Consider the following 109,882-nt stretch of genomic DNA (forward strand, 5'->3'; position numbering starts at 1 on the left):
CCCGATCCATGCGCCGCGATCAGCACATGGGTTCGCGGCAGGGACCAGCCCTGATCCGACGCGGCGGCGGCGAGCATGCCAAGACACAGGTCGGGCAGGCCGGGATCGCTGCCGAACGGGGGCAGGATCCGGGCCTGATCCGCGCCGCAAAGCGCCAGCCTGCGCGGCAGTTCGCTGCGCGTGAACCAGCCCTCGGCCATGAACATGGGATAGACGAGATGGTCGTTTCTGGCCACGTCCAGCGCGCCGGGCATGGCAAGTGTCGCGCCCCGGACGCGGATCCCGGAAAGCCGGGCCGCGACTTTGGCCGCCAGATCCTCGACCGCCGCCTGTTGCGGGCCGGGATCGCCCGGCTGGCCGTGGGCGACGATCAGGACCTCAGGCACGGAAGGCGGCGGCGAAGGGCTCGGGGATGGCGAAGGCCGTCAGCGCCAGCGCGCGCGCCGTGGCTGACATCTTTCGCGCCGTCTTTTCGACGATCCGCTGCAATTCCGCGGGATCGCGCCCTTCGGCAAAGGGGCCAAGATACCAGCGGATGAAGGTGAAGCAGGCGACGTCCTCCATCGCCTGAACCTCGTCATCGCGCTTGATCCCCTGCTTGGTCAGCATCCGTTCGACATGGGCGATGTCATCGGCACCATAGCCCGCCTCGCGCATGATGCCTGCGACGCGCGCGGCATGGCGGCGGCCCTGTTCGGTGCGCCAGGCCAGATAGCCGGGCCTGTCCATCGGGTAATCGCTGCGCGGCAGGGACCAGCGCTCGATATGCTGGCCGCGGCAGGCGATGCGCAGCGGTTCCGAGGCCGCGGGATACAAAGCCTCTTGTTCGGCGCTCATCCGGCGGCCGTATAGCAGCGCCTCGGGCTGGCCGTCGGTTGTCAGGGTCGGATCGGCGGAATTGGCCTTGTCGATGGCGTCGAAAGCGGTCTGAAGGCGGGTCATGGGCATCCTCTTTTGCCACCATCATGGCGCAGGCATCTGCGGCGTCAACGCGCATTGCCGCAGCGCAGGCCCAAGGCTAGGGTCGCGGGCATGGATTGGACAGAATTCGCATTGGCCCTGGCGGTCTTTCTTGGATCGCATGTGATCCCGATGCGCTTTCGTGCGCCCTTGATCGCGCGACTGGGGCGCCGGACCTATCTGGTCGGCTACAGCCTGCTGTCGCTGGCGCTGCTTTACTGGCTGATCCTGGCCGCCGGTCGCGCCCCCTTTGTCGAACTGTGGCCGCAGCAGCTCTGGATGCGCTGGCTGGTCAATATCGCGATGCCTGTCGCGATCGCGGCGACCTGCCTTGGCGGAATGGCCGGGTTGATGGCGGGGCTGACGCTGTGGGCCGGAACGCATCTTCTGGCCAATGGCGATCTTGCCCATGCCGTGCTGTTCGGCCTGCTGCTGGCCTATGCCCTGTTCGGGCTGTCCATCGGTCTAAGAAAGGGCATCGCGATCCGGACCGGGTGGCAGCGCATCGTCGCGGTGCCGTTCATCTGGGCGGCGCTGCTGCATCTGCATCCGTTGCTGATCGGGGTCAGTCCGCTGCCATAGGCTCGGGCGGGCGAAATCCTTCGGGAATCCGGTCGTACCCATCAAGGATCAGATCCGCCAGCATCCCGGCCGCCGAGGGGGCCATGGCAAGGCCGATCTTGAATCCCCCGTTCGCCACATAATGGCCGGGACGTCCCGGCCAGGGGCCGACGATCGGGGCGCGGGACTTGGCGCGGGGCCGAATGCCCGCCCAGCGATCGACGACCGGCGCATCGGCAAGGGCGGGGCACAGCGCCCGTGCCTTGTCGATCAGCGCGTCAAGCTGCGCGTCCGTTCCCGTATCCGTCGCATCGCGTTCCGAGGTCGAGCCGACGGCGACGGTCCCGTCCGCATGCGGAACGATATGCAGACTGTCGGCAAAGACCTGCGGCTGGTCGGCCATGTCAAGCGCCAGCAGCGCCGACTGGCCCTTGACGCCGTTCCCGCCAAAGGGTTGCAGCCCTGCGACGCCGGTTGCCCAGATCGCGGGACGATCGGGGGCGGGGGTTCCCTCGACAATCTCGCCGCCTTTGGCGCGGATGGCTGCGGCCAACGCCTCTCCGGCGCGACGCGGGCTGATCCGCGCGGTCAGCCGGTCCACCAGCCACAACCCCGTGGCCGAGACAGGCACCAGTCCCACCTGTGGCAGGTCGGTCAGCTCCATCCCCGCCCAACCGGGCCAATGGGCGCGCGCCGCCTCGATCCGGTCGCGCATCCGCTCTTCGGCACCGGGGGGAACGGGCTGGATGCGCCCCGTCCGGGCATAGCCGGGATCTGTTCCACCCGCCGCGGCGACCTCGGCCCACCAATCGCTGGCGGCGATCAGGGCCTCAAGCTGGGTCTGCTTCTTGTCGTTCCAGTTTTCGGGGGCATGGGGTGCCAGTGCGCCGACATGCCCGCCCGAGGCGCCGGCGCCGATCCGCACCGCCTCGAACACCTGCACCGGCTGGCCGCGGCGCAGCAGTTCCCACGCGCAGGCCAGCCCGAAGACGCCCGCCCCCGCGACGGTCAGTTTTGCGCTTGCCATCCGGATACCCCATGTAGCATCTGCCCCGGTAAAGGAGTTAGCGCGGATGAACGATCCCGACCAGAGCAGTGCCGACCTTGATTGGCGCGACGGCGCGATCCCTGTTTCTCGCCGCTTCGACGATCCCTATTTCAGCCTGAATGGCGGGTTGGACGAGACGCGCCATGTCTTTCTGGCGGGAAACGATCTGCCCGGCAGGCTGGTCCCCGGCTTTCATGTTGCCGAACTGGGATTCGGCACCGGACTGAACCTGCTGGCGCTGGCGCAGGTGGCGACCGATCCTGTTCGCTTCACCAGTTTCGAGGCGTTTCCAATGGACCCCCAGGAGCTGGCGCGGGCCCATTCCGCCTTTCCCGAACTTGCGGCGCTGTCTGCGCAGTTGCGCGACGGCTGGCCCCGCCGCCGCTTTAGCGTGGGCCAGGTCGAGGCCGAGATCATCGAGGGCGATGCCCGCACGGCGCTTCCCGCCTGGACGGGCAGGGCGGATGCCTGGTTCCTGGACGGCTTCTCTCCCGCCAAGAACCCCGAGCTTTGGGGAGAGGACCTGATGCGGCAGGTGGCGCTGCATACCGCTCCGGGGGGCAGTTTCGCGACCTATACCGCTGCCGGCCATGTCCGGCGCGCCTTGGCCGCTGCGGGCTTTCAGGTCAGCCGGGCCCAGGGGTTCGCGGGCAAGCGCCACATGAGCAGGGGGACGCTAGCGCCTGACCTCGGGGATGCGTGAGGGCGCATAGCTGGCCGCCTGATGCGGCGGCCGCCCGCGCGTCGCCCCCCAGAAGGCAGGTCCGCCCCGGCGCAGAAAAACCGGCAGCGTCAGCAGGACTCCCGCGATGAAACCCGCGGCATGGGCGATATAGGCGACGCCGTCCTCTTGCTGCAGCAGCGCGCCCGACACCAGTTGCAGGCCGAACCACGCCAGCAGCAGCACCCAGGCCGGGATGGTGAAGCGCTTGAAGAAGATGATGATGATCGCGATCACATCGACGCGGGCGCGCGGGAACAGCAGAAGATAGCCCCCCATCACCCCCGCGATCGCGCCCGAAGCCCCGACCATGGGCACGGCGCTTTGCGGATCCGCCAGCACCTGCCCCCCTGCCGCCGCAAGGCCGCAGGCAAGGTAAAAGACCAGGAATCCGACCGGACCCATCTGGTCTTCCAGATTGTCGCCAAAGACCCACAGGAACAGCATGTTCCCCGCGATATGCATGATCCCGGCATGCAGGAACATGTGCGTGATCAGTCCCCACATCCAGAACCCTTGCGAAACCGCCGCCGGGTAAAGTGCAAGCCGGTCCCAAAGCCCGGACATCCCGCCCAGCCAGGGTGCGGTCAGCAGGAACATGACAAGGTTCAGGATGATCAGCGCATTGCGGACATGGGCCGGATGCTCGGACGGGTTGTGGTCACGGATCGGAAACATCTGCGGGGCGGCCTTTCACGTCTCCATGAAGGCTGGCCGGGTCGGGCCAGAAACGCAAGCCGTGCTGTTCCGGCGCGCCGCCCGGATATAGCATCCCTCCGAATCGTTTCAAGAGAGGGTCAAATGACCAGCCTGACGGACCGCAAGAATGCCGCAATCTCGCGCGGGGTCGGCATGACGACGCAGATCTATGCCGATCGCGCCGAGAATGCCGAGATCTGGGACAAGGACGGCAACCGCTATATCGACTTTGCGGCGGGCATCGCCGTGGTCAATACCGGGCATCGCCATCCGCGCGTGATCGCGGCGGTCAAGGAGCAGCTCGACCGCTTCACCCATACCTGCCACCAGGTCGTGCCTTATGAAAGCTATGTCGCGCTGGCCGAGCGGCTGAACGCGGCGGTGCCGGGCGACTGGCCCAAGAAGACCGCTTTCTACACAACCGGGGCCGAGGCGGTCGAAAACGCGGTCAAGATCGCGCGCCATCATACCGGCCGGGCGGGCATCGTCGCCTTTTCCGGCGCCTTCCACGGGCGCACCTTCCTTGGCATGTCGCTGACCGGCAAGGTCCAGCCCTACAAGGCGGGCTTCGGGCCGATGATGAACGACATCTGGCACCTTCCCTTTCCGAACGACCTGCACGGCGTCACCCAGGACGAGGCACTGGCGGCGCTGGACCGGCTGTTCAAATCCGACATCGACCCCGCCCGCGTCGCCGCGATCATCGTCGAGCCGGTGCAGGGCGAAGGCGGCTTCTACGAGGCGCCCTCGGGCTTCCTGCAACGCCTGCGCGAGATCTGCGACCAGTATTCGATGCTGCTGATCGCGGACGAGGTGCAGACCGGTTTCGCCCGGACCGGCAAGCTTTTCGCGATGGAACATCACGGAGTCGCCGCGGATATCACGACAATGGCCAAGGGGCTGGGCGGCGGGCTTCCGATCAGCGCGGTCACCGGCCGGGCCGAGGTCATGGACAGTCCCGCTCCGGGTGGCCTTGGCGGGACCTATGCCGGAAACCCGCTTGCGGTGGCAGCGGCCCATGCCGTCCTTGACGTGATCGCGGACGAAGGCCTTTGCGACCGCGCGACTCGGCTGGGCCAGCGCCTGAAGCAGCGCCTGTCCAGCCTGCGCGACGACGTGCCCGAAATCGTCGACATCCGCGGCCCCGGCTTCATGAATGCGGTCGAATTCAACGTCGCCGGCAGCAGCCGGCCCAGCCCGGACATGGCCAACCGCGTGCGCGAAGAAGCATTGGCGCGCAACCTGATCCTGCTGACCTGCGGCGTCCACGGCAACGTGATCCGTTTTCTCGCGCCGCTGACCATTCCCGACGCCGTCTTCGACGAGGCGCTGAACATCCTGGAAGATTCGATTCGCGCCGCCCGCGGCTGAAAAAAGCGCAGGTCCGGCCACCGGGGCCGGACCTGCGCGTTTCACCGTTTTTCAAATACCCACGGCCCAAGCTGGCGGCAGGCGGTCAGGCCAGGGCCTTGGACCCCATGTTCAGGAATTTCTGGCGCCGGTCCTTGATGATCTCGGCGGGTTTCTTGCCCTCGAACTCGGCCAGCATCTCGGACACGGCATCGCCGACGGCGGCGATCGCATCGGCGGGGGCGCGTTGCGCACCGCCCAGCGGCTCGGGGATGATGCGGTCGATCACGTCCAGCTTCTTCAGATCCTGCGCGGTCAGCTTCAGCGCGTGCGCCGCCTCGCGCATCTTCTCGGCATCCTTCCACAGGATCGAGGCGCAGCCTTCGGGCGAGATCACCGAATAGATCGAGTGTTCCAGCATGGCGATGCGGTTCGCGGTGGCGAATGCGACCGCTCCGCCCGATCCGCCCTCACCGATGACGACCGAGACGATCGGCACGCCGATCTGCAGGCATTTCTCGGTCGAGCGCGCGATGGCTTCGGACTGGCCCCGCTCTTCGGCGCCCTTGCCGGGATAGGCGCCGGGCGTGTCGACCAGCGTGATGACCGGCAGGCGGAAGCGGTCGGCAAGATCCATCAGGCGGATCGCCTTGCGATAGCCCTCGGGCCGGGCCATGCCGAAATTGTGTTCAAGGCGGGTGCGGGTATCGTTGCCCTTTTCATGGCCGATGACCACGCAGGGCTGGTCACGGAATCGCGCAAGCCCGCCCATGACGGCATGATCCTCGCCAAAGGCGCGGTCCCCGGCCAAGGGCGTGTATTCCGAAAAGAGCCGCGCGATGTATTCGCTGCAATGCGGGCGCTCAGGGTGGCGCGCGACCTGGGTCTTCCGCCAGGGATCAAGCTGCTTGTAAAGGTCACGCAGAAGGTCGGCGGCCTTTTCGTCCAGCGCGGCGGCCTCCTTCTCAAGATCGACACCTTCGCCCTTGCGGGCCAGCGCGCGCAGCTCTTCGGCCTTGCCCTCCAGGTCGGCAAGAGGCTTTTCGAACTCGAGATAGGTCATTCAGGGCTCCGCGTCGTCATCCGGTCGGCTTCGGGGGTCTATATGATCGTCAGTCCGCCGGATTGCAACTTGTGCCTTTCCAGCGGTCCAGTGCGCCTTCGTCCTCGGCCCGGGCCTCGACCCAAGCGCCCGGCCCGCTGGCGGTAATCTCGCGCTTCCAGAAGGGGGCGCGGGATTTCAGCCAGTCCATCAGATACTCGGCCGCGTCAAAGGCCGCGGCGCGGTGGCGGGCAGCGGTGGCGACCATCATGATCTGCTCGCCGGCCTCAAGCCGGCCAAAGCGGTGGATGATGCGCCAATCGCTCAGCGCGAAGCGTTTGGCGGCATCGTTCCCGAACGCGTCCAGCGCTTTCTGGGTCATGCCGGGATAGTGTTCGATCTCCAGCGCCAGAAGCCGGCCACCTTCATCCCGGACCAGCCCCGAGAAGGTGACGATCGCACCTGCGCCAGCGCCGAAGCCTGACAGCTCATGCCCGATGTCGAAAGGCTCGGCCTGGACCCGCGCGGACATTTCAGCCCCCGGTCATCGGAGGGAAAAAGGCGATCTCGCGCGCGCCCGCAACCGGGGCGTCCAGATCGGCAAGTTCCTGGTCGACCGCGACCCGCACCGCGGTCAGGTCTGACAATGCGGCCGCGTGCCATTCGTCGCGGGCGGCCAGTTCGGCCACCAGATCGCGGACGGTTACCGCCTCGGTCTCGACCCGCTCGCGCGCCAGGCCCACGCGTTCGCGAAGCCAGGCGAAGTAAAGGACATCAACGACCATCGGGATCCCTCAGGAAAGGACGGCTCTTGTCGAAGTAATCCCATCCCGTGATCGCCGTCAGCACCGCCGCGATCCAAAACAGCAGAAGTCCACATTGCGTCGCCAGGTCCGACCAACTGTCGGACCAGGGCAGCGAGGTCTGGCCAACCAGCGGCGGGTGGCCGACTTCGTAATATTTCAGCCCCGTCCCCAGGAACAGGACCGCCAGCGCCAGCATCTGGGCGGTGGTCTTCCACTTGGCAAGCTTCGTGACCTTCAGCGTGCGCGACTGGTCGCCCAGGAATTCGCGCAGCCCGGAAACGAAGACCTCGCGGAACAGGATCACGGTCGAGGGCAGAATCAGCCAGGGGTTCATCCCGGAATAGCCGGTGATGACGACGACGGCGATAATGACCATGGCCTTGTCGGCAATCGGGTCCATCGCCGCCCCGAAGCGGCTTTCCTGGCCCCAGGCACGGGCAAGATAGCCGTCGAACCAGTCGGTCACGGCCGCGACCACGAAAAGCGCCAGTGCCGCGAAGTCGGCAAAGGGCCGGGTCAGGAAGAAGAACATCAGCGGAACAAGCGGCGCGGCCGCGAGACGCAGAACGGTCAGGAGATTTGGCAAGGTCCAACGCATGGCCGCAATCTAGGACTTTGACCCGGTGGGGGGAAGGGGGCCTTGGCATTTGCTTCCCCCGCCGTGGACTTTGTTTGCCCGGGATGTGCACGCAAACGGCGATTCGGACGCCTCGGCGCGGGGAGAGCTCAACCTTTCTGGAAATGGTCGACGATCTTCTGGGCCAGCGTCGCGCTGATCCCTTCGACTGCCACAAGGTCGGCCAGACCCGCCCGCCCGACGGCCTTGGCGCTGCCGAAATGGGCCAGCAGCGCGCGCTTGCGGCTGGCGCCGACGCCCGCGATCTCGTCCAGCGGATTGGCCATGGTTGCCTTGGCGCGGCGGGCGCGATGGGTGCCGATGGCCCAGCGATGTGCCTCGTCCCGCAGGCGCTGGATGAAATACAGGACCGGATCGTTCATGCGCAGCGCAAAGGGTCGCTGGTCGACACGGTGGAATTCCTCTTTCCCGTGGTCGCGGTCTTCGCCCTTGGCGACGCCGACCATCGGGATGTCCTCGACCCCCAGTTCGGCCATGATCTCATGCACCGCAGAAACCTGCCCCGCACCGCCGTCGATCAGCAGAAGGTCGGGCCATGCATCGGACGAGCGGTCGGGATCTTCTTTCAACAGGCGGGCGAAGCGGCGGGTCAGCACCTCCTTCATCATGCCGAAATCGTCGCCGGGGGTAATTTCGGTGCCCTTGATGTTGAACTTGCGGTACTGGCTTTTGATCCAGCCTTCCGGCCCGGCCACCACCATGCCGCCCACGGCGTTGGTGCCCTGAATGTGGCTGTTGTCATAGATTTCGATGCGCTGCGGCGGGCCGGGCAGATCAAAGGCATCCGCCAGCCCCTCCAGCAGGCGCTGCTGCGCGGCGCTTTCCGACATGCGCCGGGCCAGGCTTTCGCGGGCGTTGCGCAACGCGTTCTCGACCAGCTCTGCCTTTTCGCCCCGCTGCGGGACACCCAGCACGACCTTGCGCCCGGCCTTTTCCGAAAGGGCTTCGGTCATCAGGTCGGGATCCTCGATGCCATGCGACAGCAGGACCATGCGCGGGGGGATCTTGCCGTCATAGAACTGCGCCAGGAAGGCCTGCATCACCTCATCCGCCGATTCGACGCCGTTGAGCTTGGGGTAGAAATCCCGGTTGCCCCAGCTTTGGTTGCCGCGGATGAAGAAGACTTGGACGCAGGCCTGCCCGCCCTCGATATGCAGCGCGACGACATCGGCTTCGGTCACGCCCTTGGGGTTGATCGCCTGCACCGACTGCACGGCTGTCAGCGCCTTGATCCGGTCGCGCAATGCGGCGGCGCGTTCATATTCCATCTCTTCCGAGGCGACCGTCATCTCGCGCGCCAATTGCGCCTGGATTGCGGTCGACTTGCCCTGCAGGAACAGTTCGGCATCGGCGACCAGTGCGTTGTAATCCTCGACCCCGATCCGACCGACGCAAGGGGCAGAGCAACGCTTGATCTGGAAAAGCAGGCAGGGCCGCGTCCGGCTTGAGAAGGTCGCATCCGTGCAGGAGCGCAGCAGGAAGACCCGCTGCAATTGGTTCAGCGTCCGGTTGACAGCCCCCGCGCTGGCAAAGGGACCATAGTAATCGCCCTTTTCCGATTTCGCGCCGCGATGCTTCTTGATCTGCGCAAAGGGGTGGGACTTGGCGACCAGGATGTTGGGAAAGCTTTTGTCGTCGCGCAGAAGCACGTTGTAGCGCGGCTTCAGCTGCTTGATCAGGTTCTGCTCCAGCAGCAGCGCCTCGGTCTCGGTGCGCGTGGTCAGGAACATCATCGAGCAGGTTTCGCGGATCATCCGCGCGATGCGCCCGGAATGACCCTGACCGCGGGCATAGTTCGAGACCCGCGCCTTCAGGTTCCGCGCCTTGCCGACGTAAAGCACCGCGCCCTGCGCATCCAGCATCCGGTAGACGCCGGGCGAACTGTCCAGCGTCTTCAGATAGTCCTGGATCAGGAGCTGTCCGGTCCGGGTGACCGGAATCTCGGGGGAAGAATCGTTCATCATGTCAACACAATTGATTCTTGAAGCCGCTGCAAGTTTGCACGCGTGAAATCAAGCTGAATCCTGTCCACGGAATCTGTGGATAAATCTGTGAGTCTCCTTGGGAGCAGTATACGTTTGGCAAGCGTTTGTTGGGGATTCCTTGACTTGCCCAAAAAACACGCAGTTTCGCAGGGTATTGATTTTCAATGGAATTTTTTATGCGAGCAACAATCCCATGAATTTGCTGGCAGAATCGTGAAGAAATTGCGAAGGCGGCTGTCAAGGTGGACAAGTTGCCGCAGCTGCAAAAAGTTCGATGCCGCGTCGGCCGGGAGAGCGATGCCCGTAAACTTCCATACCATTCAAACCGATAGGGCCTGAATGGCGCAAGACAGGGCGTTATTGCCCCGGCTTTCGTGGAAGTGGGCGACGCTCGGCGCGTCCGCGTGCGTCGGCTATTTATAGGGGATACCCAGAAGTCGCGCGATGATGCGCCGCACACCCGGACCAGCCGCAAGAGCGAGCGCGATGATGATGAGCAGGCACAGAAGGACGGTCTTGATCATCATCCCCTCGCGTCGAAGCGGGCATAGGCCGCGCGTTCCTCAATCGTGTCGATCACGTCGCCTGCCGAAAGGCCGAAGCGCCGCAGTAGTGGTGTGCGCTGGCCATAGGCCTGAAAGCGGACGCGCTCGCCGTAAAGCTCGCGCATCTTGGGGACAAGATGGGCAATGCCATCGGCCAGCCCCAGCGCCACCGCCTCGCGGCCAGTCCAGATCTCGCCCGTGAACAGGTCGCGGTCCGGCGGAAGGCGGCTGCCGCGCCGCGCCCGGATCTGCGCCTTGAACGCTTCGTGGATGGGCAGAAGCAGGCGGTTCAGCCGCTCGACATCCTCGGGCGTTTCCGGGCGGAAGGGGTCGAGCATGGATTTCGACTGCCCCGCGGTATGGACACGCCGCTCGATCCCGTGGCGTCCGATCAGGTCGGCAAAGCCGAACCCGGCCGAGATGACGCCGATCGAACCCAGGACCGAGCTTTCGTCCGCCCAGATGAAATCCGCGGCCGAGGCCAGCCAGTATCCGCCCGATGCCGCGACATCCTCGACAAAGGCATGGACCGGGACGCCGTGCTGTTCGGACAGGCGACGGATGCGGGCACCGATCAGGCTGGACTGGACCGGCGAGCCGCCCGGAGAGTTCAGCACCAGCGCAATCGCTGCGGGCTTGCGCCGCTTGAAGGCGCGTTCCAGCAAAGGCGCAAGGCCGGCGTCGGACAGGCCACTGGCCCCACGGCCCTGGGCGCTGATGACGCCCTGAAGCCGGACCACGGCAACCATGGGGGGACGGTTCAGAAAGGGGATTCTCATGCGTCCTCAGATAGGCACCGTTTCCGGGTCCGGCAAGCGGCTAGTGCTGGCGGGCCAGGAATTCCAGCACTTCGGCACGATCGGGCATCGCGTCGCCCGCGCCGTGGCGCGTCACCTGAAGCGCGGCGGCGGCGGCGGCATGGCGAAGCGCGGTGGGCACATCCTCTCCGCGTGCCAGCCCGGCCGCGAACCAGCCCGCGAAGCAATCGCCCGCGCCGGTGGTGTCCAGCGCGGTGACGGCGAAGGCCGGCTGGCGATGGACCATTCCTGCGGTCAGATCGCGGTACTCCGCCCCTTCGGGGCCGCGGGTGATCAAAAGGCCCTGGACGGGCAGGTCCTCGCCAAGCGCGGCGAAGGCCTCGGCCGCCTCGCCTTCATTCACGGCCAGGATCGAGACATGGGGCAAGACCTTGCGCAGCGCCCCGATCTCGAACGGGGCGGCGGAATAGATCACGGTGGCGCCCGCAGCGCTGGCCTGGGCAGCGGCTTCGGCTTGCAGGTTGGTTTCGTTCTGCATCATCAGGATATCGCCCGGTCCGATCCCGGTCAGGTCGCGCCGCACCGCCTCGGCGGACAGGTCCTGGTTGGCGCCGCCATGGACGATGATGGAGTTCTCGCCCTCGGCGTCGATCAGGATGATCGCGTGGCCGGTGACCTGGTCCGGCAGGCGCGCGATGCGGTCGGTTTCGACCCCGGCATCGACAAGACGCTGCAATACCCAGTCATCCGCCGCACCCATCGCGCCAAGATGAACCACCCGCGCCCCGGCCCGCGCCGCCGCGACCGACTGGTTCGCGCCCTTGCCGCCCAGCCCGTGGTCAAGATCGCGCGAATGGATCGTTTCGCCCGAGCGCGGCAGGTTGGCGAGCCGATAGACATGATCGATATTGATCGAGCCGAGGTTATAGATCGTCATGGGCCATTCTCCTGTCCGGTGGCGACGTATCTGATGCCTGCACCAGGCCTTGTCCAGTGTGCCAAATGAAAGACGCGCCCCGAAGGGCGCGTCCGTTTTCGCGGTCCGGGGGCAGGGTCAGTCCTGCTTGCGGCCACCCTTGACCGGAAGCCACAGCTTCTTGTTGGTCATGAACAGCAGACCGGCCAGCACGATCAGGAACACGACCGAGACGAAGCCGACCTGCTTGCGGGCCATCATCTTCGGCTCGGCGGTCCACATCAGGAAGGCCGAGACGTCGCGGGCCATCTGGTCCACGGTGGCCTCGGTCCCGTCCTCATAGGTGACCTGCCCCTCGGTCAGGGGCGGGGGCATCTTGATCCAACCGGTCGAGAAGGCCGCGTTGTGATAGAAGGTGCTGCCCGCCTCATCCTTGGATTCGCCGTTATAGCCGGTCAGGATGGCGTGGATGTACTCCGGCCCGCCGATCCCGCGGAACAGTTGCGAGATGCCGCTGCCATAGGGGCCGTGGAAACCCGCCCGCGCCTTGGCCATCAGCGACAGGTCCGGGCCAAGGCCCTCGCCCAGGTTCGTCGGGAAATGGTCGGTCGGGATGCGCGGACGCTCCTCTCCGGTTTCCTCGTCGACGATGGTCAGGTTCGCCGCATAGGCGCGCACCTGATCCTCGGGCAGGCCGGGGCCACCCTCATCATGCAGGGTGCGCAGCGGCACATAGCGCAGACCGTGGCAGGCCGAGCAGACCTCGGTATAGACCTGCAACCCGCGCTGAAGCTGGAACTGGTCGAAGCTGCCGAACGGACCTTCGAAGCTGAACGAGATATCCTCGATATGCGGGGCGACATGGGCTGCGCCGGCAGCTTCGGGGGCCGCGCCGGCGGCGCCATGGTCGCCTTCGGCAGCGGGTGCTTCTGCTGCCGGAGCCTCTGCAGCAGGTGCTTCCGCAGGTGCCGCTTCCGCAGGCGCAGCCTCGGGGGCCGCCGCTTCGGCGGCAGGAGCGTCTGCGGCCGGTTGCTCGGCTGCGGCGGGCTTGGTTTCCGCTGCGGCTTCCGGGGCGGCCTGCGGTTCAGGTGCAGGAGCTTCGGCTGCGGCCGGTGCAGGCGCTTCCGCCGGAGCCTCGGCGGCGGGTGCCGCTTCGGCGGGTGCAGCCTCGGGAGCCGCCGCTTCGGCAGCAGGCGCCTCCGCAGCCGGTTCCTCGGCTGCAGCGGGCTTGGTTTCCGCTGCGGCTTCGGGGGCGGCCTGCGGTTCAGGTGCAGGAGCTTCGGCTGCGGCCGGTGCAGGCGCTTCCGCCGGAGCCTCGGCGGCGGGTGCCGCTTCGGCCGGTGCAGCTTCGGGGGCCGCCGCTTCGGCAGCAGGTGCCTCCGCAGCCGGTTCTTCCACGGCCGCCGGTGCCGCAGCGGGCGTTTCCGCTGCCGGGGCGGGTGCGGCACCTCCGGTGTAGTAGCTCGATCCCGCGGGCGCCGTGGTGCCGGGCGCGGTCGAGGCGTCCTGCGCCACCGCGCCACCCGCCAACGCCAGCGTCAGAGTGGCGACAGCCGTGAGCGATGCGTTTCTCAGGGTCATATTGCCTCTCCTCACTCGGCGGGATGGGTTTTGGCGCCGTAATGGGCGCTGAAGTCTTCCTCGATGGTCGAGGGCATCGGATCGGGCTTCTCTATCACGCCAAGCAACGGCAGGATCACCAGGAAATAGGCGAACCAATAGGCCGCGCCAGCCAGCGCGATATAGGGATAGATCCCCTCGGCCGGCATCGAGCCCACCCACATCAGGACGACGAAGTCGAAGGCCAGCAGCCAGAACCACCACTTGAACAGCGGACGGAACCGGCCCGAACGCACGCGAGAGGTGTCAAGCCAGGGCACCAGCGCCATGACCAGGATCGCGCCGAACATCGCGAGCACGCCGAAGAACTTGGCGTCGATGATGCGGAACGACAGCCAGTTGACCAGCTGCACCGCCCAGACATCGGCAGTGAAGGCACGCAGAATCGCGTAGAAGGGCAGGAAGTACCATTCCGGCACGATATGCGCGGGCGTCGCCAGCGGGTTCGCCTCGGTATAGTTGTCGGGGTGGCCCAGATAGTTGGGCATGAAGCCCACGACCGCAAAGAAGACGACCAGCACGATCGCCAGCCCGACCATGTCCTTGACCACGAAATAGGGCCAGAAGGGCAGGGTGTCCTTTTCCGCCTCTTCCTTCGAGGTGCGGCGGACTTCGACGCCGGTCGGGTTGTTGTTGCCGGTGGTGTGGAAGGCCCAGATATGGACGATCACCAGCCCGGCGATCACGAAGGGCAGCAGGTAATGCAGCGAGAAGAAGCGGTTCAGCGTGGCATTGTCCACCGCCGGTCCGCCCAGAAGCCAGGTCTGGATCGCGTGGCCGATGCCGGGAATGGCCCCGAAAAGACCCGTGATGACGGTCGCGCCCCAGAAGGACATCTGGCCCCAGGGCAGCACATAGCCCATGAAAGCGGTGCCCATCATCAGCAAATAGATCAGCATGCCGACGATCCAGGTCACTTCGCGCGGAGCCTTGTAGCTGCCGTAGTAGAGGCCGCGGAAGATGTGGATATAGACGGCGAAGAAGAACAGCGACGCGCCGTTCGCGTGAAGATAGCGCAGCATGTAGCCGCCGTTCACGTCGCGCATGATATGTTCGACCGAGGCAAAGGCCATGTCGACATGCGGGGTGTAATGCATCACCAGGACGACGCCGGTGGCGATCTGCAAGACCAGGCAGAAAGCCAGCACCATGCCCCAGATCCACCACCAGTTCAGGTTCTTGGGGGTCGGGATGGTCAGGGTGTCATAAAGCAGGCTTACGATGGGCAGGCGACGGTGCAGCCAGCGCTCGAAGCCCGATTTCGGCTCGTAATGGTCGTGGGGAATTCCGGCCATGTGCGCTTCCTCAGCCCAGTTGGATGGTAGATTCGTCGACGAAGGACGCGACGGGAACATGCAGGTTCTGCGGGGCCGGGCCTTTGCGGATGCGGCCCGCCGTATCGTAATGCGAGCCATGGCAGGGGCAGAACCAGCCGCCGAAATCGCCCGCGCCGTCCCCGATCGGGACGCAGCCCAGATGGGTGCAGACTCCCAGCATGACCAGCCATTCGCCGGCCTCGTCCAGCGTGCGGTTCTGGTCCAGGGCGGGTTCGCCCGGCTTGTTCTCGTTTTCGGCGCTCTGGTCGATCAGGTCGGTCAGCTCAACTGCGCGACCTTTCTGGATTTCTTCCTCGGTCCGGCGGCGGATGAACACGGGCTTGCCGAGCCATTTGACTGTAAGCTGAGTGCCGGTTTCGACACCGCTGACATCGACATGGATCGAAGACAGCGCCTGCACATCGGCCGAGGGATTCATCTGGTTGACAAGGGTCCAGGCTGCAGCTCCGGCCGCGATCGTGCCGGCACCGGCCGTCGCGAAATAGAGGAAATCCCTCCGGGTGGCGCCGCTGTCTCCTGCGTGGTCGTCTGCGTGGGACACGGGTTCGATCTCCAATTTATGCCCCTTGAAACAGGGCTATATGTCAGAGCGGGCCGTGACGCGCGCACTTCCCCCCCCTCGCCGAAGTTTGTAGCGGTCAAAATCTCGTCAGTCTAGCGCGTGGCAGAAGGCGGTCCGGCGCATCATTGCCAATGTGTGGGATTTTGGTTGCGGGTGCGGTCACAACAACCCCTCGGCGCGAAAGCTCAACTCGCGCGAGCGGCCGACGATCAGGTGGTCATGAACGGCCAGCCCCAGAACTTCGGCCGCGGCGACGATACGACCGGTCATCGAGATGTCCGCCTGCGACGGAGTCGGATCGCCCGAGGGGTGATTGTGCACCAGGATCAGTGCGCTGGCGCTGAGTTCCAGTGCGCGACGCATGATTTCGCGCGGATAGACCGGGACATGGTCGACCGTGCCACGCGCCTGTTCTTCATCCGCGATCAGGACGTTCTTGCGGTCGAGATAAAGGATGCGGAACTGCTCGATCTCGCGATGCGCCATCGCGGTGTGGCAGTAATCCAGCAAGGCGTCCCAACTGGTCAGGACGGGGCGGTGCATGATTCGCGATCGCGCCAGTCGCTGGGCCGCGGCCTCGACGATCTTCAGTTCCTGCACCACGGCGGGACCGACGCCCGCGACCTCCTCCAGCCGGGCGGGCGGCGCAGACAGGACACGGTTGAAATCGCCGAAGCGGTCGATCAACGCGCGTGCCAGAGGCTTTACGTCCTGCCGGGGAATGGCGCGAAACAGCACGAGTTCAAGCAGTTCGTAATCCGGCATGGCGGTGGCGCCGCCCTGCATGAAGCGGTCCCGCAGCCTTGCGCGATGATCTGCGAGATAGCTTGGTTGGCGTCCGCGCGCATGGCCAGATTCGGGCGCAAGGCCTGCCGCCTCGTCCCCCCGATCCGCCGGGGGGAAAAGTGGCAGCGGCGCTTCGTCGAATGGGCGATTCGGGTCCATGGCCGGAAAATTGCCACGGAAGCGGTAAACGGGCCGTTAACACGGCCCGACCGGATTTTGGTTCAGCCCTTCATCTCGTCCCAGAAGCCCTTGATCTTCTGGAAGAAACCTTGTGTTTCGGGGCTGTTGTCGGCCTTGATCGCCTCGAATTCGCGCAGCAGATCGCGCTGACGCGAGGTCAGGTTCACCGGGGTTTCCACCGACAGCTCAATCAGCATGTCGCCGAATTCGCCGTTCATGCCAGGACCGTGACGCAGCGGGGGCATGCCCTTGCCGCGCAGGCGCAGTTGCTTGCCCGATTGCGTACCGGCGGGAATCTTGACGCGCGAACGGCCACCTTCGATGGTCGGAACCTCGATCTCTCCACCCAGCGAGGCGGTCACCATGCTGACCGGAACCTGGCAGGCCAGCGTCCGGCCGTCGCGGATAAAGATCGCGTGATCCTTGACCTCGATGAAGATGTAGAGATCGCCCGAGGGTCCGCCGCGCATCCCGGCCTCGCCTTCGCCGGCAAGGCGGATGCGGGTGCCGGTCTCGACGCCCGCGGGGATGTTGACCGACAGGGTGCGCTCTTTCTCGATGCGACCGGCGCCGTGGCATTCCTTGCAGGGATTCTTGACGATCTGACCCTGGCCGTTGCAGGTCGGGCAGGTGCGTTCGACGGTGAAGAAGCCCTGGCTGGCGCGAACCTTGCCCATGCCCGAGCAGGTGGGGCAGGTGGCCGGTTCGACCGCGCCTTCGGCGCCGGTGCCGTTGCAGGCGCCGCAAGCCACCGATCCGGGCACGGTGATCGCCTTCTGTGCGCCCGAGAACGCCTCTTCCAGCGTGACGCGCAGGTTATAGCGCAGGTCCTGGCCACGGCTTGCGCGCGAACGTCCGCCGCCATTGCCGGGACGGCGACCCATCATGTCGCCGAAAAGATCCTCGAATACGTCGGCAAAGGCCGAGCCGAAATCGCCCTGGCCATTCGCGCCGCGGAATCCGCCGCCGAAACCACCGCCCCCGCCTTCGAACGCAGCGTGACCGAAGCGGTCATAGGCCGCCTTTTTCTGGTCGTCCTTCAGGCACTCATAGGCTTCGTTCACTTCCTTGAACGCGGCTTCCGAGACCTTGCAATCCTTGTTGCGGTCGGGATGCAGCTCTTTTGCCTTGGTGCGATAGGCCTTCTTGATCTCGTCGGCCGAAGAGCCTCGAGCAACGCCCAGCACTTCGTAATAGTCACGTTTCGCCATGTCGTTCGCGTCCGGGGTCTTTCAAGAATTGGCCGGCCCGCGCGTTTTGTGCTGCGGGCCGGCCTGAGGGTTGCTTTTACATGCGCTTACTTGCGCTTGCCTTCGCCGAGGTCTTCGAAGTCGGCGTCGACGATGTCGTCCTCGTCACGCGACCGGGGTTCCTCGGCTTCGCCAGCTTCGCCGCCTTCGGACTGGGTGGCCTTGTAGATTGCCTCGCCCAGCTTCATCGAGGCGTCCATCAGGTTCTGGATGCCGCCCTTGATCTTGCCGGCATCCTCGGTCTTGAGCGAATCCTCAAGCGCGCCGATGGCCAGCTCGATCACTTCGACGGTCGAGCCGTCGACCTTGTCGCCATGCTCTTCCAGCGATTTCTTGGTCGAGTGAATCAGGCTTTCGGCCTGGTTCTTGGCCTCGACCAGTTCCTTGCGCTTCTTGTCGGCTTCGGCATTGGCCTCGGCGTCCTTCACCATCTTGTCGATATCTTCGTCGGACAGACCGCCCGAAGCCTGGATGGTGATGTTCTGCTGCTTGCCGGTACCCTTGTCCTTGGCCGAGACCGAGACGATGCCGTTCGCGTCGATATCGAAGGTGACTTCGATCTGCGGCATGCCGCGCGGCGCGGGCGGGATATCCTCAAGGTTGAACTGGCCCAGCAGCTTGTTGTCCGCGGCCATTTCGCGTTCACCTTGGAAGACCCGGATGGTCACGGCGTTCTGGTTGTCTTCGGCCGTCGAGAAGATCTGCGACTTCTTGGTCGGGATCGTGGTGTTGCGGTCGATCAGTCGGGTGAAGACACCGCCCAGCGTCTCGATGCCCAGCGACAGCGGGGTCACGTCAAGCAGGACCACGTCCTTGACGTCGCCTTGCAGAACGCCGGCCTGGATGGCCGCGCCAAGCGCCACGACTTCATCGGGGTTCACGCCTTTGTGGGGCTCTTTGCCGAAATATTCGCTGACCGCCTCGATAACCTTGGGCATGCGGGTCATGCCGCCGACCAGAACGATCTCGTCAATGTCGCCTTTCGACAGGCCGGCATCCTTCAGCGCGTCCTGAACCGGCTTGATCGTGCGCTTGATCAGGTCGGCAACCAGGCTTTCCAGCTTGGCGCGGGTCAGTTTCATGACCATGTGCAGCGGCGTGCCCGAGTTCTTGTCCATCGAGATGAACGGCTGGTTGATCTCGGTCTGGGACGAGGACGAAAGCTCGATCTTGGCCTTCTCGGCGGCTTCCTTCAGGCGCTGAAGGGCCATCTTGTCCTTGGTCAGATCGACGCCGTGTTCCTTTTTGAACTCGTCGGCAAGATAGTTGACGATGCGCATGTCGAAGTCTTCGCCGCCAAGGAACGTGTCCCCGTTGGTCGATTTCACTTCGAACAGGCCGTCGTCGATTTCCAGAATGGTGATGTCGAAGGTTCCGCCGCCAAGGTCATAGACCGCGATGGTTTTCGAATCCTTCTTGTCGAGGCCATAGGCCAGCGCGGCCGCGGTCGGCTCGTTGATGATGCGCAGGACTTCCAGCCCCGCGATCTTGCCCGCGTCCTTGGTCGCCTGACGCTGGGCGTCGTTGAAATAGGCGGGAACCGTGATGACGGCCTGCGTCACCGGCTCGCCCAGATACGATTCGGCGGTTTCCTTCATCTTCTGCAGGATGAAGGCGGAAACCTGGCTGGGCGAATAGTTCTCGCCCCGGACTTCGACCCAGGCGTCGCCATTGCCACCGTCCACGATGTTGTAGGGGACAAGCTTCTTGTCCTTTTCCACTTCCGCATCGGTGGTGCGACGGCCGATCAGACGCTTGACGGCGAAGACGGTGTTCGACGGATTGGTGACGGCTTGGCGCTTGGCCGGCTGGCCGACCAGCCGCTCGCTGTCGGTGAAACCGACGATCGAGGGGGTCGTGCGCGCGCCTTCCGAGTTCTCGATGACCTTGGGCTGGCTGCCGTCCATGATGGCGACGCAGCTGTTCGTGGTCCCGAGGTCGATGCCGATGACTTTAGACATGCAATAACCTTTCTTGCGGCGATATTTTGGGCCCCGGGTCCGAATACGGCCCCCGAATCCCGATCCCTTTGATTGACCGAAGGGAAAGCCCTTCGAACTCTTGGGGCTATATAGGAAGGCCTCAAACCGCCTGCAAGCTAGGCATGGGATCGAATCCCGCTTGCGGTCGTCGCGTCGCCAAAGGGACGGGCGCCGCGCCCCTCAGCGTCCCGCCATGGTGCTGATCGAGACGGACTTGCGGGTCACGAACTCGGCCATCAGCCCGATCATCAGCAACGCGATGATACAATACAGCGGGTATTCCAGGCTCGTATTGCGCGGGGTGTAGTTGATGAAGGCGAAGCCGCGCGTCTGGTCGATGATATGAAACAGCGGGTTCCACGAGAAGGAATGCAGCATCGCCGTCGACAGGGTGTTGGCGACGAACATCTTCCCGGAAAAGACCATGTTCATGCGCTGGTAGAACGCGGTCAGCACCTGCGCGGCCTGGGGCCACCAAGGCCTGAAGGACAGGAAGATCAGCCCGATCGTACAGCCCGAGAACCAGGCCATCAGCAGCATTCCATAGCAGGCGACCGGGTATTCGATATGGATCGGCTCCATCAGGTAATGATAGCCGGCCAGAATCACGATCGCCGCAAAGGTCTGCCGATACAGCGTCGCAAGCGCCGCGGCAGCGATCAGGACGGCCGTGTTCATGGGGCCGTGCTTTACCATCTGGTTCGTGGGATTCCCCGCCCCCGCGACCGCGCCGATCGACTGGGTATGGGTCATGAACATGAAGATGCCGGTCATGATATAGACCGTGAAGTCCCCCCGCAGTGGCGAGCGGCGCACCCCGATGATGACGAAAAGCAGATAGAAGCCCAGGATCATCATGATGCCCCGGACCACTGTCATCAGCAGCCCGACGATGGCATTGCGCTGCCCCTTGCGCAGGTTGTTGGCCGTCACGTGATAGATCAGGGCCAGCGTGTTGAACGCGGCCTCGAACATGTTGCGGTTGCGTGGCTGGACGAACATCGGTTGGCGGGATCCCGTGCTTGTTGCGAGGGGGCGCTTGCCCTGTGCAATCGCTGGCATCATAAGGAAACCGGGTGCCGCATTCAATCGCCTGCAGACCGGCGGTCGGCCGCAAGGAAAGGGATAGCTCATGCAATTTGATGTAATGATTGCCGAAATGCGGCGACTGGCATTGAAGGCTGGCGATGAAATCATGCGGATCTATGGCGCCGAGGACTTCGAGGTCAGGGCGAAATCCGACGCCTCGCCCGTGACCGAGGCGGATGAGGCGGCCGATGCGCTGATCTCTGCCGGTCTGAGGGCGAAATTCCCCGATATTCCGCTTGTGACCGAAGAACAGGCCGCGACGCATGGCCAGGCGCATTCGACCTTTTTGATCGTCGATCCGCTGGACGGTACCAAGGAATTCGTGCAGCGCCGCGGCGATTTCACCGTCAACATCGCCTATGTCGAAAATGGCGTGCCGCGGCTTGGCGTCGTATATGCCCCGGCAAAGGGGAGGCTTTTCTATACCTCCGCCGATGGCGGTTCGGTCGAGGAGAAGGGCCCCTTCGGTGATGCCCCGGGCCATGTCACGCCGATCGGCGTGAACTCCACCCCCGACAATCGCGGGTTGATGGTCGTCGCCTCGAAGTCGCATCGCGACGCGGCGACAGACGCCTATATCGGGCGCTACGGAGTGCGCGACATGACCTCGGCGGGGTCGTCGTTGAAATTCTGTCTGGTCGCTACGGGAGAGGCGGACCTTTATCCGCGCCTTGGCCGCACCATGGAATGGGACACCGCCGCGGGTGATGCGGTCCTGCGCGGCGCGGGCGGCGAGGTCGTCCGCTTCGACGATCACACTCCGCTGGCCTATGGCAAGCCGGGATTCGAGAACCCCTTCTTCATCGCCTTCGCGCCGGGCGTCCTGCTGGTCAAGGGCTGAACCCATGTCAGTCGTCATCGTGATTCCGGCTCGCCACGCCTCGACGCGCTATCCCGGGAAACCCTTGGTCGAGCTGCGTGGCGCGACCGGGGCTGGACTCAGCCTGATCCGCCGCAGTTGGGATGCCGCCTGCGAGGTGCAGGGGATCGAACGGGTAATCGTCGCGACCGACGATGAGCGCATCCGGGATCACGCCGCAGGATTTGGCGCCGAGGTGGCGATGACCTCGCCTTCGGCGCGAAACGGAACCGAACGCTGCGCCGAGGCCGTGGCCAATTTGGGCCTGTCGCCCGAGATCGTCGTGAACCTTCAGGGTGACGCGCCGCTGACCCCGGCCTGGTTCGTCGAGGAACTGGTCAAGGGCCTGCGTGCCGATCCGGGCGCTGACGTCGCCACGCCGGTCCTGCGCTGTTCCGGGGCGATGCGGTCGGATCTGATCGCGGACCGCGTGGCCGGTCGCGTCGGCGGGACCACGGCGGTTTTCGGCCATGACCGGCGGGCGCTTTATTTCTCGAAAGAGGTGATCCCCTTCGCCGCGGCCGATTTCGGTCCCAGTGATCCGACCCCGCTCTTTCACCATGTCGGCGTCTATGCCTATCGCCCGGCCGCGCTGGCGGAATACCCGGCATGGGGCGAGGGGCGGCTGGAGGTCCTGGAAGGACTTGAACAGCTTCGCTTTCTTGAGCGCGGCCGTCGGATCCTGTGCGTCGAAGTCGAGGCCCGGGGCCGCGAATTCTGGGAACTGAACAACCCTTCGGACGTGCCGAAGCTTGAGGCGATGATGCAGCGCATGGGTATCGCCTGATGCACCGGCAGGGTGGCGCAAGCGCGACGGTGATCGTCGTCTCGCGCCACCGGCCGCGGGAACTGGAACGCTGCCTTTCGGCGCTGACCCGCCAGACCCATCCCCATCTTGAAGTCGTGCTGGTGGCCGATCCGGCTTCGCTGCAGACGCTGCCCGACCTGCCGTTGAAGCGGGTCTCCTGCGATGTCCCGAACATCTCGATCGCGCGCAACCTTGGCCTTGCGCTTGCCGCGGGAGAGGTGGTGCTGTTCATCGATGACGACGCCTTGGCCGAGCCGGGATGGGCGCTGGCGCTGACGCGTCCTTTTGCCGATCCGCGGGTGATGGCGGCGACCGGCTTCACGCGTGGCCCCGACGGGCTGGCCTGGCAGGTCCGCGCCGAAAGGATCACGCCTTCGGGGCAAAGCTATGAGATCGAGGTCTCGGAGGCGCAGTTCCTTGGCCCCGAGGAGGGCGCACCGGTCAGCACCGTCGGCACGAATTGCGCCTTTCGCCGCAGCACGCTGCTGGAGATCGGCGGCTTCGATCCGGCCTTTGCCTATCATCTGGATGAAAGCGATGTGAACCTGCGGCTCGCCGAACGCTTTCCGGTGCGGCTGACCGCCGTCATCCCCGAGGCAGAGGTGATCCACGGGCTGGCCCCGGGCGTCTCGCGTGCGGTGGTGGGCGTGCCCCATGATCTGTCCGCCATCGGGCGCTCGACCGCTTTCTTCGCCGCACGGCATGGCGGGGACGTGGACTGGCTGCGCCAGGCGCAGCGCCAGCGCCTGCTGCGGCACATGGTGGCGGGACGGCTGGACCCGTTGCGGGTCGGGTCGCTGCTGGCCACGCTGGAGTCCGGGATCGCCGAGGCCGCGGCCGCGGGCGTGCCGCCCGACCCGGTCTGGACCCATCCCGCGCCGCCGGCCTTCCAGCCATTCCCAGCGTCGCCGCCCGGGGCCGAATTCATCTGGGGATGGCATTGGAATGCGCGGAAATTGCGCGCGCGCGCCGCGGATGCGGTCGCCGAAGGCAAGTTGGTGACCCTGTTGCTTCTGACCCCGACATTTCTGCCCCATCGTCTGACTTTGCGTGACGGCGGCTGGTGGGAGCAATATGGTGGGGTCTGGGGCGCCTCGAGGCCGGGCGATTCTCATATGATATTGATGACGCGTTCAGCAAGGATCGCCCGGGAATGGGGGTTTTTTGCCGCAGTGCGGCGATGATCGGCGATTTCGCGCTGCTTCATGTTGAATTCGAATTTATTTCCAGATCAGTGCTGAACTGATCCGTGTGCTGAGGGATTGTTGTGCAACCGTCGGCGAAACGAGATAATCTCTGCCCAGACGGCGCAGATATCAGGAGACCAGATTGATGAGTCGCAAAGTGACGAAGGCCATTTTCCCGGTAGCGGGACTTGGGACCCGCTTTCTGCCGGCCACGAAGAGCATTCCGAAAGAGATCATGACGCTGGTCGACCGGCCTCTGATCCAATACGCGATTGACGAAGCGCGGGCTGCCGGGATCGAGGAGTTCATTTTCGTGACCTCTCGTGGCAAGGGCGCGCTGGAGGATTATTTCGACCACGCGCATGAGCTGGAATCGAGCCTGAAGAAGGCCGGCAAGACCGATCTTCTGGACGTGCTGCGGGCGACCAACATGGATTCCGGGGCGATCGCCTATGTGCGCCAGCACAAGGCGCTGGGTCTGGGCCACGCGGTCTGGTGCGCGCGGCGTCTTCTGCAGGACGAGGCGGTGGCCGTGATCCTGACCGACGACGTGATCATGGGCGAGCCGCCCTGCCTGCAGCAGATGATCGAGGCCTATCAGGACACCGGCGGCACCATGGTCGCGACCATGGAAGTTCCGCTTGAAAAGACCAAGTCCTATGGCGTTCTGGACGTGGCCGAGGACATGGGCGCCATCGTCCGCGCCCGCGGCATGGTCGAGAAGCCCAAGGACAACCCGCCCTCGAACCTGGCGGTGATCGGACGCTATATCCTGGCGCCGACGGTGATGGAGAACCTCAACAAGCTCAAGCAGGGCGCGGGCGGGGAAATCCAGCTGACCGACGCCATCGCCGACGAGATCGCCGAGGGCCGCGACGTCTTCGGCCTGCGCTTCCGGGGGCAGCGTTTCGACTGCGGCTCGAAAGCGGGCTTCCTGCAGGCCACCGTCGCATTCGGACTGGCCAGGGACGAGCTGAAGGACGAATTCAGCGACTATCTCGCAGACATCATGTCCATGCGGAAGGCCGCTGAATAACGATGACGGACAAGGTTCTTGTGACGGGCGGCGCGGGCTATATCGGTTCGCACGCCTGCAAGGCGCTGCGTGACGCGGGATTCATTCCGGTCACTTACGACAATCTTTGCACCGGCTGGCGCGATGCCGTGAAATTCGGCCCCTTCGAACAGGGCGACCTGATGGATCGTGCGCGCCTGGACGAGGTGTACGCGATCCACAAGCCCGTTGCGGTCATGCATTTCGCCGCCCTGAGCCAGGTCGGCGAGGCAATGCGCGAACCGGGGAAATACTGGCGCGGCAATGTCTCGGCATCGCTGAATCTGATCGAGGCGACGCTGGCCGCCGGGGTCGGGAATTTCGTCTTTTCCTCGACCTGCGCGACCTATGGCGATCATGATGGCGTCGTGCTGGACGAAATGACGGCCCAGGCACCGCTGAACGCCTATGGCGCCAGCAAGCGCGCGATCGAGGACATGCTGAAGGATTTCGGCGCCGCCGACGGCCTTCGCTCGGTCATCTTCCGCTATTTCAACGTGGCCGGCGCCGATCCCGATGGCGAGGTGGGCGAGTTCCACCAGCCCGAGACGCACCTGATCCCGCTGATCCTTGACGCGATCGACGGCAAGCGCGACGCCCTGACCATTCACGGTACCGATTACCCCACCCAGGACGGCACCTGCATCCGTGACTATGTCCATGTCATGGATCTTGTGGATGCGCATGTGCTGGGGTTGCGCCACTTGCTGGCGGGCAATGTCCCGCGCGGCGCGCAGGACGTCTTCTGCCTTGGCACCGGCAACGGGTTCTCGGTGCGCGAGGTGATCGACAATTCGCGCCACGTCACCAATCGCCCGATCCCGATGGTCGAAGGACCGCGGCGGGGCGGGGACGCGGTCAAGCTGGTCTCGGGCAGTGGCAAGGCCATGTCAGTGCTGGGCTGGGACCCGGTGCGGTCGACCCTGCCGCAGATGATCGGCGACGCGTGGCGCTGGCACCAGCACGGCGGATATGAGCGCTGATCCGGCGATCCTGCTGGATGTCTCGCGCCTGATCTCGCGGCTGGGGAAGGGTCCGGCGACCGGTATCGACCGTGTCGAGGCCGAGTGGCTGGCCCATCTTGGCCAAAGCGCGCAGCCCTGCCTGCTGTTGGCCCGTGTCCGACGCGGGCAGTTGCTTCTGCCGTGCGAGGCCGGGCGTAAGATCCTTGACTGGCTTTCGGGCCGGGTCGAGGATTTGCCCGACCCCGTGCTGATCGACCGGCTTCGCGGACGCCAGGACCTGAGCGCGCGCGCCGAAGCGGCACTACGGCGGATGGCACTGCATGCGGCCGGGCCAGCGGGGCGAGGCATCGCGGCCCGCGCCGCTGCCTTGCTGGGCGGGGACGCGATCTACCTGAATGTCGGGCACAGCAACCTGTCGGCGCCGCTTCTGGCGGGGCTTGGCGTGCTGCGCCGGGTCGTGCTTGTCCACGACACGATCCCGCTGGACCATCCCGAATTCACCCGCGCCGGACAATCCGCGAAGTTCCGCGAGCGTCTTACCGCGGTTCTGGGCCATGCCGACCAGATCCTGGCCATTTCGGGCGCGACGCGGGATGCGATTTTGCGCTGGCGCGACCGGATGGGCATTCCGGCAGGAGCGGATGTCTTTGTCGCGCCAATCGGGACGCGACTTGCTGTCCCCGCGCCCCTGTCTGCGCAGATCGCGCCGGACCGGCCGTATTTCGTCACCCTTGGCACGATCGAGCCGCGCAAGAACCATGCGCTGCTTCTGGATTGCTGGGAGACGATGGCCCGCCGCCTGCCGGCCGAGGCGATGCCCGGCCTTGTCATCATTGGTCGGCGTGGCTGGGAAAATCATGTGACCTTCGCGCGCCTGGACCGCTGTCCGGCGAATGGGGCGGTGCGTGAGTTCTCGAATCTGGACGACGGGGCCGTAGCGGGGCTGCTGGACGGCTGCCATGCCCTGCTGATGCCAAGCCGGGCCGAGGGCTTCGGTCTTCCCTATACCGAGGCCGCGGCGCGCGGCATTCCGGTGCTCAGCGCGCCACTGCCGGTCGCGCGCGAATTGCTGGGCGACTATGCCCGCTATCTTTCCCCCGACGATGCCGGACAATGGGCCGACGCCGTGATCGAGATCGCCGCACGGCCCGTCTTGCGGCACCCGGCGCTGGCCGTGCCGCAATGGGATGCACATTTTGCCGCTGTGGAAGGGCTCATGCGCGAAGGATTGCACCCACGGTCGGCGGCGGCTATGCCGGGCTAAAAGCGAAGATTCCCGTGAAGCGACTGTTCAGGATCACCCGGCGAAAGTTGCGACTCCGTGTCCGTCGGCAATATTTGCTGGGGCGCGCGATCCGGCGGCGGCATCGCCTGCACCCGATTGCGGTGCGGACCCGGCGCATTCGGCGCGGGGATATCCTATTGTTCATGTCGATCCGCAACGAAAAGGTGCGGCTACCCTATTTCCTGGAATATTACCGGCGCATGGGGGTCCAGCATTTCCTGGTCGTCGATAATGGCTCGGATGATGGCGGGCTGGAATATCTGAGCGAGCAGATGGATGTTTCCGTCTGGCTGACCCATTCCAGTTACAAGGATTCCCGTTTCGGGATGGATTGGATCAACTGGCTGCTGTTCCGCCACGGTGTCGGGCATTGGTGTCTGACCGTCGATCCCGACGAATTCCTGATCTATCCGCATCACGATACCCGGCCGCTGAAGGCCCTGACGGATTGGCTGGACGCCTCTGCGATCAAATCCTTTTCGTCGATGCTGCTGGACATGTATCCCAAGGGTCCGCTTCATGCCCGCACCTATGTGGAGGGTGAGGATCCGTTCCAGATCGCAAGCTGGTTCGATCCGGCGAATTACACGATCCGCAAGAATGGCGAATACGGCAACCTGTGGATCCAGGGCGGGCCGCGCAGCCGCGCATTCTTCCATGACAATCCCGCCCAGGGACCGGCGCTGAACAAGATCCCGCTGGTGCGCTGGGAACGGTCATATGTCTATGTCAGCTCGACCCACATGCTGCTGCCGCGTTCGCTGAACGTGGTCTATGACGAGGATGGTGGCGAAAAGGCCTCGGGCTGCCTGCTTCATGCAAAGTTCCTGTCCACCTTTGCCCAGAAATCCGCCGAAGAGCTTGAGCGTCGGCAGCATTACTCGGACAGCCAGGAATACATGGCCTATCACTCGGGTCTTCAGGACGAACAGGATTTCTGGTGCGAGGAATCGCGCCGATATGAAGACTGGCGCCAACTGGAGGATCTGGGACTGATCTCCAAGGGGAACTGGGCATGACGGCCCCCGAACATGAACCGCCCGCTCCATTGCGCGGCGGCAAGGTCCGGCTGGGCATCGTCATGCTGTGCCACAACGAATTGCCGTTGGCTGCCCGCATGGCCGAGGTCTGGGCGGCTGGTGGGGCGGTCGTGGCGATTCATATCGACGCCAAGGTTTCGGCCATGGAGGTCGCCACCATGAAGGCCGACCTCGACCGGTTCGAGGACGTGGTGTTTTCCCGTCGCCATCCCTGCGAATGGGGCAGCTTCAGCCTGGTCCGCGCCACCCAGGATGCAGCAGCGCTGTTGCTGGACCGGTTCGAGGACGTGAGCCATGTGATGGTCGTGTCGGGATCGTGCCTGCCGCTCCGGCCGGTTGCGGACCTGATCGCCTTCCTGTCGCGCCATCCCAATCGTGATTTCATCGAAAGCGTGACCGCCGAGGATGTCGGCTGGACCGTCGGCGGGCTGAACGAGGAACGCTTTACCCTGCGCTTTCCCTTTGCCTATCGCCGTCGGCGCAAGCTTTTCGACCGCTATGTCGAGCTGCAGCGCCGCCTGAAGTTCAAACGCCGCATCCCCGAAGGACTGGTCCCGCATCTTGGGTCGCAATGGTGGTGCCTGACGCGGGTGACGCTGCACGCGATTCTTGCCGATCGCCGCCGTCCCGAATTCGACCGATATTTCAACCGCGTCTGGATCCCGGACGAAAGCTATTTCCAGACGCTGGCGCGGCTGCATTCGAACCGGATCGAAAGCCGCTCGCTGACGCTTGCCAAGTTCGACGACCAGGGCAAGCCCTATATGTTCTACAACGACCACCGCCAGATTCTCGAGGAATCGCGCTGCTTCGTCGCGCGCAAGATCTGGCCGCGGGCGACGGCGCTTTACACCTATTTCCCGCGCCCGGTGCATGGCGAACCTTCGGCGGCAGAGCCCCAGCCCGAGCGGCTTGACCGCATCATCGGACAGGCCGTCAGCCGACGCCGCCTGGGCAGGCCGGGACTGTACATGCAGAGCCGCTTTCCCATGAAGGACCGCGAGAACGGCAAGACCTCGGCCCCCTATGCGGTGATGCAGGGGTTTTCGGACCTGTTCCCCGGTTTCGAACCCTGGCTGGCCGAACGGGTCGATGCCGATGTCCACGGCCATCTTCTGTCGCAAGACGGGGTCGAATTTTCCAACCGCTCGCGAATTGGTCCGGGGGGGCTCAGCGACAGCGCGGCGCTGCGCGATCTGGACCCGCGTGGCTTTGTCGCCAACCTGATCCGCATGTCCCAGCGGATGCAGGTGATCCAGTACAGCCCGCGTGACCAGCAGAACCTGAACTGGTTCATGGCGACCGATCCTAACGCACAGTTCTATGTCATCACCGGGGCCTGGGCGGTGCCGCTGCTGCATTCGGGCATGCCCTTCGACGACATCCGGCGCATTGCCGCCGTGCTTCAGCGGATCGAGCTTGAGCAGATGGGTGTGCTGAACTCGGTCTGGCTGAAGGCGCGCACCCGGATCTGGGACCTGGGCGATTTCTGTTCGCGCCCGGCAGGGGTGCTGCGCAGCGTCCTGCGCGAATTGGGGGGTGATCCGGACATGTCCGCGAACCTTCCCGAGATGCGGGAACTGGCCGGAATGGGCCGCTTTCTGCAGCGATTGCGCAATGCGGGTCTGCGTCCGCAACTGATGGGCGAGTTCCCCGTCGTCGAACCGGTCCCGAGCAAGGAAAGCATGTGACATGACCCAGACCTTTCAGCGCTTCGTCATCTTCGCCGAAATGCGGACAGGGTCGAACCTGCTTGAGGCGACGCTGAACGCACTGAAGCGCGTCACCTGCTTCGGAGAGGCCTTCAACCCCTACATGATGGGCTGGCCCGACAAGGACGAGCTGAAGGGCATCACCAAGGCCGAGCGGGACGAGGATCCACATCGCCTGCTGGCCGCGATCTTCGACAAGCCGAACCACCTGCCGGGCTTTCGCTATTTCCACGACCACGATCCGCGGGTCTTCGATGCGATTATGGACGACCGGGCCTGCGCCAAGATCATCCTGACCCGCAACCCGGTCGACAGTTACGTCTCGACTGCGCTGGCCCGCGCCACGAACCAGTGGAAGCTGAACGAGACCGAGACCCCGATCCCTGCCGCCGCCCGGTTCGAGCCCGAGGAGTTCCGGCAGGTCGCGTCGGAGGTCGAGGAGTTTCAGCTGCGCATCCAGCATCGCCTGCAGGTGACCGGTCAATCGGCCTTCTGGCTGGGATACGAGGATCTGCGCGATACCGGGGTCATGACCGGACTTTTGCACTGGATGGGGCGGACAGACCTGGAAAAGGTCGCACCCGCCAGCGACCAGGTGCCGCAAAACCCCCGTGAACTGTCCGAAAAGGTTTCGAATTTTCAGGAAATGCAGACCGCGCTGTCGGAGTTGGATCCCTTCATGCTGCGTCGGATTCCGAATTTCGAACCGCGCCGCGGTCCGGCGGTGCCCTCGTTCCTGGCGGCCGAGGCAGGCAAGGGTCTTGTCTTCATGCCGATCAAGGGCGGGCCGGGTGACAGGATCAGCGCGTGGCTGCGCCAGATCGGCGAGGTGACCGGCGACCTGAACCAGAACAGCCTGCGCCAGTGGAAGCGTGACCATACCGGGCATCGCAGTTTTACCGTCCTGCGCCATCCGCTGCGGCGCGCCTGGTCCGCGTTCGAGGCACTTCTGCAGGGCGGAAATGCCGAGCTGCGCGACCTGATGCGTCAGGTCCATCGCGTGGCCCTGCCACGAGAAGAGGACCTTCCGGACCTGACCGACAGCCGTCGGGCCGAGCTGTTCGAAACCTTCCTGGACTTCCTGCGTCGCAACGTGAACGGCCAGACCTCGTTGCCGACGCATCCGGGCTGGGCGAGCCAGGCCGAGGTTCTGTCGGGCTTTTCGCGATTCGGCGCGCCGGACATGGTGCTGCGCGAATCCGATCTGGAGCGTGAGATCGGCTGGCTGGCCAGCAGCGTGGGCATCCGGCAGGCCCCCGCGCTGCCGCAGGCGACCGAGCGCTTCCCGGAATTCCTGAACGACCAGAAGCTGCGCGGCGCGGCAAAGCGCACCTATCTGCGTGATTACGTCGCCTATGGTTTTGGCGGCCAGCCCTGACGGCGCGCGGCCAAGCGGTGATCAGCCCTGCGGGGTCATTGCCTTGCGTTGGCGGTTGCGTTCCAGCCCAAGATGGCGTTCCCGCCAGATGATCAGGATGCCCGCGGTGATGACCAGCGCCGCGCCCGCCAGCATCACAAGGGTCGGAGCCTCGCCAAAGACAAACCAGCCGATCAGCAGCGCCAGCAGCATCGAGGCATATTCGAACGGTGCAATCAGCGAGGCATCGGCATAGCGATAGGCCGAGGTCAGAAGGATCTGCCCCAGCCCGCCCAGCAATCCGATCGTGATCAGCAGCGCCGCCGTGCGCAGGTCCGGCATCACCCAGCCAAAGGGCAATGTCAGCAGGCTGAGCAACGTCGACGTGACCGAGAACCAGAAGACGATGGCCGAGGTCCGCTCTTCCTGCACCATCTTGCGCACGAAGATCATCGCAAGCGCGGTGCAGGACGCTCCTGCCAGCGTGACGACCGTGCCCAGGCTTTCGCGCAGGTCCATTTCGGCCCCGGTGGTCAGGCGCGGGGACAGCACGATCACCACGCCCAGAAGCCCCATCACCACCATGCTGATGCGGAACAGATGGACCTCTTCGCCCAGAAACATCGCGGCGAAGATGACGGTCAGCAGAGGCGCGGCATAGCCGATCGCGGTGACTTCGGGAAAGGGCAGCAGCGACAGCGCCCAGAACCCCAACCCCATCGCCATCGTGCCGATCACGCCACGATAGAAATGTCCCATCGGGCGATAGGTCTGCAGTCCGACGCCCAACTCTCCGCGCCAGAGCAGCCAGACGAGAATCACCGGGATTGCGAAAAAGGATCGGAAAAAGACCTGCTGACCGGGCGGGACGCCAAGGCCGCTGGCCGAGGTCGCCTTGATGATCGACGCCATGACGGTGAACACCATCACGCTGACGCATTTGAGCAGGATACCGCGCAGAGGACTTGGAGGCGTAGGAATCATGTCAGTCTTTGGCAGGCCCATTGCGCCGCGTCTGCCACGGCGGGGTCGGGATCATGCGCCAAGGCTTCCGCGACTGGACGCAGATGTGCAAGCCCCGAATTGCCGATTGCGTAAAGCACATTCCTGACCATGCGATTTCTGCCGATCCGCTTGATCGGACTGCCGGAAAATCTTTCGCGGAAGGCGGCGTCATCCAGCGCCGCCAGCTCGGCCAGGGCAGGGGCGCCGTGTGGGCCGTGATAGCGCAGCTCGGTCGCGGCCTGGGCGAACTTGTTCCAGGGGCAGGCGGCAAGGCAGTCGTCGCAACCATAGATCCGGTTGCCCAGCAGCGGGCGCAATTCTGGATCGACCGGTCCCTTGTGTTCGATCGTCAGATAGGAAATGCAGCGCCGCGCATCCAGTTGATAGGGGGCTGGAAAGGCCCCGGTCGGACAGACGTCAAGGCAGGCCCGGCACGATCCGCAGTGCGACACCTCTGCGGCATCTTTCGGCAGGTCCAGGGTGGTGAAGATCGAGCCAAGAAAGAACCAGCTTCCCAGCTCACGCGAAAGCAGGTTGGTGTGCTTGCCTTGCCAGCCCAGCCCGGCCGCCTGCGCCAGCGGTTTTTCCATGACCGGGGCAGTGTCGACGAACACCTTGATCTCGCAACCGGTCAGGTTGACCAGCCAACCGCCCAGTCGCTTCAGCCGCTTCTTGACCAGATCGTGGTAATCCTTGCCCTGGGCATAGACGCTGACCGCGCCCCGGTCGGGATGGGCCAGAACCTCGGTCGGGTCGTGTTCAGGGGTGTAAAGCTCGGCCAGCATGATGACCGAGCGCGCCTGTGGCCACAGGGCATCGGGCGCTGCTCGCCAATGGGTGCGTTCGGCCATCCATTCCATCTGGCCGTGGCGTTCGTCGGCAAGGAACTCGGCCAGGCGGTCGGGCAGGCGGGGATCGGCGTCGGGCGCGCAAATGCCAAGGGCCGAGAAACCCTCGGCCCGCGCCTGATCCTCTAGCCGGGAACGGATATCGACAGGATCAGAAATCCAGGAGCGCATAATGTGGCGCCGGGTGAACGCCCGGCAGATGGTCGGCCAGCAGGCTGCGGAAGGCCGGGCGCGACTTGATCTTGGCATACCATTCCTGCACCTCCGAGGAATGGGTCCAGTCCACGTCCGAAATATAGTCGAGGCAGGACAGATGCGCGGCGGCGGCGAAATCGGCCAGCGTCATCACGTCACCCGCCAGCCAGCGCCGATGCTCCAGCAGCGATTTCATATAATCCATGTGATAGCGGATCGCAGACAGCCCCGCCTTGACTGTGCGCGAGTCGGGATAGCCAAGCCGCATCACCTTTTTCCAGACCCGTTCGTTCATCACGGGACGGGTGCATTCGGCGCTGAACTTGTCGTCGAACCATGAACACAGGCGGCGCACCTCGAACCGGTCGATCGCCGAATGCGGCATCAGCGCGGGAGAGGGGTATTTTTCGTCGAGATACTCGCAGATCGCCTGGCTTTCTGCCAGAAGCCGCCCGTCCATCCGCAGCACCGGAAGCTTGCCTGCCGGGTTGCGGCGCAGGATTTCGGACCCCGGTTCCCAATATCGGTCCTCGACCAATTCGACCTCGATCCGTTTTTCGGCCAGCACCAGTCGGACCTTGCGGCAGAAGGGCGACAGGGCAATGTGGTAAAGCCGGATCGTGGAATTGCTGGAAGAAGTATTCATCTGGGGAAAGCACCGGGGGAATTTCGCGGACAGCCTGTGATACGCTTCGCCCGTCGCGGTTTCAACAAGGTTGGATTCAGCGCGGCAGGATCAGGCAGGAATCGCGCCCGTCGCTGCGGATCGTGGCCGCGCCATCGGCGATTGCCCGCGCGCGTGTCGACCCTGTCTTGGGCTTGCGCGTCTTCGGCGCCGGCAGGATCGAGGCCAAGGCCGCCGCCTGCCGCGACGACAGCTTGTCGGGCGTGGTTCCGAAGTGATGCTTGGCGGCGGCCGAGATCCCGAAGACGCCCGGTCCGAATTCGGCCAGGTTCAGATAAACCTCGACGATGCGGCGCTTGGACCAGAGCGCCTCGATCATCGGAGTGTAGACCGTCTCAAGCACCTTGCGCGGCCAGCTTCGCCCCTGCCACAGGAAGACGTTCTTTGCCGTCTGCTGAGAGATGGTCGAGGCACCGCGGCTGGATCCCGAATGAATCACGCGGCGGATCTCGATCATGTCGAAGCCCCAATGGTTGCAGAAATTGGCATCCTCGGCCGCGACCACGGCCCGCACCATGTCTGGAGAGATGTCCGACAGCCTTGTCCATTCGCGCGGCGTGCCGGGATATTGCCGGGTTTCGGTCAGGATGGTCCAGCTGGTCGGAGGGTTGATGAACGAGAACAGGAAGACCAGCACGAACATCAGCGCCAGCAGCCTGACCCCGATCCAGCGGATCCAGCCGCCCAGCCACATCAGCCCCCGGCGCAGGAAACGCCAGCGCCCGGCCGGGCGCGGACGTCGCGCCTTGGGCTTGGCCGGTGCTTCAACCGGCTGCAGGGGGTCTGTGATGCTTTCGCGGCGGCGGGGCATGGGCGCGTCCTGTCACGCCAATGCCCATTGCGTCAAGCATTTGGATCGCCGCTCAGGGGGTCTCGGGCGCGGCGGTCGACCCCGGTTGCGCCGCAGGCTGCGTCGCGGGCACGCTGGCGGGCGCATCGGCCTGCGGAATACCCATCGCGCTGCCCAGCTTGCCCCCGGCAAAGGCCTCGCGCAGTTTCTGCTCCTGTTCGTCCGGCAGCGAGGACTGCAAGACGCGTCCGCGCAGCTGGAAGCCCTCAAGCCGCGCCAGCACCTTGTCGGCGGTCATCTTGCGCACAAGGATGAACACGGCCGAGCCATTCGGCGGGATCGAGCGTCCGATCTCGCGCATGAAGTCGTCGTTGATCCCGATATCCGTCAGCCGCCCCGCGATCGCCCCCGAGGCCGCGCCCACGGCCGCGCCGATCAGCGGGTTCAGGAACAAAAGCCCGACCAGAGTGCCCCAGAACCCGCCGCCCACGGCCCCGGCCGCGGTCAGGTTCACCGGCTGGTGCAGCTGGATATCGTCTGCCGTCGGACGGGTGACGACCACTGCGTCCTCAAGCTGGATCAGGTATTCCTTTTGCATCTTCACCAGTTCGCTGCGCAGCTCGAACCCGGTGGCTTCGTCGTCGAAGGCAATCACAAGCAGATCGGACATGGACGGGATCCTTGTTGATGGAAGTGCGGGAGTTTCGCGGCCCCGCGGCGGGGGAACGCCCAAAGGCGCCAAGCTGTTCCCCAAGATGCAAGTTGCCGCGTCGGAAAGGGAATTTCGTTCCCTTGGGCGCATCCGGGCTTGTCACCGGCCCGTTCGATGGTGCCAAATGGCACCCGAACCATCCATCCCGTCACTTGGCCCAGAGGTGCAGATGCTGATCCAGCTTGTCCAGATCGAGGTCCATCCGGGCAAGCGCGACGCCTTTGTCGAAGCCTTCCGCCTGAACTGGGAAGGCGCGCGGACCGAACCCGGCTGCATCCGCTTCGACCTGCTTTGCGATCCCGAGGATGAGAACAGCTTTTCCGTCTATGAGTTGTTCGAGGACGAGGCCGCGCTGGACGCGCACCGGGCCACGGACCACTATCGCCGCTGCGTCGCGCTGATCGACCCGCTGATGGCGGGGCGGCGCAGCAAGCGGTTCTTCGCCCCCGTTCTTGTCGAAGGGCGCGCCGCCGACCGCCCCTAGCGTTCCAATCTCTCCTCGCCGCAAGAGAACTGCCCCGACATGCCGAACCCCCTTCGTCCCTATCGCTCTCGCCTGCGCAGGCTGCTTGGCCAGCCCGATCCGGATTTCCTGGCCGGTGCGCTGGAAAGCTGGGAAGAAGCACCGGGAGGCGTCGTGCATATCCGACCCGCCCTGTCCTTGCCGGGTCAGGTCGAGCGGATCAGGTCCAGCGTCTTCGCGACGCTGGCGGATACGGTCAACGCCCTGACGCTGGAAGGCGACGTGCGCGAGGGGCCAACCCTGGGCTGGCGCTTCCGCAATGTCGATCTTGTCGACGGCGTACTTTACCGCGACGGGGCCGAGCTGCACCTGCGCAGCCGCCGCAACCGGCTGGGGCTGGCCTTCCGGCCCCGGCAGACGGCCAGCGGCGCGCTGTATGAAAGCTGGAACACGAATCGCTGGTTCGGAAGCTGGCTGATGGATGCGCTGGTGGCATGGCCGCTGGCCGAACGGACCGGAGAGCCACTGACCACGGCGCCGCCTCCGCCCGTTGGCGGCCATGCCGCGCGCTATGAGGAGCTGTTGGGCGTCGATCCGATGCGTATGCCCGCTGCTGTGCATTTCGACGACCTGATCGTGTTTTCGGACCTGGCGAACAACCCCGACAAATGGCGCCGCCAGTATGAACTGCGATTGAAGCTGCTGGCCGGTCGCCACCCCGAACCGGTTCCCGGCGTCTTCCTGATCCGCGGCACCGGGGGCGACCTGCGCCTGCTGAAGAACGAGCGCGAACTGGCCGAGCGGCTGGCGACCGAACGGGGCTTCCGTATCCTTGATCCCCTGTCCGCAAGCGTGGACGAGCTGATCGAAGCGTGCGGCGCCGCGCGCGCCATCGTCGGCGTCGAAGGCAGTCAGCTTGTCCACGGGATGATCGTTGCGCCGCCCGATGCAGCGATCCTGCCCATCCAGCCCCCCGACCGGGTCGCCGCCACGCTGAAGCAGCTGAGCGACCGGCTGGGGCAGCGTTACGGCCTGCTGGTGGCCGAGGGCAATGACACCGTCTTCACCCTCGACTGGCGCGATCTGGCCGCGACGCTGGACCTTTTCGACTGAATGGTCACTCCCCGCGCGGGAAGCGCTTGGATTCCTCAAGGACGTTCAGGTCCATGTGGTTGCGCATGTAGCGCTCGCCCGCGGGCTGGACAGGCTGATGGTCCCATGCCTGATAGCCGCCGTTCCGCAAGGCCTCATAGACGACCCAGCGGCGGGCCTGGCTTTGCCGGACCTCGTCGTCATAGGCGGGCAGATCCCAGCGCTGCGCTGCCACGTCCCGCATCCGCTGAAGCACCTCGGCTGCGGCAGGATCGGTCGCGCGGTTCACGCGCTCACCGGGGTCGTCGGCCAGGTTGAACAGCAGTTCGGGGTCGGCAAGGCAGGCGATGTATTTCCAGTCACCGTCCCGCAGCGCGACCAGGGGCGTGATCGATCCCTCGGCCGCATATTCCATGGCGACCGGACCCCGTTGTTCCGCGCCATGCGCCAATGAGCTGCCGTCGGTCCAGGGCATGACCTGATCCATCGGAATGCCCGCGAGGTCGCAGATCGTGGGCAGGACATCGATGGTCGAAACCGGAGTCGCGATCCGTCCCGGCGTCATTTCGGTCGAGGCGATCATCAGCGGCACCCGCGCCGACGGTTCGTGGAAGCTCATCTTGAACCACATGCCGCGTTCGCCCAGCATTTCACCGTGATCGGACAGGAACACCACGACGGCCTCCTGCCGGCTGCGCTCCAGCACGTCCAGGATCTCGCCCAGCTTGTCGTCGACATAGCTGATATTCGCGAAATAGCCCTGCCGCGCGCGGCGGATGTGGTCGCGCGTCACGTCAAGCCCGCGCCAGTCGCAGGCGTCCATCAACCGGCGCGAATGCGGGTCCATGTCGTCATAGGGGACGGCTTCGGGCGGCTCCAGTTCGGGGATGCCCTCGTAAAGATCCCAGTATTTCTTCCGCGCCACGAAGGGGTCGTGGGGGTGGGTAAAGCTGACGGTCAGGCACCAGGGCCGCTCGTCCCCCCCACGAGAGAGATCATAAAGCTTGCGGCAGGCGTGATAGGCGACCTCGTCGTCATATTCATATTGGTTGGTGATCTCGGCCACGCCCGCGCCGGTGACCGAGCCAAGGTTGTGATACCACCAGTCGATCCGCTCGCCCGGCTTGCGGTAATCCGGGGTCCAGCCGAAATCGGCGGGATAGATATCGGTGGTCAGCCGTTCCTCGAAGCCGTGCAGCTGGTCGGGGCCGACGAAATGCATCTTGCCCGACAGACAGGTCTGATATCCCGCGCGGCGCAAGTGATGCGCATAGGTCGGGATGTCCGATGCGAACTCGGCCGCATTGTCATAGACCCGCGTCCGGCGCGGCAACTGGCCTGCCATGAAACTGGCCCGCGCGGGCGAACAAAGCGGGCTTGCCGTATAGGCGTTGGAAAAGCGCGTCGACCTTTCGGCCAGCTTGCGCAGGTTCGGCACGTGCAGGAAGTCTGCCGGGCCGTCGGGGAAAAGCACCCCCGACAGCTGGTCGACCATGACGATCAGGATATTCGGTCGCGTCACTTACTTCACCGAGGCCATGACCGCTTCTGCGCCGGGCTTGCCGTCCAGCGTCGTCACGCCGTCCAGCCATTTCGCCACCGCCTCGGCGTTGTCCGCGATCCAGGCCTTGGCCGCATCGGCGGGATCGGCTCCGTCGTCCAGGATCTTGCCCATCAGCACGTTTTCCTGGTCGACGGTAAAGGTCAGCTGCTTGAACAGCTTCGCCGCGTTGGGGCAGCCCGCCACCCAGTCCTTGCGGGCGACAGTGTGGACGGTTGCGCCACCGTAATCCGGTCCGAATTCCACGTCGCCGCCCGACAGGTAGGTGATCTTCAGGTTCACGTTCATCGGATGCGGCGCCCATGCCAGGAAGACCGAGGGCTTGCCCGCGGCGTCATTGCGCGCGACCTGCGCCAGCATCGCCTGTTCGCCGGATTCGACCAGTTCCCAATCGCCCAGGCCGAACTTGTCATCCTCGATCATCTTGGCGATGGACTGGTTCGCGGGCGCGCCCGGTTCGATCCCATAGATCTTGCCCCCAAAGGCATCCTTTTGCGCGTCGAGATCGGCGAAATCCTTGATGCCCAACGATCCGGCCGCATCGGTCACGGCCAGTGTGAACTTGGCACCGGTCAGGTTCTGGACCAGTTCCTCGGTCTTGCCCGAGGCTTCCAGATCATCGCGGAACTTCTGCTGCGCGGGCATCCAGTTGCCCAGGAAGACATCGGTCTCGGCGTTCTTCAGTGCCTCGTATCCGATCGGGACCGACAGGGTCTTGATGTCGGGCTTGTAGCCCAACCCCTCAAGCACGGCGCGCGCCACGCCGTTGGTTGCGGTGATGTCGGTCCAGCCGGGATCGGACAGGCGCACGGTGCCGCAGGTTCCGGCATCGTCGGCGATTGCGGGCAGGGCACAGACCAGCGCCAGGACCGCGGCGCCGCTGAAGGGAAGGATTCGGGACATGCTGTCGCCTCTCATCTTGTCAGGGCGGAGGGCCGCCAGGGAATGACAATGAACCCATAGCCGGACCTCATGCGCAAGAACAGAGCGGGGCGTCGGGTGGGAAGGCCCCCGGATTCCGGGTCCTTTCCAGCCGGACGAAACCGGACGCGCGCCCCGCCGGCGGGGTGGTGGCCCATCACGATTCGTCCCCAGTCGACGGGCCAGGGAGCGGGTTGACGCCTGGATGCATGTTCGGCGCGAAGAGAGTTCAACAATTTCAGCCAAAAGTTGTCCATTTGGATAGCATTTTGGGCGAAGCAATTAACCATCTACACGCCATAGTTGCGCTAGCTTGCGCCGAAGCGATTGTCCACTTTCGGCGAGGCCTATCCTGCGCAACTTCATTTGTACTGCCCTTGGGGCGACCGCCTTTCTTGCCTGTCTTCTGCCCGCCGCTGCCGCGGACTGGTCGGGTTGTTATGGCGGGGTCAGTCTTGGAGTCGCGCGGGCCAAATCCGACATCACCGACAAGCCGTTCCGCGAGGGGCCGTTTGCCGGGGCAGGCGTGGGTTGGAACGGTGCGCCCCATACCGTCTCTGCGGATGGAACCAGCGCGGCGCTGGGCGGGACACTGGGCTGCGACCGGCAATTCCAGAACGGCGGCGACGGCGCCTTCATCCTTGGCGCGGCGATGGACCTGAGCGCGCTGAATGCGGGCGGCGATGTGTCGTTTCCGGGGGCCGGGGCCGATACAACCGCCGATTTCAAGGTGAAGAACACCGCAAGCCTGCGCCTGCGCGCCGGTTATGCCCAGGATGACAAGCTGTTCTATGTCACCGGTGGCTATGCGCGAGGGGATATCGATGTCGGCGCGCGGGACCATGCACCCCCCGCCATGATGGAGGTCTCGGGCGGGGGCGGCAGGTCGGGATGGGTGCTCGGCGCGGGCGTCGAATGGCGCATCGCCGAAAACCGCAGCCTGGATTTCAGCCTGCTGCATTACGACTTCGGCAGCGTGAGCGCGACCGGCGCGGCCGAGGATCCGGCGGGCGCATTCCCGCGCTTCGAGAATGAGGTCACTGCCGACGTGCTGCGCGTCGGCATGAACTGGCATTTCTGATGACCGTGACCGCGGCATTGCCCGACGCTCCGGCAGGGGGCGTCGATGCGGCAAATCCCGAGCCGCTTGTCACCTGCTCGGCCGGCTTCTCGGACTGGCTTGAAACGCAGGACATCGCGCTTGCGCTGACCACCTATCAGGCAGGGCGGCTGTTCTTCGTCGGGCGGAAACCCGATGGCGGCATCCGTGCGCATGAGAGGCTGATCGAAAACTGCCAGGGTCTGTGGACCGACGGGCAAAGCCTTTGGACCAGCAGCGCCTTCATGCTCTGGCGGTTCGAGAATGTCCTGCAGCAGGGCCACGCGATGCCGGGGGGCGCCGATCGCAGATTCGCCCCGGTCGAGGGACGCGTAACCGGGCAGATCGACCTGCATGACATCGCAATGACCCAGATCGACGGCGCGCCGCGCCCGATCTTCGTCAACACGCTGTGCAATTGCCTTGCCACGATCAGCGACCGCGATTCCTTTCGCCCGCTGTGGATGCCCCGGTTCATCAGTGCGCTGGTGGCCGAGGATCGCTGCCATCTGAACGGGCTGGCGATGGACGGGACGCGCCCTGCCTATGTCACTGCTGTCGGGACCTCTGATGTCGCCGACGGTTGGCGTGACCAGCGGCAGGCAGGGGGCGTGGTGATCGATGTCGACAGCGGCGAGATTGCGGCGGCGGGTCTGTCCATGCCGCATTCGCCGCGGCTTTATCGTGGCAGGCTTTGGCTGCTGAATTCGGGCACGGGGGAATTCGGGCAGATAGATCTGCGGGATGGCAGTTTTACGCCCCTGTGCTTCTGCCCCGGCTTCGCGCGGGGCCTGGCCTTCAGCGGCAACCATGCAGTGATCGGCCTTTCGCTGCCGCGTCATGGCGGCAGCTTTTCCGGGCTGGAGCTTGACCAGCGCCTTGCCCGGAAATCCGCGACGCCACGCTGCGGGCTTCTGGTTGTCGACCTGACCTCGGGCCGGGTCGAGCATTGGCTGCGCTTCGGTCACACCATTACCGAGCTGTACGACACGGCCGTCCTGCCACGGACACGCATGGCCGAGGCCATAGGTTTCCGCAACGACGACATCAGGCGGGAAATCCGCCCCGAGATCCGGTCCGGGACCGACCGGATCATGGCCACCCCACATCCGCGCGAAGGAGTCTGACATGGCCATCTTCCGGACCATGACCACCAATCCGACCGGCACGAACCCGGTCAGCAACGCGGTCGCCGACGTGAATGGTGACGGCAACCTGGACCTGCTCGTCGCGAACTACATCAGCGACAATGTCTCGGTGCTGCTGGGCGATGGAACCGGGGCATTTGCCCAAACCGGCCTCATGCCTGCCACCGATGCCCCGCGATCAGTTGTCACCGGCGATCTGGATGGCGACGGCGATATCGATTTCCTTGCCACGAATCTTGCGGGCAATGGCGTCACTATTGCGATGAACGACGGCACCGGCGGCTTCGTTACGTCTTACACCGCTGTTGGAACGGGTCCCCGCGGCATAGCCGTCGGGGATCTCGACGGTGACGGGGATCTTGATTTCGTCACCGCAAACTATTCGTCGAACAATCTGTCGGTCATGTTGAATGACGGCCATGGCAGCTTTGCGGCGGCACAAGGTTCTCCGCTGACGACGGGCGGTAGCCGCCCGGTCCAGATGGCGTTGGGGGATTTCAACGGGGACGGACGCCTTGATCTGGCTGTCACCAACAATTCCAACAACTCGATCGGGATCCTGTTCAACAACGGCGACGGAACCTTTGCCGCCCCGGTTACGGCGGCGACGGGGGCGGGGCCCAGGGGCATCACCGTGGGCGACGTGGACGGCGATGGCAGGGCGGACCTGATCGCAGTCAACTTCAGCGGCAACTCGGTGTCGGTCCTGCGCAACGATGGCACGGGCGGATTTGCGGCACCTGTCAATTTTGCGACCGGAAACAACCCCTATGACGTCAAGCTTGGCGATCTGGACGGGGACGGCGATCTGGACATGGTGGTGTCCAATTCCGGCTCCTCCTCGATCAGCATTCTTTTCAACGATGGCGCAGGCAACTTCACGCCTGCCAGCGGCCTGCCGCTTCCTGTCGGAATCTCTCCAGGCGGGTTGTCGCTTGCGGACTTCGATGGCGATGGCGACCTTGATATCGCGACATCGAACTTCGGTTCGAATACCAGCACCATCCTGCTGAACACCATGGCGACCTATTCGGTCACCGCGGCCTCGGCAAATGAAGGTACGGCCACCGGTTCGGGCGGTTATCTTGAGTTCACCATCACCCGCACAGCCACCTCGGAAGCCGAGAGCGTGTCCTTTTCCCTTGGCGGCAGCGCGACCGCAGGTTCCGACTATGTCGCGCCGGCAGCGACGGTCAGCTTCGCGGTAGGACAACAATCGGCCATCGTCCGCGTCGCCATTGTTCCAGATTCGCAATTCGAGGCAGATGAAAGCCTGACGCTTACCCTGACCCATGCCGATGGAGAGGGCAGGATCTCGGCCACAGAGGGCGCGGCAACCGCGATCATCGTGAATGATGACGTGGTAAACCGCGCCCCATCAGGTGCCAACCACACACTCTCTTTGAACGAGGACGGCAGCCGCGCGTTGGTGGTTTCGGATTTCGGCTTCAGCGATCCGGACGGACACGCGCTGTCGGCGGTCAGGATCACCGGCCTGCCGGGGGCAGGGCAATTGACGCTGGATGGCGTCGCCGTCACGGCGGGGCAGATGGTTGCCGTCGCCGATATCGCCGCGGGTGATCTGGTGTTTCGGCCCGCGGCGAATGGCAACGGGGCACCCTATGCCTCGCTGACCTTTCAGGTGCAGGACAATGGCGGCACGGCGGGTGGCGGGGTCGACCTTGATCCGACGCCGAACCGGCTGACCTTCAATGTCGCGGCGGTGAACGATGCCCCCGTCCTGATCGGAGACCTGCACGCGACTGTCCGCGAAGGCGGGCGCTATGTCCTGACCGCTGCCGATATCGGCTTCAGCGATCCCGACGACAGCGGCGCGGGCGTGGTGTTCCGTGTCTCGGCCCCGGTTCATGGCGCGCTGCTGGTGAATGGCGCGGCCGCGGCCAGCTTTACCTCCGCCGATATTGCCGCGGGCCGGGTCAGCTTTCTGCATGACGGGTCCGAGAGCAACTCCGCCTCGTTCCGGGTGCTGGTCGAGGATGGAAACGAGGACGGCTCGGTCCCGATAGCGCGCAGCTTTGGCTTCAACGTGACGCCCGTGAATGACGCGCCGGTGCTGCATGTCTCGCCACTGGTCGGCAGCCTGGCCGAGGATGCGTCGACCGCGGCGGGCATCAGGGTTGCGACGTTGTCCGTGACCGACCCGGATGGCGGGCCGAACCACCTGTCGCTGACCGGCGCGGATGCGGGTCTGTTCGAGATCCGCAATGGCGGGGTCTGGCTGCGTGCCGGGGCCGCGCTGGATTTCGAGACCAATCCCGCTTTGGACGTGACGGTCCTGCTGAACGATCCGACCATCGGCACCGGCCCCGAGGGACGCCATGCGCTGCGCATCGCGGTGACGGATGTGGTCGAGGGGCTGACCGGCACCGCCGGGAATGACCGGCTGGTTGGCGGTTCGGGCAACGAGACGCTGTCTGGTCGCGGCGGGAACGATGTCCTGCTGGGGGTCGGGGGCAATGACGTGCTGATCGGCGGAGCGGGCGTCGATACGATGCGCGGCGGCGCGGGCCATGACAGCTTCGTCTTCACCTCGGTCCAGGATTCCGCGCCGGGCTATTCCGGCTATATCAACAACGGCCCGCTGAACCCGCTGTCGGGTGCGGGTCATCGTGACCTGATCCTGGATTTCACCCATGGGCAGGACAAAATCGACCTGTCGCGGATCGATGCGAATCCGGCGCTGGCCGGGGACCAGGCCTTTGTCTGGCGCGGCGGTGGCAATTTTTCGGCCACGACGGCAGATGTGGTCTTTCGCCAGTTCGATGTCACGGGCACGGACCATGACCGGACCATCGTCTATGGCGATCTGAACCACGACGGGCGGGCCGATTTCCAGATCGAACTTGCGGGGCTGGTGAACCTGAATCGGGACGATTTCATCCTGTGACGGGTCGGGTTTCGGGGCCGGTTTCCGGCCCCGCCGCGCCAGCTTCGGGACAAGCGACATAAGCGGCGCATTGGTCGCGAATGCCCGAATGAGATCATCGAAGACGCAAAAGCGTCCAGCGCTGAAAGGCTGGCCCGAAGGCCGAATTATAATGTCTGGACAAACGCTTGGCTGACATTATCATCAGCCGTTGTGCCAATCTTCCGGGGGAAGATATAGTGGTGAGCCCAACAGGATTCGAACCTGTGACCCACTGATTAAAAGTCTGTTGCTCTGAAAATCTCCAGTCGATTTCATCCCGTGCCATGTCGTTTCAAGAATGTTTGCCATAAAGTTTTTCGCAAACTTTTCAGAGATTTGCAATTTTCTCCATCCCGTCTTATCTTGTTTCAAGCGGTATCAATCCATGCCGTCGAGAATGTCCGCTAGCTGTCCGCTAGCTTTGATGTTCTCGGGTAGTTCCGGGGAATGGGGTGGCGGGTATGAAAAAGTCGATCAGTGATGTGCTCTTGCGCTCCCTCAAAGCGCCCGAGACTGGGCGCGTCGAAATCTCTGACGTCGCGCGGCCGGGCCTGAGGTTTCGGATAATCCCCAGCGGCAAGCGCACCTGGATTTTCGAGAAGCGCATTAAGGGTGGGCCAAAGCGCACCCATACGCTTGGCACCTACCCCGAGACGTCTATCAAGTCGGCCCGAGCTATGGCTTTGGAACTTGAGTTGGAGGCAACTCGGGGGTTCGACCGCATTGCAGAGGCGGAGAGGGAAGCCGAACGGAAGGTCCAGGCGGAACTTTCAGCAACCAGCGTTCAGAGGGTGCTAGAGGCGTTTGATGCCCTTCACCTCGCGAACCTGCGGACAGGCAGTGAAGTGCGCCAATCGCTGTTGGCTGCTATGGCGCCCTATCTCAGCCGTGACATTGCCAGCCTGAACAGGAAGACCTTGCAGGGCATCATCGACGCCAAGGCGGCAACGGGGGCAAAGGTGCAGGCGAACCGCGTGAAAGCCTACCTGTCCAAGTTCACGAAATTTGCCTGGCAGCGGGGATATATCGAGAACCACATCGGCGTCGGGCTTGAAAAGGCATGCAAGGAAGTTTCGCGGGACCGCGTCCTGACCGTTTGGGAAGTCCACGAAATCTGGGATGCGACGTTCAAGCTGTCGGATATCGCTGGGGGCATCGTCCGCCTCCTCATTCTAACCGCCCAGCGCAAGAACGAGATTGCCCGACTTACATGGGATGAGGTGAGCGCGGAACAAAGTTGGATCGAACTCAGAGGTCGCCGCACCAAGAATGGCAAGGCGCATATCACCCATCTTTCTGGTCCGGCGATGAAAGAGATTGAAGCTCGCCGCGGCATCAGTGATTCGCCTTTCCTTTTCACCACGACGGACAAGGCGCCGTTCTCAGGTTTTAGCAGCCTCAAGAGGCAGTTGGACGAGCACCTGCGAAAGGATTTCGAACACTGGACCTTGCATGACCTGAGAACCGCATTTGCCACTGAGATGGCGAGTCGTGGGGAATTGGAAACGGTGGTTGACCGGATACTGAACCACGCCGCGTCCGGATCGGCGCCCAGCGCTGTCGCTCGCGTCTACAATCGGTCGCAGTATCTGCCTGAGCGCAAGCGCATCCTGAACGACTGGGCGGCGGTGGTGACCGGCCCGCGTCCGGTGAAGTCGACCAAGGTCATTCCGTTCAAGGCGGGGGCAGCGTGACAGCCGACATTCCAGAAGATGACTGGATGGACGTTTTTTTTCGGGAAGGCACCGAGCAAAGGGCGGTGCATTTTGCGAAACAGGGGGATCCGACCCTTCTGATTGACCTCATTGAGTCTGGCGAGGCCATAGGGCCTTTAGCGCGCTCTTTTCTCGTCTCGCACTTGAGGCGGAATGCTGGCCGGCGCAATTTGTGGCTGGACGGGCAAAGGCGGTTGGAGGCTGCAAATTCAGTATGGCTTTTGGCCAGAATGAACGGCTGGTCTCGCGGGCGCGCGATGCGCGAATATCTGGACGAGCATCCCGACTTGGACATGGAGACGCTTCGCACATGGCTGCGAGAAGCGGGAGTGGGAAAACTAGACGGATTGCCACCTATCCCAGAAATACCCGTTAAGAAACAGAAGGGTTAGAAACACTTCAAGGTGCTCACCCTGCGCGCGCGCATCGTTTCAATCAGCATCAACCCATCGCAACGAGAACCAACCAGTGCGAGGGTTGACCAAATGCAGACTTCTGAACGGCTCCTGAGAGACCAAGATGCCGCTGCTGCGCTCGGCGTTAGCAAGACCACCTTCTGGCGGCTGACGAAGGACGGCACCGTGCCTCGGCCCATCAAAATCGGCGCGTCCTCGCGCTGGCCGCAATCCGAAATCCTTGCGGTTATCGAGCGCGCAAAAGCTGCGCGTGCCGAAGCCGCATAACGAAACCACCACCCCGGGGCATTCAGGGTGGCGGCGCATTCGTTTGGCGGTATTGGGATACCACGAATATAGCGTTCGACGCCCTTGCCTGCAAGATGAAAGGCAAGGTTATGACCTTCGAAAAGCAATGGCCCGCGAGGGCATTTACGGTGAGCGACGGGGCGCAGGTTTCGCGTGTCGTCGTCGTCAAAGGCCGGGACCGCTGGGCTCTTGAGGAGTTGATGCGAGCCGGTCCCAAGGGCTGCACGCCGATCACGCATCCCGGCCCTCGCTGGTCCGCTTACGTGTTCAAACTGCGGCAGGCCGGTGTCAGCATCGAGACCCTGCATGAGAACCATGACGGACCATTTCCCGGCCATCATGCCCGCTACGTTCTTCAATCCAGCGCCATCCCCGGCCGGGAGGCTGCGGCATGATGGATCTGGGCACCATTGCGAAAAACAGCCGCGAGGAAATCCGCATCACCGCGGAAAGCTTCAAGGGTCACGACATCATCAACATCCGCGTCTGGTATCGTGACGATACCGACGAGATGCGCCCCGGTAAGCAGGGGCTCGCCTTTCGGTTGGATCTGCTGCCGGCGGTCCTTGACACTCTGGGCAAGGCCCGGAAAGGCGGTGCTGCATGATGGGGCTTCGCATTTCGCGACTCTGCATCCGCTATGGCATCAGCTACGACCGCGCCGCCCTGATGGCTTCCCTGATCTGGGGTGCTGGTCGTGACTGATGCCCGCACCCTCACGCTCTCGCTGGGTGGCAAATGGTATGGCCGCTACGGCCTTGCCTGCTGCCCTGCCCACGGCGACCGCAAGCCGTCCTTGTCGCTCGCCGACGCCCCCGATGGGCGTTTGCTGCTGAACTGCAAGACTGGCTGCGCCTTTACCGACATTCTGGAGGCCCTGCGTTCGCGGGGCGCCATGACCGGCGACTATCGCCCCGAGCCGTTGAGCCCGGCCGAGATTGCCCGCCGCAAGGCCGAGGACGAAGCCGCCGCCATACAGACGGAGAAACGCGCGCGGGCCTGCTGGACCGAGGCGCAGCCGATCGTCGGCACCATCGCGGAAACCTATCTGCGGGGCCGGGGCATCACCTGTGCCTTGGCGGAAAGCCTGCGCTTTCATCCCGATTGCTGGCATCCGAGTGCCCAACGCGCTCCCGCCATGGTGGCGCGGATCGAGGGGCTGACCCGGCTGGCGGTGCATCGGACCTATTTGCGCCCGGACGGCAGCGGCAAGGCGGATCTGGACCCGCCCAAGGCCATGCTCGGCGCGGCGCTAGGCGGGGCTGTGCGACTCGTTGAGACGCAGGGGCCGCTGGTGGTGGCCGAGGGTATCGAAACCGCTCTGAGCCTCGCCAGCGGTTTGCTGGGGCGTCCCGCGACGATCTGGGCGGCACTGTCCTGCGCCGGGATTGCCGGGCTGCACCTACCATCCCGTGCCGGGCGCCTGACCATTGCCAGTGACGGCGACGAGCCGGGTCGATCTGCCGCGCACAAGCTGGCCGAGCGCGCCAGCGCCCTGGGCTGGACCGTCAGCCTTCTTCCAGCCCCCGAGGGACGGGACTGGAACGATATCCTGAACAAGAAAGGGGCCGCTGCATGAACGCGATGCCCGAACAGCTACATCCCGCCGCAGTTCCCTTCATGGAAGAATGGCCGGATGCCGATCTACGTCTGCTGAGCAGCGAAATACCGGAACCGCCTGCGCTGCCCTTGGAACAGGTCTTTTCGGCGTGCTGGGCAGACTGGATGCGCAAAGCCGCCGATTGCAAGGGCGCGCCGCCCGATTATGTGGTTGCGTCAGTTCTGTCAGTTTGCGGCTCTCTGATTGGCAACACCCGCTGGGCATCGCCTTGGCAGGGTTGGGCAGAACCGCCTGTGCCGTGGTTCATGATTATCGGAAACCCGTCAGCAGGCAAAAGCCCTGGTCTTGATGCCGTCCTGATGCCTCTCAAGAAGTCCGAACGTCAGATGCGCGAGGCCGCGCAGGGCGATATCAACGATTGGCGCGCGAAAGCGGAGGTTGCCCGCTTGGCGGAATCCACGTGGAAGGAAGCCGTAAAGGCAGCCATCAAAGTCGGCGACGAGCCGCCCGCGCGCCCGGACTCGGCCAACCCCGGCCCTGAGCCTGTGATGCCTCGGCTTGCTGTATCCGATGCCACGGTCGAAAAGCTGGCGGTCATCATGTCGAGCCAACCGCGCGGCACTCTACTGGCCCGCGACGAGTTGGCGGGATGGTTGCAGGGCATGAGCCGCTATTCTGGGGGCGGTTCGGATCGCCCGTTCTGGCTGGAAGCCTATGGGGGCCGTGCCTATTCGGTCGAGCGCATGGGGCGTGATCCGGTTTATATCGACAGGCTCACGCTGGGCGTGGTGGGGGGTATCCAGCCCGACCGGCTTCGTAGCCTGCTGATCAAGTCGGATGATGATGGTCTGTTGGCCCGCCTGATGCCTGTCTGGCCGCACCCTGCGCCCGTGAAGCGCCCCGAGGTTTTCCATGATGAAACCTTCATTGAGAATGCTGTCACGCGGTTGCTGACGTTGCAGATGCCTGCCGACGAGCGCGGGGAGCGGCGCCCCTGGTTCGTGCCTTTCACGAATGATGCACGCGACCTTCTGGATAGCTTCCGGCAGGCCGTTCGAGAATGGGAAGTCGGCACGGAAGGGCTGATGCTCTCTTTCATCGGCAAACTGCCCGGCGTGGCCGTGCGGCTGTCCTTGGTGCTGGCGATGATGGAATGGGCATCGGGAGAAGCCCAGGAGCCGCAGGAAATCACCATCAACCATTTTGGCAGGGCGGCGCATCTGGTCGAAGCCTATCTCCTGCCTATGGCGAAGCGCGCCTATGCGGAGAACGCTGGAAATCCGGCGCAGCGCTCGGCCCGCGCGCTTCTGGCTCTGATCCGCGAAGAAGGCTGGCGGAGCTTCACCGCTCGCGATGTGCGGCGCAAGCAACGAACCCACCTTCAGGACATGGAGATGATCAACCCGGCAATCAGAGTTCTGGAAACCGCCGATCTGATCCGCAATGTCGAACTTCCGCCCGGGCCAAAGGGTGGTGCGCCGAAGCGGCTCTATGCGGTCAATCCTGCCGTGCGAGGTGACGCATGACACGATGGCTCCAAGCGGCAACCGCAGGTCTTTGCCAAACTGACAGAACTGACAGAACTGACGAAACCCCCGATATGCAGACGATTCCGACCAAGGAAACCCCGAATCCCGAGGTTCTGTCAGTATTGTCAGTTTGTCAGTTCGACGCAGAACCAGCCTCGCCGTCACCTGCTGCCGCCCCGTGGTCAGGTCGCAGCTATTCCCCTGAGGTCATCCGACCGGGCGTGGCGGGTGCTTTCGCGGATTGGAAGGCGATGAACGACCCGCAGGATGCGAGGGCATGGGCATGATTCTCGTCAAAGTCCACATGGAGGATCCACGATGAGCGGCTATCTTGACGGGCTGGGCCATATCGGGCGTCGGATGTTTCGCGATGCTCTGGCCATGAAAGCAGCTCAGACTGCTCGTGATTGGGCCGAGAACAGCCAGGACGTTCACGATGGCAAGTTCGTCCCTGTGCGGGAACCGGCGGCAATCGAGGCTCTGCGTGGGGTCTACGAGGTCGTGCTGCGGAGAGGTGGTATGGATCATGTCGAGCGCATTGATCAGGAAACGGCGTTGGCCTTCCCCAGCCAATCCGGGTTCGTGAGACCCAGCACAATCCTTGCCTATCTTGGGCATGTTCACGTCTCTGGTGATTCCGACCTGAGTATCTGTGACTTCGAACGGCAACGGATGCAGCCGGCAGCATGGCTTGCCTCCGGCATCGACCGCGATGGCTTTTGCCGGTTCGCGGTTTTGATCCGATACGGCGACCTGAGCCCAGAATTCCACAGTCATGGTCGACGGGACGCGTTGCGTCAGTTGGCGTTCAAAACTCTCGATCCGGCCACAAGAGCCGCCTTCTCACGCAATGCGAAATCGAAAGGGTGCACATCTTGAACAGAGCAATCAAAAAAGTCGTCCGCAACCATGCAGACCGAGCGGCGGCCAGAATGGCGCAAGGCTTCCTCGCTACTGTTGGTGAGAGCGTAGTTCAGGTCTGCAACGTCGCATTGATAGGAATCTTGCAGGAAGCCATTGCGGACATGTTGCGCAATGGACGTTCGGAGGTCTTGCGACCCGTAACACTGGCCATGGCATCGGGATTCCCTGGGTTCAATCCACATTCCGACTGGTCGGAGAGGGCTTGGCTCGCGGTGGTTCTGGACGACCAGGGCATGCCATACGCGGCCGTCCAGCAAGAGGGTCCCGCGAGTATTCCTCCTCAATGCCGTGTAGGTGCCGCGCGATCAGCAGCGCTCTTTTCCGCTTGGCGCAACAGCCTTTCCCCCCTGGCCAAACTCGCAAATTTGCCGCCCCTCGGGAGGGCATAAATCTTGAGATTCGTCGTGATATGAGGTAATATAATACCGTAACTGGCGGTAACGGTATGGGGCTATGCTGACCGATCAAAATACCTCGGCGACAGCCAAGGAACCGTCTGTGTCCTCCATCCTCGCGGGGCTGGCCGCAGACCCTCTGACCCGTCGCATATCGGTCGAAGAAGCAGCCCAGTTCTTTGCGCATCCCTCGCAGCAGATCTACGGGGCCGCACCGGACAACCTGCCCGGCGAGCCGTTTATGTATTACGCCAGCGGGCCATTCTGTGGCGCCGCGCATCCCGGCCCCTTGCGGGACGTCTGGATCGTTGATTATGCCGTCAAGCCGGAGGGCTGGGGCAACCTCGTCGAACATGCCCGCAACGTCCTGCGCATGCATTGGGACACCGTGCAGCCCGCGAGCCTGATAGGCTTCACGCGCACAGATCTTCGCCATGCGCTCGCCTTCATGCGGCGCGTCGGCTTCGTGCCAATTGGGACACTCACAGCCAGCAATGGCGATTTCGTCATCAGCCACTTCGGAGAACCGCAATGGGCATTGATCCAGTAACCGCCGCTATCGGCGGATCGGTCGCGAGCGGCCTCATGGGTTCGTCTGCATCCAAGAAAGCCGCGAGCGCCCAGACAGACGCCAATGACAAGGCCTTAGCCCTGCAACGTGAGATGTATGACCAGACCCGCTCAGATCTGGGGGGCTATCGCGATGCCGGCGGCGTTGGATTGCAGGCCCTGATGTATGAGCTTGGTCTCGGTCCAGCGCCACGTGTTGGCGGTCAGGCTCCGCGCATTGAAACGATTACCACGCCGGGCACTTCCTCGGGCGGGCCATCTCTGCTGGATCGGCTCCGCGCAGGAGCTACTGGCAATCAGGATACGCGGGACTACTATCTCAACCGCAATCCCGACACGACCACGCCGGGCAGAACGCAATACCGTGTCGGCGGGCAAACCTTCAACACGCTGGAAGAGGCGCAGGCTTGGGCACGGTCCAACCCGACTGGAAGCTCGGCATACCGTGGGTTCGAAGAAACGCCCGGCTACAAGTTCCAGTTCGATCAGGGCACCAAAGCGGTCAACGCGCTGGCGGGGGCGCGTGGTGGGCTGAACAGCGGCAGGACGATGGAGGAACTGACCGAGTTTGGGCATGGTCTCGCCAGCACCGAGCATGGCAATTACCTGAATCGCCTAACCGGATTGGCTGGCCTGGGTCAGAATAGCGCGGCTATGACCGGCACCGCCGGCCAGAACTTTGCCAACAGCGCCGGAAACCTGCTTTCCAGTTCGGGAAGCGCCCTCGCGGACAGCTACATCAACAGCGCCAGTTCGTTCAACAACGGCCTGAACAACGCACTAGGGGCTTGGCGCTATCAATCAGGGCTGGGGAAAACGGGATGAACGCGTTCGAACTCGCGGGCAAGCAGCTTGGCCTGAACGAGAGCGACCAGAAAGCCGCGCTGCAAGACTATCTCGTCACCGGCGGTCAGAACCTCGACCCCGCAACCACGGCATGGTGTGCGGCCTTCGTCAACGCCACGCTGGCGCAATCCGGCGGGCAGGGCACCGGCAAGCTGAATGCTCGCTCCTATCTCGATTGGGGGCAGGCGGTGGATAAGCCGCAGCAGGGCGATATAGCCGTGTTTTCCCGCGGCGATCCGAACGGCTGGCAGGGTCATGTCGGGTTCTTCGAAGGCTATAACCCGGACGGGACAATCCGCGTCCTCGGTGGAAACCAAGGCGACAGCGTGAGCGTGGCGAGTTTCAGCCCTGACAGCCTGCTTGGCTTCCGCCGCGACGGCAATGCCTTGGCAAATGCCTATACCCCGGATTCGCAAGGCCAAGATCCACAGACAGGGCAGCCGGCCAACGCTTTCGCCCCGCAGAATGCACTTGCCGGGTATCCAAACGCCGCGCAGCAGCAGGCTTGGGAACAGTCCATGACCTATACGCCGCTGCGCCGCAGTCGACCCACCAACGCGCTTTCTGCGCCTATTCCCCTGGTGTAAGCATGGCAGAACTTTATCTCCCGAACTTCGTCAACACCCTTGCGATGGCGGATCAGGCATCAGCCCGCGCGAATGACCAGCAGCGCCAGAACGCTCTGGCAGGCTATTACCGCGACAATGCGCAAGACCTCTTGGCTGGCGACCAGAACGCCCTTGCCGGTCTGGCGCAATATGACCCGCAGGCTGCGTTCGGAATGCAGCGGCAGATTCAGGACGACCAGCAGCGGGCCGCAGATCGCGCGGAGATGCGTGCTGACCGCCTGAACGAGCGCAACTACCAGCGTGGCCGCGATGCTCGTCTGGACGCCCGCCAGAGCCGCGCAGACGACCGTGCCGATCAGGAATGGCAGTTCAAGCTGGAGCAGCACGCGGCGACCCTTTCACAGCAACAGAGGGAGGCGCAGGTTGCCGCAATCGAACAGGCAGTGCAGCGAGGCCTCGCCATCCCCGACGCCGCGACTTGGGACCAGTTCATGACGCAGAATGGTCAGCCGGATCTGGTCGGCCAGTTTGACAACCGCGAGAGCATCGCGCGTGGGTATATGACGATTGCAGAGCAGTTGAAGGGGATGCAGCCAGCCGCGCCCATGTCCGGGCCGGGCAGGGTGCAAGCCGACATCAATGCCGGATATCTGCCGGAGGGAACCCCGCTGCGTGGGGAAGCCCCGCAAACGGTTATCGATATGGGCGGCAACAGCAGCGCCTTCACCAAAAAGAGCGATGAACTTGCTGCAACGCGCCTTGGTGATGTCGTGACCGATGGGCAGAACGCCGGGCGGCTGATTGGCGACCTGCAAGCACTCGCTGGACTGGCGGGGCAGATCAACACCGGCAAGGGCGCGGAACTGATGACACGATTCGGCCCCTATGCGGAAATGGCAGGGATCAGCATCGATGGGCTATCAGAGATGCAGTCCTATCAGGCCATCGTTGACCGATTGGCCCCGGCGATGCGGCCCCCCGGCTCTGGTGGATCGTCTGATTTCGACGCCAAGCAATTCCTGTCGTCTCTGCCGAGCCTTGCCCGCACCCCCGAGGGCAACGCCATCATCAACGAAACGCTCCAGTCCGTTCAGCGCCAAAAGCTCGCGGCGGCTGATATCGCCATGCAAGCGCAGCGCGGGGAAATCACATGGCAGGAGGCCGACAAGAAGATGGCGGCGCTCGGCAACCCCTACGAAACCTTCAACAAGATGAAGGACAAGATCAGCGGCGGCGCTTCGCAGGCCCCGCAGGTTGGCGAGGTGCGCAAAGGATACCGCTTCAAGGGCGGCGATCCGGCAGACCAGGCCAACTGGGAGAAGCAGTAATGGGCGGCCCGTGGGAAGATTTCCAACCCCAGACGGCGCAAGAGGATGGCCCGTGGGCTGACTTCGCGCCCGCCAAGCAGGATCCGCAAGGCGGTCGACGGGCAATTGCGTCGACCAAAGACGGCGGCACGATCTGGGAGCTATCGGACGGCAAACGCGTGTTCAGCAGCCCGAACTACAGCACCAGCGACCCGGAGCAGATCGCCGAGCTGATGGAGGGTGCGACCCCGGCTGATGTGTCCATGTCGGGATGGAATGAAGGCATCATCGACCAGAATCCTGTGAAGGCGCGCGCACTGAAAGCGGTGGAAGGCGTGCCGTTCGTCGGCAGCTACGCGGACGAGACAGTCGGAGCTGTTTATGGCGACCAGGCCAGAGATGCATGGCGCTCAACATCACGGGCGATGGATGAGGAAAAGCCGCTCCAAAGTGCCGGCCTACAACTCGCGGGCGGTGTCGCGGCAACGGTTCCAGCCCTAATGGCAACCGGTCCCGGCCTTGCGGCTGAGAGCCTGGCCGGAAACATGCTGCGTGGCGGGCTTTTTGGCATGGGCGAGGGTGCCGTGCGAGGGTTCGGCCGCGGCGAGGACAATCCCAACGCGAGATTCCGGACAGGCCTTACGGATATGGTTATGGGCGGAGCGGTTGGCGCTGTGGCGCCGGCCGTCGCCCATGGCGCAGGAGCGCTCTACCGTGCGGGCCGTAATGCGCTTGCCGACCACCGCGGCGTTGGTAGCGTGGCCAATGCGCTTGGCATCAGCAAAAAGGCTGGACGCCTCCTGTCCGACACTCTGGAGATGGACGACCTGACCCGGATGCGGACTGCCATCAACGACGCCGGGCAGGATGCCATGCTTGCCGACGCTGGCCCCACCACTCGCAATGCGCTGGACTTCGTGACGCAAGCCCCCGGCGAGGGTGCGCGCACGGCGCTGCGCCGGATTGATGACCGCGCCACGGCGGCTGGTGGGCGGCTCAATGACGCGCTGGACCAATCCCTGACCGGCAACAATGTCGGCGCTCCGGGAGGCCGTCAGTTCAGCGACACGGCCCGCTTGCAGGCGGATGTAAGACAAGCCACAGCGCCCGCCCGCAAGGCCGTCTACGACGCTGCCTATGCGCGGCCCATCGACTATGCCAGCCAGCAAGGCCGCGCCCTTCTGGACGATATCAGCCCCCGGCTTCCGCAAGAGGTTATCGGCTACGCCAACAAACTGATGCGGATGAAGGGCGAGAAGTCCGCGCAGATCATGGCGAGCATCGCGGATGACGGCACGGTCACGTTTACGAACCCGCCTGACGTTCGCCAGTGGGATTACATCAAGCGGGCGCTGGACGGGCTTGCGGAGACGAGCGAAGGCACCGGTGCGCTTGGCGCTCAGACCACGATGGGCGGGGCGTTCAAGAACCTCGCTCGGGATATCCGCACCAATCTTGGGCAGGCCGTTCCCGAATACGACTATGCCGTCAACACGGCAGGCGACATCATCGGCGAAATCAAGGCGCTCAAGACGGGGGAAACCCTGCTGCGCGACAATGTGACCCGCGCCGAAGCGGAGGCGGCGCTTGACGGCATGTCGCAGGTGGATCGGGCCGCGGTAAAGCGTGGCCTGCGTGTCAGCATCGATGACGCCGTTGCGAATGTGAAAGCCATTGCCTCGGACCCGAACATGGACGCCCGCGAGGCATACAAGTCGTATCAGATGCTGTCTGGCCGGGCCGCTCAAGACAAGATGAAGATGCTGCTCAAGGAGGACTGGCCACCGCTCAAAACGGCATTGGATGAGGCAGCATCTGCGCTTCGCCTGCGGGCTTCCGTCGGCGGGAACAGCAAGACGGGGATGCGCGGTGAGTTCAAGCAGATGTTTGAGGACGCCAACGCTCCTGGCGATTTCCGTCTTGGGAAGCCGATCCCAACGGCACAGGGCTTTTGGCAGCGTTTCACCGGGGCAACTCCATCGCACGTGCAACGGGCCAATGCGGCTACGCGTAACGAACTCGCGGATGTTCTGACCCGCCCCAATGCGCTGGCTACGCTCAATGCGTTTGAAGGCGCTCGCGCAGCATTTCCACTTTTGCCGGGTGCAGGGGCTGGCGTGACGAATGCTCTGAACGGTCTTGGCTTGGCATCTCTGCCGACGTCGGCTGGAGAGTTGCGTAACCGGCTACTCCCACGATGAGGCAACAGAACGCCGCAAGCCCGATGGCCGGCCAATCGTTCTCATTCCTCTTAATCCGCCAGACCGCATAGAGGAACACGACCGTAACCATGTTCGCGGCAATGACGACGGTAAACACCTCGGCCATGCTCATTGGCGAATCTTACGTTCCGCCGCGAAATCCCGCAACTGATTGAAGGACGGTTTCCATGAAGGCGCAGGAAAGCATCAAACAGACGGCCGCGAATGACCTGGTCCCAGCCAAGGGGGCCAATACCCAGCCCGCGGTGGCGAAGAAGCGGTCTCCACCGAAGATGGGCCTCGATAAGCAGGAAGGCGGAATCCTCACAATCGCCATCTCAGGCGATTTCAAGCGCATTGAGGGGGCAACCGGCAACGACGGGGTCATGAACGGGCTCTTGGGCCAGATATCCATTCTTGGCTCGCAAGGGAAAAGCATCGATGCAGAGGCGTCCAACTTCGCGCTGGGCTTTGTCGACAGCATGGAGCCGCAGGACGCGACCGAGGCGCTTCTGCTGACGCAGATGGCGGCGATCCATCAGGCGACCATGACCATGGCACGGCGGCTCAACCATGCCAGCGTCATCTCGCAGCAGGACGCAGCCGAACGGGCGCTGAACAAGCTGGCGCGGACCTATGCCGCCCAGGTCGAGTCCCTGAAACGGTATCGATCGAAGGGTCAGCAGGTCGTGCGGGTCGAGCGCGTCACCGTCGAGAGCGGCGCTCAGGCGGTCGTCGGCAACGTTAACCACGGGGGAGGGGCCAATGCCAAAAGCTGACATCTACCCCATGCACTGTTCGCCGCGCTGCACCGCAAAATCGAAGCGATCCGGCGTCCGGTGCTGCAATCCGGCGGTGACGGGCTGGACGGTCTGCCGGATGCATGGAGCCCGAAGTGGCGCAGGACCGGGACCGGCGAACCCGAATTTCCGGCACGGGCAGCGCACGAAAGAGGCCATGGCGCTGCGTGCCCATGTTATGGATCTGGTGCGGGAGAGCCGAGAAGTCGACCGGCTGCTCCGGGTTTGATATCGCGCCAATGCCATGTGATGTTCCGGCAACATCGACCTTCGATGTAAGCCATCCCGGCCGGCTGAAATCCGCATATCTTGGGGACGGATCTTCACCGCTCCACATCCTGTGGCATTAAAAAAAATCTTAGATATTCCCGCCGTTTCAGGGGAGGATTAACCACATGCGGCGGGGTGGGGATGGGCGGGCAACATGCGGAACGCTTTCTATTTCGGTGATAATCTTCACATCCTGCGAGATTACGTCTCGGACGAGAGCGTAGACCTAATATATCTCGATCCACCGTTTAATTCTAACGCGACCTACAATTTGCTATTCCGGTCTCCGGACAGAAATCGATGGTCGGACGCCCAGATCGCGACATTTGAAGACAGCTGGAGTTGGGGCGAAATCGCCGATGCTCAATATCGTGAACTGCTGCGCTCCACCGCGCGCGTTGCAGAAATGATCGGGGCGCTGCACCGCTTGCTCGGTCCCAGTGACATGCTCGCGTATTTGGTCATGATGGCGGCGCGTTTGGTGGAACTGCATCGCGTGTTGAAACCGACCGGGAGCCTCTATCTGCATTGCGACCCCACTGCCAGCCACTACCTCAAGATATTGCTGGACGGCGTATTCGGTGCGGATGGCTTCAGGGGCGATATCACCTGGAAGCGAACCTATGCGCATGGAAATGCCAGTCGATCGTTTGGCACAGTGACGGACACAATCTTCTTTTACAGCAAGACGACTTCCTGCACTTGGCACACGCAATATCGCTCCTTGGCAAGCGACGAACTGCACCGGAAATATCCGAATGTTGAGAGTTCTGGACGTCGATGGCAGTCGGTGACGCTCCGCAATCCGAGCGATCGGCCCAATCTCAAGTTCCCTTTCACAGCAAGTAATGGCGTCACCTATCAGCCTCATCGGAATGGCTGGTCGTGCAACGAAGAACGACTGCGGAAATATGATCGAGAGGGGCGGCTCCATTTTCCAGTTAAGTCCGACGGCGCACTCCGTTTGAAAATGTTCGAAGATGAGAGTAGAGGTCACGCGGTGCAGAACCTCTGGGACGACATCGGGCCGCTAAGCTCTCAGGCCCGCGAGCGGCTGGGCTATCCTACTCAGAAGCCGCTGGCCCTCCTTGAGCGCATCATTGACGCATCTTCGAACACCGGTGATGTGGTTCTAGACCCATTCTGCGGCTGTGGCACGACGCTGCATGCCGCCCACGGTCTTGGACGGAAGTGGATCGGGATTGACGTGTCCGTGCAGGCCATGACCGTAGTGAGTGACCGATTGCGACATAGCTTTCCGGGGATTGATTTTGACGTCTACGGCATTCCCACCTCGCTTGAGGGCGCACTATGGCTGGCGGCGGCCGATCCCTTCAAGTTCGAAGAGTGGGCTGTCAACCGGATCGGCGCAATGCACTCCGGTAGATCCCGCGGTGACGGTGGTATCGATGGCAGTTTCTTCTTCATGGCTGATCGCACGACCGATAGTCGGGGAATCGTCTCTGTAAAAGCGGGCCGGAACCTCAATCCAGGAATGGTGCGTGATTTAGTTGGCACGCTGCGGCGCGAGCGTGAGCGAACGCACGACCACACAGCAGTCGCCGTGATGATCTGCGCTCACGAACCCACCGATGGAATGCGACGTGAAGCGCTTTCTGCCGGAACAGTGGAGATGGCCATTGGTCCAGTCCCAGCAGTGCAAATCCTGTCCATCCGTGAAGTTCTGGAAGGAAAAACCATCCGAGTTCCGGTCATGCACGATAGTCTTTCCGCAGCTGCGGCCGGAAGGCAGAAGCCTCGATCAGGGGTAGGCTATATTGCACCGGAAGATCTATTGCGGCAGCGGTCGATGCTCTTCTCGATTCCCAACACTGGTATGCGCTCTCCATCAGCCGCGGTATTGCCCGAGCGCATTCAGAGAATGGGGTGAAGATGATGTGATTTGGACGAGAGTTCAGCGTTCTGAAATTCGACCACCTGCACCCAATGCAGGTGGTCGAATGCTCACCCAATCTAGGTCGCTATGGTCAAACAGCTTCCGCCAACGCAACTTCTGTTTGCTGGCAAATATTAGAAAATTTCATATTTACCTGCGACCCAAAATTGATAACTCGCGAAATCTGCGCTTCTCGATACTCAGACTCATCGATCTTGCCGCGTTTTACCAGCCATCGAGAAACCTCTACCCAGTCCCACATCGGGTTGGCGGTAGTGACACGAAATTTTGGCTTGGGAAAGTTCTCGCCGCGCTCTCCTTTTGCATACAAACTGACCGCCTGCGGCGTTAGTTTGGCTCGGATAGCGATTTCTCTCGCACTCACCAGATAGTCCGGCTCAAAGCGCTCTACCGAGGCTCCTGACTTCAAAATGTTCTCATATGCAGACAGCACCGCATCTTTGAATGAACCAGAACTACGGTTGAAGCACGCCGCCACAGCGCCGTGCATAAGCACAAGCGTTGCGTCATCGCACCCGGCTTCATAGAACCGATCTTCGAACTCCGGCGAATGTGGATCGACATCGCCTACAATAAACGTAAAGCTATACGTCTGCATCGTTGCCTCCGCACGCACACTTATCCACCAATTTTATCAGATCGCTTGCGTGATGCTCAGGCACCCGTGGTGTGCTCCACACAGATACCCGACATCCCGATCTGTCAGCATGGGGGCAATACAGCCTCCCCCATGCGTAACCCCGACACATCTCTACTCTCCAGCCCTTGTTCTCAGCATAAGCAACAGCTTCTTCGATATGCTTGTTCGGATGACGGCTTCGAGCCACTTTGTATGCCTCAAGAATCTAAGAATGTGTTGACAAATGTCAACGGGGGAGTCAAGGACGCTGCAACTTGTGATCTGAGGCTGACTTCGGGGAGCACCCCGTCGCGCAAAACAAGAACAGCTAGTAGGTTTCGCCGGTAGAGTCCCAACATATCGCGCTCGAAAGGCCTGAAACAATCTGAAATTTACGGCTGTTTCGTTCGGATGGTCATCGACAGTTACACACAATGCTCCGGGTCTTCGCCAGCGGCAACGCTGACCTTACCGGCCCTACGCTCGCGGCGATGTTCTGCCGTCTTGTAGGCTTTGTCACTCGCGGCCGTTGTTATTCCCGCTATCGGAGTTTTCTTGCGCGAACGGCTCATTCCTCCGCCCTCCATATCGCTTGATAAAGCTCACCCAGCGCATCCCCGATCTGATCGGCAAGAGCCGTCAAGTCTGGCCGTTCCTGGATGAAAGGATGCTCTTGAACGAAATCGTTGAAGTGCTGCGATACGACGAACGCCCTGTCGCCCGCCTCATGCTGATAGCCGGGGAAGGTCTCGCCCCGTGTCCGGGGGCCATCCTCGCCGTCGCCCATTTTTTCACCTTCAACCACAGCATGTCCCTCATATACATTGCCCCGTCACTTTTCCTTGCCGACAGTTTGCACAGGAGGGATGTAAGGAACTGAGAAGGTCACTCGGCTTACCGAACTTCTCCCTCTGGACAATTCGCCATCGAGTGACACGTCAGCGGCTAAGACCTTGATAATTCCTTTGGAACTGGCCGCGCCCTTGCCCTTTGCGGACGAGTCTACCGTCACAGCCACATCAAAATTGATTTGTTGAATATGCCGTTCTTCGATGCTGTCGGCATTGCCCCAAACTGGATTGATGACTCCAGGGGTGTCTTTCAGGGCGTCTATCGCCTCTTTTACACCTTTCTGGACCTGAATAATCGTATCTCTAATGAAATCTTGAAGGTCCACGGGTTTACCAGCCTCATTTGGGGTTGCACTTCTAAATAACCAACGCATCACATCTACTCTTCGGACCGGGCTCCACCGGTGAACCCCGCTATTGTTATTATGGTCCTGTTCTCTGCTAGCGACACTCCAGGCCCTGCCGCGACTTGCCCACCTTCAAGGAAATGGACGCCTTGGGCTCCGAATGCCTTGCGGACTGCATCTTCGTTTTCGCGACTCAACGTCTTTGTCCGCCCGCTCTCAAATGACCGCAGAGTGTCATGAGAAATGCCCGCGGCGTCCGCGAGGTCTCCGGCTTTCCAGTCGAGCAGCGCGCGCGCGGCCTTGCAAATCTTCTTGTCGAGAGCCTGCATCAACACTCCATGTGTAGGTAATTACACGCCATGTGTTGACACGCCGTGTGTTACTCATTACATATCATGTGTAGCGCAGGGGGTAAACGGTTTCACCTGCCTCGCGAACACGAACCCGCAACTGTCGGGTTCCAAACTCGGAGTGACACACGTGATCGACAACGACCTGAAAGGGGCGACTAAGCCCGCATGCCTTGCCGGCCGAGCCGGATCGGTTTTGCCCATGGCGGAGCGGGTATTCATCACTGTGCGGCTGCGTCTGGCCTTGGATGAAGTCGAGACCGGCCCCGGCGACCTCAAGTCGATGCAGAACGCGATCCAGTATCAGATCGAGGCCTTGCGGGCCGCGCAGCGTCGACTGGATCGCATGGCCTGCTCGTCATGACGGCGCGCAGGGCGATTCCTGCCGATGTTCTCGGCACCCCAACGCCTGGGCAGGCTTGGCCGCGCAACTGCGGCTCGGACCGAATGGCCGGCGAATACAATCGGATCGCCCAAGCTCACGCGCAGGATGCTGCATTCATTCAATCCGGTGCGGTTGCGGCATCACCGTGCGTGAGCTGTCGGCTAATCAAAATTCAATCATGGAGAACGGACTATGAAACGTCGTGATCTGATGAAACTGGCTCCCTTGGCGCTGGCAGTCGGCACTACTCCCGTCATCGCTGCGGTTAAAGAGGAAACGCCGGTCATGCGGCTGTTCCGGGAGTGGCGGGCTTGGGATGACTTCGCCAACGCTCAGGAAGACGACAAGGACTTCGAAAACGCCTTGGAGGGTCGATGGGAAGTCGAGCAGCGCCTGATGCAAACGCCGAGCGAAAGTGCCCGTGACGTGCTTATCAAAGTCAACGCATGGACAAACTTCGGCGACGGCGATGTTGAAGGATGCGACCCGCGCCTTTCGATGTTCTGGGCCGAAGCCCGCTCGCTGATCGGGGGTGCGGCATGAACGCGCTTCGCCAACATATCCAAGACCAGCAGAACAATGCCGCCGCGTTGGAGGCGGTCGTGGGCGCGATGCTGCACCTGATAGAGCGCCCCGACGAAGCGACCCGCACGGTCTGCGTGCAATTGGCCGAAACGGCTTTCGGTCTCGCCCGCGACCTCAACCAGAACCTTGACGTAATTGCCCTGCCGAAAGGAGGTGTGGAATGAACCTTTATCCCGAAATGCCCGCGGATGTCCGCCAGCGCCTGGACGCGTTCGCCTCGCAGACTGGCACGACCCCGCCCGAGCATGTCCTGATTGATGAATACGGGGACGGCGGGGCTCTCACCGACGAAATCCTGAACTACTGCCGAGCGACCGGCCTGAGCCTCGATTGGCTGTGGCTTGGGGAAGGCGACCAGACCGTTGTTCGGGAGGGCCGGGCATGAGCGAGCCCCTAGTTCTCACCGATATCGTCAAAACGGACAAACCGGACGAGTGGGCTGAACATCTCGTCTACTGCGTGGAGACGATGATCGGAACCTGCCGTATCGCCCTGTTGAACGAAACCGTCGGCGGAGAACTGGAGGAGCGCCGCCTGTATATGGTCGAGCAGACCTTGGAGGTGGCGCAGACACTGGCGCATATCGCCGGGATGGGCTGCGAGATGCTTGAAGGCTATCGCAAGCGCGTTGCCAAGATGGAGGCCGCGGAATGAACGCCCTCCTCGATCACATCCAGAATCAGCAGGCTCGGGCCATGCATCTCGAACACATCCTTGAGGCTGCTCAGGTTCTCGACAACGAGGGCCTTGCACCCGCCGCCATCTCGTCGCTGATCAGCACGGCTCGCGACATCGCGGGCGAATTGAATGCGGCTTTGGACAGCGTGGCTTTGCCTGAGGGCTGACACGAGGGCGCCCGGCTTCGGTCGGGCGCTTCCCTTCCTTCATCATATTGGCAACCGGCGCGAGGGCGCATCAGCATGAACATGGCCTATTCGATCAACCGGCACTGGTCCGATCGATTCATCCCCGAGATCCGCCGCATCGTCGGCGCGCATCTGCTGCGGGTGGCGCCTGATCACCTTGATACCCGCCATGCCACAGATCTCCTGATGCTTGATGGCAGGGACGTGCGCATTGCCGCCAGGGTGCGCCGTCATGGCTATGCCGGCCGCTATCCCTATGACTTCACGATCCGCTCCCGCCTGCCCTCGGGCAATCAAACCGAGCTGGCCAAGATTGTGGATGGCGAGGGCGACTGGCTGTTCTACGGCCACGCCAATGCCGCTGAGACGGGATTTGACCTCTGGTGGCTGCTGGATCTACGGGCTTTCCGCGCCGGGCTGATTCGTCATGCCTCGAACGGATATCCCATCTCGTCAGGCGACCGGATGAACACCGACGGCACCTGCTTCAAATGGTTCGACATCCGGTCCTTCCCAAAGGAGCCAGCGCTTGTCCTGGCAACCTCGGGGCCACGCAGTGCCGGGCCGTCGCCATGGCACGCATGAACACAGCATTCTCGGCCCAACCCGGAAGGGGGTGAGTAAGGACGCATTGGCCGACGCAAGCCCCTGCATCAGGCGGGGGCTTTCGCGTTGGTGGTCATATTTTGGGTGGGCGAATCGACTGATGAGCGGTTAGGCAGAAAGGGTTAATGAATTGTTAATGAAGCCGTCATGTTTCGACTCTTTTCCGTTGTTGCCATCTGCCTTGCCCTCCCGGTCTTCGCCGACGATGCGTCCGAGCCAATCAGCGGAGGGCTCACATACGAGGATGTGGCAACGGCTCGTCAGCGTTTGCTCGATCTGGCCCGACCAACTGAAGTGCTGCTCGATGCGGCTTGCTGCAAGGTTTGCAGCAAGGGGAAAGCCTGCGGGAATAGCTGCATCAGCCGGGACAAGCGATGCCATAAGGGCCTTGGTTGCGCCTGTGATGGCTGACCAGGACGCCGAAGGCATCCCGAATCGCAGAATCGCGGGAATCGCGGGGGTGTGCCGGTTCATTTGTGTATTCGTGGCAGGTTTGACCCTGATGTTTCCCGAGCCGGTCCGCGGTGAGGACGGCCCGCGCATCGTCGGGAACGCTGATGTGGTCGACGGGGACACCATCAAGATAGGCCCTGTCGCCATCCGTATTCATGGTATCGACGCCCCTGAACAGGGCCAACAATGCGACCGGGGTGCCGGAAGGAAATGGGATTGCGGCGAGGCTGCCACCGAAGCAATGGCCGATCTGGTCGCGGGGCAGGTCGTGGAATGCATCCCTCTCACCACTGACGCTTACCGGCGAATCGTGGCGCGCTGTCAGGCAAAGGGGCTGGATATCGGCGGTGAGATGGTCGGGCACGGCTTGGCGTGGGCGTATAGCCGCTATTCCAGTGATTATGTCGATGCCGAGCGGGTTGCCCGCAAACGCAGCCTGGGTATCTGGCGAGGTGCTTCGCAGCCCGCATGGGAGTATCGCGCCGACCGTTGGAACCGTGCCGTTGCGGACGCGCCCAGGGGATGTCCCATCAAGGGCAACATTTCGAACAAGGGTGAACGGATCTACCACACGCCGTGGTCGCCGGCTTACGCCAAGACTCGGATTGATGAGAGCAAGGGAGAGCGCTGGTTTTGCGACGAGGCCGAGGCCCTTGCAGCAGGCTGGCGCGCGGCCCGTTGGCGGTAGTCCCCCCGGTGGGAAACACTCTGAATTTGTCCGCTGACTGTCCGCTGGAACGCTTTTGACGACATTGTCGTCTTGTGCCTATCCTCCCTTAAGCCTTTGGCTTTACAGGAAGATATAGTGGTGAGCCCAACAGGATTCGAACCTGTGACCCACTGATTAAAAGTCAGTTGCTCTACCAACTGAGCTATGGGCCCACTGCACGGGGGGCTAACTAGTGTTGGGCGCTGGTGGGGTCAAGCGGAAAAATCACGACCTCTGGAAAAAACTTTCCCGCAAGCGTATGTGACCCGCATGGAACAGCAGCAAAACCCCGGCCAAGGCCTGTCCTTGCCCTTCATGAAAATGCATGGGCTGGGCAATGATTTCGTTGTCCTCGACGGTCGCTCGACCGGCGAGCTGCCCGCGCCTGCGGTTGTCGCAGCCATGGCGGACCGACATTTCGGTGTCGGATTCGACCAGTTGGCGGTCATCCTGCCGGGCGAAAATGCCGATGCCAGGCTGGTCTTCTATAACGCCGACGGCTCGGTTTCGGCGGCCTGCGGGAATGCCACGCGCTGCGTCGCGCGCTATCTGCTGGACGAATCGGGGGCCTCGGCGCTGCGGCTGGCGACCGATCACGCGGTGCTTGCGGCCGAGGATGCGGGGAATGGCCTGACCCGCGTGAACATGGGGCCGCCGGTTTTGGACTGGCAGAGCATTCCGCTGGCTGCGGATATAGACACGCTGCATCTGCCGATTGATGGCGATCCGGTCGCGACCGGCATGGGCAACCCGCACATGACCTTCTTTGTCGAGGATGTGGCCACGGTCGATCTTGAACGCTTCGGTCCCGAACACGAACACCACCCGCTTTACCCCCAGCGCACGAATGTCGAGGTTGTGCAGGTCGTCTCGCCGGACGAGATCATCCTGCGCATCTGGGAGCGGGGAACAGGTATTACGCTCGCTTCGGGCTCGTGCTCTTGCGCCGCTGTCGTCGCGGCGGCGCGGCGCGGTCTGACCGGCCGTCGCGTCCGGGTGAACGTGCCCGGCGGGGTTCTGGAAATCGACTGGCGCGAGGATGGGGTCTGGATGACCGGCCCGACCGCCCATGTCTTTGACGGGGTGTGGCGGGGATGAAAGATCAGGTGAACCCTCCGGTCTTTGCGACGCTTGGCTGTCGGCTGAACGCCTATGAGACCGAGGCCATGCGCGAGATGGCCGATGCGGCGGGGCTGACGGGCGCGGTGATCGTGAACACCTGCGCCGTGACGGCCGAGGCCGTGCGAAAGGCCCGGCAAGAGATTCGCCGCCTTGCCCGCGAAAACCCCGGCGCGCCCGTGATCGTCACCGGTTGCGCCGCCCAGACCGAGCCCGAGACCTTCGCCGCCATGGCCGAGGTCACGCGCGTCATCGGCAACCATGAAAAGATGCAGCCCGCGACCTGGGCCGGAATGCGTGCGCCCGACCTGATCGGCGAGACCGAAAAGGTGCAGGTCGACGACATCATGTCGGTCAAGGAAACCGCCGGGCACCTGATCGACGGTTTCGGCCGGCACCGTGCCTATGTGCAGGTCCAGAATGGCTGCGATCATCGCTGCACCTTCTGCATCATCCCTTATGGCCGGGGCAATTCGCGCTCGGTTCCCGCCGGAGTTGTGGTCGACCAGATCAAGCGCCTGCGCGACCGCGGCTTCAACGAGGTCGTTCTGACTGGGGTCGACCTGACCAGTTGGGGTGCGGACCTGCCGGGTCAGCCGAGGCTGGGCGATCTGGTCATGCGCATCCTGCGTCTGGTCCCCGACCTGCCGCGCCTGCGCATCAGCTCGATCGATTCGATCGAGGCGGACGAGAATCTGATGCTGGCGATCGCGACCGAGCCGCGCCTGATGCCGCATCTGCATCTGTCCTTGCAGGCGGGCGACGACATGATCCTGAAACGGATGAAGCGCCGCCACCTGCGCGATGACGCGATCCGCTTCTGCGAGGATGCCCGCAAGCTGCGTCCCGGCATCGTCTTTGGCGCCGACATCATCGCCGGTTTCCCGACCGAGACCGAGGCGATGTTCGAAAACAGCCTGAAGCTGGTCGATGATTGCGGACTGACCTTCCTGCATGTCTTTCCCTATTCTGCGCGCAAGGGCACGCCCGCCGCACGTATGCCGCGCGTCGCCGGGCCTGCGATCAAGGACCGCGCCGCCCGCTTGCGCGCCAAGGGCGATGCCGCGCTGGAAAGCCATCTGGCCGCGCAGATCGGCCAGACCCGGCTGGTTCTGACCGAAGGCCCGCGCCTTGCCCGGACCGAACATTTCACCGAGGTCGCCTTTGATCGCGACATGCCCGAAGGCTCGCTGATCGAGGTTGCTGTCCTTGGGCACGATGGCCACCGCCTGCTGGCCTGACTTTTGCGGGGCAGGGGCGGGCCGGTTGGTGCGCCCGCGTTAGGCAGATGACTGTGCCGCGGCCCGTCGATTTCGACAGGTCGCGGAACTATCGCTTGCCGGTGCGGGTGTGCTGCATAATCGTGAAGCCATGACGCTTCTTTACACCCATCCGTCAGGATTTCGGCATGTTACGCCGCCAAGTCACCCCGAGCAGGTGGCGCGGCTTGACGCGGTGATCCGCGCCTTGGCCAATCTGGAGCTGGACCGGCGCGAGGCACCGGACGCCGAGGACGAAGACATCCTGCGCTGCCATCCCCTTGGTTATCTTGCGGCGGTGGCTCGCAAGGTGCCCGAGGAAGGCTGGTCGATGCTGGACGCGGATACCTATCTTTCGCCGGGCAGCCTTGCGGCCGCGCGCCACGCGGTGGGCGGGGTCTGCGCCGCAGTGGATGCGGTACTGGCTGGAGAGGATGCGACAGCCTTCGTCGCCATGCGCCCACCCGGCCACCATGCCGAACGCGCCCGCGCAATGGGCTTCTGCATCTTCAATTCGATCGCGATCGGGGCCGTGCGGGCGCTGGACCACCATGGGCTGGACCGGGTCGCGGTGCTGGATTTCGATGTTCATCACGGCAACGGCACGCAGGATCTGCTGTGGAACGAACCGCGCAGCCTATTTGCATCGACGCATCAGTTTCCGCTTTATCCCGGCACTGGCGCCCCCTCGGAACGTGGCGCACATGGCCAGATCCTGAACCTGCCCTTGCAGGCGGGCTCGGAGGGGGGTCCGGCGCGCGCGGCCTGGCGGCAGATTTGCGACCGCGTGGTCGAATGGCAGCCGCAGCTTGTGCTGGTCTCGGCCGGGTTCGATGCCCATGAGGCGGACCCCCTGGCATCGCTGGCCTGGGAAGACGGTGATTTCACGGCAATAACCCGCTTGATCCTCGACGCGGCGGCGACCTGTTCGGCGCCGGTGGTATCGGTCCTCGAAGGCGGTTATGATCTTGCCGCTTTGGGCCGCACCGCGCGCGCCCATGTCGAGGTTCTGAAGGAGACGCCGGCATGACCGAGATCGAAAACCTGTCCTTCGAGGAGGCGATGCGCGAGCTTGAGGCGACGGTCGGCAAGCTTGAACACGGCGACGCCGCGCTTGAAGAATCCATCGCGCTTTACGAACGCGGCGCCCTGCTGCGCAAGCATTGCGAGGAAGTCCTGCGCCGCGCCGAGGAGCGGGTCGAAAAGATCACGCTTGCCGCCAGCGGCCAGCCGACTGGAACGGTTCCCGTCGAGGGGCTGTGATGCAGGACCGTCTTGAGGATGTGAAGGCGCAGGTTCAGGCCGCGTTGGACGAGGCCATGGCCGGTTTCCCGCCGGGCGAACTGACCGACGCAATGCGTTATGCCTGTATCGGCGGCAAGCGGCTGCGCGCCTTTCTGGTGATGGAATCGGCGCGCCTGTTCGGCCTGACCGACAGAGAGGCTCTGCCCGTCGCCGCGGCGGTCGAGGCGCTGCACGCCTATAGCCTGGTCCATGACGACCTGCCCGCGATGGATGATGACGACCTGCGTCGCGGCCTGCCGACCTGCCATGTGCAATGGTCCGAGGCTACGGCGATTCTTGCCGGGGACGCGCTGCAGACTCTGGCCTTCGGTCTGTTGAGCCTGCACCAGATCGGCACGGCCGAGGTCCGGGTGGCGCTGATCCGCGCGTTTTCCGAGGCCGTCGGGGCCCGCGGCATGGTCTGGGGTCAGGCTCTGGACATCGCGGCCGAAACCGCGCTCGAACCCCTCGACATCGTTGCGATCAAGCGCCTGCAAAGTGCCAAGACCGGCGCGCTCATCGTCTTTTCGGCGACCTCGGGTGCGATCATGGCGGGTGAAGATACCGGCCCGCTGACCGAATATGCCCGCAATATCGGCCTGGCCTTCCAGATCCAGGACGACATCCTGGACGTCATCGGCGACGAGGCCGAGACCGGCAAGAGGCTGAACAAGGACGGCGCGGCGAACAAGGCGACCTTCGTGTCGCTTCTGGGGCTGGACGGCGCGCGCGACAAGGCCCGCAAGCTGGTGCGCAACGCCGAATCCGCGCTGGAACCTTATGGCGAGGCCGCAGGAAACCTGCGCGACCTTGCAAGGTTTATCATCGAACGCGATGCCTGAGCGTCAGGCCGAACGACCGAAATTCCCGATCGAAAGGGTCAGCGCATGAGCCAGACCGACCACACCGACCGCCCTGCCACCCCGGTTCTTGACCGCGTGAACCTGCCCTCGGACCTGAAGGCGCTGAGCGACCGCGAGCTGATCCAGCTTGCCTCGGAGCTTCGTGCCGAGACGATCAGCGCGGTTTCGGTCACCGGAGGCCATCTGGGCGCGGGCCTGGGCGTGGTCGAGCTGACCGTGGCGCTGCATGCCGTCTTCGACACCCCGCGCGACAAGATCATCTGGGACGTCGGCCACCAGTGCTATCCCCACAAGATCCTGACCGGCCGGCGCGACCGCATCCGCAGCCTGCGGACCGAAGGCGGGCTGTCCGGCTTTACAAAGCGGTCCGAAAGCCCCTTTGATCCGTTCGGCGCGGGGCACAGCTCGACCTCGATCAGTGCGGCGCTGGGTTTTGCCATGGCGCGTGAACTGGGCGGTGATCCGGGCGACGCGATCGCGGTGATCGGCGACGGCGCGATGACCGCGGGCATGGCGTTCGAGGCGATGAACAATGCGGGCGACCTTGGCAAACGGCTGTTCGTGGTCCTGAACGACAACGAAATGTCGATTGCGCCGCCGACCGGGGCGCTCTCGCGCTATCTGACGCGGCTTTACGCGGAAAACCCGTTCCAGGATCTGAAGGCGGTGGCCAAGGGCGCGGTCGGATTCCTGCCTCCGCCCCTGCAAGAGGGAGCGCGCCGGGCCAAGGAAATGCTGAAGGGCATGACCATCGGCGGCACCCTGTTCGAGGAACTGGGCTTTTCCTATGTCGGCCCCGTCGACGGGCACGATCTTGACCAGTTGCTGCCGCTGTTCCGCACGCTGAAGGCGCGCGCCACTGGTCCGGTCCTGATCCATGCGGTGACGAAGAAGGGCAAGGGCTATGCCCCCGCCGAACGCGCCGCGGACCGCGGCCACGCGACGGCGAAATTCGACGTCGCGACGGGCACGCAGGCCAAGGCCAAGTCGAATGCCCCCAGCTATACCTCGGTCTTTGCGCGGGCGCTGACCGATCAGGCCAGCCGCGACGACAAGATCGTCGCCGTGACCGCCGCGATGCCGGACGGGACCGGGCTGAATCTTTTCGCCGAACGCTTCCCGCGTCGCTGCTTTGACGTGGGGATCGCGGAACAGCACGCCGTGACCTTCAGCGCCGGGCTGGCCGCGGGGGGGATGAAGCCTTTCTGCGCGCTTTACTCGACCTTCCTGCAGCGCGGCTATGACCAGGTCGTGCATGACGTCGCGATCCAGCGCCTTCCGGTCCGCCTCGCCATCGACCGCGCGGGGCTGGTCGGTGCGGATGGCGCGACCCATGCCGGTGCCTATGACATCGCTTTTCTTGCCAACCTCCCCGGCATGGTCGTCATGGCCGCCGCGGACGAGGCCGAGCTGGTCCACATGGTCGCGACCGCCGCTGCCCATGACGAGGGCCCCATCGCCTTCCGCTATCCCCGCGGCGAGGGCATGGGGGTCGAGATGCCGGAACGCGGCGAGCCGCTGGAGATCGGCAAGGGCCGCATCATCGCCGAGGGCAAGCGTGTCGCCATCCTGTCCTTCGGCACCCGCCTGGCCGAGGTCATGCGCGCGCGCGAGGAATTGCTGGCTTCGGGCATCTCGCCCACGGTGATCGACGCGCGCTTTGCCAAGCCTCTGGATCGCGACCTGATCCTGGCGACGGCGCGCTCGCACGAGGCGCTGATCACCATCGAAGAAGGGGCCGTCGGCGGCTTTGGCAGTCTGGTCGCGCAACTTCTTGCCGATGAAGGTATTTTTGACGGAGGGTTGCGCTTCCGTCAGATGGTCTTGCCGGATAGTTTCATCGACCATGCCAGCCCAGAAGCGATGTATCGCGAAGCCCGCATGTCTGCACCGGATATCCGGGCGAAGGTGCTTGAAGTTCTGGGCGTGGCAATGGTGAAACGCGCTTGAGAGGTCCCGATGCTGCGTATCCTTCTGACTGGATTGGTCCTGTCCTTGCCGGTGGCGGCATTGGCGCAGGCACCCGCATCGCAAGAGCCCCCGGCCGCGGATAAGCCAGCCGCGGACAAGCCTGCCGCCGCCGCGGAACCCGCGCCTGCCGACCCTGCCGCCGCGGGTCAACCTGCCGCTGCCGATGCGGCGAAATCGGCTGCCGAACCGGCCCCGGCCAAGGCCGAACAGGCACCCGCCAAGCCAAAGGGCTATCTGCCCAACCTTTACGACGTGACCGTGGTCGAGACCTGGGACACGCTGAACGTGCGTGAAACCCCGGACGGCCAGGCCAAGGTCATCGCGACGCTTCCCGCCACCGCCACGGGGGTCGAGCTGATTGCGCGCGATGCCTCGGGAAAATGGGGGCGTGTCAATGTCGGCGAGCAGTCCGGATGGGTGGCGCTGCGCTTCCTTGCCCCGCAGAAGGGCGTCTGGCAGCCCGAATCCCTGCCGCAAAGCCTGGTCTGCAGCGGCACCGAGCCATTCTGGTCCCTGAAGACCACGAAATCGGGCATGATCTTTTCCGAACCGGACAAGAAGGACCGCGAGCTTGGCCTGCGCAAGGTCATGGATCGCGGTATCGAGAACGAGCCGACGCGCGGGTTGATCGCGGGCGACGATGCCGGTCGGGTCACAGCTTTTGTCCGTCCCGACCAGTGCAGCGACGGCATGTCGGATCGGGGCTACGCGCTGGCCGTCTCGGTCATTATTGACGGGCAGGACATGCCGTCGCGGATGCTGAACGGCTGCTGCTCGATCGGGCGCTAGGCCGGGACGGGGATCGGCGGGGTCAGTCCCCGCCTTCCGCCAGCAGCGCGGCCAACCCGCTGCGGTAATCGGGATATTTCAACCTCACCCCCAACTCTCGCTTGATCCGTTCGTTCGAGACCCGCTTGCTTTCGGCATAGAAGGAGCGCGCCATCGGCGTCATTTCGGCGCTGGCGAAATCCTCGGCCGGTGGCGGCGCCAGGCCCAGAAGTGTTGCGGCATGGGCGATGACATCTTCTGGCGGGGCAGGGTCGTCGTCGCACAGGTTATAGATCGCGCCGGGACGCGGCGCCTTGATCGAGGCTAGCAGGGCCTGGGCGATGTCCTCGGCATGGATGCGGGAAAAGACCTGGCCGGGCTTCACGATCCGGCGCGCGGTCCCGGCCCGCAGCTTTGCAAATGGGCCACGTCCCGGACCATAGATCCCCGCCAGCCGGAAGATGTGCAGGGGCAGCGCATGGGCGGCCGCCAGCGCCTGCCATGCCTGTTCGGCGGTGACGCGGTCGTGCCCACGCCGCGTCGTGGGTGACAGGGGCGTTTCTTCGTCGATCCAGTCGCCGCCATGGTCGCCATAAACTCCGGTCGTCGACAGATAACCGATCCAGCGCGCGCGCGTGCGCGCAATATCGGGTCCGAAAGCCGCCAGCGCCGGATCATGCCCCTCCTGCGGGCCGGCCGAGACAAGGATCGCGTCGGCGCGTGCGATCTCGTCCCTAACGGCATCTTCATCCCCCGGCCACAGCAAGGGAGTGGCGCCGCTGGCCAGCACCCGTGTGGGCTGGCTGCGGGTGGTGCCGGTGATCTGCCAGCCTTCTGCCTTCAGCAAGGGATCAAGAAAACCGGCGGAATAGCCGTGGCCGAGGACCAGCAGCCTCATGCGCGGCCCCTCAGGATCTCGGCCGCGATCGCGAACGAGCGGTGGCGCGCCTTCTGGTCGAATATGTTCCCGACCAGGATCAGCTCGTCGGGGCGATAGCGGGCGACCAGCTCGTCCAGCCGCGCGGCGACCGTCCGGGGGGAACCCACTGCGCTGACCGACAGCGCCTGTTCCACCGAGGGCAGGATGCCCGGCGGTACCGCATCGCGGATGTCATCGACCGGCGCGGGCAAAAGCCCCGGAGAGCCAAGCCTGAGCCGCGCGAAGCTGATCATCTGGCTGGTCCGCAGCCGCTGCGCCTCGGCATCGGTATCGGCGGCGATGACATTGACCGCCAGCATGAAGCGCGGGGTTTCGCCGAAGGGCGTCTGCTGGAACCGCTCGCGATAGACCGTCACGGCCTCGTCCAGGTCGCCCGGCGCAAAATGGCTGGCAAAGGCATAGGGCAGACCCAGCGCCGCGGCGAGGCTGGCGCCGTAAAGCGACGAACCCAGGATCCAGACCGGGACATTCGTGCCCTGTCCCGGATGCGCCGCGACCGCATTGCCGGGGACCGCAGGGCCGAAATAACGCAGCAGCTCGACCACGTCGTTCGGGAAATCCTCGTTGCGGGACATGCCGCGGCGCAAGGCGTGCATGACCGCGCCGTCGCCCCCCGGCGCGCGGCCAAGGCCAAGGTCGATCCGGTCGCCATGGATGGTCGCCAGCGTCCCGAACTGTTCCGCGATTGCCAGCGGCGCATGGTTCGGCAGCATGACCCCGCCCGCGCCGACGCGAATCCGGCGCGTCTGACCGGCGACATGGTTAATCAAAACCGAAGTCGCGGCGCTGGCGATCCCCGGCATGTTGTGGTGTTCCGCCAGCCAGAAACGGTGATAGCCCCAGTCCTCGGCGGCCTGCGCCAATGCGACGGAATTGGCGATGGCCTGGCGGGCATCGGCGCCCTCGGCGACCACGGCAAGATCAAGTATGGAAAACTGCATGCGGCACTCCTTTGTCTCAGCAGATAGGATGCCCGGTCGCCGCTTGCCAGTCCGCGGCGGCGCTGGCACAGTCCGCTGAAAAGCAGGAGCGCCTCCCAGATGACCGACAACCGCCAGTTGCCCGTCGAAGCCCCCGAGAAGGCCGAGCGGGTCCATTTCGACGATCCGTCGGCCGCGGTGGACCGCCTGATCGAGCTGTACGAGCGGTCGTCGAAATTCCTGCTCGACCGCTTCATTCGCACGCTTGAGGGTCAGCGGCCGACGGCCCGCTATCGTGCTTTCTATCCCGAGCTGCGGATGATCGTGCTCAGCCACACCAAGACGGATTCGCGCCTGTCCTTTGGCCATGTCGCGGTGCCGGGCAGCTATGCGACCACGGTCACGCGGCCGGACCTGTTCCGCGGCTACCTGACCGAGCAGATTGCCCTGCTGATGAAGAACCACGCGATCTCGGTCACGGTCGGCGACAGCGATACCCCGATGCCGGTGCATTTCGCGGTGGCGACGCAAAGCGATCTGAACGTCCCGCAGGAAGGCGTGCTGTCATTCTCGCTGCGCGACGTCTTCGACGTGCCCGACCTGAACACCATGAATGACGACATCGTCAACGGCACCTCGGGGCCCAATCCCGACGGCAGCCAGCCGCTTGCGCCCTTTACCGCGCAGCGCGTCGACTACTCGCTGGCGCGGCTGTCACATTACACCGCGACCCTGCCGGAGCATTTCCAGAACTTCGTCCTGTTCACCAACTACCAGTTCTATGTCGACGAGTTCGAGGCCTTTGCCCGACGTGCCCTGGGCGATCCCGAGTCGGGCTATACCGAATTCGTCGCCCCGGGAAACCAGATCCTGGAACGACCCGAGGACCTGCTGGTCACGGGCGCCAAGACACCGCAAATGCCCGCCTATCACCTGAAGCGCCCGGACGGTGACGGGATCACGCTGGTCAATATCGGTGTCGGGCCCTCGAACGCGAAGACGGCCACCGACCATATCGCGGTGCTGCGCCCCCATGCCTGGCTGATGGTCGGCCATTGCGCGGGCCTGAGGAACTCGCAATCCCTGGGCGATTTCGTGCTGGCCCATGCCTATCTGCGCGAAGATCACGTCCTGGACGACGACCTGCCGGTCTGGGTTCCGATTCCCGCGCTGGCCGAGGTTCAGGTCGCCCTGCAAGAGGCCGTGGCCGAGGTCACGCAGCTGGACGGGTATGAGCTGAAGGGGATCATGCGAACGGGGACGGTCGCCACCATCGACAACCGGAACTGGGAATTGCGCGACCAGTCCGGCCCGGTCCAGCGGCTGTCGCAGTCGCGTGCCGTGGCGCTGGACATGGAAAGCGCGACCATCGCCGCGAACGGTTTCCGCTTCCGGGTGCCCTATGGCACGCTGCTGTGCGTTTCGGACAAGCCGCTGCACGGAGAGTTGAAGCTGCCGGGCATGGCGACGGATTTCTACCGCACGCAGGTGGCAAGCCATCTGCTGATCGGAATCCGCGCGATGGAGAAGCTGCGGGCGACGCCGCTGGAGCGGATCCATTCCCGCAAGTTGAGGTCGTTTAACGAGACGGCCTTCCTTTAGAGCGCGCCGGATGCGCAGGTTTCGCAGCGTTTGCTGGCTGGAAAGGGCAAAAATGGCTTGCACCTTCCTCAAAAAGCTTGTGTAGCGCCCTTCATGCCGCCAAGGTGGCGTCCGAAAATTTCCCGAACGGGAAACAACGAGGAGACAGACTATGGCTATGGCCGCTTCTAAACCGATGACCAAAACCCAGCTGGTGGCCACGCTCGCCGAAGAAATGGGCAGCGACAAGAAAACCGCTGCTGCGGCGCTGGACGCGCTGTCGGCTGTCGTGTCGAAAACCGTCGCTGACGGTGGCGCGCTGACCCTGCCGGGCATCGGCAAAGTTGCTTGCCGCGCGCGCCCCGAGCGTCAGGTCCGCAACCCGCAGACCCAGGAAATGATGACGAAGCCCGCCGACAAGGTGGTCAAGGTCACCATCGCGAAGGCGCTGAAGGACAGCGTGAACGCCTGATCTTCAGGCCGTGACGCAAGCGAAGGACCGCGCAGCAATGCGCGGTCCTTCCTTTTTGTGGCGCCGGTATGGTAGTTCCCCGCTTTTGTCTTGCGCCCGCGCATTCATCTGCTAGCTCATGCGGGCGGTTCGACGGAAAGGCTGGCGCATGGATTTCAAGGCCATCGCGATGGGGTTCGGCTTTGCGCTGATGTGGGCTTCGGCCTTTACCACGACGCGGATGATCGTGACCGCCGCCCCGCCTTTGACCGCGCTGGTCATCCGCTTTGCCCTGTCCGCCGTGGTGGCGCTTCCGTTGGCCATTGCGATGGGGCAGAACCTTCGGCTCAGCCGCGCGGAATGGCGCACGGTCATCATCTTCGGCATCTGCCAGAACACGCTATACCTGGGCCTGAACTGGATCGCGATGCAGCATGTCGAGGCATCGGCGGCGGCCATCATCGCCTCGATGATGCCGCTGATCGTCGCCTTCTTCGGCTGGCTGATCTATGGCGAGAGGCTGCGGCCCGCCGCAGTGGTTGGCCTTGTCGCCGGGGCCGCCGGGGTGACGCTGATCATGGGCGTGCGCCTGCAGCACGGACTGGATATTCCGGGCACGATCCTGTGCCTGCTGGCGGTCGTCGCGTTGACAGTGGCGACCCTTGCCGCGCGGGGTGCGGGCGGCAGCCGCAACATGATGACCATCGTGGCCATGCAGATGGCCGTCGGCGCGCTGACGCTGGCGATCCCCGCCGCGATCCTGGAATGGGGCCGCCCCGTGCAGTGGAGCGGCCAGCTTGTCTGGGCCTTCATCTATACCGTGCTGGCACCGGGCATCGGCGCGACCTGGATCTGGTTCCTGCTGGTCGCCCGCGTGGGTGCGGTGCGGGCGGCCACGTTCCATTTCCTGTCGCCGATCTTTGGTGTCGGCATCGCGGCACTGCTGCTGGGCGAACGGTTCGGCGCCTCGGACGTGATCGGGGCCCTGGTCGTCGCAGCGGGCATCCTGATGGTGCAGCTGGCGCGCCTGCCGACTGCCCCGGCTCAGCCGTCGAAGGCCGCCGCCAGCGCCTGGGACGGGCGCGACTGAATCCGCCCCGCCCACTCAATGATCGCCGGGGTGCTGGGCATGACGTCCCCGAAGAAGATGAAGGGGCTGGCGACCAGCAGATCCGCGGCCGAGAACTTGTCGCCCAGCAGCCAGGGCTGGCGGGTCAGGGTCTTGTCCAGCTGCTCCAGCGCGGTCGGGTAGTCGCGGAACGTCGCCTGCAGGGCAGGGTGCGACAGGCCCGCGAATTGCAGCACCGCAACCGGTTCAAGCACGCCCTGATACCAGAACAGCCAGCTGAGATACTCGCCACGCTTCGGATCGCCTGGCAGCGGCGCCAGACCCGCCTCGGGGAAAAGATCGGTCAGGTATACGATGATCGCCCCGCGTTCGCGCAGGTGATCGTCCCCGTTGACCAGATAGGGGACCTTGCCCTCGGGGTGGGGGTTGGCGGGGTCGCGGCCGCCCGATCCGTTCTGGCGCGGGATTGTCACGGTGCGCACGCGGATCTTGTCCATCACGTCCAGCTCGCAGAGCAGGCTGATGATGGTGTTCGAGCGGCTTTGCGGGGCGTGATAAAGGGTCAGCATCTTGGCCTCCTGTTCTGACGGGTTCAGGATGCAACTGCCCTGCTGACAAAAGGTGACAGCATGTCCCGCACCGATCGACTGATGCGCCTGATGGATGCGATCCGCCGGTTGCCCGCACCGGTCACGGCCCTGCGTCTGGCCGAGGAAACCGGCGTATCGCAGCGCCAGCTTTACCGCGACATCGCCACGCTGCGCGCGGGCGGCGCGCTGATCGATGGCGAGGCGGGCCTGGGCTATTCCCTGACCGAAGATCCGGCGCTGCCGCCGCAAAGCTTCTCGCGCCTTGAGATCGAGGCGCTGATGCTGGCCGTGTCCGGGTTGTCGTCGCTGGGCGATGATGCATTGTCGCGGGCGGGTCAGGACGCGCTGGCACGGATCATCGCGACGTTGCCGCAATCGCAGGGCCGTCACGCCATGCACGCGACGATGCGGCTGTTCCGAGAGCCGCGCCCTCGGCCCGGTCCCAGCATCGACATGGAAATCCTCAGGCAGGCGTTATGGGATGAACAAAGTCTGGTCATCGACTATCTCGACCTGAACGACCTCAGTTCGACACGCGAGATCTGGCCGCTGGGCCTGTCCTTCAGCGACAATCACATGATGCTGCTGGCGCATTGCCGGCTGCGGGATGACTATCGCGTCTTTCACGTTCCGCGCATTCGCAGGATGGACCGGGGCGGCACCAGTTTCCGCCCCCGCCGGGTCGCGCTGCTGCGCGAATGGGTCGCTGCACGACGGGCTACTCTGCCGCAACCGGGGTGAAGATCGCGGTTGCGGGATCGCAGCGATACAGCGCCAGGTAATCCGTTGCGTGATCGGCGACATTGCAGACCGCGTCCAGGATCGCCGTGACCTCGGCCTCATCCGCTGCCCAGCACAGGTTCAGGCGGACGAATCCCGGCTTCTCGATCTCGTCCCCCGACAGGATTGCGGTGCGCAGGCGGTCGGATTCGGGCTGATCGATCCCCAGAAGCGCGTGGACATAGGGTCCTGCGCAGGCGCATCCACCGCGCGCCTGCACCCCGTGCAGGTCCGACAGCATCCGCGTTGCCAGTTGCTGGTGGACATGACCGCCTTGCCCGTCGCGGATGCGGAAGCTGAAGAAGGGCAGGCGCGGGGCGTCCAGATTCCCCAGAAGCTCGATGCGGGCGTGATTGCGAAGCCGGGTCAGGCCACGCGCCAGCCAGCGGGCATTGCGCTTGGCGATGCGCTGCTGTCCTGCCGCCTGTTTCGTCAGAAAGACCAGCGCGGCACGGATGTCGCCGGTGACGTTCGGGGTTCCGGCTTCTTCCCGCGCCTCGATCGACGACGAATAGTCGTGGCCCTGGGGCGAGACGAAACGGACGGTGCCGCCACCGGGCAGGGTCGGGCGCGTTTCGGCCACCGAATCTCGGCGCAGGATCATGACGCCGGATGCCCCCGGTCCGCCGATGAACTTGTGAGGTGAGGTTACGACCGCGTCCATCCCGAGCGCCATGTCGATGGCGAGATAGGGGCCAGCGCCGGCGTAATCCCATGCCACGCGCGCGCCCGCCTGTTTCAGCAAAGCTGTTACTGCGGCCACGTCGGTCAGCGTTCCGGTGACGTTCGATGCTGCGGAAAAGCTGCCGATCACCGGCCCCGTCGCGCGCGCCAGTTCGTCGCGGAGCGCGTCAAGGTCGGGACCGCCGGTGGGCGCTTCGGGAATGGTGATGACCCTTGCCCCGCTTTCGCGCCAGGGCAGGATGTTCGAATGATGTTCATAGGGGCCAAGCAGGACTGTCGCCTGCGGACCCACCTGCCACAGATGGACAAGCCTGTTGATGCCCTGTGTCGCGCCCGAGCCGGTAAAGATGACTGCGTGATCGTCCGAAGCGTTGACGCATTCCGCGATGGCCGTACGTGCCGCCCGGCGCAGGCGGGTCATCGTGCCGCCGCAATGGCTGGCCTCGGTATGGCTGTTCGCATACCAGGGCAGCACGGTTTCGATCATCCACTCTTCCAACGGACGCAGCGCGCGGCCCGAGGCGATGTAATCGGCATAGATCAGTTTGCGCGGTCCGAACGGACCCTGAAAGATGGCATCGCGGCCGATCAGGCCGTCATGGATCGTCTGCAGGGGGTCTTCTCCCAGCCGGGCAAGGTAGCTGTCAAAGGGGGGCATCTGTTCCTCGTATTCCTATGCCCAGAATGACCCGTATCTTGCGATGAAACATCCGCTATAAACGATAGCATCTGCGAGAATGGTGGTCATATGAACGATCAGGCGAAGAATTTCGATGAAATCGACAACAAGCTGCTTGCGCTGCTGCAGCGTGACGCGAGCCTCTCGCAGCGCGAATTGGCCGAGCGGGTCGGCCTGTCCCAGAACGCGTGCTGGCGGCGCCTGACCCGGTTGACCGAGGCAGGGGTTCTTCAAGGCAGCCGCGCCCGCATCGACCCGGTCGCTCTGGGCCTGCAACTGACCGTCTTCATCGTGATCCGCACCCGCCATCACGATGACGCCTGGGCCCGCCGTTTCCGCGCCCGGATCGAGGCTCAGCCCGAAATCGTCGATTTCCACCGCATCGGCGGCGAATGGGACTATCTCGCCAAGGCGGTGACGACCGGGATGGCGGGCTATGACGCGCTGTACAAGCGATTGATCGTGGACATGGATCTTGAGCGCGTGACCGGCGTTTTCTCGATGGAAACCATTTTCGAGGGTCGTCCCCTGGTTTCCACGGGTTGATTTTCACGAAATGTTCTACACCTTGGAGACATGCGCGCTGAAGACCTGCTCTTTCCCACCAAGGCCGGGCTGTACTGCCCCGAGGGTGATTTCCACATCGACCCGCTGCAGCCGGTTCCGCGCGCGCTGATCACCCATGCCCACAGCGACCATGCCCGCATGGGTCACGGCGCGGTCATGGCCACGCGTGAGACGCTGGACATCATGCGCCTGCGCATGGGTGAAGGCTTTGCCGGAACCACCGAGATTGCCGGGGCCGAGACGCGTATCGGCGGCGTCAGCGTGGGTTTTCACCCTGCCGGACACGTGCTCGGTTCCTCGCAGATCTCGGTCACGGCGGTAAACGGGCCGCGGATCGTGGTTTCGGGCGACTATTCCCGTCATCCGAACCCGACCTGTGCGCCCTTCGTTCCGGTCGCCTGCGATGTCTTCGTGACCGAGGCGACCTTTGGCCTGCCGGTCTTCAACTTCCCCGATCCCGCAACCGAGATCGCCCGGCTTCTTGCCAGCATGGCCGAATTTCCCGATCGTCCGCACCTGATCGGTGCCTATGCCTTGGGAAAGGCGCAACATCTTATCGCTCTGGTGCGCGCTGCGGGCCATGATGCGCCGATTGCCATCCACGGTGCGCTGAAGACGCTTTGCGATTACTATCAGGACTGCGGTGTCCCGCTTGGCGAGTTGATCCCCGCCACCGCGGATCAGGTGCCCGCCCAACTTGTGATCGCGCCGCCCTCGGCCTTTGCCAGCCCCTGGGTGCAGCGATTTCGCGACCCGGTGATCGGCTTTGCCTCGGGCTGGATGGCGGTTCGTGCGCGGGCGCGCCAGCGCGGGGCCGAACTGCCGCTGGTCATCAGCGATCACGTCGACTGGCCGGCGCTGACAGGGACGCTGACCGAACTGTCCCCGTCCGAGGTCTGGGTCACGCACGGGACCGAAGACGGGGTGATCCGCTGGTGCGAGCTGGCCCAGATCGCCGCGCGGCCCCTGCGGCTGGTCGGGTATGAGGACGAGGCGGAATGAAAGCCTTTGCCGCTTTGCTGGAACGCCTGGCCTTTACCCCGGCACGCAATGCCAAGCTGCTGCTTTTGCAGCACTACCTGCAGCGGACACCCGATCCGGACCGGGGCTGGGCCTTGGCCGCCCTGACCGGCGACCTGCAATTGCGGACAGTCACGCCGTCGCTTCTGCGTGGCCTTGCGGCCGAGCGGGTCGATGGGCAGCTGCTGGCGCTCAGCTATGATTTTGTGGGCGATCTGGCCGAAACCATCGCGCTGATCTGGCCCGGCGGGGCCGAGGACGACCCCTCGTTGTCTCAGGCGGTGGCGCTGCTTCAGGGAACCGGGAAGGCCGCGTTGCCCGCCGCGATCGCGGCAATGCTGGACCGGCTTGGCCCGTCCGAGCGGCTGGCCTTCCTGAAGCTCGCGACCGGCAACCTGCGGGTCGGATTGTCGGCGCGCATGGCCCGGATGGCGCTGGCCGCGATGGGCGGCCCCTCCGTTCCCGAGATGGAAGAGGTCTGGCACGGGCTGACGCCGCCCTATGCCGCGCTTTTCGACTGGATCGGCGGGGGCGCTGTCCCACGGGGCGCCGCGCTGGCCCCCTTCCGGCCCGTGATGCTGTCCACGCCGACCGATCTGGACGAGCTGCGCGCCCTGCACCCCGTCGAATATATCGCTGAATGGAAATGGGACGGCATCCGGGTGCAGGCCGTCAGCGAAGGCGGCGTGCGCAGGCTTTATTCCCGCACTGGCGAGGATATCTCGCACGCTTTTCCCGACGTGATCGCCGAAATGGGGTTCGAGGGCACGGCGGATGGCGAACTGCTGGTGCGGCGCGACGATACGGTGGCCCCTTTCGGGGATCTGCAGAAGCGGCTGAACCGCAAGACGGTCGGCAAGTCGCTGCTGACCAGCCACCCCGCCGGGCTGCGGCTTTACGACCTGCTGACATGGCAGGGCCGGGATCTGCGGAGCGAACCGTTGACGACGCGCCGCGCCCAGCTTGAGGCCGCCGATTTCGGCAGCTCGCGCATCGATGTCTCTCCTCTGCTGGATTTCGCAAGCTGGGACGATCTGGCTGCCCTGCGTGCGGACCCTCCTGCTGCCGTGATCGAAGGGGTGATGATCAAGCGCCGGGACAGTGCCTATCTGTCCGGGCGTCCGCGCGGACCATGGTTCAAGTGGAAGCGCGATCCCATGGTGGTCGATGCGGTGCTGATCTATGCGCAGCGCGGTCATGGCAAGCGGTCGGGCTTTCACTCGGACTTCACCTTTGGATTGTGGCGGGGCGAGGAACTGGTCCCTGTCGGCAAGGCCTATTTCGGCTTCACCGATGCCGAGCTGATCGAACTGGACCGCTTCGTGCGCCAGCACACGGTCGAGCGTTACGGCCCCGTCCGCGCGCTGGAACCCCGGCTGGTGGTCGAAGTCGCATTCGAGGGGGTGAACCGCTCGACCCGCCACCGCTCGGGCGTCGCCATGCGCTTTCCCCGGATCAGCCGCATCCGCTGGGACAAGCCCGCGCTGGAGGCGGATCACCTGTCCGCGCTGGAGGCGATGCTGTGACCCTGCCGCCCGAATTCCGGGACTGGTTCGCCAGCAAGGGCTGGCAGCCCCATCCGCACCAGCTTGCCCTGCTGGAAACGCCGGGCGACAGCCTGCTGATCGCGCCGACGGGCGGTGGCAAGACCCTTGCCGGCTTCCTGCCTTCGCTGGTCGAATTGCGGGCGGGCGGGCGCAAGGGGTCGGTCCACACGCTCTACGTCTCACCATTGAAGGCGCTGACGGCGGATATCGGGCGCAACCTTGCCCGGCCGGTGGCCGAGTTGGGCCTGCCGATCCGGGTCGAGGACCGCACCGGAGATACCGGCGCGACCCAGCGCCGCCGCCAGCGCGTCGATCCGCCCGAAATCCTGCTGACCACGCCCGAAAGCCTGGCCCTGATGCTGAGCTATCCCGAAGCACCCGCGATTTTCGCCGGTCTTCGCCGCGTCGTGCTGGACGAGTTGCACGCGCTGGCCGAAAGCAAGCGCGGCGACCAGCTGATGCTGGGGTTGGCCCGCCTGCGCAGCCTGTCGCCCGCCATGCGGGTGACGGGCCTTTCCGCGACGGTCGAGGATCCGCAGGCGCTGGTCGATTTCATGGCGGGCGCCGGTCCCGTCACCGTTCATCTGGCCGATCCCGGACCCGATCCCGACATCGCCATGCTTGCGACCGAACAGCCCGCGCCCTGGGCAGGCGGCGGGGGTCATTACGCGGTCCCCGAGGTGCTGGAAGCGGTCAGGCAGGCCCGCACCACGATCATCTTCATCAATACCCGCGCGCAGGCCGAATTGTTCTTTCAGGCGCTGTGGGCCGCGAATGTCGACAACCTGCCCATCGGGCTGCATCACGGCAGCCTTGCGCGCGAACAGCGCGCCCGCGTTGAGGCGGCGATGGCCGCCGGAGAATTGCGCGCGGTGGTTGCGACGGGCAGCCTTGATCTTGGCATCGACTGGGGCGCGGTCGACCTGGTGATTCAGGTCGGCGCTCCGAAGAACGTCAAGCGCCTGGTCCAGCGCATCGGCAGGGCCAACCATCGCTATAACGCGCCGTCGATGGCGCGGATCGTGCCGGCAAACCGGTTCGAACAGATCGAATGCGTCGCCGCGCTTGAGGCGGTGCGCCTGCGCGATCTGGACGGGACGCCGCGCGGTCCGGGGCCGCTGGACGTGCTTTGCCAGCACATCCTGCTGACGGCCTGTGCGGCACCCTTTGACGCGGATGCGCTGTGGGCCGAGATCCGCACCGCCGGTCCCTATCGCGCCCTATGCCGTGCCGATTTCGACGCCTGCCTGGATTTCGCGGCGACGGGGGGCTATGCGCTTCGCGCCTATGACCGCTGGCAGCGATTGATGCTGCGGGGCGGGCTGTGGCATCTGCGCGATCCGCGTGCCGCGAAGCTGCTGCGCATGAATGTCGGCACCATTGTCGAGGCCGAGATGGTCAAGGTCCGTCTGCGCGGGCGCGGCGGCACCCCCTTGGGCGAGGTCGAGGAGGATTTTGCGGCAAGCCTTGTTCCCGGCGACAGTTTCCTGATCGGCGGCAAGGTCGTCCGCATGGATGCGATGCGCGAAATGGTAATCGAGGTCACGCCGGTCCCGACCCGCCAGCCCAAGATCGCGGTCTATTCAGGGGTCAAGCTTGCCATGTCGACCCAGCTTGCCCATCGCGTTCTGGCGCTGATCGGCGACCCTTCTCGCCATGACGTCCTGCCCCCGGATACACGTGACTGGCTGCGGCTTCAGGCGCAGGTCTCGCGCCTGCCCGAGCCGGGGGTGCTTCTGTCGGAAAGCTTTCCCCATGCCGGGCTGTGGCATTTCGCGCTTTACGGCTTTGCCGGGCGAAACGCGCTGCAGACCCTTGGCCTGCTGCTGACCCGTGAGATGGAGGGCGAGGGGCTGGGACCCCTAGGCTTCCTGATGACCGATTATGCGCTGCTGATCTGGTCGCTTGATCCCGTGACCGCGCCGGAACGGCTGTTGGACAGCGACCGGCTGCGCGCGGGTCTGGGGGATTGGCTGGGGGAAAATGCGGTCATGAAGCGCACCTTCCGCAATGTCGCAACGGTCGCGGGGCTGATCCATCGCAACATGCCCGGCAATCGCAAGTCGGGACGGCAGGCGACCTTTTCCAGCGACATCCTTTACGACACGCTGCGCAAATACGATCCCGGCCACCTGATGCTGCGCATCACCGCTGGCGAAGCCGGGCGCGGGCTGGTCGATTTCGGCCGGATCGAGGAGATGCTGGCCCGCGCTCCCCGGCGCGAACACCGGATGCTCGACAGGGTCTCGCCCATGGCCGCGCCTTTGCTGCTTGAGATCGGCAAGGTTCCGATCCGGGGCGAGGGGCGCGACCGGCTGGCCCAGATCGAAGCCGCGGCCCTGATGCAGGCCGCCGGGCTGGAGGCGCTGGGATGACGGGCTACCGCTTCGCCTTTCACGGGCTGGTGCTGGAGGCCCGCCCCTCTGGCGCGCTGTGGTGGCCCGAGGGGCGCTGGCTGATCGTCTCGGACCTGCATCTGGGCAAGTCCGAGCGGTTGGCGCGGCGCGGCGGTCCCCTGCTTCCACCCTATGAAGGATTGCTGACGCTGGAGCGACTATCGGCCGAGGTTGCGGCGCTGGACCCCGCGGCGGTGGTCAGCCTGGGTGACGGTTTCGATGATCTGGCCGCCGTGACCGCGCTGGACGCGCAGGTTGTGCGGCGGATCGGGGCGCTGGCCCTTGGCCGGGACTGGGTCTGGATCGGCGGCAATCACGATCCCGGTCCCCCGCAAGGCATGCCGGGCCGGGCGGCCGAGGCTGCGATGATCGGCCGCGTCACCCTGCGCCACGCGGCGCTTTCGGGGCAGGGGCCCGATATCTCTGGCCATTACCACCCGGTCGTACGCCTTGCGGGAGAGCGTCGGCGCAGCTTCCTGCTGGGGGGGCAGCATCTGCTTCTGCCCGCTTTCGGGGCCTATACCGGGGGGCTTGCCTGCGACGATCCGGCGCTGCGCGCGCTGGTTCCCACCGGCTTCGCGATGGCCTGCGGGACGCGCGCCGTCGTCGTCCTGCCAGTGGGCGGTTCCGCGCCTTTGGGTCGGGCGCGTCGCGGACGGATATGAAAAAGGGCCGCCCAAGGCGGCCCTTTCTGCAACTGCTGTGCTGCCGGATCTTAGAACCGGAAGTTCAGGCCCAGCTTGATGTTGCTGTAGTCGACGGTGGCTTCGGTGGTGTAACCCGCGGCTTCCAGCCGTTCCTTGCCAAAGTTCGCGTATTCGTATTCCGCGGTCATCGACATGCGGTCGGTCAGCTGCTTTTCAACGCCAAGACCCACGATGTAGCCGTCGGTGTCATAGCCGACATCTTCACCTGCGACTTCATAGTCGATATCGGCGCGGCCCCAGCCGGCGATACCATAGACCATCGTGTCCGGACGGACGACGTAGCCGGTCTTGAAGCGCAGGGCGAGCATGTTCTTGACCTTGGCATCGGCGCCGAGTTCGGTGCCGCCGATGACGCCCGAGGTGTCACCCTTGATGTCGCCGATTTCATAGCCAAGTTCCGGGCCGAACACCCAGTTGTCGCGTTGCCAGCGGTAACCGGCGCGGACGCCGCCATTGACGCCGTCGAGCTCCATTTCGCCGATATCACCCAACAGGGTTTCGGTCGCTACGTCAGTGATGCCAACGCGGTCGCTGCCACCGAAGGCATAGCCCAGGGTCACACCGGCATAGCCACCAGCCCAGTTCGCAACCGGTTCGACGGCCACGGGAGCAATGACCGGTTCGGCGACGGGGGGCGTGTAGCCACCGGCACTGGCAGCACCTGCACCGAGTGCAAGCGAGGCTGCCATCATCGTAAGATGCTTCACATTCATGTCTTGTCTCCAGAGGCTAACTGCATCGTTCAACAGGCGCACGCGCTACGGCGAGGCGGCTCGTCGCGCCAGCTGCGATGCAGCAAACATCTCACGCGGACGAAATCCAAGGCCAAAGCGTGAATCCGTAGCTTAATATTCTACGCAAGCGATCGTGAAGTCGAGGGGTAATTCGTCAAAAAACGGAATTATTCCCTCATATATCAAGGTTTTCCACGTTAAGCGCGTTCTGTTGAATGAAATCTCGGCGTGGCTCAACAACATCACCCATGAGCTTGGTGAAGATGTCATCTGCCTCGCTGACGTCCTCAACGCGCACTTGCAGCATGGTCCGCGCGGCCGGGTCCAGAGTCGTTTCCCACAGCTGTTCGGGGTTCATTTCGCCCAGACCCTTGTAGCGCTGCAGCGACAGCCCCTTTTCCCCTTCCAGGAAAATCGCCTGCAAAAGCCCCAGAGGGCCGTGAATCGGGATGTCGCGATCCTTGCGGATCAGATGCGCGGTCTGGCCATAGGTTTCCTGAAGGCTTGCCGTCATCGCGCCCAGCCTGCGGCTTTCGCCGCTGCGCAGCATCGGGCCGTCCAGTGTGCGGCTTTCCTCGACCCCGCGCACTTGGCGGGTCAGTCGGATGCCGGCATCCTGGGTCGGGCGACCGGACCAGCCGCGTTCATATTCCTCGGCGATCATGTCCAGGCGGCGGGCCACCGCTTCGGCCACGCCCTGCGCATCGGAATCGACACGGCCCTGCACCAGCGCGCCGGCAATCGCCGCCTGCTCGGTGATGTGGGACGGGTAATGGGTCGGATAGGCGCGCAGGATGCGCCGCGCAATGCGCGCTTCGTCCACGACGCGGGCAAGGTCGGCACCCGAGATGCTTTCGCCGCTGCCAAGCCGCAGGCTCGCGCCGTCGATGCCCTGCTCGATCAGGTAATCCTCAAGCGCGGCTTCGTCCTTCAGATAGACCTCGGACCGGCCGCGGCTGACTTTGTACAGCGGCGGTTGCGCGATATACAGGTGCCCGGCCTCGATCAGTTCCGGCATCTGGCGGAAGAAGAAGGTCAGCAGCAGGGTGCGGATATGCGCGCCGTCGACATCGGCATCGGTCATGATGACGATCTTGTGGTAGCGCAGCTTGTCCAGGTTGAATTCGTCCCGCCCGATGCTGGTCCCCAGCGCGGTGATCAGCGTGCCGACCTGGTCGCTGCTGAGCATCCGGTCAAAGCGCGCGCGCTCGACGTTCAGGATCTTGCCGCGCAGCGGCAGGACCGCCTGGTTCTGGCGCGAGCGGCCCTGTTTCGCCGAACCACCTGCCGAGTCACCCTCGACGATGAACAGTTCGGAAAGCGAGGGATCCTTTTCCTGGCAGTCGGCCAGCTTGCCGGGCAGCGAGGCAACGTCCATCGCCGTCTTGCGGCGGGTCAGTTCGCGCGCCTTGCGGGCGGCTTCGCGGGCGAGGGCGGCCTCGACGATCTTGCCGACGATCTGCTTTGCCTCGGCAGGGTTTTCCTCGAACCATTCGGCCAGCTTCTCGCCCACGAGTCCCTCGACGGCGGGGCGCACCTCGGACGAGACCAGCTTGTCCTTGGTCTGGCTGGAGAATTTCGGATCCGGCACCTTGACGGACAGAACGCAGGTCAGCCCTTCACGGGCGTCGTCGCCGGTGAAGTCGACCTTCTCACGCTTGGCGGCGCCGCTGGACTGGGCGTAATTGTTGATGACGCGGGTCAGCGCGCCGCGGAAGCCCGCCAGGTGGGTGCCGCCGTCGCGCTGCGGGATGTTGTTGGTAAAGGGCAGCACCGTTTCGTGGTAGCTGTCGTTCCACCACATCGCGACCTCGATCCCGATGCCGTTCTTTTCGCCCTGGATGAAGATCGGGTCGGACATGACCGGCGTTTTCGAGCGATCGATGAATTTCACGAATTCCCGCACGCCGCCTTCGTAGTAAAGCTCGGTCCTGAGGGGTTCGGCAGGCCGCTCGTCCTCAAGGATGATGCGCACGCCGGAATTCAGGAAGGCCAGTTCCCGCAGGCGGTTTTCCAGCGTCTTGTAGACGAAGTCGCGGTTCGAGAAGGTGCCTTCGGCGCTGTCTTCGCGTGAGGAAGCCAGGAAGCGCACTTCGGTTCCCTTTTCGCCCGGCGCGGCATCGCCGACGACGCGCAGGTGCTCGACCGTGTCGCCATGTTCGAAGCGGGCGAAATGTTCCTTGCCGTTGCGCCAGACGCGCAGCTCCAGCCAGTCTGACAGCGCGTTGACGACGGAAACGCCGACGCCATGCAGGCCGCCCGAAACCTTGTAGCTGTTCTGGTCGAACTTCCCGCCCGCATGCAGCTGGGTCATGATGACTTCGGCCGCGCTGACGCCTTCGGTCGGGTGCATGTCGACCGGGATGCCGCGGCCGTTGTCGCGCACGGAAACGCTGCTGTCGGCATGGATCTTGACGCGCACGAAATCGGCGTGACCGGCCAGCGCCTCGTCGATGCCGTTGTCGACGACCTCGTAGACCATGTGATGCAGACCCGAGCCGTCATCCGTGTCCCCGATATACATGCCGGGACGCTTGCGCACAGCTTCCAGGCCCTTGAGAACCTTGATGGAATCGGCGCCATATTCGGAGGGCTGGGGGGCGGGTTCGGTCATTGTCATCTTATCCTGCCTTGGGCTCCCATCTTATAGGGGGTCACGGCCGGAATGTCACGGGAAAGCCACAAGATTTAGGGCTTTTCCGGGGATTCAGACCAGCCCCGGCTGATCCAGCAGCGTGGCTCCGTCACGGCTTTCGATCTCGATGACCCACAGGTCCGGATCGCGGCCGGAATGGCGGGCAATCTCGGCGTCGATTTCACGCTCGGCGCCCCCGGAGAGGTTGATCCAAGGGCGTTCATCGGTCTCGAAATCCCATTCCCGCACCCACAGGCTGGCACGGCCGTCCAGCGTCGCGCATTTGACCATGACCGCGCCCGCGGTATCGTCGCCGTGGCGCAGGACATAGGCGGGAATGTCGGCCAGCTGCAGCCGGCGAAGATAGGCCGAGACCCAGATCCCCGCCGCCAACCGCGCCTCAGGCATCGCCGTCGCGGAAATCCAGGCCCATTTCGTTATAGCGCTCGGCCTCGTCCAGCCAGTTTTCGCGCACCTTCACTTGCAGGAACAGGTGGACCGGGCGGCCCATGAATTCCGACAATTCGGCGCGCGCAGCCTGACCGACGGCCTTGATCGTCTCGCCGCCCTTGCCAAGGACGATGCCCTTGTGTCCGGGACGCGCGACATAGACGATCTGGTCCACCCGCGCCGAGCCATCCTTCTTCTCCTCCCACTTCTCGGTTTCCACCGTCAGCTGGTAGGGGATTTCCTCGTGCAGGCGCAGGGTCAGTTTCTCGCGCGTGATCTCGGCGGCGATCATGCGCATCGGCAGGTCGGCCACCTGATCCTCGGGATAAAGCCACGGGCTTTCGGGCACCTCGGCCGCCAGCCAATCGGCGAGATCGTTGCAGCCATAGCCCTTTTCGGCCGAGACCATGAAGGTCTTGGCGAATTCGAACTTGCTGTTCAACTCCTGCGACAGCGCCAGCAGCACCTCGGCCTTGACGCGGTCGATCTTGTTGATGACCAGCGCCACGGGGGTCTTGCCCGCGTTTTCGCGCAGGTTGTCGATAATGGATTGCGCTCCGTCCGTCAGGCCGCGATGCGCCTCGATCAGGAGCAGGATCACGTCGGCATCGGCAGCCCCGCCCCATGCGGCCTTGACCATGCTGCGGTCCAGACGGCGGCGCGGGCGAAAGATGCCGGGCGTGTCGACGAAGACGATCTGGGCATTCTCGTGCATCGCGATGCCGCGGATGCGGGCGCGCGTCGTCTGCACCTTGTGCGTGACGATCGAGACCTTGGCCCCGACCATCCGGTTCAGCAGGGTGGATTTCCCGGCGTTCGGTTCGCCGATCAGGGCAACGAAGCCTGCGCGCGTGTCGGTCATGTCGTTCCTTCGATCCGGTCCAGCAGGGCCTGTGCGGCCGCCTGCTCGATGCTGCGTTTGGTGCCCTGTCCGCTGGCGATGGCTTCGCGCCCGTCGTCCAGCCTGACGGTGATTTCGAATTCCGGCGCATGGTCCGGCCCCGAGCGGGCGGTCTGGACATAGCGGGGCGGCGTCATGCCATTGGCCTGCGCCCATTCCTGCAGGACGGTCTTGGCGTCGCGGCTGTCGGAATCGACATTCTTCAGCCGGTCTGCCCAATGCTTCAGGATGACCCTGCGCGCGGCCTCCAGCCCCGCATCAAGGTAGATCGCGGCGATGACCGCCTCAAGCGCGTCGGCGAGCAGAGCTTCCTTGCGGCGGCCGCCGGACAGCATTTCCGAGCGGCCAAGCTTCAGGACGTCGCCCAGTCCGATTTCGCGCGCGACGGCGGCGCAAGTCTCGCCCTTGACCAGCGCGTTGTAGCGGGGGGCAAGCTGGCCCTCGCTTGCGGCGCGGTCGGCCGAAAACAGCGCTTCGGCCATGGTCAGCCCCAGGACGCGGTCGCCCAGGAACTCCAGGCGCTGGTTGTCGGGGCGGGTCGTGCTGGCGATAGAGCCGTGGGTCAGGGCGCGCTGCAGCAGTTCGGGCCGGGCGAAGTCATGGCCCAGCCGTCCCGAGAAGGCGCGTAGTTCGGCAGAAATCTTCATGTTCCGATCCTGCCACGGCCCCCCTTCCGCGGCAATTCTTCCTTATTCGACGGCCTTGAAGAAACGATCCGGGCGCCAGGTCCAGAAATACAGCAGCGACTTGCCCGCGGACGAGAACATGATCCGGTCGGCACGGCCGATCAGGTATTCCGCCGGAACCATGCCGACGCCGCCCAGCGAGGCAGGCCAGCGCGAGTCGCCCGAATTGTCCCGGTTGTCGCCCATGAAGAAGTAATTCCCCTCGGGCACGGTGAATTCCGGCGTGTTGTCGCCCGGCCCGTTGTCCGTCAGGTTCAGCACGTCATGGCTGACGCCGTTGGGCAGCGTTTCGGTCATGCGCTCGGAGACGCATTGACCGTCGGTCGCGGCGCGGATCTGGCTGGGGCAGGGCAGGCTGCCTTGCGGTCCCTGCGGAGCCTGTTCCTCGGTGAAGGTGCCGTTGGCGACCTGCGGCGCAGCCTCGCCATTGATGTAAAGGACACCGTTGCGCATCTGGATGCGGTCGCCCGGCAGGCCGATCAGCCGCTTGATGAAGTCGTCGCCACGCGTCGGATGGCGGAAGACGACGACGTCACCACGCTCGGGTTCCGAGCCAAGGATCCGCCCCGAGATCGGACACATCGAGAAGGGGCAGGAATGCTGGGAATAGCCATAGGCCATCTTGTTGACGAACAGGAAGTCGCCGATCAGCAACGTGTCCTTCATGCTGCCCGAGGGGATCCAGAACGGCTGGAAGAACAGCGTGCGGAACACCCCCGCGATCAGCAGGGCCCAGAAGATGGTCTTGACGGTTTCCCAGATGCCGCCATCTTTGCGGGCTTCGCTTTTGGCCATGGATGCCGGTCCCCTCATGCGGAATTCGCGCGTTCATGGGCCGCGCGACAAGACAAAGTCAAGCGGAAGCGCCGGTAAACATGGGGGCGATCACGCCCTCGGGAAGCGCCTCGATCACCACGAAGGCCTGCGCCCAGGGGTGATCGTCGGTCAGGGTGACATGGACGAAGGCCCGGTGGCCCGCAGGCGTCATGCTGCGCAGGCGTTCCGCCGCCCAGCCGGTCAGATGCATGGTGGGCTGGCCGCTGGGCAGGTTGCGCACGGCCATGTCCTTCCAGCTGATGCCCATGGCAAGCCCGGTGCCAAGCGCCTTTGAGCAGGCCTCCTTCGCGGCCCAGCGTTTGGCCAGGGTCGCGGCCTCAAGCTTGCGGCGTGCGGCAAGGGCCAGCTCGGTCTCGGTGAAGACGCGATTGCGAAAGCGGTCGCCATGGCGATCCAGTACCCCCGCGATGCGGTCGATATTGGCAAGATCCGAGCCGATGCCAAGGATCATGCGCGCGCCGCGTCCATCCGGCGGCGCATTTCGCGGATCGCCTGGTCCAGCCCGATGAAGACCGATTCCGCGATCAGGAAATGTCCGATGTTCAACTCCTTGAACTCGGGGATCGCGGCGATCGGCCCGACCGTGTCGAAGGTCAGCCCGTGGCCGGCATGGACCTCAAGCCCAAGGCTTGCCGCCAGCGCCGCGCCCTTGCGCAGCGCGGCCAGTTCGGCGTCGCGTTCCGCCACCCGGCCCTCGGTGTCGAAGTCGCAATAGGCGCCGGTGTGAAGTTCGACGACCGCCGCGCCGATCCGCGCCGCGGCCTCGATCTGGGCGGGTTCATGGCCGATGAACAGCGACACGCGGCACCCTGCGTCGCGCAGGGGCGCGATGAAACCGGCCAGGTGTGCCTCGTTTCCGGCGACATCCAGCCCGCCCTCGGTCGTGCGCTCTTCGCGTTTTTCGGGGACGATGCAGACTGCGTGCGGGCGGTGGCGCAGCGCAATGGTCTGCATTTCCGTGGTCGCGGCCATTTCCAGGTTCAGGGGCAGGCGCAGCTGCGCCATCAGGTTGTCGATATCCGCGTCCGAGATGTGGCGTCGATCCTCGCGCAGATGCGCGGTGATGCCGTCGGCCCCGGCGGCCTCGGCCAGTTCGGCGGCGCGCACCGGGTCGGGCCAGGGCGTGCCGCGCGCATTGCGGATGGTGGCGACATGGTCGATGTTCACGCCAAGGCGTAGCATGGTCTTTCCTCCCGAATTCCGCCCGGTTCTAAAGCGTCCCGCGATCTTGCGCGAGTCCGGATGCGGCCACCCACCAGTCCGGATGATCCGCAGCGATCGCGCGGCGCGCATCCTCGGCTGTCCGTGCATCCGGGAACAGGCCGAAACAGGTGGCGCCCGATCCCGACATACGGGCTAGCGCGGCGCCCGCGTCCTGCAGCGCGGCCAGGCAGTCCGCGATCACGGGCAGCAGCCGGATCGCCGCGGGCTGCAGGTCATTGCGGCAGTCGGTCAGGAACGCGATCAGGGTCGCGGCATCGGGGAAATCAGGAAGAACCTGGGGCATCGGTGGGTTCACGCGGCAGTCCAGCGCCGCAAAGACCGCCGGCGTCGACAGCCCGCAAAGCGGGTTCACCAGCACCACATGCAGTTGGGGCAGGGGCGGCAGCGGGGTCAGGATCTCTCCCAGCCCCTGCATCCGCATCGGCCGGCCCGCAAGGCATACCGGAACATCCGCGCCCAGCATCTCGGTTCCGGGGGGGCGGGCGTCCAGCGCGCGCAGCACCGCCGCCGCATCGGCCGAGCCGCCCCCGATGCCCGAGGCGACGGGCAGGTTCTTTTCCAGCGTGATGACCGCTTCGCGTCCGGCCATCCGGGCCGCGCGCAGGCACAGGTTCTGGGGATCGTCGGCCAGTGCCCCGGCAAAGGGGCCGGTCAGTCGCAAAGATAGCGGCCCCGGCGCGACCGTCACGACATCACCCACGTCCAGAAACACCACGAGGGAATCGAGCAGGTGATAGCCATCGTCCCGCCGTCCGGTCACGTGCAGCGTCAGGTTCAGTTTCGCGGGCGCAAGCTCGCGCCGGGGCAGGGTCATGTCAGTTCTTGGTCGAATCGGCCGGGGTCTGGGTGGCGCGGGGGGCGGGAAGCTTGCCGCCATTCGCCTTTTCCTCGGCAAGAACCTTGTCCAGCCCGCGATCCAGCTTGGCGTGGATGCGCTGTGCTTCGCTTTCTTGCTCGGGCTTCAGCGACAGGGCGCGCTGCCACTGGATCTCGGCTTCGCGGTGGCGGCCTGCCATCCAGTAGATGTCGCCCATGTGGTCATTGACCAGCGAATCCCCGGCCATCGCCGAGACGGCCTTTTCCATCGGGGCGACCGCCTCGTCATAGCGACCCATCCGGTAATAGGCCCAGGCCAGCGAATCGAGGATATAGCCGTCATCCGGACGCAGCTCGACTGCGCGCTTGATCAGGTTCAGCGCCTCGTCCAGCTTCTCGCCACGGTCGACAAGGCTGTAGCCCAGATAATTCAGCACTTGCGCGGAATCCGGGCGCAGCTTCAGCGCGGCGCGGAAATCCGCCTCGGCCTTGGGAAACTGGCCCGAACGTTCCAGCGCGATGCCACGCGCATAAAGCGGGAACCAGCGCGCCTCGCCCGCCTTGGTGCCGATCAGCGACAGGGCCTTGTCATAGGCGGGGATCGCCTGCGCGAACTTGTCCTGCTGGCGCAGCAGGTCGCCAAGGGCGATCCAGCCCTGCGCCAGTTCGGGATGCGCGGCGGTCAAGGACAGGGCCGCCTTTTCGGCATCGTCCAGACGGTCGGCGCGGGTCAGCGCGTCGATCCGCGACAATTCCGCGATCGGCCGCATGTCGCCCAGTTCGCGCAGCGCGTCGAATTCCTGCTCGGCCAGATCGAACTGACCGAAGCCCTGCAGAAGCTGGGCGGTGATCAGCCGCGCTTCGCCCAGGTCGGGGGCAAGATACGATGCCAGACGTGCATGAATCAACGCCAGCGGGTCGGGCTCGTCGCTGTTGGCAAGGACGCTGGCAAAGGTCAGATAGACCTGCGCCAGCCCGTCCGCCGGGGTGCGCACACTGTCGAAGGGCAGTGTCTCGCCCTTTTTCAGTCGGTCGCGCAGGGCGACAAGATGCGGCTCCTCCTCGAATCCGGGGGTCTCCTCCAGCATCTTGATGGCATCGGCATTGCGCTCAAGCTGGGACAAGACCTGCGCGCGGGCGATGACGCCCAGGATATGCGCGCCAGCGGACTTGTCCTCCAGAAGCTTGTCGGCCCCCTCATAATCGCCGACCGCCGCCTTGGCGAGCGCGAGGTGATAGTTCACCATCGGCCGCGCGCCGCGCACCTTGCCCATTTCCTCAAAGGCGGACAGCGCCTGGCGTGCATTCCCGGCACCCAGCAACGCCCAGGCGCGCATCATCTTGTCGAACAGCTGGTTGCCGCCCGGCGCGACCTCGTCGACATCGTCGCGTGTGCTGGGCGGGGGGGCCTTGTCGATGGCATTGACCAGATCCTGCCAGCGCCCGGCCCGCGCCAGTTCGGTGCGCTGCATCAGACGTGCCAGTTCGGTCGCGCGGCCCTGATCGGTCATGGTGACGGCAAGCGCACCCGCCCGCTCCATCTCTCCGGCCGAGATCAGCGCGACCAGCGCGGAATCCTGCAGGAAGGGGTCGGTGTCATCCTGCGTCATCGCCTGCAGGTAATAATCCGCGGCGCTGCGGTAATCATTGGCGATCGCGGCCTGGCGCGCGGCCAGATAGGGCCCGGCCAGCCCATGCGTCTCGGGGCCGGGCTTGGCGGTTGCCTTGTCCTCGGGCCCGCCCGGCGCCGAAGGCGCCTTCTGGGCGAGCGAGGGGGCGGCAAGGGCTGCGCCGGTAAATCCCGGCGTGGCGGTCAGCGCGATAAGCGCCAGAGAAAGCAGTCTTGTCGTCACGGTTTCGGCCCATTCCTGGCAATACCCGCTGCGACCCTAGCCTTCCCTTTGCCGATGGGCAACGCCGCCCCTTTCTCGGCCGGTTCCCCCCCGATCACATATTCGGGTAGTTTGGCCCGTCACCGCCCTGCGGGGTGGTCCAGACGATGTTCTGGCTGGGGTCCTTGATGTCGCAGGTCTTGCAGTGGACGCAGTTCTGGAAGTTGATCTGGAAGCGCGGGCCGTCCTCGCCTTGCAGCACCTCGTAGACGCCGGCCGGGCAATAGCGCTGCGCGGGCTCGGCATATTCGGGCAGGTTCACCCGGATCGGGACCGAGGCATCCTTCAGCCGCAGGTGGCAGGGCTGGGATTCCTCGTGGTTGGTGAAGCTGTAGCTGACATTGGTCAGGCGGTCGAAGCTCAGCTTGCCATCCGGTTTCGGATAGTCGATCGGCTGGAAATCCGCGGCCTTGCCGGTCGCCGCGGCGTCGGTCTTGCCGTGTTTCCAGGTCCCCAGCGGGTTCCAGCCGGTCAGGTTCGCGACCCACATGTCAAGGCCGCCAAGCGCCAGGCTGGGCCACAGGCCCAGCTTCGACCAGATCGGCTTGACGTTCCTGACCGGCTTCAGGTCGCGGGCGATGGCGCCGCTGCGGACCTCGGTTTCATAGTCGGTCAGCTCGTCGCCCTCGCGGCCCGCGGCAATCGCCGCCGCCGCCGCCTCGGCCGCCGCGATCCCCGACAGCATGGCATTGTGGTTGCCCTTGATCCGCGGCACGTTCACCAGCCCGGCCGAGCAGCCCAGCAGCGCCGCCCCGGGCACCGTCAGCTTCGGGATCGACTGCCAGCCGCCCTCGGAGATCGCGCGCGCGCCGTAAGCCACGCGCTTGCCGCCCTCCAGCAGCTCGGCCACCATCGGGTGATGCTTGAAGCGCTGGAACTCCATATAGGGGTACAGATGCGGGTTCTGGTAATTCAGGTGGACGACGAAGCCGACCAGCACCTGGTTGCCCTCGAGGTGATAGATGAAGCTGCCGCCGCCGGCATTCTTGCCCAAGGGCCAGCCCATGGTGTGGGTCACGGTGCCGGGTTTCGCCTTGGCCGGGTCGATCTCCCAGATCTCCTTCATGCCAAGGCCGAATTTCTGCGGCTCATGCCCGTCCGACAGGCGATGGCTGGCGATCAGCTCCTTGGCGAGCGAGCCGCGCACGCCCTCGGCGATCAGCACGTATTTGCCGCGCAGTTCCATCCCCGGCTCGTATTGCGGGCCGGGGGTGCCGTCGGGGTTCAGCCCCATCTCGCCAGCCACCACGCCGACGACACGGTCGCCGTCGCGGACCAGCTGCGAACAGGCCATGCCCGGAAAGATCTCGACCTCCAGCGCCTCGGCCTGCTCGGCCAGCCAGCGGCAGACATTGCCCATGCTGACGATGTACTTGCCGTGGTTCGACATCAAGGGCGGCATCGGCCAGTTCGGGACGCGGACCTGCCCGCCTTCGCCCAGAACATAGAAATTGTCCGAGGTCACCTCGGTCTCGACCGGGGCGCCCTTGGCCTTCCAGTCCGGGATCAGCCGGTCGAGGCCCGCCGTGTCCAGCACCGCCCCAGACAGGATATGCGCACCGATCTCGGACCCCTTCTCCAGCAGCACCACCGACAGTTCGGGGTTCACCTGCTTCAGACGGATCGCCGCAGAAAGACCCGCAGGCCCACCGCCAACGATCACAACGTCATATTCCATCGCCTCGCGGACGGTATCGCTCATCGCTGGGCCCCCCTAGCATCCTGGCTCTTCGTATCGGGGCCAGACCTAGCGTCTAACCTGCCATCGGGCAATGCTAACGCGACGAGAAGCCCGACCCCGGCGGGCCGGACGTGCAAGGGGGCGCCGACGGTTCTGGGCAAAGGATCGCGGATTGCTTGTGCCGGGGCTTGAAACGATGAAACAATCGCGCCACGATGCGGCGAAATCGCTGGACGCCCTCGGCCCATGGCCGGGGGCGTTCCAACACCTTGTTTCGCGCAGATTTGTGCCGCCGCGCAGCGGCCGGAAGGACCGGAATGGAAAAGATACCAATGACCCGCGCGGGCTTTGACCAGTTGGACGCGGAATTGCGCGAACTGCGCGGGGTCCAGCGCCCGGCGGTCATCCGCGCCATCGCAGAGGCGCGCGAACACGGCGACCTGTCGGAAAACGCCGAATACCATGCCGCGCGCGAGAAGCAGAGCTTCGTGGAAGGGCGCATCAAGGAGCTTGAGGGCCTGATCTCGCGCGCCGAGGTCATCGACACCTCGAAGCTGTCCGGCAGCGTCAAGTTCGGCGCGACGGTGACGCTTCTGGACGAGGACAGCGAAGAGGAGCGCACCTTCCAGATCGTGGGCGAGGCCGAGGCGGATCTGGAGCGCGGCCTCCTGAACCTGCGCTCGCCGCTTGCGCGCGCGCTGATCGGCAAGGATGAGGGCGACAGCGTCGAAGTCGTCGCGCCCGGTGGCGGCAAGTCCTATGAGATCATCTCGATCCGCTACATCTAAGCGGGGGTGGGGCGCGTGACCGCGCTCGACGCCCTGCGGCGGGCCGGCAATCCCGGCCCCGACCGGCCGCTTCTGGTCGGGGCGGTGGCCAGCGTTCTGTGGCTGGCCGTGGTGCTGGTGCTGGCATGGATTGCACCCGCACACCATGCCGCGCCCGGTGATGATGCGGGCACCAACTGGATGCTGTGGCTGACCGGCACCCTGCTGCCGCTTGCGCTGATCTGGTTCGCCGTCTGGTCCGCCCGCGCCCTGGCGCGACTGCGCAATGAGGCCGAGGATCTGCGCGCGGCGCTGGCACAGATGCAGCCCGTGCCCGAACCCGCCGTGCCGGCCGAACTGCCACGCCCCGATCTGGCACGCCCCGCCCCGCGCCCCGTCGCGCCGGTGCCGCGGCGACGCCCCTCCGCGCCCGCCCCCTCGGCCGAACCGCAACTGGCCGGGCTGGAGCTTGGCGCCAGGGACGCGCCAGAGCTGACCTCGGCCGAACTTGCGCTGGCGCTGAACTTTCCCGACGGCCCCGACGACCGCGAGGCGATTCGCTGCCTGCATCTGGCGCTTGCCGATCCCGTGCTGGCGCGGCTGCTCCGCGCGGCGCAGGACGTCGTCACGCTGCTGGCCGGGCAGGGCGTCTATATGGACGATCTGCTGATCCCCGAGACCGATCCCGACCTGTGGCGCCGTTTTGCGCAGGGGCTGCGGGGCGAGGAGGTGGCCGATCTTGCGGTCATCGACGACACTGCCGCGCTAGATACCGCTGCCGCGATGCTGCGCGGGGACGAGGTGTTCCGCGATGTCGCCCATCATTTCCTGCGCCATTTCGACCGGCTTCTGGGGCAGCGTGTTCAGCGCGATGACAGCGATCTGTTGGCCGTGCTGGCACAGGTCCGTTCAGGCCGGGCCTTTCTGCTGCTGGCGCAGGCCACCGGGATGCTGGGCGGCGGGGTGACGCGGTCCGAAACCGGGCGGGACGACTAAACCGGCAGCCGCAACACATGCGCCCGTGCACGCCAGGGCCAGCCGAGGTTCTGGCGATCCAGCGGCTGAAAGCCAAGCGCCGTCCATGTCGCAAGGGCAGCGATGTTGCGGGCCTCGACCTCGACGCGCAGGGCGGGATGGCCAAGACGTCTTGCTTCGTCCATCGCGGCCAGGACCAGGGCGCGGGCGATGCCGCGCTCGCGCCAGGGAGGACGAACGGCGACGCCGTCCAGGATCAGGTCGCGGGTTTCCGCCCCTCCGCGATGCAGGTGGCTGGACAGATAGCGCAGAAGCCCGCGCACGGGTCCGAAGGTCGCGCGGAAATCGCCGATGCCGGGGGTCAGGAACCCGCCGGCAGCACCGCGCAACCCTGCGATCCCGACCAGATTGCCACCGTCTGACAGCGCGATCAGCGCGCGTTCCCCGTTCATTGTCGCGGTGACAAGTGCCGCGCCAGCGCGCGCCGGGGTCGGCAGGAATTGCAGCGCATGCCCGAAGCCGCGCCAGTAAAGACGGGCGGCCGCACCCTGCAGGTGGCAGGGCACGCCGCGATGGACGAAGAATGCGGGGCTTCCGATCGCGTTCAAATCCTGCCCACCCTTGCGCCGGTCGCCGGCTTTGGTCAATCTGCCGGCCACCCATAGCGCAAGTCGAAGCCAAATCCACCATGACCTCTTCCAAAAGCTCCCCGGTGCCCGCGCCCGAGGCTGAACCTGCCCTGACGCCGGAACAGCGCCGGGTTCTGGCACGCGGTGCGGCGCAGTGCGTGACGCATGGTGCGATCCAGGCACTGCCCTTCCTGCTGGTGCTGCTGCCCTTTGGCCTGCTGTTCGGCGTGCTGGCGGCCGAGTCGGGTCTGCACATGGGGCAGGTGCTTGGCTTCTCGGTCCTGGTGCTTGCGGGCGCGTCGCAATTCACTGCCGTCCAGCTTCTCAGCGACCATGCGCCGACGGTGATCGTCATTCTGTCCGCCTTGGCGGTGAATCTGAGGCTGGCAATGTATTCGGCCTCGCTGGTGCCCTGGCTGGGTGACGCGAAACCGCGGCAAAGGGCGCTTCTGGCCTATTTGCTGATCGACCAGACCTATGCCCTGTCGATCCAGCAGTTCGAGGCCCATCCAAAGCTGCGGCTGGATCAGAGGCTGGCCTATTTCTTCGGCACCGCGCTGTGCTGCTGCATCCCATGGGTTTTCGCCAGTGCACTGGGGTTCAGGCTGGGGCGCGCGATTCCCGAAAGCTGGGCACTGGATTTCGCGCTGCCGATCACCTTCCTGGCGATGGTGGCCCCGATGCTGCGCACGCCCGCGCATCTGGCGGCGGCCGGCGTCTCGATCGTGGCGACGCTGGTCTTCAGCGCCCTGCCCTCGGGGCTGGGGATCCTGCTGGCCGCACCCCTGGCGATGGCGACGGGGGCATTGGTCGAACGACATCTTGAACGCAAGAAAGCAGAGGGCGCGGCATGACCGGTTTCGATCTGAAGGTCTGGTTTGTCATTCTGGCGCTGGGACTGGGCACCTATCTGATCCGCTGGTCATTCCTGGGCGTGATCGGCAGGCGGGCGATCCCGGAATGGGCGGCGCGGGCGCTGCGCTATACTGCAGTGGCGGTGCTTCCCGCCATCGCCGCGCCCTTGGTCGCCTGGCCCGCCGCGACCGGCGGACAGCCTGATCCCGCGCGCCTGACCGCCGCGGCGGTGACGCTGGGAACCGGCATCATCACCCGCAACATGCTTCTGGCGATTGTTGCGGGGATGGTGACGCTGTTCGGGATGCTTTACCTCTGGGCGTGAAGATGGCCGTCGGCGCCATAGCCGACGACAACGCCATTCTTTTGCCGCAGAAGCACGTTGTGGTTGTTGTCCGGGTCGCCGTCCATGTGCTTTTTCGAGGTCACGCCCGGCAGCGTCAGGAACCAGTTGCGCAGCTTCAAGGGCGCAAATCCGCCCGGTGCGCCTTCGAAACCCGGCACGCGGCGCAGGACCTGGCTGGTGGCGACGGCGCAGAAGCTTTTGTTGGTCGCGCCCTGCGCTTCGGCCGAACGGATCGCGGCATCGGCCACCGCAAGCGAGACCGGGACGGTGTCCTCGGCCACCCAATAGGTCTCGCGCGCGTGGTAATCGATGTAGAAGTTCTTGAAGTTCGGGGTGATCCCGTAAAGCACGTCATGCCGTTCGGGAATCGCGGGATGGCTCCAGCTGCCGGCCGGGTCGAAGATGACGCGCTGGCTGCCATTGATCATCAGCGCGGAATGCCCGCCTTCGCCCTTGGGGATGCCGATCACGGTCAGCAGCGTGATTGAGGGCGGCTCGTCCGAGACATAGCGTGCCCGCCGCACCTCTTCATCGCTGGCCATGATATTGTCGGCGCCACAAGCTGCAAGGACAGCAGGCAGCGTCAGCGCAAGAAAGGCACGCCGTTGCATCTTAATTCTCCGGGAAAGCAGGGGGTCAGGCGTTGGTCAGCGCCATGAAGACCAGCACGGCAATCGACAGGCCGCAAACCCAAGTTGCGGCCTTGATGAAGCCCGCAAAGGTCGCCTGGTGTGCGCTGATGTCCATTTCACCGTGTTTGTGTTCGGTGATCTCGTGGTGCGACGCCATCTGTTCCCCCTCGTTCGAAATGTCGGCCAAGGGATAGCGTAAAGCCGGTGGCCTGTCACGCCCCCCAAAGGGTGGCACCCTCGGCGGTCTTGCCTCTGGGCCACACCCGGCCGGTGGCGCGCAGGTGGTTGATGTGGCCGACGGCCTCGGCCAGGGCCAGGCCGAATTCAGGTTTTCCGATGGCGCGGCGGTAAAGCAGGTCGAAACAACCGACGATCGTGCGCGGCCCTTCGGTCAGGCCAGAGACCAGCCGATCCAGCGCGGCGTTCTGATTCTCGACCAGTTGCCGCAGGCGGGTCGGCAGGCCGCGATAGGGCAGCTTGTGGCCCGGCAGTACCAGTTGTTCAGGGCGGGCATGGGGCATCAGGCGCTGGCAGGATTCGATCCAGCCGCCGACCGTGTCCGCCTCTGGCTCGGTCGGATAGACCCCGAGATTGGGCGAGATCGAGGCCAGAAGCTGGTCCCCCCCGATCACCAGATCGTCGTCCTGCGCCCACAGGGTCACATGTTCGGGCGCGTGGCCTTCGCCCATGCGGATGATCCAGCGGCGGTTGCCAAAGGTGATCTCCTGCCCTTCGATCAGGCGGCGGAAGCCGGGCGGCAGGGGCGCGCTGGCATCGGCCATGTTGAAGGGGCGTTCCTCGGCCCGCTCGGCGATCATCTCGGGCGGCATACCGGAGCTTTTCCAGAAGGCGATGGCCTGAGGCGTCGGGCGCTCCTGGACGTCCAGAATGCTCATCCGCGCCATCAGCCAGGCCGTGCGCGAGGTCCACAGCTCGGCCCCTTGCGACTGGAACCAGCCTGCAAGGCCCATATGGTCCAGGTGGTGGTGGGTGGCGATCAGCCGCGTGACGGGCGCGCCAGCCAGCGGCCCCTGAAACAGGTGCTGCCAGATCGCGCGCCCGCGGCGCGTGTCGATCCCGGTGTCGATGACGGTCCAGCCGTCATCGTCGCGCAGGGCATAGACATTGACGAAATCCGGCTTGAAGGGCAGGGGCATCTGCATCCACAGAACCCCCGGCGCGATTTCAAGCGCTTCGCCCTCGGCGGGCTGGATATGCGTCAGGTTGTGGATCACACGGCCATGTGCCCAAGGAAAACCGCGTCGTCAAGCGCCTCGAGATCGGCAAGCCCGGCACGAGCGGCGGCAAGATCGGCGGCGAATTGCGGCAGGATGCGCGTGACATGCACCCGCGCCAGCGTGACGCTGCCGCCCCTGGTCGCGGCCAGCATGTGGTAATAGGCACCCAGCACGCGGGCAAAGGCGGAAAGATAGGGCACCGCGCCCGAGAACCGTTCGGCCAGATCGCGGTCCAGCAGCTCCTGAGTCGCCTCGCGCAGGCTTTCGGCGGATTGCCAGACCTGATGGGCAAGCTCGGGCTGGGTGGCCTGCGCGGCCTTGGCGCCATCCAGGATCTCGTCCAGCAGCGACATCGCCGCGTTGCCGCCATCGGCAAGCTTGCGTCCGACAAGGTCCATCGCCTGGATGCCGTTCGTACCTTCGTAGATCGAGGTGATGCGCACGTCGCGCAGATACTGGGCGATGCCCGTTTCCTCGATATAGCCCATGCCGCCATGGACCTGCACCGCGGTATCGGCGACGCGGGTGCCGACATCGGTGCCATAGGCCTTGGCGATGGGGGTCAGGAAGGCGGCGCGCGCGGCCCAGTCCTGGCTTCCGGTCGCGCGGGCCATATCGATGGCGACCGCGCAGGCCAGGCAGATGGCGCGCGCGGCAAAGACCTCGGCGCGGGCACCGGCCAGCATCCGGCGGACATCGGGATGGCGGATGATCGGGCCCATCTGCATGCGCTCGGCCGCATAGGCGGCGGCCTGCTGCAACGCGGCCTCGCCCTGGGCGACACCCTGGACACCGACGCCAAGGCGGGCGCAGTTCATCATCGTGAACATCGCGGCCATGCCCTTGTGCTCGGCCCCGACGATCCAGCCCTTGGCGCCCTCGAAGCTCATGACGCAGGTGGGGCTGCCGTGGATGCCCAGCTTGTGTTCAAGGCTGACGACGCGCAGGTCGTTCGGCGTGCCGGGATCGCCGTTATCGTCGGGGATGAGTTTCGGGACCATGAACAGGCTGATCCCGCGGGTGCCCGCCCCGCCATCCGGCAGGCGCGCCAGTACCAGATGGCAGACGTTCGAGGTGACGTCGCTATCGCCCCAGGTGATGAAGATCTTCTGGCCGGTGATGCGATAGGTACCGTCGTCGGCGCGTTCTGCGCGCGTGGTCAGCGCGCCCACGTCCGACCCGGCCTGCGGCTCGGTCAGGTTCATGGTGCCGGACCATTCGCCCGAGTTCAGTTTGGGCAGGTAAAGGGCCTTCAGCTCGTCGCTGCCATGATGCTCCAGCGCCTCGATCTGGCCCTGGGTCAGTAGCGGGTTCAGTTGCAGCGCAAGACAGGCCGAGGCGACCATCTCGTTCACCGCCATGTTCAGCGCCTGGGGCAGGCCCATACCGCCATGATCCTGGCTGGAGGCAAGCCCGATCCAGCCGCCTTCGGCCAGGGCCCGGAATGCCTCGGCAAAACCGGGGCTCGAGCGCAAGGCGCCGTTTTCAAGCCGGGCGGGGCTCAGGTCGCCCTGCCGGTTCACAGGGGCGATGACCTCGGTGGCCAGACGGCCCGCCTCGGTCAGGATGGCATCGACGGTTTCCGGCGTGGCTTCCGCGAACTGCTCGGTCGTGGCCACTTCAGGCAGTCCGACCACCTTGTTCAGGATGAATGCGATCTGCTCGACGGGAGCGGTATATGCCATGAGCCTCTTTCCTCCGCGCCTTGGCAAATGCCGCCGAGGCGCATAATTGATCCCTTGAGCCGATCATGAGTGCCGCCGACAAGGCCAGCAACCACAACCCGACGTAACAAGATGCACACCCGACTTCTTTCCCCGGACCAAGAAGGAATCGCCGCTGCCTGCGACCTGCTCTCCAGGGGCGAGGTCGTCGCGATCCCGACCGAGACCGTCTACGGTCTGGCGGGCGATGCCCGTAACCCACGGGCGGTGGCCGGAATTTATCAGGCGAAGGGCAGACCCAGTTTCAACCCGCTGATCGTGCACCTGCCCGATCGTGCGGCGGCAGAGCGATTTGCGGTGCTTGACGCGCAGGCGCGTCACCTCGCCGATGCCTTCTGGCCGGGGGCGCTGACCCTTGTCCTTCCGTTACGTCAAGATGCGGGGATCGCGTCGCTGGTGACGGCGGGGCTGGACACGGTCGCGATCCGCGTGCCGGCGCATCCGGTGGCGCATGCGCTGCTGTCGGCCTTTGGCGGGCCGCTGGCCGCACCCTCGGCGAATCCCTCGGGGCGGATCACCGCGACCACGGCGGCTCATGTGACGGATCCCGAAAACGGGCTGGGCGGACGCATTCCGGCGGTCCTTGACGCAGGCGCATGTCCGGTCGGCGTCGAATCGACGATCGTCGGGTGGAGCGGGGGCGAGCCCGCGCTGCTGCGCCCCGGCGGCGTCGCGGCCGAGGCGATCGAGGCGGTGCTGGGGCAAAGGTTGCTGCGCCCTGCGCTGGACCCCGGTGCGCCGTCCTCTCCCGGCCAGCTGACCAGCCATTACGCCCCGAGGGCGCAGATGCGGCTGAACGCGCTGGCTGCCGAAGATGGCGAGGTGATGATCGGTTTCGGCCCCATTCCGGGCGAGTTGACCCTCAGCGCCACGGGCGACCTGACCGAGGCGGCGGCACGGCTTTTCGACGTGATGCACCGCGCCGATGCCATGGCGCGCCCGATCGCCGTCGCGCCGGTCCCCGAAACCGGGCTGGGCGCCGCCATCAACGATCGTCTGAACAGGGCTGCCGCGCCGCGCTAGCTGCGGCGCAGGCGCCTGCGATCAGGCACGGCCCGCGCTGGGCGACAGCGCCAGCGGGTCGATGCCCATGCCGCCAAGCGCGGCACGCCACTTTCCGGCATTGTCCTGGCCAAAGATCAGGTCGTCCAGCCGTTCGGTGGTCAGCCAGCCATTCGCAAGGATCTCGGAATCAAGCTGACCCGGACCCCAACCGGCATAGCCAAGCGCCAGAAAGGCGGGCTGCGGTCCGTGACCATGGGCGTAGTCTTCAAGGATGTTGCGCGTCGTCGTCATCGCCAGATCCTCGCCGATCCGCATCCGCGTATCGTCCAGATCGCTTTCGCCCGCGACGTGATGCAGGACGAAACCGCGCCCCGGCTCGACCGGACCGCCGAAACGCACAGGCAGATTGACCGCATCGATGCCCGCATCGATGCCCAATTGCGCCAGCAGGTCCGAAAAGTCGACTTCGGGCATGGGGCGGTTGACCAGCAGACCCATGGCCCCGTCCTCGGAATGGGCGCAGACGAGAATGACCGAATGCTCGAATCGCGGATCGCGCATTCCGGGCATGGCAATCAGGATCTTGCCGGTGAGGTTGGAGGATGTGTCCAAGTGCTGCTCCCTCGCATTTGCTTCAAAGATCGGTACTCGGCGGCATTTGCGCAAGGGTTGACCATGTGACTGCCGCTAATGTGACTTCACGCCGGCACCTGTCGCCGCCTAAGAATATGGCATGAAATCAGTTGCCCTTATATTGCTGTCGTCGCTGCCAGCCGTCGCCCAGGAAGGACTGGCGCAGTCCACCCCCGCCTGGGACGGGGCCACGGCCGCAACCCCGCCGGGCCTGGTATCGGCAGAGTTGATGCCGGGCTGGACCACGCCCGAGGGCCATCGCATGACGGCGCTTCGGATCGAGCTTGAGCCGGGCTGGAAGACCTATTGGCGCAGCCCCGGCGATGCGGGCGTACCCCCGCAGTTCGACTGGACCGGTTCGCAGAATCTGGGCGAGGTCGAGATGCATTGGCCTCGGCCCGAGACAATCGAATCCGGCGGCGAACGGACCTTCGGCTATCACGACAGTCTGGTCCTGCCGATCGAGATCGCCCCGCAGGATCCGGCCAGACCCGTCGAACTGCGCGCCGTGGTCGATTTCGGGATTTGCGACCAGATCTGCGTACCGGCACAAGTTTCGCTGACCGCGCCCGCGCCCGCCGACGATCAGGATCCGGTAATCGAGGCGGCTTTGGCCGAGGTACCGGGCCTTGCCACGGATCGCGCGCAATGCCGCATCGAGGAGATTGCCGACGGGATGCGCGTCACCGCGCTGTTCGCCGGCCATGACGCCCCCGAGGTGGCGATGGAATTGCCCGGCGATCCGGTCTGGGTATCCCAGCCCGAGCTTGCCAGCGAGGACGGAGTGCTGAGCGCGCAGGCCGATTTCGTCTCGGAAAGCGGCAAGCCCTTTGCGATCGATCCCGCCCGCCTGCTGCTGACCCTGATCGGTCCGGACGAGGCGACGGAGTTCCTGGGCTGCGACCGGGTCGGAAGCTAGGCGGTTCCGTCCAGCCGCGCCGCGACCGACAGCAGGTCGGCCCAGGCCTCGCGCTTGGCCAGCGGCGTGCGCAGCAGATAGGCGGGATGGGTCATCGGCAGCGCGGGCAGGCCAAAGGCCTCGACCCACTGGCCGCGCAGCTTCAGGATGCCTTGCCGGTTCAGCCCCGCGATGCAGGGCGTGTTTCCCATCAGCACCAGCATTTCCGGCTGCGCCAGTTCGACATGACGGCGCAGGAAGGGCAGCATCAGCGCAATCTCGGCGGGTTCGGGCCGACGGTTGCCCGGCGGCCGCCAGGGCAGGACATTGGTGATGTAAAGCCCGCGTTCCGCATCGACCGCGTCGCGCGCAAGCCCGATGGCTGCGAACATGCGGTCAAGCAACTGTCCGGCGCGCCCGACGAAGGGGCGGCCCTGCATGTCCTCTTCCTCGCCCGGTGCCTCGCCGATGACCATGACGCGCGCCCCGGCGCGCCCGTCCGCGAAGCAGAAATTGCGCGCACCCTTGCGCAATTCGATGGGCTCGAAGGATTCCTGCGCCGCCGCCAGTTCCGCCAGCGTTGTCGCGCTTCCGGCCAGTCGTTCGGCCAAAGCCGCATGATCTGCGCCCACATCCGACCGAGGGGCGGGGGCGGGACGCGCCGCGGCGGGGGCGGCAGCGGCGGTCTCGACCCGGTCAGGCAGGGCATAGCGGTCGACCGCGGCATCCAGACAGGGTTCGTCCACGCCAAGCTCGGCCTGCCACTGCAAGAGTGCCAGCGCCGTTTCCGCGTCCAGCGCGAATCCCCTGTAGGTCGGATCTGCGGTCATGCGGGCAAGCTAGGGCCGTCGGGGGCCGCGGGCAAGCGCATCCGGCGGCCCGCGCCCGGTCACTTGGTCTCGGTCAGGGGAGTGGTGCCGCCGCCCATGTCGACAAGCTGCTGGATCAGCGGCTTTGCGGTCGGGCCGATGCGGTCGCAGGCCTGGGGGTCATCAAGCAGCTTGAAGGCGGGGCCATAATACTTGCTGTCATAGGCCGTCGCATCCAGCCCCAGCTTGGCCGCCAGCAGGTCGCCGGTCCCCGTGACCAGTGTCCATTCGCCATTGCTGATCTCATATCCCGGACAGTTCGACGTGATCACGTTCACATTAGCCAGATCTGCGATCAGCTTGGTCGCCTGTTGCTGGTCAAGCCCCGAGATGTCGGGAAGCTGCACCTTGACGCCTCCGTCTGCCATGGCCATGCCGGCCAAGGTCACGCCGGCCATGACGGCAAGCGCCCCGGCCGTAGCCGTGATTGGTTTCATGGGTTGCCCCTTCTTTCCGATTGCCCGCCCATCCGGCCCCAAGCCCCGCTGGCGTGCAACCCAATTCGCCGTGAACTTGACGGGGCCGGGCCGCGCCGTTACGCGGATTTCCAAAGCGCGAGTAGCACGAGAGGATGCCCCTGCGATGACCACCCATTCCCTGCTGATCCTGCCCGGCGACGGCATCGGTCCCG

Annotated in this window: 115 protein-coding genes and 1 tRNA gene (2 of these 116 running past the window's edge); 63 read left to right on the forward strand and 53 right to left on the reverse strand. The window is 64.6% G+C overall.

Annotation, left to right across the window (positions count from 1 at the left end; all coding sequences use genetic code 11):
* A protein-coding gene (locus ACO2Q4_RS01330; RefSeq protein WP_395134497.1) for a sirohydrochlorin chelatase crosses the window boundary here: on the reverse strand, positions 1-386 show its 5' portion. It extends 337 nt beyond the left edge of the window; the window shows 386 of its 723 coding nt (coding positions 1-386); the start codon lies at positions 384-386; its stop codon lies off the left edge, out of view.
* Positions 379-942, reverse strand: coding sequence for a DUF4202 domain-containing protein (locus ACO2Q4_RS01335; protein WP_423316784.1), 564 nt, complete (start codon positions 940-942; stop codon positions 379-381). Before ACO2Q4_RS01335 ends, ACO2Q4_RS01330 begins: the two co-directional genes overlap by 8 nt.
* 90 nt (positions 943-1,032) lie before the next feature.
* On the opposite strand from ACO2Q4_RS01335, the gene ACO2Q4_RS01340 reads away from it, so the two are divergent.
* Positions 1,033-1,542, forward strand: a complete 510-nt coding sequence (locus ACO2Q4_RS01340; protein WP_423316786.1) for an NnrU family protein — start codon at positions 1,033-1,035, stop codon at positions 1,540-1,542.
* Here the strand turns inward: ACO2Q4_RS01340 and ACO2Q4_RS01345 are convergent.
* Positions 1,526-2,548: an NAD(P)/FAD-dependent oxidoreductase gene (locus tag ACO2Q4_RS01345; RefSeq protein ID WP_423316788.1), complete on the reverse strand. Its 1,023-nt coding sequence runs from the start codon at positions 2,546-2,548 to the stop codon at positions 1,526-1,528. The two genes, ACO2Q4_RS01340 and ACO2Q4_RS01345, sit on opposite strands and share 17 nt — an antisense overlap.
* Before the next feature lie 46 nt (positions 2,549-2,594).
* Here ACO2Q4_RS01345 and mnmD point away from each other — a divergent pair, with 46 nt between their 5' ends.
* Positions 2,595-3,272, forward strand: a complete 678-nt coding sequence (mnmD, locus tag ACO2Q4_RS01350; protein ID WP_423316790.1) for a tRNA (5-methylaminomethyl-2-thiouridine)(34)-methyltransferase MnmD — start codon at positions 2,595-2,597, stop codon at positions 3,270-3,272.
* On the opposite strand, the gene ACO2Q4_RS01355 is transcribed toward mnmD, so the two are convergent.
* Positions 3,246-3,968, reverse strand: coding sequence for a rhomboid family intramembrane serine protease (locus tag ACO2Q4_RS01355; RefSeq protein WP_423316792.1), 723 nt, complete (start codon positions 3,966-3,968; stop codon positions 3,246-3,248). The genes mnmD and ACO2Q4_RS01355 overlap by 27 nt on opposite strands.
* A gap of 123 nt (positions 3,969-4,091) precedes the next feature.
* Between ACO2Q4_RS01355 and ACO2Q4_RS01360 the strand changes: the two genes are divergently transcribed.
* Positions 4,092-5,360 (forward strand): 4-aminobutyrate--2-oxoglutarate transaminase, encoded by a 1,269-nt coding sequence (locus ACO2Q4_RS01360; RefSeq protein WP_311760328.1) that lies wholly within the window; start codon positions 4,092-4,094, stop codon positions 5,358-5,360.
* Between the two features lie 85 nt (positions 5,361-5,445).
* On the opposite strand, the gene ACO2Q4_RS01365 is transcribed toward ACO2Q4_RS01360, so the two are convergent.
* The 14 genes from ACO2Q4_RS01365 to ACO2Q4_RS01430 form a co-directional block, all read right to left on the reverse strand.
* The gene (locus ACO2Q4_RS01365) at positions 5,446-6,402 is read right to left on the reverse strand and encodes an acetyl-CoA carboxylase carboxyltransferase subunit alpha (protein WP_423316794.1); all 957 of its coding nucleotides are present in this window, start codon (positions 6,400-6,402) and stop codon (positions 5,446-5,448) included.
* Positions 6,403-6,451: 49 nt separating this feature from the next.
* Entirely contained in the window at positions 6,452-6,913 is a 462-nt protein-coding gene (locus tag ACO2Q4_RS01370; RefSeq protein ID WP_395134483.1) for a molybdenum cofactor biosynthesis protein MoaE, read from the reverse strand.
* A gap of 1 nt (position 6,914) precedes the next feature.
* Positions 6,915-7,166: a molybdopterin converting factor subunit 1 gene (moaD, locus tag ACO2Q4_RS01375; protein WP_423316796.1), complete on the reverse strand. Its 252-nt coding sequence runs from the start codon at positions 7,164-7,166 to the stop codon at positions 6,915-6,917.
* Positions 7,156-7,785: a CDP-diacylglycerol--glycerol-3-phosphate 3-phosphatidyltransferase gene (gene pgsA / locus ACO2Q4_RS01380; protein ID WP_311760332.1), complete on the reverse strand. Its 630-nt coding sequence runs from the start codon at positions 7,783-7,785 to the stop codon at positions 7,156-7,158. Before pgsA ends, moaD begins: the two co-directional genes overlap by 11 nt.
* 128 nt (positions 7,786-7,913) lie before the next feature.
* Complete coding sequence (gene uvrC, locus ACO2Q4_RS01385; RefSeq protein ID WP_423316799.1) at positions 7,914-9,785, reverse strand: excinuclease ABC subunit UvrC; 1,872 nt, start codon at positions 9,783-9,785, stop codon at positions 7,914-7,916.
* Positions 9,786-10,332: 547 nt separating this feature from the next.
* Complete coding sequence (locus tag ACO2Q4_RS01390; RefSeq protein ID WP_311760334.1) at positions 10,333-11,133, reverse strand: S49 family peptidase; 801 nt, start codon at positions 11,131-11,133, stop codon at positions 10,333-10,335.
* 40 nt (positions 11,134-11,173) lie between these two features.
* Positions 11,174-12,049, reverse strand: a complete 876-nt coding sequence (locus ACO2Q4_RS01395) for a PfkB family carbohydrate kinase (protein ID WP_423316801.1) — start codon at positions 12,047-12,049, stop codon at positions 11,174-11,176.
* A 117-nt stretch (positions 12,050-12,166) separates the two neighbouring features.
* Positions 12,167-13,609, reverse strand: a complete 1,443-nt coding sequence (locus ACO2Q4_RS01400) for a cytochrome c1 (RefSeq protein ID WP_423316803.1) — start codon at positions 13,607-13,609, stop codon at positions 12,167-12,169.
* An 11-nt stretch (positions 13,610-13,620) separates the two neighbouring features.
* Complete coding sequence (petB, locus tag ACO2Q4_RS01405) at positions 13,621-14,943, reverse strand: cytochrome b (protein WP_311760337.1); 1,323 nt, start codon at positions 14,941-14,943, stop codon at positions 13,621-13,623.
* 10 nt (positions 14,944-14,953) lie between these two features.
* Positions 14,954-15,526: a ubiquinol-cytochrome c reductase iron-sulfur subunit gene (petA, locus tag ACO2Q4_RS01410; RefSeq protein WP_311760350.1), complete on the reverse strand. Its 573-nt coding sequence runs from the start codon at positions 15,524-15,526 to the stop codon at positions 14,954-14,956.
* A 180-nt stretch (positions 15,527-15,706) separates the two neighbouring features.
* A complete protein-coding gene (gene radC, locus ACO2Q4_RS01415) occupies positions 15,707-16,492 on the reverse strand; it encodes a RadC family protein (protein WP_395134471.1) in 786 nt (261 codons plus the stop codon).
* Positions 16,493-16,554: 62 nt separating this feature from the next.
* Entirely contained in the window at positions 16,555-17,724 is a 1,170-nt protein-coding gene (gene dnaJ / locus ACO2Q4_RS01420) for a molecular chaperone DnaJ (RefSeq protein ID WP_311760339.1), read from the reverse strand.
* Between the two features lie 86 nt (positions 17,725-17,810).
* The gene (gene dnaK / locus ACO2Q4_RS01425; protein WP_311760340.1) at positions 17,811-19,724 is read right to left on the reverse strand and encodes a molecular chaperone DnaK; all 1,914 of its coding nucleotides are present in this window, start codon (positions 19,722-19,724) and stop codon (positions 17,811-17,813) included.
* 201 nt (positions 19,725-19,925) lie between these two features.
* A complete protein-coding gene (locus tag ACO2Q4_RS01430) occupies positions 19,926-20,747 on the reverse strand; it encodes an ABC transporter permease (protein ID WP_311760341.1) in 822 nt (273 codons plus the stop codon).
* A gap of 130 nt (positions 20,748-20,877) precedes the next feature.
* Between ACO2Q4_RS01430 and cysQ the strand changes: the two genes are divergently transcribed.
* The 9 genes from cysQ (at position 20,878) to ACO2Q4_RS01475 (ending at position 31,122) form a co-directional block, all read left to right on the forward strand.
* Complete coding sequence (cysQ, locus tag ACO2Q4_RS01435; RefSeq protein WP_311760342.1) at positions 20,878-21,675, forward strand: 3'(2'),5'-bisphosphate nucleotidase CysQ; 798 nt, start codon at positions 20,878-20,880, stop codon at positions 21,673-21,675.
* A gap of 4 nt (positions 21,676-21,679) precedes the next feature.
* Positions 21,680-22,480: a 3-deoxy-manno-octulosonate cytidylyltransferase gene (locus ACO2Q4_RS01440; RefSeq protein ID WP_423316807.1), complete on the forward strand. Its 801-nt coding sequence runs from the start codon at positions 21,680-21,682 to the stop codon at positions 22,478-22,480.
* Positions 22,480-23,685 carry a glycosyltransferase family 2 protein gene (locus ACO2Q4_RS01445; RefSeq protein WP_423316809.1) on the forward strand — a complete coding sequence of 402 codons (1,206 nt, stop codon included), beginning with the start codon at positions 22,480-22,482 and terminating at the stop codon, positions 23,683-23,685. Before ACO2Q4_RS01440 ends, ACO2Q4_RS01445 begins: the two co-directional genes overlap by 1 nt.
* A 148-nt stretch (positions 23,686-23,833) precedes the next feature.
* Entirely contained in the window at positions 23,834-24,724 is an 891-nt protein-coding gene (locus ACO2Q4_RS01450; protein WP_423316811.1) for a UTP--glucose-1-phosphate uridylyltransferase, read from the forward strand.
* Between the two features lie 2 nt (positions 24,725-24,726).
* Positions 24,727-25,725, forward strand: coding sequence for a UDP-glucose 4-epimerase GalE (gene galE / locus ACO2Q4_RS01455; protein ID WP_423316813.1), 999 nt, complete (start codon positions 24,727-24,729; stop codon positions 25,723-25,725).
* Complete coding sequence (locus ACO2Q4_RS01460) at positions 25,715-26,971, forward strand: glycosyltransferase family 4 protein (RefSeq protein WP_423316815.1); 1,257 nt, start codon at positions 25,715-25,717, stop codon at positions 26,969-26,971. Before galE ends, ACO2Q4_RS01460 begins: the two co-directional genes overlap by 11 nt.
* A 14-nt stretch (positions 26,972-26,985) precedes the next feature.
* Positions 26,986-28,011: a glycosyltransferase family 2 protein gene (locus ACO2Q4_RS01465; RefSeq protein ID WP_395135729.1), complete on the forward strand. Its 1,026-nt coding sequence runs from the start codon at positions 26,986-26,988 to the stop codon at positions 28,009-28,011.
* Positions 28,008-29,723, forward strand: coding sequence for a beta-1,6-N-acetylglucosaminyltransferase (locus ACO2Q4_RS01470; RefSeq protein WP_423316817.1), 1,716 nt, complete (start codon positions 28,008-28,010; stop codon positions 29,721-29,723). The genes ACO2Q4_RS01465 and ACO2Q4_RS01470 overlap by 4 nt, the downstream gene beginning before the upstream one ends.
* 1 nt (position 29,724) lies before the next feature.
* A complete protein-coding gene (locus tag ACO2Q4_RS01475) occupies positions 29,725-31,122 on the forward strand; it encodes a sulfotransferase family 2 domain-containing protein (protein ID WP_423316819.1) in 1,398 nt (465 codons plus the stop codon).
* 21 nt (positions 31,123-31,143) lie between these two features.
* Here the strand turns inward: ACO2Q4_RS01475 and ACO2Q4_RS01480 are convergent, their stop codons facing one another.
* The 5 genes from ACO2Q4_RS01480 to ACO2Q4_RS01500 form a co-directional block, all read right to left on the reverse strand.
* On the reverse strand, positions 31,144-32,085 hold the full coding sequence (locus tag ACO2Q4_RS01480; RefSeq protein WP_311761476.1) for a DMT family transporter: 942 nt from the start codon (positions 32,083-32,085) through the stop codon (positions 31,144-31,146).
* Positions 32,082-33,125 (reverse strand): tRNA epoxyqueuosine(34) reductase QueG, encoded by a 1,044-nt coding sequence (gene queG / locus ACO2Q4_RS01485; RefSeq protein ID WP_423316821.1) that lies wholly within the window; start codon positions 33,123-33,125, stop codon positions 32,082-32,084. The genes ACO2Q4_RS01480 and queG overlap by 4 nt, the downstream gene beginning before the upstream one ends.
* Positions 33,106-33,795, reverse strand: coding sequence for a glutathione S-transferase family protein (locus tag ACO2Q4_RS01490; RefSeq protein ID WP_311761478.1), 690 nt, complete (start codon positions 33,793-33,795; stop codon positions 33,106-33,108). Before ACO2Q4_RS01490 ends, queG begins: the two co-directional genes overlap by 20 nt.
* A 76-nt stretch (positions 33,796-33,871) precedes the next feature.
* Complete coding sequence (gene mtgA / locus ACO2Q4_RS01495; RefSeq protein ID WP_423316824.1) at positions 33,872-34,645, reverse strand: monofunctional biosynthetic peptidoglycan transglycosylase; 774 nt, start codon at positions 34,643-34,645, stop codon at positions 33,872-33,874.
* 52 nt (positions 34,646-34,697) lie between these two features.
* Positions 34,698-35,294 (reverse strand): DUF1269 domain-containing protein, encoded by a 597-nt coding sequence (locus ACO2Q4_RS01500; RefSeq protein WP_395135722.1) that lies wholly within the window; start codon positions 35,292-35,294, stop codon positions 34,698-34,700.
* 166 nt (positions 35,295-35,460) lie between these two features.
* On the opposite strand from ACO2Q4_RS01500, the gene ACO2Q4_RS01505 reads away from it, so the two are divergent.
* Entirely contained in the window at positions 35,461-35,820 is a 360-nt protein-coding gene (locus ACO2Q4_RS01505; protein ID WP_311761481.1) for an antibiotic biosynthesis monooxygenase, read from the forward strand.
* A 39-nt stretch (positions 35,821-35,859) separates the two neighbouring features.
* On the forward strand, positions 35,860-36,912 hold the full coding sequence (locus tag ACO2Q4_RS01510) for a glycosyltransferase 61 family protein (protein ID WP_395135720.1): 1,053 nt from the start codon (positions 35,860-35,862) through the stop codon (positions 36,910-36,912).
* A gap of 4 nt (positions 36,913-36,916) precedes the next feature.
* Here the strand turns inward: ACO2Q4_RS01510 and betC are convergent, their stop codons facing one another.
* Both betC and choX read right to left on the reverse strand, forming a co-directional pair.
* Positions 36,917-38,413 (reverse strand): choline-sulfatase, encoded by a 1,497-nt coding sequence (gene betC, locus ACO2Q4_RS01515; protein ID WP_423316827.1) that lies wholly within the window; start codon positions 38,411-38,413, stop codon positions 36,917-36,919.
* Positions 38,414-39,355, reverse strand: coding sequence for a choline ABC transporter substrate-binding protein (choX, locus tag ACO2Q4_RS01520; RefSeq protein ID WP_423316828.1), 942 nt, complete (start codon positions 39,353-39,355; stop codon positions 38,414-38,416).
* Between the two features lie 331 nt (positions 39,356-39,686).
* Here choX and ACO2Q4_RS01525 point away from each other — a divergent pair, with 331 nt between their 5' ends.
* From ACO2Q4_RS01525 to ACO2Q4_RS01610, 18 genes are all read left to right on the forward strand, one after another.
* A complete protein-coding gene (locus ACO2Q4_RS01525; protein ID WP_423316830.1) occupies positions 39,687-40,454 on the forward strand; it encodes an outer membrane protein in 768 nt (255 codons plus the stop codon).
* On the forward strand, positions 40,454-41,599 hold the full coding sequence (locus ACO2Q4_RS01530) for a TIGR03032 family protein (RefSeq protein ID WP_423316832.1): 1,146 nt from the start codon (positions 40,454-40,456) through the stop codon (positions 41,597-41,599). Before ACO2Q4_RS01525 ends, ACO2Q4_RS01530 begins: the two co-directional genes overlap by 1 nt.
* Position 41,600: 1 nt before the next feature.
* Positions 41,601-44,528 carry an FG-GAP-like repeat-containing protein gene (locus ACO2Q4_RS01535; RefSeq protein WP_423316834.1) on the forward strand — a complete coding sequence of 976 codons (2,928 nt, stop codon included), beginning with the start codon at positions 41,601-41,603 and terminating at the stop codon, positions 44,526-44,528.
* A 482-nt stretch (positions 44,529-45,010) separates the two neighbouring features.
* Positions 45,011-46,243, forward strand: a complete 1,233-nt coding sequence (locus tag ACO2Q4_RS01540; protein ID WP_423316836.1) for a tyrosine-type recombinase/integrase — start codon at positions 45,011-45,013, stop codon at positions 46,241-46,243.
* Complete coding sequence (locus ACO2Q4_RS01545) at positions 46,240-46,656, forward strand: hypothetical protein (protein WP_423316838.1); 417 nt, start codon at positions 46,240-46,242, stop codon at positions 46,654-46,656. Before ACO2Q4_RS01540 ends, ACO2Q4_RS01545 begins: the two co-directional genes overlap by 4 nt.
* Before the next feature lie 93 nt (positions 46,657-46,749).
* Positions 46,750-46,947 (forward strand): helix-turn-helix transcriptional regulator, encoded by a 198-nt coding sequence (locus ACO2Q4_RS01550; RefSeq protein WP_423316840.1) that lies wholly within the window; start codon positions 46,750-46,752, stop codon positions 46,945-46,947.
* A gap of 110 nt (positions 46,948-47,057) precedes the next feature.
* Entirely contained in the window at positions 47,058-47,363 is a 306-nt protein-coding gene (locus ACO2Q4_RS01555; protein WP_423316842.1) for a winged helix domain-containing protein, read from the forward strand.
* A complete protein-coding gene (locus tag ACO2Q4_RS01560; protein WP_423316844.1) occupies positions 47,360-47,575 on the forward strand; it encodes a transcriptional coactivator p15/PC4 family protein in 216 nt (71 codons plus the stop codon). Before ACO2Q4_RS01555 ends, ACO2Q4_RS01560 begins: the two co-directional genes overlap by 4 nt.
* Before the next feature lie 90 nt (positions 47,576-47,665).
* Entirely contained in the window at positions 47,666-48,547 is an 882-nt protein-coding gene (locus tag ACO2Q4_RS01565; protein WP_423316846.1) for a DUF7146 domain-containing protein, read from the forward strand.
* A complete protein-coding gene (locus tag ACO2Q4_RS01570) occupies positions 48,544-50,055 on the forward strand; it encodes a YfjI family protein (protein ID WP_423316848.1) in 1,512 nt (503 codons plus the stop codon). The genes ACO2Q4_RS01565 and ACO2Q4_RS01570 overlap by 4 nt, the downstream gene beginning before the upstream one ends.
* A 321-nt stretch (positions 50,056-50,376) precedes the next feature.
* Positions 50,377-50,937: a hypothetical protein gene (locus tag ACO2Q4_RS01575; RefSeq protein WP_423316850.1), complete on the forward strand. Its 561-nt coding sequence runs from the start codon at positions 50,377-50,379 to the stop codon at positions 50,935-50,937.
* Positions 50,938-51,435: 498 nt separating this feature from the next.
* On the forward strand, positions 51,436-51,927 hold the full coding sequence (locus ACO2Q4_RS01580; protein ID WP_423316852.1) for a hypothetical protein: 492 nt from the start codon (positions 51,436-51,438) through the stop codon (positions 51,925-51,927).
* Entirely contained in the window at positions 51,909-52,772 is an 864-nt protein-coding gene (locus ACO2Q4_RS01585) for a hypothetical protein (RefSeq protein ID WP_423316853.1), read from the forward strand. Before ACO2Q4_RS01580 ends, ACO2Q4_RS01585 begins: the two co-directional genes overlap by 19 nt.
* Positions 52,769-53,380 carry a TIGR02594 family protein gene (locus ACO2Q4_RS01590; RefSeq protein WP_423316854.1) on the forward strand — a complete coding sequence of 204 codons (612 nt, stop codon included), beginning with the start codon at positions 52,769-52,771 and terminating at the stop codon, positions 53,378-53,380. The genes ACO2Q4_RS01585 and ACO2Q4_RS01590 overlap by 4 nt, the downstream gene beginning before the upstream one ends.
* Positions 53,381-53,382: 2 nt before the next feature.
* Positions 53,383-54,690, forward strand: a complete 1,308-nt coding sequence (locus tag ACO2Q4_RS01595; protein WP_423316856.1) for a hypothetical protein — start codon at positions 53,383-53,385, stop codon at positions 54,688-54,690.
* Positions 54,690-56,870 carry a hypothetical protein gene (locus ACO2Q4_RS01600; protein ID WP_423316858.1) on the forward strand — a complete coding sequence of 727 codons (2,181 nt, stop codon included), beginning with the start codon at positions 54,690-54,692 and terminating at the stop codon, positions 56,868-56,870. The genes ACO2Q4_RS01595 and ACO2Q4_RS01600 overlap by 1 nt, the downstream gene beginning before the upstream one ends.
* 188 nt (positions 56,871-57,058) lie before the next feature.
* On the forward strand, positions 57,059-57,649 hold the full coding sequence (locus ACO2Q4_RS01605; protein ID WP_423316860.1) for a hypothetical protein: 591 nt from the start codon (positions 57,059-57,061) through the stop codon (positions 57,647-57,649).
* Positions 57,650-58,094: 445 nt separating this feature from the next.
* Positions 58,095-59,831 (forward strand): DNA methyltransferase, encoded by a 1,737-nt coding sequence (locus ACO2Q4_RS01610; protein WP_423316862.1) that lies wholly within the window; start codon positions 58,095-58,097, stop codon positions 59,829-59,831.
* Between the two features lie 97 nt (positions 59,832-59,928).
* On the opposite strand, the gene ACO2Q4_RS01615 is transcribed toward ACO2Q4_RS01610, so the two are convergent.
* From ACO2Q4_RS01615 to ACO2Q4_RS01625, 3 genes are all read right to left on the reverse strand, one after another.
* Positions 59,929-60,456 (reverse strand): hypothetical protein, encoded by a 528-nt coding sequence (locus tag ACO2Q4_RS01615; RefSeq protein ID WP_423316864.1) that lies wholly within the window; start codon positions 60,454-60,456, stop codon positions 59,929-59,931.
* A gap of 589 nt (positions 60,457-61,045) precedes the next feature.
* A complete protein-coding gene (locus tag ACO2Q4_RS01620; RefSeq protein WP_423316865.1) occupies positions 61,046-61,264 on the reverse strand; it encodes a hypothetical protein in 219 nt (72 codons plus the stop codon).
* A 45-nt stretch (positions 61,265-61,309) separates the two neighbouring features.
* Positions 61,310-61,702, reverse strand: a complete 393-nt coding sequence (locus tag ACO2Q4_RS01625; RefSeq protein WP_423316867.1) for a hypothetical protein — start codon at positions 61,700-61,702, stop codon at positions 61,310-61,312.
* 453 nt (positions 61,703-62,155) lie between these two features.
* On the opposite strand from ACO2Q4_RS01625, the gene ACO2Q4_RS01630 reads away from it, so the two are divergent.
* From ACO2Q4_RS01630 to ACO2Q4_RS01660, 7 genes are all read left to right on the forward strand, one after another.
* Positions 62,156-62,389, forward strand: coding sequence for a hypothetical protein (locus ACO2Q4_RS01630; RefSeq protein WP_423316869.1), 234 nt, complete (start codon positions 62,156-62,158; stop codon positions 62,387-62,389).
* A 213-nt stretch (positions 62,390-62,602) separates the two neighbouring features.
* On the forward strand, positions 62,603-62,953 hold the full coding sequence (locus ACO2Q4_RS01635) for a hypothetical protein (protein WP_423316871.1): 351 nt from the start codon (positions 62,603-62,605) through the stop codon (positions 62,951-62,953).
* A complete protein-coding gene (locus ACO2Q4_RS01640; protein ID WP_423316873.1) occupies positions 62,950-63,159 on the forward strand; it encodes a hypothetical protein in 210 nt (69 codons plus the stop codon). Before ACO2Q4_RS01635 ends, ACO2Q4_RS01640 begins: the two co-directional genes overlap by 4 nt.
* Positions 63,156-63,380, forward strand: coding sequence for a hypothetical protein (locus ACO2Q4_RS01645; RefSeq protein WP_423316875.1), 225 nt, complete (start codon positions 63,156-63,158; stop codon positions 63,378-63,380). The genes ACO2Q4_RS01640 and ACO2Q4_RS01645 overlap by 4 nt, the downstream gene beginning before the upstream one ends.
* On the forward strand, positions 63,377-63,649 hold the full coding sequence (locus tag ACO2Q4_RS01650; RefSeq protein WP_423316877.1) for a hypothetical protein: 273 nt from the start codon (positions 63,377-63,379) through the stop codon (positions 63,647-63,649). Before ACO2Q4_RS01645 ends, ACO2Q4_RS01650 begins: the two co-directional genes overlap by 4 nt.
* Positions 63,646-63,840 carry a hypothetical protein gene (locus tag ACO2Q4_RS01655; protein WP_423316879.1) on the forward strand — a complete coding sequence of 65 codons (195 nt, stop codon included), beginning with the start codon at positions 63,646-63,648 and terminating at the stop codon, positions 63,838-63,840. The genes ACO2Q4_RS01650 and ACO2Q4_RS01655 overlap by 4 nt, the downstream gene beginning before the upstream one ends.
* Positions 63,841-63,915: 75 nt before the next feature.
* A complete protein-coding gene (locus tag ACO2Q4_RS01660) occupies positions 63,916-64,446 on the forward strand; it encodes a hypothetical protein (RefSeq protein WP_423316881.1) in 531 nt (176 codons plus the stop codon).
* 129 nt (positions 64,447-64,575) lie between these two features.
* On the opposite strand, the gene ACO2Q4_RS01665 is transcribed toward ACO2Q4_RS01660, so the two are convergent.
* Entirely contained in the window at positions 64,576-64,848 is a 273-nt protein-coding gene (locus ACO2Q4_RS01665; protein WP_423316882.1) for a hypothetical protein, read from the reverse strand.
* Positions 64,849-64,870: 22 nt separating this feature from the next.
* Between ACO2Q4_RS01665 and ACO2Q4_RS01670 the strand changes: the two genes are divergently transcribed.
* Entirely contained in the window at positions 64,871-65,608 is a 738-nt protein-coding gene (locus tag ACO2Q4_RS01670) for a thermonuclease family protein (protein WP_423316884.1), read from the forward strand.
* 118 nt (positions 65,609-65,726) lie between these two features.
* Here ACO2Q4_RS01670 and ACO2Q4_RS01675 read toward each other — a convergent pair.
* Positions 65,727-65,802: transfer RNA gene (locus tag ACO2Q4_RS01675), tRNA-Lys, on the reverse strand.
* A gap of 97 nt (positions 65,803-65,899) precedes the next feature.
* On the opposite strand from ACO2Q4_RS01675, the gene dapF reads away from it, so the two are divergent.
* From dapF to ACO2Q4_RS01710, 7 genes are all read left to right on the forward strand, one after another.
* Positions 65,900-66,727, forward strand: coding sequence for a diaminopimelate epimerase (dapF, locus tag ACO2Q4_RS01680; protein ID WP_423316886.1), 828 nt, complete (start codon positions 65,900-65,902; stop codon positions 66,725-66,727).
* An 8-nt stretch (positions 66,728-66,735) separates the two neighbouring features.
* The gene (gene mtaB / locus ACO2Q4_RS01685; protein WP_311761518.1) at positions 66,736-67,989 is read left to right on the forward strand and encodes a tRNA (N(6)-L-threonylcarbamoyladenosine(37)-C(2))-methylthiotransferase MtaB; all 1,254 of its coding nucleotides are present in this window, start codon (positions 66,736-66,738) and stop codon (positions 67,987-67,989) included.
* Positions 67,990-68,119: 130 nt separating this feature from the next.
* Entirely contained in the window at positions 68,120-69,037 is a 918-nt protein-coding gene (locus ACO2Q4_RS01690; protein WP_423316888.1) for a histone deacetylase family protein, read from the forward strand.
* Positions 69,034-69,270, forward strand: a complete 237-nt coding sequence (locus ACO2Q4_RS01695; protein ID WP_311761490.1) for an exodeoxyribonuclease VII small subunit — start codon at positions 69,034-69,036, stop codon at positions 69,268-69,270. Before ACO2Q4_RS01690 ends, ACO2Q4_RS01695 begins: the two co-directional genes overlap by 4 nt.
* Positions 69,270-70,133: a polyprenyl synthetase family protein gene (locus ACO2Q4_RS01700; protein WP_395135711.1), complete on the forward strand. Its 864-nt coding sequence runs from the start codon at positions 69,270-69,272 to the stop codon at positions 70,131-70,133. Before ACO2Q4_RS01695 ends, ACO2Q4_RS01700 begins: the two co-directional genes overlap by 1 nt.
* Before the next feature lie 45 nt (positions 70,134-70,178).
* Positions 70,179-72,104: a 1-deoxy-D-xylulose-5-phosphate synthase gene (dxs, locus tag ACO2Q4_RS01705; protein ID WP_423316890.1), complete on the forward strand. Its 1,926-nt coding sequence runs from the start codon at positions 70,179-70,181 to the stop codon at positions 72,102-72,104.
* Between the two features lie 9 nt (positions 72,105-72,113).
* Positions 72,114-72,914, forward strand: coding sequence for a COG3650 family protein (locus ACO2Q4_RS01710; RefSeq protein ID WP_423316892.1), 801 nt, complete (start codon positions 72,114-72,116; stop codon positions 72,912-72,914).
* 22 nt (positions 72,915-72,936) lie between these two features.
* Here ACO2Q4_RS01710 and ACO2Q4_RS01715 read toward each other — a convergent pair whose 3' ends face one another.
* Positions 72,937-73,791, reverse strand: coding sequence for an SDR family oxidoreductase (locus tag ACO2Q4_RS01715; RefSeq protein ID WP_423316894.1), 855 nt, complete (start codon positions 73,789-73,791; stop codon positions 72,937-72,939).
* Positions 73,788-74,774, reverse strand: a complete 987-nt coding sequence (locus ACO2Q4_RS01720; protein WP_423316896.1) for an LLM class flavin-dependent oxidoreductase — start codon at positions 74,772-74,774, stop codon at positions 73,788-73,790. Before ACO2Q4_RS01720 ends, ACO2Q4_RS01715 begins: the two co-directional genes overlap by 4 nt.
* A 99-nt stretch (positions 74,775-74,873) precedes the next feature.
* Here ACO2Q4_RS01720 and ACO2Q4_RS01725 point away from each other — a divergent pair, with 99 nt between their 5' ends.
* From ACO2Q4_RS01725 to ACO2Q4_RS01735, 3 genes are all read left to right on the forward strand, one after another.
* Positions 74,874-76,355: an AMP nucleosidase gene (locus ACO2Q4_RS01725; RefSeq protein WP_423316898.1), complete on the forward strand. Its 1,482-nt coding sequence runs from the start codon at positions 74,874-74,876 to the stop codon at positions 76,353-76,355.
* A gap of 151 nt (positions 76,356-76,506) precedes the next feature.
* A complete protein-coding gene (locus ACO2Q4_RS01730; protein ID WP_311761497.1) occupies positions 76,507-76,806 on the forward strand; it encodes an HU family DNA-binding protein in 300 nt (99 codons plus the stop codon).
* A 148-nt stretch (positions 76,807-76,954) separates the two neighbouring features.
* Complete coding sequence (locus ACO2Q4_RS01735; protein ID WP_311761498.1) at positions 76,955-77,875, forward strand: DMT family transporter; 921 nt, start codon at positions 76,955-76,957, stop codon at positions 77,873-77,875.
* Here ACO2Q4_RS01735 and ACO2Q4_RS01740 read toward each other — a convergent pair.
* Positions 77,830-78,423 carry a glutathione S-transferase family protein gene (locus ACO2Q4_RS01740; RefSeq protein ID WP_423316901.1) on the reverse strand — a complete coding sequence of 198 codons (594 nt, stop codon included), beginning with the start codon at positions 78,421-78,423 and terminating at the stop codon, positions 77,830-77,832. The two genes, ACO2Q4_RS01735 and ACO2Q4_RS01740, sit on opposite strands and share 46 nt — an antisense overlap.
* A gap of 60 nt (positions 78,424-78,483) precedes the next feature.
* On the opposite strand from ACO2Q4_RS01740, the gene ACO2Q4_RS01745 reads away from it, so the two are divergent.
* Positions 78,484-79,185: a helix-turn-helix transcriptional regulator gene (locus tag ACO2Q4_RS01745; RefSeq protein WP_423316903.1), complete on the forward strand. Its 702-nt coding sequence runs from the start codon at positions 78,484-78,486 to the stop codon at positions 79,183-79,185.
* On the opposite strand, the gene ACO2Q4_RS01750 is transcribed toward ACO2Q4_RS01745, so the two are convergent.
* On the reverse strand, positions 79,163-80,566 hold the full coding sequence (locus tag ACO2Q4_RS01750; RefSeq protein ID WP_423316905.1) for an aminotransferase class V-fold PLP-dependent enzyme: 1,404 nt from the start codon (positions 80,564-80,566) through the stop codon (positions 79,163-79,165). The two genes, ACO2Q4_RS01745 and ACO2Q4_RS01750, sit on opposite strands and share 23 nt — an antisense overlap.
* Before the next feature lie 90 nt (positions 80,567-80,656).
* On the opposite strand from ACO2Q4_RS01750, the gene ACO2Q4_RS01755 reads away from it, so the two are divergent.
* From ACO2Q4_RS01755 to pdeM, 5 genes are read left to right on the forward strand one after another with little or no spacing between them, the layout of a single operon-like run.
* Complete coding sequence (locus tag ACO2Q4_RS01755) at positions 80,657-81,133, forward strand: Lrp/AsnC family transcriptional regulator (RefSeq protein ID WP_311761502.1); 477 nt, start codon at positions 80,657-80,659, stop codon at positions 81,131-81,133.
* A 30-nt stretch (positions 81,134-81,163) separates the two neighbouring features.
* Positions 81,164-82,156 carry a ligase-associated DNA damage response exonuclease gene (locus tag ACO2Q4_RS01760; protein WP_423316907.1) on the forward strand — a complete coding sequence of 331 codons (993 nt, stop codon included), beginning with the start codon at positions 81,164-81,166 and terminating at the stop codon, positions 82,154-82,156.
* The gene (locus ACO2Q4_RS01765; protein ID WP_423316909.1) at positions 82,153-83,700 is read left to right on the forward strand and encodes a cisplatin damage response ATP-dependent DNA ligase; all 1,548 of its coding nucleotides are present in this window, start codon (positions 82,153-82,155) and stop codon (positions 83,698-83,700) included. Before ACO2Q4_RS01760 ends, ACO2Q4_RS01765 begins: the two co-directional genes overlap by 4 nt.
* Positions 83,697-86,096 carry a ligase-associated DNA damage response DEXH box helicase gene (locus ACO2Q4_RS01770; RefSeq protein WP_423316911.1) on the forward strand — a complete coding sequence of 800 codons (2,400 nt, stop codon included), beginning with the start codon at positions 83,697-83,699 and terminating at the stop codon, positions 86,094-86,096. The genes ACO2Q4_RS01765 and ACO2Q4_RS01770 overlap by 4 nt, the downstream gene beginning before the upstream one ends.
* Positions 86,093-86,782 carry a ligase-associated DNA damage response endonuclease PdeM gene (gene pdeM / locus ACO2Q4_RS01775; protein WP_423316913.1) on the forward strand — a complete coding sequence of 230 codons (690 nt, stop codon included), beginning with the start codon at positions 86,093-86,095 and terminating at the stop codon, positions 86,780-86,782. Before ACO2Q4_RS01770 ends, pdeM begins: the two co-directional genes overlap by 4 nt.
* Positions 86,783-86,832: 50 nt before the next feature.
* On the opposite strand, the gene ACO2Q4_RS01780 is transcribed toward pdeM, so the two are convergent.
* The 11 genes from ACO2Q4_RS01780 to ACO2Q4_RS01830 form a co-directional block, all read right to left on the reverse strand.
* A complete protein-coding gene (locus tag ACO2Q4_RS01780; protein WP_311761507.1) occupies positions 86,833-87,537 on the reverse strand; it encodes an outer membrane protein in 705 nt (234 codons plus the stop codon).
* Positions 87,538-87,733: 196 nt separating this feature from the next.
* A complete protein-coding gene (gene gyrB / locus ACO2Q4_RS01785; protein WP_311761508.1) occupies positions 87,734-90,172 on the reverse strand; it encodes a DNA topoisomerase (ATP-hydrolyzing) subunit B in 2,439 nt (812 codons plus the stop codon).
* A 93-nt stretch (positions 90,173-90,265) separates the two neighbouring features.
* Positions 90,266-90,601: a DUF1491 family protein gene (locus ACO2Q4_RS01790; protein WP_311761509.1), complete on the reverse strand. Its 336-nt coding sequence runs from the start codon at positions 90,599-90,601 to the stop codon at positions 90,266-90,268.
* A complete protein-coding gene (gene era, locus ACO2Q4_RS01795) occupies positions 90,594-91,505 on the reverse strand; it encodes a GTPase Era (RefSeq protein WP_311761510.1) in 912 nt (303 codons plus the stop codon). Before era ends, ACO2Q4_RS01790 begins: the two co-directional genes overlap by 8 nt.
* Positions 91,502-92,191, reverse strand: coding sequence for a ribonuclease III (rnc, locus tag ACO2Q4_RS01800; RefSeq protein WP_423316916.1), 690 nt, complete (start codon positions 92,189-92,191; stop codon positions 91,502-91,504). Before rnc ends, era begins: the two co-directional genes overlap by 4 nt.
* Before the next feature lie 42 nt (positions 92,192-92,233).
* Positions 92,234-93,025 carry a signal peptidase I gene (gene lepB / locus ACO2Q4_RS01805; protein ID WP_311761512.1) on the reverse strand — a complete coding sequence of 264 codons (792 nt, stop codon included), beginning with the start codon at positions 93,023-93,025 and terminating at the stop codon, positions 92,234-92,236.
* A 58-nt stretch (positions 93,026-93,083) separates the two neighbouring features.
* Entirely contained in the window at positions 93,084-93,518 is a 435-nt protein-coding gene (acpS, locus tag ACO2Q4_RS01810) for a holo-ACP synthase (protein ID WP_311761513.1), read from the reverse strand.
* Entirely contained in the window at positions 93,515-94,249 is a 735-nt protein-coding gene (locus tag ACO2Q4_RS01815; RefSeq protein ID WP_423316921.1) for a pyridoxine 5'-phosphate synthase, read from the reverse strand. Before ACO2Q4_RS01815 ends, acpS begins: the two co-directional genes overlap by 4 nt.
* Before the next feature lie 28 nt (positions 94,250-94,277).
* Positions 94,278-95,105 (reverse strand): 4-(cytidine 5'-diphospho)-2-C-methyl-D-erythritol kinase, encoded by an 828-nt coding sequence (locus tag ACO2Q4_RS01820; protein WP_423316924.1) that lies wholly within the window; start codon positions 95,103-95,105, stop codon positions 94,278-94,280.
* Between the two features lies 1 nt (position 95,106).
* The gene (locus ACO2Q4_RS01825; RefSeq protein WP_395135690.1) at positions 95,107-96,960 is read right to left on the reverse strand and encodes a tetratricopeptide repeat protein; all 1,854 of its coding nucleotides are present in this window, start codon (positions 96,958-96,960) and stop codon (positions 95,107-95,109) included.
* 94 nt (positions 96,961-97,054) lie between these two features.
* Positions 97,055-98,701: an electron transfer flavoprotein-ubiquinone oxidoreductase gene (locus tag ACO2Q4_RS01830; protein WP_423316929.1), complete on the reverse strand. Its 1,647-nt coding sequence runs from the start codon at positions 98,699-98,701 to the stop codon at positions 97,055-97,057.
* 296 nt (positions 98,702-98,997) lie between these two features.
* Here ACO2Q4_RS01830 and greA point away from each other — a divergent pair, with 296 nt between their 5' ends.
* Both greA and ACO2Q4_RS01840 read left to right on the forward strand, forming a co-directional pair.
* The gene (gene greA, locus ACO2Q4_RS01835) at positions 98,998-99,468 is read left to right on the forward strand and encodes a transcription elongation factor GreA (protein ID WP_311760691.1); all 471 of its coding nucleotides are present in this window, start codon (positions 98,998-99,000) and stop codon (positions 99,466-99,468) included.
* Positions 99,469-99,483: 15 nt separating this feature from the next.
* On the forward strand, positions 99,484-100,443 hold the full coding sequence (locus tag ACO2Q4_RS01840; protein WP_423316936.1) for a hypothetical protein: 960 nt from the start codon (positions 99,484-99,486) through the stop codon (positions 100,441-100,443).
* On the opposite strand, the gene ACO2Q4_RS01845 is transcribed toward ACO2Q4_RS01840, so the two are convergent.
* Entirely contained in the window at positions 100,440-101,069 is a 630-nt protein-coding gene (locus ACO2Q4_RS01845; RefSeq protein ID WP_423316940.1) for a GNAT family N-acetyltransferase, read from the reverse strand. The genes ACO2Q4_RS01840 and ACO2Q4_RS01845 overlap by 4 nt on opposite strands.
* A gap of 41 nt (positions 101,070-101,110) precedes the next feature.
* On the opposite strand from ACO2Q4_RS01845, the gene ACO2Q4_RS01850 reads away from it, so the two are divergent.
* Positions 101,111-101,905 (forward strand): AzlC family ABC transporter permease, encoded by a 795-nt coding sequence (locus ACO2Q4_RS01850; RefSeq protein ID WP_423316943.1) that lies wholly within the window; start codon positions 101,111-101,113, stop codon positions 101,903-101,905.
* The gene (locus tag ACO2Q4_RS01855; RefSeq protein WP_395134984.1) at positions 101,902-102,231 is read left to right on the forward strand and encodes an AzlD domain-containing protein; all 330 of its coding nucleotides are present in this window, start codon (positions 101,902-101,904) and stop codon (positions 102,229-102,231) included. The genes ACO2Q4_RS01850 and ACO2Q4_RS01855 overlap by 4 nt, the downstream gene beginning before the upstream one ends.
* Here ACO2Q4_RS01855 and ACO2Q4_RS01860 read toward each other — a convergent pair.
* The 4 genes from ACO2Q4_RS01860 to ACO2Q4_RS01875 are packed head-to-tail and all read right to left on the reverse strand — an operon-like array spanning position 102,216 to position 105,807.
* On the reverse strand, positions 102,216-102,863 hold the full coding sequence (locus ACO2Q4_RS01860) for a hypothetical protein (protein ID WP_311760686.1): 648 nt from the start codon (positions 102,861-102,863) through the stop codon (positions 102,216-102,218). The two genes, ACO2Q4_RS01855 and ACO2Q4_RS01860, sit on opposite strands and share 16 nt — an antisense overlap.
* Before the next feature lie 25 nt (positions 102,864-102,888).
* Complete coding sequence (locus tag ACO2Q4_RS01865; protein WP_395134983.1) at positions 102,889-103,041, reverse strand: aa3-type cytochrome c oxidase subunit IV; 153 nt, start codon at positions 103,039-103,041, stop codon at positions 102,889-102,891.
* Between the two features lie 55 nt (positions 103,042-103,096).
* Positions 103,097-104,119 (reverse strand): MBL fold metallo-hydrolase, encoded by a 1,023-nt coding sequence (locus ACO2Q4_RS01870; protein ID WP_423316948.1) that lies wholly within the window; start codon positions 104,117-104,119, stop codon positions 103,097-103,099.
* The gene (locus ACO2Q4_RS01875) at positions 104,116-105,807 is read right to left on the reverse strand and encodes an acyl-CoA dehydrogenase family protein (protein ID WP_423316950.1); all 1,692 of its coding nucleotides are present in this window, start codon (positions 105,805-105,807) and stop codon (positions 104,116-104,118) included. The genes ACO2Q4_RS01870 and ACO2Q4_RS01875 overlap by 4 nt, the downstream gene beginning before the upstream one ends.
* Before the next feature lie 111 nt (positions 105,808-105,918).
* Here ACO2Q4_RS01875 and ACO2Q4_RS01880 point away from each other — a divergent pair, with 111 nt between their 5' ends.
* A complete protein-coding gene (locus ACO2Q4_RS01880) occupies positions 105,919-106,869 on the forward strand; it encodes an L-threonylcarbamoyladenylate synthase (RefSeq protein ID WP_423316952.1) in 951 nt (316 codons plus the stop codon).
* 21 nt (positions 106,870-106,890) lie between these two features.
* Here ACO2Q4_RS01880 and ACO2Q4_RS01885 read toward each other — a convergent pair whose 3' ends face one another.
* On the reverse strand, positions 106,891-107,463 hold the full coding sequence (locus ACO2Q4_RS01885; protein WP_311760681.1) for a YqgE/AlgH family protein: 573 nt from the start codon (positions 107,461-107,463) through the stop codon (positions 106,891-106,893).
* Between the two features lie 121 nt (positions 107,464-107,584).
* Between ACO2Q4_RS01885 and ACO2Q4_RS01890 the strand changes: the two genes are divergently transcribed.
* Positions 107,585-108,403 carry a protein-disulfide reductase DsbD domain-containing protein gene (locus ACO2Q4_RS01890; protein ID WP_395134979.1) on the forward strand — a complete coding sequence of 273 codons (819 nt, stop codon included), beginning with the start codon at positions 107,585-107,587 and terminating at the stop codon, positions 108,401-108,403.
* Here the strand turns inward: ACO2Q4_RS01890 and ACO2Q4_RS01895 are convergent.
* Positions 108,400-109,212: a uracil-DNA glycosylase gene (locus ACO2Q4_RS01895; RefSeq protein ID WP_423316955.1), complete on the reverse strand. Its 813-nt coding sequence runs from the start codon at positions 109,210-109,212 to the stop codon at positions 108,400-108,402. The genes ACO2Q4_RS01890 and ACO2Q4_RS01895 overlap by 4 nt on opposite strands.
* Positions 109,213-109,271: 59 nt before the next feature.
* The gene (locus ACO2Q4_RS01900) at positions 109,272-109,688 is read right to left on the reverse strand and encodes a hypothetical protein (RefSeq protein WP_311760678.1); all 417 of its coding nucleotides are present in this window, start codon (positions 109,686-109,688) and stop codon (positions 109,272-109,274) included.
* Positions 109,689-109,833: 145 nt separating this feature from the next.
* Between ACO2Q4_RS01900 and leuB the strand changes: the two genes are divergently transcribed.
* A protein-coding gene (gene leuB / locus ACO2Q4_RS01905; protein ID WP_395134977.1) for a 3-isopropylmalate dehydrogenase crosses the window boundary here: on the forward strand, positions 109,834-109,882 show its start. It continues 1,073 nt past the right edge of the window; the window shows 49 of its 1,122 coding nt (coding positions 1-49); it begins with the start codon at positions 109,834-109,836; its stop codon lies off the right edge, out of view.

Origin of the sequence: Paracoccus sp. KR1-242 (assembly GCF_049446195.1) — a bacterium.
Lineage (GTDB): Bacteria > Pseudomonadota > Alphaproteobacteria > Rhodobacterales > Rhodobacteraceae > Paracoccus > Paracoccus broussonetiae.

Coding starts and splice junctions, on each gene's coding strand:
- ACO2Q4_RS01335 (WP_423316784.1), bottom strand. CDS start 942: ATGACCCGCCTTCAGACCGCTTTCGACGCCATCGACAAGGCCAATTCC.
- ACO2Q4_RS01340 (WP_423316786.1), top strand. CDS start 1,033: ATGGATTGGACAGAATTCGCATTGGCCCTGGCGGTCTTTCTTGGATCG.
- ACO2Q4_RS01345 (WP_423316788.1), bottom strand. CDS start 2,548: ATGGCAAGCGCAAAACTGACCGTCGCGGGGGCGGGCGTCTTCGGGCTG.
- mnmD (WP_423316790.1), top strand. CDS start 2,595: ATGAACGATCCCGACCAGAGCAGTGCCGACCTTGATTGGCGCGACGGC.
- ACO2Q4_RS01355 (WP_423316792.1), bottom strand. CDS start 3,968: ATGTTTCCGATCCGTGACCACAACCCGTCCGAGCATCCGGCCCATGTC.
- ACO2Q4_RS01360 (WP_311760328.1), top strand. CDS start 4,092: ATGACCAGCCTGACGGACCGCAAGAATGCCGCAATCTCGCGCGGGGTC.
- ACO2Q4_RS01365 (WP_423316794.1), bottom strand. CDS start 6,402: ATGACCTATCTCGAGTTCGAAAAGCCTCTTGCCGACCTGGAGGGCAAG.
- ACO2Q4_RS01370 (WP_395134483.1), bottom strand. CDS start 6,913: ATGTCCGCGCGGGTCCAGGCCGAGCCTTTCGACATCGGGCATGAGCTG.
- moaD (WP_423316796.1), bottom strand. CDS start 7,166: ATGGTCGTTGATGTCCTTTACTTCGCCTGGCTTCGCGAACGCGTGGGC.
- pgsA (WP_311760332.1), bottom strand. CDS start 7,785: ATGCGTTGGACCTTGCCAAATCTCCTGACCGTTCTGCGTCTCGCGGCC.
- uvrC (WP_423316799.1), bottom strand. CDS start 9,785: ATGAACGATTCTTCCCCCGAGATTCCGGTCACCCGGACCGGACAGCTC.
- ACO2Q4_RS01390 (WP_311760334.1), bottom strand. CDS start 11,133: ATGAGAATCCCCTTTCTGAACCGTCCCCCCATGGTTGCCGTGGTCCGG.
- ACO2Q4_RS01395 (WP_423316801.1), bottom strand. CDS start 12,049: ATGACGATCTATAACCTCGGCTCGATCAATATCGATCATGTCTATCGG.
- ACO2Q4_RS01400 (WP_423316803.1), bottom strand. CDS start 13,609: ATGACCCTGAGAAACGCATCGCTCACGGCTGTCGCCACTCTGACGCTG.
- petB (WP_311760337.1), bottom strand. CDS start 14,943: ATGGCCGGAATTCCCCACGACCATTACGAGCCGAAATCGGGCTTCGAG.
- radC (WP_395134471.1), bottom strand. CDS start 16,492: ATGGACCCGAATCGCCCATTCGACGAAGCGCCGCTGCCACTTTTCCCC.
- dnaJ (WP_311760339.1), bottom strand. CDS start 17,724: ATGGCGAAACGTGACTATTACGAAGTGCTGGGCGTTGCTCGAGGCTCT.
- dnaK (WP_311760340.1), bottom strand. CDS start 19,724: ATGTCTAAAGTCATCGGCATCGACCTCGGGACCACGAACAGCTGCGTC.
- ACO2Q4_RS01430 (WP_311760341.1), bottom strand. CDS start 20,747: ATGTTCGTCCAGCCACGCAACCGCAACATGTTCGAGGCCGCGTTCAAC.
- cysQ (WP_311760342.1), top strand. CDS start 20,878: ATGCAATTTGATGTAATGATTGCCGAAATGCGGCGACTGGCATTGAAG.
- ACO2Q4_RS01440 (WP_423316807.1), top strand. CDS start 21,680: ATGTCAGTCGTCATCGTGATTCCGGCTCGCCACGCCTCGACGCGCTAT.
- ACO2Q4_RS01445 (WP_423316809.1), top strand. CDS start 22,480: ATGCACCGGCAGGGTGGCGCAAGCGCGACGGTGATCGTCGTCTCGCGC.
- ACO2Q4_RS01450 (WP_423316811.1), top strand. CDS start 23,834: ATGAGTCGCAAAGTGACGAAGGCCATTTTCCCGGTAGCGGGACTTGGG.
- galE (WP_423316813.1), top strand. CDS start 24,727: ATGACGGACAAGGTTCTTGTGACGGGCGGCGCGGGCTATATCGGTTCG.
- ACO2Q4_RS01460 (WP_423316815.1), top strand. CDS start 25,715: ATGAGCGCTGATCCGGCGATCCTGCTGGATGTCTCGCGCCTGATCTCG.
- ACO2Q4_RS01470 (WP_423316817.1), top strand. CDS start 28,008: ATGACGGCCCCCGAACATGAACCGCCCGCTCCATTGCGCGGCGGCAAG.
- ACO2Q4_RS01475 (WP_423316819.1), top strand. CDS start 29,725: ATGACCCAGACCTTTCAGCGCTTCGTCATCTTCGCCGAAATGCGGACA.
- ACO2Q4_RS01480 (WP_311761476.1), bottom strand. CDS start 32,085: ATGATTCCTACGCCTCCAAGTCCTCTGCGCGGTATCCTGCTCAAATGC.
- queG (WP_423316821.1), bottom strand. CDS start 33,125: ATGCGCTCCTGGATTTCTGATCCTGTCGATATCCGTTCCCGGCTAGAG.
- ACO2Q4_RS01490 (WP_311761478.1), bottom strand. CDS start 33,795: ATGAATACTTCTTCCAGCAATTCCACGATCCGGCTTTACCACATTGCC.
- mtgA (WP_423316824.1), bottom strand. CDS start 34,645: ATGCCCCGCCGCCGCGAAAGCATCACAGACCCCCTGCAGCCGGTTGAA.
- ACO2Q4_RS01500 (WP_395135722.1), bottom strand. CDS start 35,294: ATGTCCGATCTGCTTGTGATTGCCTTCGACGACGAAGCCACCGGGTTC.
- ACO2Q4_RS01505 (WP_311761481.1), top strand. CDS start 35,461: ATGGCACCCGAACCATCCATCCCGTCACTTGGCCCAGAGGTGCAGATG.
- ACO2Q4_RS01510 (WP_395135720.1), top strand. CDS start 35,860: ATGCCGAACCCCCTTCGTCCCTATCGCTCTCGCCTGCGCAGGCTGCTT.
- choX (WP_423316828.1), bottom strand. CDS start 39,355: ATGTCCCGAATCCTTCCCTTCAGCGGCGCCGCGGTCCTGGCGCTGGTC.
- ACO2Q4_RS01530 (WP_423316832.1), top strand. CDS start 40,454: ATGACCGTGACCGCGGCATTGCCCGACGCTCCGGCAGGGGGCGTCGAT.
- ACO2Q4_RS01535 (WP_423316834.1), top strand. CDS start 41,601: ATGGCCATCTTCCGGACCATGACCACCAATCCGACCGGCACGAACCCG.
- ACO2Q4_RS01540 (WP_423316836.1), top strand. CDS start 45,011: ATGAAAAAGTCGATCAGTGATGTGCTCTTGCGCTCCCTCAAAGCGCCC.
- ACO2Q4_RS01550 (WP_423316840.1), top strand. CDS start 46,750: ATGCAGACTTCTGAACGGCTCCTGAGAGACCAAGATGCCGCTGCTGCG.
- ACO2Q4_RS01555 (WP_423316842.1), top strand. CDS start 47,058: ATGACCTTCGAAAAGCAATGGCCCGCGAGGGCATTTACGGTGAGCGAC.
- ACO2Q4_RS01560 (WP_423316844.1), top strand. CDS start 47,360: ATGATGGATCTGGGCACCATTGCGAAAAACAGCCGCGAGGAAATCCGC.
- ACO2Q4_RS01570 (WP_423316848.1), top strand. CDS start 48,544: ATGAACGCGATGCCCGAACAGCTACATCCCGCCGCAGTTCCCTTCATG.
- ACO2Q4_RS01575 (WP_423316850.1), top strand. CDS start 50,377: ATGAGCGGCTATCTTGACGGGCTGGGCCATATCGGGCGTCGGATGTTT.
- ACO2Q4_RS01580 (WP_423316852.1), top strand. CDS start 51,436: ATGCTGACCGATCAAAATACCTCGGCGACAGCCAAGGAACCGTCTGTG.
- ACO2Q4_RS01585 (WP_423316853.1), top strand. CDS start 51,909: ATGGGCATTGATCCAGTAACCGCCGCTATCGGCGGATCGGTCGCGAGC.
- ACO2Q4_RS01590 (WP_423316854.1), top strand. CDS start 52,769: ATGAACGCGTTCGAACTCGCGGGCAAGCAGCTTGGCCTGAACGAGAGC.
- ACO2Q4_RS01595 (WP_423316856.1), top strand. CDS start 53,383: ATGGCAGAACTTTATCTCCCGAACTTCGTCAACACCCTTGCGATGGCG.
- ACO2Q4_RS01600 (WP_423316858.1), top strand. CDS start 54,690: ATGGGCGGCCCGTGGGAAGATTTCCAACCCCAGACGGCGCAAGAGGAT.
- ACO2Q4_RS01605 (WP_423316860.1), top strand. CDS start 57,059: ATGAAGGCGCAGGAAAGCATCAAACAGACGGCCGCGAATGACCTGGTC.
- ACO2Q4_RS01610 (WP_423316862.1), top strand. CDS start 58,095: ATGCGGAACGCTTTCTATTTCGGTGATAATCTTCACATCCTGCGAGAT.
- ACO2Q4_RS01615 (WP_423316864.1), bottom strand. CDS start 60,456: ATGCAGACGTATAGCTTTACGTTTATTGTAGGCGATGTCGATCCACAT.
- ACO2Q4_RS01620 (WP_423316865.1), bottom strand. CDS start 61,264: ATGGGCGACGGCGAGGATGGCCCCCGGACACGGGGCGAGACCTTCCCC.
- ACO2Q4_RS01625 (WP_423316867.1), bottom strand. CDS start 61,702: ATGCGTTGGTTATTTAGAAGTGCAACCCCAAATGAGGCTGGTAAACCC.
- ACO2Q4_RS01635 (WP_423316871.1), top strand. CDS start 62,603: ATGAAACGTCGTGATCTGATGAAACTGGCTCCCTTGGCGCTGGCAGTC.
- ACO2Q4_RS01640 (WP_423316873.1), top strand. CDS start 62,950: ATGAACGCGCTTCGCCAACATATCCAAGACCAGCAGAACAATGCCGCC.
- ACO2Q4_RS01645 (WP_423316875.1), top strand. CDS start 63,156: ATGAACCTTTATCCCGAAATGCCCGCGGATGTCCGCCAGCGCCTGGAC.
- ACO2Q4_RS01650 (WP_423316877.1), top strand. CDS start 63,377: ATGAGCGAGCCCCTAGTTCTCACCGATATCGTCAAAACGGACAAACCG.
- ACO2Q4_RS01655 (WP_423316879.1), top strand. CDS start 63,646: ATGAACGCCCTCCTCGATCACATCCAGAATCAGCAGGCTCGGGCCATG.
- ACO2Q4_RS01660 (WP_423316881.1), top strand. CDS start 63,916: ATGAACATGGCCTATTCGATCAACCGGCACTGGTCCGATCGATTCATC.
- ACO2Q4_RS01665 (WP_423316882.1), bottom strand. CDS start 64,848: ATGGCATCGCTTGTCCCGGCTGATGCAGCTATTCCCGCAGGCTTTCCC.
- ACO2Q4_RS01670 (WP_423316884.1), top strand. CDS start 64,871: ATGGCTGACCAGGACGCCGAAGGCATCCCGAATCGCAGAATCGCGGGA.
- dapF (WP_423316886.1), top strand. CDS start 65,900: ATGGAACAGCAGCAAAACCCCGGCCAAGGCCTGTCCTTGCCCTTCATG.
- ACO2Q4_RS01690 (WP_423316888.1), top strand. CDS start 68,120: ATGACGCTTCTTTACACCCATCCGTCAGGATTTCGGCATGTTACGCCG.
- ACO2Q4_RS01695 (WP_311761490.1), top strand. CDS start 69,034: ATGACCGAGATCGAAAACCTGTCCTTCGAGGAGGCGATGCGCGAGCTT.
- ACO2Q4_RS01700 (WP_395135711.1), top strand. CDS start 69,270: ATGCAGGACCGTCTTGAGGATGTGAAGGCGCAGGTTCAGGCCGCGTTG.
- dxs (WP_423316890.1), top strand. CDS start 70,179: ATGAGCCAGACCGACCACACCGACCGCCCTGCCACCCCGGTTCTTGAC.
- ACO2Q4_RS01710 (WP_423316892.1), top strand. CDS start 72,114: ATGCTGCGTATCCTTCTGACTGGATTGGTCCTGTCCTTGCCGGTGGCG.
- ACO2Q4_RS01715 (WP_423316894.1), bottom strand. CDS start 73,791: ATGAGGCTGCTGGTCCTCGGCCACGGCTATTCCGCCGGTTTTCTTGAT.
- ACO2Q4_RS01720 (WP_423316896.1), bottom strand. CDS start 74,774: ATGCAGTTTTCCATACTTGATCTTGCCGTGGTCGCCGAGGGCGCCGAT.
- ACO2Q4_RS01725 (WP_423316898.1), top strand. CDS start 74,874: ATGACCGACAACCGCCAGTTGCCCGTCGAAGCCCCCGAGAAGGCCGAG.
- ACO2Q4_RS01730 (WP_311761497.1), top strand. CDS start 76,507: ATGGCTATGGCCGCTTCTAAACCGATGACCAAAACCCAGCTGGTGGCC.
- ACO2Q4_RS01735 (WP_311761498.1), top strand. CDS start 76,955: ATGGATTTCAAGGCCATCGCGATGGGGTTCGGCTTTGCGCTGATGTGG.
- ACO2Q4_RS01740 (WP_423316901.1), bottom strand. CDS start 78,423: ATGCTGACCCTTTATCACGCCCCGCAAAGCCGCTCGAACACCATCATC.
- ACO2Q4_RS01745 (WP_423316903.1), top strand. CDS start 78,484: ATGTCCCGCACCGATCGACTGATGCGCCTGATGGATGCGATCCGCCGG.
- ACO2Q4_RS01750 (WP_423316905.1), bottom strand. CDS start 80,566: ATGCCCCCCTTTGACAGCTACCTTGCCCGGCTGGGAGAAGACCCCCTG.
- ACO2Q4_RS01755 (WP_311761502.1), top strand. CDS start 80,657: ATGAACGATCAGGCGAAGAATTTCGATGAAATCGACAACAAGCTGCTT.
- ACO2Q4_RS01760 (WP_423316907.1), top strand. CDS start 81,164: ATGCGCGCTGAAGACCTGCTCTTTCCCACCAAGGCCGGGCTGTACTGC.
- ACO2Q4_RS01765 (WP_423316909.1), top strand. CDS start 82,153: ATGAAAGCCTTTGCCGCTTTGCTGGAACGCCTGGCCTTTACCCCGGCA.
- pdeM (WP_423316913.1), top strand. CDS start 86,093: ATGACGGGCTACCGCTTCGCCTTTCACGGGCTGGTGCTGGAGGCCCGC.
- ACO2Q4_RS01780 (WP_311761507.1), bottom strand. CDS start 87,537: ATGAATGTGAAGCATCTTACGATGATGGCAGCCTCGCTTGCACTCGGT.
- gyrB (WP_311761508.1), bottom strand. CDS start 90,172: ATGACCGAACCCGCCCCCCAGCCCTCCGAATATGGCGCCGATTCCATC.
- ACO2Q4_RS01790 (WP_311761509.1), bottom strand. CDS start 90,601: ATGCCTGAGGCGCGGTTGGCGGCGGGGATCTGGGTCTCGGCCTATCTT.
- era (WP_311761510.1), bottom strand. CDS start 91,505: ATGACCGACACGCGCGCAGGCTTCGTTGCCCTGATCGGCGAACCGAAC.
- rnc (WP_423316916.1), bottom strand. CDS start 92,191: ATGAAGATTTCTGCCGAACTACGCGCCTTCTCGGGACGGCTGGGCCAT.
- lepB (WP_311761512.1), bottom strand. CDS start 93,025: ATGGCCAAAAGCGAAGCCCGCAAAGATGGCGGCATCTGGGAAACCGTC.
- acpS (WP_311761513.1), bottom strand. CDS start 93,518: ATGATCCTTGGCATCGGCTCGGATCTTGCCAATATCGACCGCATCGCG.
- ACO2Q4_RS01815 (WP_423316921.1), bottom strand. CDS start 94,249: ATGCTACGCCTTGGCGTGAACATCGACCATGTCGCCACCATCCGCAAT.
- ACO2Q4_RS01820 (WP_423316924.1), bottom strand. CDS start 95,105: ATGACCCTGCCCCGGCGCGAGCTTGCGCCCGCGAAACTGAACCTGACG.
- ACO2Q4_RS01830 (WP_423316929.1), bottom strand. CDS start 98,701: ATGAGCGATACCGTCCGCGAGGCGATGGAATATGACGTTGTGATCGTT.
- greA (WP_311760691.1), top strand. CDS start 98,998: ATGGAAAAGATACCAATGACCCGCGCGGGCTTTGACCAGTTGGACGCG.
- ACO2Q4_RS01850 (WP_423316943.1), top strand. CDS start 101,111: ATGACCTCTTCCAAAAGCTCCCCGGTGCCCGCGCCCGAGGCTGAACCT.
- ACO2Q4_RS01855 (WP_395134984.1), top strand. CDS start 101,902: ATGACCGGTTTCGATCTGAAGGTCTGGTTTGTCATTCTGGCGCTGGGA.
- ACO2Q4_RS01860 (WP_311760686.1), bottom strand. CDS start 102,863: ATGCAACGGCGTGCCTTTCTTGCGCTGACGCTGCCTGCTGTCCTTGCA.
- ACO2Q4_RS01865 (WP_395134983.1), bottom strand. CDS start 103,041: ATGGCGTCGCACCACGAGATCACCGAACACAAACACGGTGAAATGGAC.
- ACO2Q4_RS01875 (WP_423316950.1), bottom strand. CDS start 105,807: ATGGCATATACCGCTCCCGTCGAGCAGATCGCATTCATCCTGAACAAG.
- ACO2Q4_RS01880 (WP_423316952.1), top strand. CDS start 105,919: ATGCACACCCGACTTCTTTCCCCGGACCAAGAAGGAATCGCCGCTGCC.
- ACO2Q4_RS01890 (WP_395134979.1), top strand. CDS start 107,585: ATGAAATCAGTTGCCCTTATATTGCTGTCGTCGCTGCCAGCCGTCGCC.
- ACO2Q4_RS01895 (WP_423316955.1), bottom strand. CDS start 109,212: ATGACCGCAGATCCGACCTACAGGGGATTCGCGCTGGACGCGGAAACG.
- ACO2Q4_RS01900 (WP_311760678.1), bottom strand. CDS start 109,688: ATGAAACCAATCACGGCTACGGCCGGGGCGCTTGCCGTCATGGCCGGC.